This is a genomic window from Devosia sp. LjRoot3, from assembly GCF_964252865.1.
Taxonomy (GTDB): Bacteria; Pseudomonadota; Alphaproteobacteria; order Rhizobiales; family Devosiaceae; genus Devosia.
In genome coordinates this window covers 332490-445104 of the sequence record NZ_CAXUPK020000002.1, presented here as the reverse complement: position 1 = coordinate 445104, position 112615 = coordinate 332490, and the positions used below count along the sequence as shown (strand labels likewise).

Annotated in this window: 101 protein-coding genes, 2 tRNA genes and 1 pseudogene (1 of these 104 running past the window's edge); 55 read left to right on the top strand and 49 right to left on the bottom strand. The window is 62.7% G+C overall.

Features of this window, described 5'->3' with window-relative positions; translation table 11 throughout:
• The 3 genes from ACSQ2A_RS09245 to ACSQ2A_RS09235 all read left to right on the top strand — a co-directional run.
• Nucleotides 1–500: the 3' portion of an SUMF1/EgtB/PvdO family nonheme iron enzyme gene (locus tag ACSQ2A_RS09245; protein ID WP_436071964.1), read on the top strand. The gene continues 388 nt to the left of window position 1, outside the view; the window shows 500 of its 888 coding nt (coding positions 389–888); its start codon lies off the left edge, out of view; the stop codon is at nucleotides 498–500.
• A gap of 138 nt (nucleotides 501–638) precedes the next feature.
• Nucleotides 639–1292: a Crp/Fnr family transcriptional regulator gene (locus tag ACSQ2A_RS09240; RefSeq protein ID WP_436072278.1), complete on the top strand. Its 654-nt coding sequence runs from the start codon at nucleotides 639–641 to the stop codon at nucleotides 1290–1292.
• Nucleotides 1293–1583: 291 nt separating this feature from the next.
• Nucleotides 1584–2795 carry an NnrS family protein gene (locus tag ACSQ2A_RS09235; RefSeq protein ID WP_436071963.1) on the top strand — a complete coding sequence of 404 codons (1212 nt, stop codon included), beginning with the start codon at nucleotides 1584–1586 and terminating at the stop codon, nucleotides 2793–2795.
• Between the two features lie 129 nt (nucleotides 2796–2924).
• Here the strand turns inward: ACSQ2A_RS09235 and ACSQ2A_RS09230 are convergent, their stop codons facing one another.
• From ACSQ2A_RS09230 to ACSQ2A_RS09215, 4 genes are read right to left on the bottom strand one after another with little or no spacing between them, the layout of a single operon-like run.
• Complete coding sequence (locus ACSQ2A_RS09230; RefSeq protein ID WP_436071962.1) at nucleotides 2925–3236, bottom strand: metal-sulfur cluster assembly factor; 312 nt, start codon at nucleotides 3234–3236, stop codon at nucleotides 2925–2927.
• Entirely contained in the window at nucleotides 3233–3742 is a 510-nt protein-coding gene (locus ACSQ2A_RS09225; protein WP_436071961.1) for a DUF2249 domain-containing protein, read from the bottom strand. The genes ACSQ2A_RS09230 and ACSQ2A_RS09225 overlap by 4 nt, the downstream gene beginning before the upstream one ends.
• On the bottom strand, nucleotides 3739–5091 hold the full coding sequence (locus ACSQ2A_RS09220; protein WP_436071960.1) for a hypothetical protein: 1353 nt from the start codon (nucleotides 5089–5091) through the stop codon (nucleotides 3739–3741). The genes ACSQ2A_RS09225 and ACSQ2A_RS09220 overlap by 4 nt, the downstream gene beginning before the upstream one ends.
• Before the next feature lie 57 nt (nucleotides 5092–5148).
• Complete coding sequence (locus ACSQ2A_RS09215) at nucleotides 5149–5394, bottom strand: DUF2249 domain-containing protein (RefSeq protein WP_436071959.1); 246 nt, start codon at nucleotides 5392–5394, stop codon at nucleotides 5149–5151.
• A 257-nt stretch (nucleotides 5395–5651) separates the two neighbouring features.
• On the opposite strand from ACSQ2A_RS09215, the gene ccoN reads away from it, so the two are divergent.
• From ccoN to gmd, 14 genes are all read left to right on the top strand, one after another.
• Nucleotides 5652–7298: a cytochrome-c oxidase, cbb3-type subunit I gene (gene ccoN, locus ACSQ2A_RS09210; RefSeq protein ID WP_436071958.1), complete on the top strand. Its 1647-nt coding sequence runs from the start codon at nucleotides 5652–5654 to the stop codon at nucleotides 7296–7298.
• A gap of 4 nt (nucleotides 7299–7302) precedes the next feature.
• Nucleotides 7303–8034, top strand: a complete 732-nt coding sequence (gene ccoO / locus ACSQ2A_RS09205; protein WP_436071957.1) for a cytochrome-c oxidase, cbb3-type subunit II — start codon at nucleotides 7303–7305, stop codon at nucleotides 8032–8034.
• Entirely contained in the window at nucleotides 8034–8207 is a 174-nt protein-coding gene (locus ACSQ2A_RS09200) for a cbb3-type cytochrome c oxidase subunit 3 (protein ID WP_436071956.1), read from the top strand. Before ccoO ends, ACSQ2A_RS09200 begins: the two co-directional genes overlap by 1 nt.
• A complete protein-coding gene (ccoP, locus tag ACSQ2A_RS09195) occupies nucleotides 8198–9070 on the top strand; it encodes a cytochrome-c oxidase, cbb3-type subunit III (protein WP_436071955.1) in 873 nt (290 codons plus the stop codon). Before ACSQ2A_RS09200 ends, ccoP begins: the two co-directional genes overlap by 10 nt.
• Entirely contained in the window at nucleotides 9067–9282 is a 216-nt protein-coding gene (locus ACSQ2A_RS09190) for a hypothetical protein (protein WP_436071954.1), read from the top strand. The genes ccoP and ACSQ2A_RS09190 overlap by 4 nt, the downstream gene beginning before the upstream one ends.
• Before the next feature lie 16 nt (nucleotides 9283–9298).
• Nucleotides 9299–10093, top strand: a complete 795-nt coding sequence (locus tag ACSQ2A_RS09185) for a DUF2189 domain-containing protein (protein ID WP_436071953.1) — start codon at nucleotides 9299–9301, stop codon at nucleotides 10091–10093.
• A gap of 1104 nt (nucleotides 10094–11197) precedes the next feature.
• Nucleotides 11198–13411 (top strand): heavy metal translocating P-type ATPase, encoded by a 2214-nt coding sequence (locus tag ACSQ2A_RS09180; RefSeq protein ID WP_436071952.1) that lies wholly within the window; start codon nucleotides 11198–11200, stop codon nucleotides 13409–13411.
• A complete protein-coding gene (gene ccoS, locus ACSQ2A_RS09175; protein ID WP_295415445.1) occupies nucleotides 13408–13572 on the top strand; it encodes a cbb3-type cytochrome oxidase assembly protein CcoS in 165 nt (54 codons plus the stop codon). The genes ACSQ2A_RS09180 and ccoS overlap by 4 nt, the downstream gene beginning before the upstream one ends.
• A 68-nt stretch (nucleotides 13573–13640) precedes the next feature.
• Nucleotides 13641–14087, top strand: a complete 447-nt coding sequence (locus ACSQ2A_RS09170; protein WP_436071951.1) for a hemerythrin domain-containing protein — start codon at nucleotides 13641–13643, stop codon at nucleotides 14085–14087.
• Nucleotides 14084–14752: an NnrU family protein gene (locus tag ACSQ2A_RS09165; RefSeq protein WP_436071950.1), complete on the top strand. Its 669-nt coding sequence runs from the start codon at nucleotides 14084–14086 to the stop codon at nucleotides 14750–14752. Before ACSQ2A_RS09170 ends, ACSQ2A_RS09165 begins: the two co-directional genes overlap by 4 nt.
• A 134-nt stretch (nucleotides 14753–14886) precedes the next feature.
• The gene (locus tag ACSQ2A_RS09160) at nucleotides 14887–15318 is read left to right on the top strand and encodes a pseudoazurin (RefSeq protein WP_436072277.1); all 432 of its coding nucleotides are present in this window, start codon (nucleotides 14887–14889) and stop codon (nucleotides 15316–15318) included.
• Between the two features lie 260 nt (nucleotides 15319–15578).
• Nucleotides 15579–17774, top strand: a complete 2196-nt coding sequence (locus tag ACSQ2A_RS09155; RefSeq protein WP_436071949.1) for a putative bifunctional diguanylate cyclase/phosphodiesterase — start codon at nucleotides 15579–15581, stop codon at nucleotides 17772–17774.
• Nucleotides 17775–17915: 141 nt separating this feature from the next.
• On the top strand, nucleotides 17916–19256 hold the full coding sequence (locus tag ACSQ2A_RS09150) for a UDP-glucose dehydrogenase family protein (protein WP_295415448.1): 1341 nt from the start codon (nucleotides 17916–17918) through the stop codon (nucleotides 19254–19256).
• Between the two features lie 38 nt (nucleotides 19257–19294).
• Nucleotides 19295–20389, top strand: coding sequence for a GDP-mannose 4,6-dehydratase (gene gmd, locus ACSQ2A_RS09145; protein ID WP_436071948.1), 1095 nt, complete (start codon nucleotides 19295–19297; stop codon nucleotides 20387–20389).
• 87 nt (nucleotides 20390–20476) lie between these two features.
• On the opposite strand, the gene ACSQ2A_RS09140 is transcribed toward gmd, so the two are convergent.
• The 9 genes from ACSQ2A_RS09140 to ACSQ2A_RS09100 form a co-directional block, all read right to left on the bottom strand.
• Nucleotides 20477–21346, bottom strand: a complete 870-nt coding sequence (locus tag ACSQ2A_RS09140; RefSeq protein ID WP_295415450.1) for a 2-hydroxy-3-oxopropionate reductase — start codon at nucleotides 21344–21346, stop codon at nucleotides 20477–20479.
• Nucleotides 21343–22128, bottom strand: coding sequence for a 2-oxo-tetronate isomerase (gene otnI, locus ACSQ2A_RS09135; RefSeq protein ID WP_295415451.1), 786 nt, complete (start codon nucleotides 22126–22128; stop codon nucleotides 21343–21345). Before otnI ends, ACSQ2A_RS09140 begins: the two co-directional genes overlap by 4 nt.
• A gap of 3 nt (nucleotides 22129–22131) precedes the next feature.
• Entirely contained in the window at nucleotides 22132–23046 is a 915-nt protein-coding gene (locus tag ACSQ2A_RS09130) for a sugar phosphate isomerase/epimerase family protein (RefSeq protein ID WP_436071947.1), read from the bottom strand.
• An 11-nt stretch (nucleotides 23047–23057) separates the two neighbouring features.
• Nucleotides 23058–24089, bottom strand: a complete 1032-nt coding sequence (locus ACSQ2A_RS09125) for a Gfo/Idh/MocA family protein (protein WP_436071946.1) — start codon at nucleotides 24087–24089, stop codon at nucleotides 23058–23060.
• A gap of 16 nt (nucleotides 24090–24105) precedes the next feature.
• Nucleotides 24106–25803: an ABC transporter ATP-binding protein gene (locus tag ACSQ2A_RS09120; RefSeq protein WP_436071945.1), complete on the bottom strand. Its 1698-nt coding sequence runs from the start codon at nucleotides 25801–25803 to the stop codon at nucleotides 24106–24108.
• Between the two features lie 10 nt (nucleotides 25804–25813).
• Nucleotides 25814–26980: an ABC transporter permease gene (locus ACSQ2A_RS09115; RefSeq protein ID WP_436071944.1), complete on the bottom strand. Its 1167-nt coding sequence runs from the start codon at nucleotides 26978–26980 to the stop codon at nucleotides 25814–25816.
• 9 nt (nucleotides 26981–26989) lie between these two features.
• Nucleotides 26990–27976, bottom strand: coding sequence for an ABC transporter permease (locus ACSQ2A_RS09110; RefSeq protein ID WP_436071943.1), 987 nt, complete (start codon nucleotides 27974–27976; stop codon nucleotides 26990–26992).
• Between the two features lie 186 nt (nucleotides 27977–28162).
• A complete protein-coding gene (locus tag ACSQ2A_RS09105; protein WP_436071942.1) occupies nucleotides 28163–30274 on the bottom strand; it encodes a family 10 glycosylhydrolase in 2112 nt (703 codons plus the stop codon).
• A 76-nt stretch (nucleotides 30275–30350) separates the two neighbouring features.
• Nucleotides 30351–32279: an ABC transporter substrate-binding protein gene (locus ACSQ2A_RS09100; protein WP_436071941.1), complete on the bottom strand. Its 1929-nt coding sequence runs from the start codon at nucleotides 32277–32279 to the stop codon at nucleotides 30351–30353.
• Nucleotides 32280–32493: 214 nt separating this feature from the next.
• Between ACSQ2A_RS09100 and ACSQ2A_RS09095 the strand changes: the two genes are divergently transcribed.
• Nucleotides 32494–33477 (top strand): LacI family DNA-binding transcriptional regulator, encoded by a 984-nt coding sequence (locus ACSQ2A_RS09095; RefSeq protein ID WP_436071940.1) that lies wholly within the window; start codon nucleotides 32494–32496, stop codon nucleotides 33475–33477.
• Here ACSQ2A_RS09095 and ACSQ2A_RS09090 read toward each other — a convergent pair.
• The 9 genes from ACSQ2A_RS09090 to ACSQ2A_RS09050 all read right to left on the bottom strand — a co-directional run bounded on the left by ACSQ2A_RS09090 (nucleotide 33474) and on the right by ACSQ2A_RS09050 (nucleotide 43382).
• A complete protein-coding gene (locus tag ACSQ2A_RS09090) occupies nucleotides 33474–34709 on the bottom strand; it encodes an amidohydrolase family protein (RefSeq protein WP_436071939.1) in 1236 nt (411 codons plus the stop codon). The two genes, ACSQ2A_RS09095 and ACSQ2A_RS09090, sit on opposite strands and share 4 nt — an antisense overlap.
• 9 nt (nucleotides 34710–34718) lie before the next feature.
• A complete protein-coding gene (locus tag ACSQ2A_RS09085) occupies nucleotides 34719–35693 on the bottom strand; it encodes an ABC transporter ATP-binding protein (protein ID WP_353923133.1) in 975 nt (324 codons plus the stop codon).
• Nucleotides 35683–36687: an ABC transporter ATP-binding protein gene (locus ACSQ2A_RS09080; RefSeq protein WP_436071938.1), complete on the bottom strand. Its 1005-nt coding sequence runs from the start codon at nucleotides 36685–36687 to the stop codon at nucleotides 35683–35685. The genes ACSQ2A_RS09085 and ACSQ2A_RS09080 overlap by 11 nt, the downstream gene beginning before the upstream one ends.
• A 53-nt stretch (nucleotides 36688–36740) precedes the next feature.
• Nucleotides 36741–37685, bottom strand: a complete 945-nt coding sequence (locus ACSQ2A_RS09075; protein WP_295415461.1) for a succinylglutamate desuccinylase/aspartoacylase family protein — start codon at nucleotides 37683–37685, stop codon at nucleotides 36741–36743.
• 16 nt (nucleotides 37686–37701) lie between these two features.
• A complete protein-coding gene (locus tag ACSQ2A_RS09070) occupies nucleotides 37702–38562 on the bottom strand; it encodes an ABC transporter permease (RefSeq protein ID WP_436071937.1) in 861 nt (286 codons plus the stop codon).
• Nucleotides 38562–39542, bottom strand: a complete 981-nt coding sequence (locus ACSQ2A_RS09065; protein ID WP_295415463.1) for an ABC transporter permease — start codon at nucleotides 39540–39542, stop codon at nucleotides 38562–38564. Before ACSQ2A_RS09065 ends, ACSQ2A_RS09070 begins: the two co-directional genes overlap by 1 nt.
• Before the next feature lie 30 nt (nucleotides 39543–39572).
• Nucleotides 39573–40745, bottom strand: coding sequence for a M24 family metallopeptidase (locus ACSQ2A_RS09060; RefSeq protein WP_436071936.1), 1173 nt, complete (start codon nucleotides 40743–40745; stop codon nucleotides 39573–39575).
• Between the two features lie 66 nt (nucleotides 40746–40811).
• Complete coding sequence (locus tag ACSQ2A_RS09055) at nucleotides 40812–42353, bottom strand: ABC transporter substrate-binding protein (protein ID WP_436071935.1); 1542 nt, start codon at nucleotides 42351–42353, stop codon at nucleotides 40812–40814.
• Between the two features lie 24 nt (nucleotides 42354–42377).
• On the bottom strand, nucleotides 42378–43382 hold the full coding sequence (locus tag ACSQ2A_RS09050) for a GntR family transcriptional regulator (RefSeq protein ID WP_291419669.1): 1005 nt from the start codon (nucleotides 43380–43382) through the stop codon (nucleotides 42378–42380).
• Nucleotides 43383–43575: 193 nt separating this feature from the next.
• On the opposite strand from ACSQ2A_RS09050, the gene ACSQ2A_RS09045 reads away from it, so the two are divergent.
• Together ACSQ2A_RS09045 and ACSQ2A_RS09040 are read left to right on the top strand one after the other, a co-directional pair.
• Nucleotides 43576–44547 carry an aldo/keto reductase gene (locus ACSQ2A_RS09045; protein WP_436071934.1) on the top strand — a complete coding sequence of 324 codons (972 nt, stop codon included), beginning with the start codon at nucleotides 43576–43578 and terminating at the stop codon, nucleotides 44545–44547.
• 12 nt (nucleotides 44548–44559) lie between these two features.
• Nucleotides 44560–45726 (top strand): hypothetical protein, encoded by a 1167-nt coding sequence (locus ACSQ2A_RS09040; protein WP_436071933.1) that lies wholly within the window; start codon nucleotides 44560–44562, stop codon nucleotides 45724–45726.
• A 64-nt stretch (nucleotides 45727–45790) separates the two neighbouring features.
• Here ACSQ2A_RS09040 and ACSQ2A_RS09035 read toward each other — a convergent pair whose 3' ends face one another.
• The 8 genes from ACSQ2A_RS09035 to ACSQ2A_RS09000 all read right to left on the bottom strand — a co-directional run bounded on the left by ACSQ2A_RS09035 (nucleotide 45791) and on the right by ACSQ2A_RS09000 (nucleotide 53854).
• A complete protein-coding gene (locus tag ACSQ2A_RS09035) occupies nucleotides 45791–46513 on the bottom strand; it encodes a Bax inhibitor-1/YccA family protein (RefSeq protein ID WP_436071932.1) in 723 nt (240 codons plus the stop codon).
• Nucleotides 46514–46525: 12 nt separating this feature from the next.
• Nucleotides 46526–47287 carry an anti-sigma factor family protein gene (locus tag ACSQ2A_RS09030; RefSeq protein WP_436071931.1) on the bottom strand — a complete coding sequence of 254 codons (762 nt, stop codon included), beginning with the start codon at nucleotides 47285–47287 and terminating at the stop codon, nucleotides 46526–46528.
• Entirely contained in the window at nucleotides 47287–47805 is a 519-nt protein-coding gene (locus ACSQ2A_RS09025; protein WP_436071930.1) for a sigma-70 family RNA polymerase sigma factor, read from the bottom strand. The genes ACSQ2A_RS09030 and ACSQ2A_RS09025 overlap by 1 nt, the downstream gene beginning before the upstream one ends.
• Nucleotides 47806–47992: 187 nt before the next feature.
• The gene (locus ACSQ2A_RS09020) at nucleotides 47993–48604 is read right to left on the bottom strand and encodes a TetR/AcrR family transcriptional regulator (protein ID WP_436071929.1); all 612 of its coding nucleotides are present in this window, start codon (nucleotides 48602–48604) and stop codon (nucleotides 47993–47995) included.
• Between the two features lie 17 nt (nucleotides 48605–48621).
• On the bottom strand, nucleotides 48622–50262 hold the full coding sequence (locus ACSQ2A_RS09015; RefSeq protein ID WP_436071928.1) for an ABC transporter ATP-binding protein: 1641 nt from the start codon (nucleotides 50260–50262) through the stop codon (nucleotides 48622–48624).
• Nucleotides 50262–51140, bottom strand: coding sequence for an ABC transporter permease (locus ACSQ2A_RS09010; RefSeq protein ID WP_436072276.1), 879 nt, complete (start codon nucleotides 51138–51140; stop codon nucleotides 50262–50264). The genes ACSQ2A_RS09015 and ACSQ2A_RS09010 overlap by 1 nt, the downstream gene beginning before the upstream one ends.
• A gap of 85 nt (nucleotides 51141–51225) precedes the next feature.
• The gene (locus ACSQ2A_RS09005; RefSeq protein ID WP_436071927.1) at nucleotides 51226–52206 is read right to left on the bottom strand and encodes an ABC transporter permease; all 981 of its coding nucleotides are present in this window, start codon (nucleotides 52204–52206) and stop codon (nucleotides 51226–51228) included.
• A 70-nt stretch (nucleotides 52207–52276) separates the two neighbouring features.
• Complete coding sequence (locus ACSQ2A_RS09000; RefSeq protein WP_436071926.1) at nucleotides 52277–53854, bottom strand: ABC transporter substrate-binding protein; 1578 nt, start codon at nucleotides 53852–53854, stop codon at nucleotides 52277–52279.
• 478 nt (nucleotides 53855–54332) lie between these two features.
• Between ACSQ2A_RS09000 and ACSQ2A_RS08995 the strand changes: the two genes are divergently transcribed.
• Nucleotides 54333–55079, top strand: a complete 747-nt coding sequence (locus ACSQ2A_RS08995; RefSeq protein WP_436071925.1) for an SDR family NAD(P)-dependent oxidoreductase — start codon at nucleotides 54333–54335, stop codon at nucleotides 55077–55079.
• A 391-nt stretch (nucleotides 55080–55470) separates the two neighbouring features.
• Nucleotides 55471–56121, top strand: coding sequence for a hypothetical protein (locus ACSQ2A_RS08990; RefSeq protein WP_436071924.1), 651 nt, complete (start codon nucleotides 55471–55473; stop codon nucleotides 56119–56121).
• 57 nt (nucleotides 56122–56178) lie between these two features.
• Here the strand turns inward: ACSQ2A_RS08990 and ACSQ2A_RS08985 are convergent, their stop codons facing one another.
• The 4 genes from ACSQ2A_RS08985 to ACSQ2A_RS08970 all read right to left on the bottom strand — a co-directional run bounded on the left by ACSQ2A_RS08985 (nucleotide 56179) and on the right by ACSQ2A_RS08970 (nucleotide 68963).
• Nucleotides 56179–57480 carry an HlyD family type I secretion periplasmic adaptor subunit gene (locus tag ACSQ2A_RS08985; protein WP_436071923.1) on the bottom strand — a complete coding sequence of 434 codons (1302 nt, stop codon included), beginning with the start codon at nucleotides 57478–57480 and terminating at the stop codon, nucleotides 56179–56181.
• Entirely contained in the window at nucleotides 57477–59234 is a 1758-nt protein-coding gene (locus tag ACSQ2A_RS08980; RefSeq protein WP_436071922.1) for a type I secretion system permease/ATPase, read from the bottom strand. The genes ACSQ2A_RS08985 and ACSQ2A_RS08980 overlap by 4 nt, the downstream gene beginning before the upstream one ends.
• A gap of 65 nt (nucleotides 59235–59299) precedes the next feature.
• Nucleotides 59300–63625 (bottom strand): peroxidase family protein, encoded by a 4326-nt coding sequence (locus tag ACSQ2A_RS08975; protein WP_436071921.1) that lies wholly within the window; start codon nucleotides 63623–63625, stop codon nucleotides 59300–59302.
• An 82-nt stretch (nucleotides 63626–63707) separates the two neighbouring features.
• Nucleotides 63708–68963 (bottom strand): peroxidase family protein, encoded by a 5256-nt coding sequence (locus tag ACSQ2A_RS08970; RefSeq protein WP_436071920.1) that lies wholly within the window; start codon nucleotides 68961–68963, stop codon nucleotides 63708–63710.
• Between the two features lie 367 nt (nucleotides 68964–69330).
• Between ACSQ2A_RS08970 and ACSQ2A_RS08965 the strand changes: the two genes are divergently transcribed.
• Nucleotides 69331–70023 (top strand): LuxR C-terminal-related transcriptional regulator, encoded by a 693-nt coding sequence (locus ACSQ2A_RS08965; RefSeq protein ID WP_295415497.1) that lies wholly within the window; start codon nucleotides 69331–69333, stop codon nucleotides 70021–70023.
• Here the strand turns inward: ACSQ2A_RS08965 and ACSQ2A_RS08960 are convergent.
• Nucleotides 70020–70538, bottom strand: coding sequence for a DUF6428 family protein (locus ACSQ2A_RS08960; RefSeq protein ID WP_436071919.1), 519 nt, complete (start codon nucleotides 70536–70538; stop codon nucleotides 70020–70022). The two genes, ACSQ2A_RS08965 and ACSQ2A_RS08960, sit on opposite strands and share 4 nt — an antisense overlap.
• Before the next feature lie 41 nt (nucleotides 70539–70579).
• On the opposite strand from ACSQ2A_RS08960, the gene ACSQ2A_RS08955 reads away from it, so the two are divergent.
• Genes ACSQ2A_RS08955 through arsK form a run of 4 tightly spaced genes read left to right on the top strand, consistent with a single transcriptional unit; the run spans nucleotide 70580 to nucleotide 73317 of the window.
• Complete coding sequence (locus ACSQ2A_RS08955; RefSeq protein WP_436071918.1) at nucleotides 70580–70951, top strand: ArsR/SmtB family transcription factor; 372 nt, start codon at nucleotides 70580–70582, stop codon at nucleotides 70949–70951.
• A gap of 21 nt (nucleotides 70952–70972) precedes the next feature.
• Nucleotides 70973–71668 (top strand): aquaporin, encoded by a 696-nt coding sequence (locus ACSQ2A_RS08950; RefSeq protein WP_436071917.1) that lies wholly within the window; start codon nucleotides 70973–70975, stop codon nucleotides 71666–71668.
• Complete coding sequence (gene arsC / locus ACSQ2A_RS08945) at nucleotides 71665–72093, top strand: arsenate reductase (glutaredoxin) (protein ID WP_436071916.1); 429 nt, start codon at nucleotides 71665–71667, stop codon at nucleotides 72091–72093. The genes ACSQ2A_RS08950 and arsC overlap by 4 nt, the downstream gene beginning before the upstream one ends.
• A 6-nt stretch (nucleotides 72094–72099) precedes the next feature.
• Nucleotides 72100–73317, top strand: a complete 1218-nt coding sequence (arsK, locus tag ACSQ2A_RS08940; protein WP_436071915.1) for an arsenite efflux MFS transporter ArsK — start codon at nucleotides 72100–72102, stop codon at nucleotides 73315–73317.
• A gap of 45 nt (nucleotides 73318–73362) precedes the next feature.
• Here arsK and ACSQ2A_RS08935 read toward each other — a convergent pair whose 3' ends face one another.
• Complete coding sequence (locus ACSQ2A_RS08935) at nucleotides 73363–74739, bottom strand: FAD-binding oxidoreductase (RefSeq protein ID WP_436071914.1); 1377 nt, start codon at nucleotides 74737–74739, stop codon at nucleotides 73363–73365.
• Between the two features lie 181 nt (nucleotides 74740–74920).
• On the opposite strand from ACSQ2A_RS08935, the gene ACSQ2A_RS08930 reads away from it, so the two are divergent.
• The 7 genes from ACSQ2A_RS08930 (at nucleotide 74921) to panC (ending at nucleotide 82319) form a co-directional block, all read left to right on the top strand.
• Complete coding sequence (locus tag ACSQ2A_RS08930) at nucleotides 74921–75919, top strand: AraC family transcriptional regulator (RefSeq protein WP_436071913.1); 999 nt, start codon at nucleotides 74921–74923, stop codon at nucleotides 75917–75919.
• 166 nt (nucleotides 75920–76085) lie between these two features.
• The gene (locus ACSQ2A_RS08925; protein ID WP_436071912.1) at nucleotides 76086–76958 is read left to right on the top strand and encodes an NUDIX hydrolase; all 873 of its coding nucleotides are present in this window, start codon (nucleotides 76086–76088) and stop codon (nucleotides 76956–76958) included.
• A 138-nt stretch (nucleotides 76959–77096) separates the two neighbouring features.
• Nucleotides 77097–78062, top strand: coding sequence for a quinolinate synthase NadA (gene nadA / locus ACSQ2A_RS08920; protein WP_436072275.1), 966 nt, complete (start codon nucleotides 77097–77099; stop codon nucleotides 78060–78062).
• Between the two features lie 10 nt (nucleotides 78063–78072).
• Nucleotides 78073–79641 carry an L-aspartate oxidase gene (locus ACSQ2A_RS08915; RefSeq protein WP_436071911.1) on the top strand — a complete coding sequence of 523 codons (1569 nt, stop codon included), beginning with the start codon at nucleotides 78073–78075 and terminating at the stop codon, nucleotides 79639–79641.
• Nucleotides 79638–80507 carry a carboxylating nicotinate-nucleotide diphosphorylase gene (nadC, locus tag ACSQ2A_RS08910; protein ID WP_436071910.1) on the top strand — a complete coding sequence of 290 codons (870 nt, stop codon included), beginning with the start codon at nucleotides 79638–79640 and terminating at the stop codon, nucleotides 80505–80507. Before ACSQ2A_RS08915 ends, nadC begins: the two co-directional genes overlap by 4 nt.
• 119 nt (nucleotides 80508–80626) lie before the next feature.
• Nucleotides 80627–81439 carry a 3-methyl-2-oxobutanoate hydroxymethyltransferase gene (gene panB, locus ACSQ2A_RS08905; RefSeq protein ID WP_436071909.1) on the top strand — a complete coding sequence of 271 codons (813 nt, stop codon included), beginning with the start codon at nucleotides 80627–80629 and terminating at the stop codon, nucleotides 81437–81439.
• Nucleotides 81440–81470: 31 nt separating this feature from the next.
• Complete coding sequence (panC, locus tag ACSQ2A_RS08900; RefSeq protein ID WP_436071908.1) at nucleotides 81471–82319, top strand: pantoate--beta-alanine ligase; 849 nt, start codon at nucleotides 81471–81473, stop codon at nucleotides 82317–82319.
• A gap of 13 nt (nucleotides 82320–82332) precedes the next feature.
• Here panC and ACSQ2A_RS08895 read toward each other — a convergent pair.
• Nucleotides 82333–83228: pseudogene (locus ACSQ2A_RS08895) on the bottom strand (LysR family transcriptional regulator).
• A gap of 117 nt (nucleotides 83229–83345) precedes the next feature.
• On the opposite strand from ACSQ2A_RS08895, the gene ACSQ2A_RS08890 reads away from it, so the two are divergent.
• Together ACSQ2A_RS08890 and ACSQ2A_RS08885 are read left to right on the top strand one after the other, a co-directional pair.
• Nucleotides 83346–84539 (top strand): MFS transporter, encoded by a 1194-nt coding sequence (locus tag ACSQ2A_RS08890; protein WP_436071907.1) that lies wholly within the window; start codon nucleotides 83346–83348, stop codon nucleotides 84537–84539.
• Nucleotides 84536–85000, top strand: a complete 465-nt coding sequence (locus ACSQ2A_RS08885) for a cyclophilin-like fold protein (RefSeq protein WP_436071906.1) — start codon at nucleotides 84536–84538, stop codon at nucleotides 84998–85000. Before ACSQ2A_RS08890 ends, ACSQ2A_RS08885 begins: the two co-directional genes overlap by 4 nt.
• 20 nt (nucleotides 85001–85020) lie before the next feature.
• On the opposite strand, the gene ACSQ2A_RS08880 is transcribed toward ACSQ2A_RS08885, so the two are convergent.
• The 3 genes from ACSQ2A_RS08880 to ACSQ2A_RS08870 all read right to left on the bottom strand — a co-directional run bounded on the left by ACSQ2A_RS08880 (nucleotide 85021) and on the right by ACSQ2A_RS08870 (nucleotide 88369).
• Entirely contained in the window at nucleotides 85021–85902 is an 882-nt protein-coding gene (locus tag ACSQ2A_RS08880) for an aldo/keto reductase (protein ID WP_436071905.1), read from the bottom strand.
• A 208-nt stretch (nucleotides 85903–86110) separates the two neighbouring features.
• The gene (locus tag ACSQ2A_RS08875) at nucleotides 86111–87031 is read right to left on the bottom strand and encodes a LysR family transcriptional regulator (protein ID WP_436071904.1); all 921 of its coding nucleotides are present in this window, start codon (nucleotides 87029–87031) and stop codon (nucleotides 86111–86113) included.
• A 237-nt stretch (nucleotides 87032–87268) separates the two neighbouring features.
• Complete coding sequence (locus tag ACSQ2A_RS08870; RefSeq protein WP_436071903.1) at nucleotides 87269–88369, bottom strand: epoxide hydrolase family protein; 1101 nt, start codon at nucleotides 88367–88369, stop codon at nucleotides 87269–87271.
• Nucleotides 88370–88461: 92 nt separating this feature from the next.
• Here ACSQ2A_RS08870 and ACSQ2A_RS08865 point away from each other — a divergent pair, with 92 nt between their 5' ends.
• Nucleotides 88462–89391, top strand: a complete 930-nt coding sequence (locus tag ACSQ2A_RS08865) for a LysR family transcriptional regulator (protein ID WP_436071902.1) — start codon at nucleotides 88462–88464, stop codon at nucleotides 89389–89391.
• 33 nt (nucleotides 89392–89424) lie between these two features.
• On the opposite strand, the gene ACSQ2A_RS08860 is transcribed toward ACSQ2A_RS08865, so the two are convergent.
• A complete protein-coding gene (locus ACSQ2A_RS08860; RefSeq protein ID WP_295415526.1) occupies nucleotides 89425–89667 on the bottom strand; it encodes a hypothetical protein in 243 nt (80 codons plus the stop codon).
• Nucleotides 89668–89967: 300 nt separating this feature from the next.
• Here ACSQ2A_RS08860 and ACSQ2A_RS08855 point away from each other — a divergent pair, with 300 nt between their 5' ends.
• From ACSQ2A_RS08855 to ACSQ2A_RS08845, 3 genes are read left to right on the top strand one after another with little or no spacing between them, the layout of a single operon-like run.
• Nucleotides 89968–90222, top strand: coding sequence for a hypothetical protein (locus tag ACSQ2A_RS08855; RefSeq protein WP_295415528.1), 255 nt, complete (start codon nucleotides 89968–89970; stop codon nucleotides 90220–90222).
• Nucleotides 90219–90389: a hypothetical protein gene (locus ACSQ2A_RS08850; protein ID WP_295415530.1), complete on the top strand. Its 171-nt coding sequence runs from the start codon at nucleotides 90219–90221 to the stop codon at nucleotides 90387–90389. Before ACSQ2A_RS08855 ends, ACSQ2A_RS08850 begins: the two co-directional genes overlap by 4 nt.
• Nucleotides 90370–90636 (top strand): hypothetical protein, encoded by a 267-nt coding sequence (locus ACSQ2A_RS08845; protein ID WP_436071901.1) that lies wholly within the window; start codon nucleotides 90370–90372, stop codon nucleotides 90634–90636. Before ACSQ2A_RS08850 ends, ACSQ2A_RS08845 begins: the two co-directional genes overlap by 20 nt.
• Nucleotides 90637–90683: 47 nt before the next feature.
• Here the strand turns inward: ACSQ2A_RS08845 and ACSQ2A_RS08840 are convergent, their stop codons facing one another.
• A complete protein-coding gene (locus ACSQ2A_RS08840) occupies nucleotides 90684–91931 on the bottom strand; it encodes an ROK family transcriptional regulator (protein WP_436071900.1) in 1248 nt (415 codons plus the stop codon).
• Between the two features lie 241 nt (nucleotides 91932–92172).
• On the opposite strand from ACSQ2A_RS08840, the gene ACSQ2A_RS08835 reads away from it, so the two are divergent.
• The 5 genes from ACSQ2A_RS08835 (at nucleotide 92173) to ACSQ2A_RS08815 (ending at nucleotide 96639) form a co-directional block, all read left to right on the top strand.
• Nucleotides 92173–93192, top strand: a complete 1020-nt coding sequence (locus tag ACSQ2A_RS08835) for a sugar ABC transporter substrate-binding protein (protein WP_295415536.1) — start codon at nucleotides 92173–92175, stop codon at nucleotides 93190–93192.
• A gap of 72 nt (nucleotides 93193–93264) precedes the next feature.
• The gene (locus ACSQ2A_RS08830) at nucleotides 93265–94341 is read left to right on the top strand and encodes an ABC transporter permease (protein ID WP_295415538.1); all 1077 of its coding nucleotides are present in this window, start codon (nucleotides 93265–93267) and stop codon (nucleotides 94339–94341) included.
• Nucleotides 94338–95105, top strand: coding sequence for an ATP-binding cassette domain-containing protein (locus tag ACSQ2A_RS08825; protein ID WP_295415540.1), 768 nt, complete (start codon nucleotides 94338–94340; stop codon nucleotides 95103–95105). The genes ACSQ2A_RS08830 and ACSQ2A_RS08825 overlap by 4 nt, the downstream gene beginning before the upstream one ends.
• Before the next feature lie 9 nt (nucleotides 95106–95114).
• Nucleotides 95115–95900, top strand: a complete 786-nt coding sequence (locus ACSQ2A_RS08820; protein ID WP_436071899.1) for an SDR family NAD(P)-dependent oxidoreductase — start codon at nucleotides 95115–95117, stop codon at nucleotides 95898–95900.
• A 91-nt stretch (nucleotides 95901–95991) separates the two neighbouring features.
• Nucleotides 95992–96639, top strand: a complete 648-nt coding sequence (locus tag ACSQ2A_RS08815; RefSeq protein ID WP_436071898.1) for a hypothetical protein — start codon at nucleotides 95992–95994, stop codon at nucleotides 96637–96639.
• On the opposite strand, the gene ACSQ2A_RS08810 is transcribed toward ACSQ2A_RS08815, so the two are convergent.
• From ACSQ2A_RS08810 to ACSQ2A_RS08795, 4 genes are read right to left on the bottom strand one after another with little or no spacing between them, the layout of a single operon-like run.
• Nucleotides 96628–97665: an ABC transporter ATP-binding protein gene (locus ACSQ2A_RS08810; protein WP_436071897.1), complete on the bottom strand. Its 1038-nt coding sequence runs from the start codon at nucleotides 97663–97665 to the stop codon at nucleotides 96628–96630. The two genes, ACSQ2A_RS08815 and ACSQ2A_RS08810, sit on opposite strands and share 12 nt — an antisense overlap.
• Nucleotides 97662–99203, bottom strand: a complete 1542-nt coding sequence (locus ACSQ2A_RS08805) for an ABC transporter permease (RefSeq protein ID WP_436071896.1) — start codon at nucleotides 99201–99203, stop codon at nucleotides 97662–97664. Before ACSQ2A_RS08805 ends, ACSQ2A_RS08810 begins: the two co-directional genes overlap by 4 nt.
• Nucleotides 99204–99251: 48 nt before the next feature.
• Nucleotides 99252–100247: an iron ABC transporter substrate-binding protein gene (locus tag ACSQ2A_RS08800; RefSeq protein ID WP_436071895.1), complete on the bottom strand. Its 996-nt coding sequence runs from the start codon at nucleotides 100245–100247 to the stop codon at nucleotides 99252–99254.
• A gap of 12 nt (nucleotides 100248–100259) precedes the next feature.
• Nucleotides 100260–100925, bottom strand: a complete 666-nt coding sequence (locus tag ACSQ2A_RS08795; RefSeq protein WP_436071894.1) for a Fe2+-dependent dioxygenase — start codon at nucleotides 100923–100925, stop codon at nucleotides 100260–100262.
• A gap of 129 nt (nucleotides 100926–101054) precedes the next feature.
• On the opposite strand from ACSQ2A_RS08795, the gene ACSQ2A_RS08790 reads away from it, so the two are divergent.
• The 3 genes from ACSQ2A_RS08790 to ACSQ2A_RS08780 all read left to right on the top strand — a co-directional run bounded on the left by ACSQ2A_RS08790 (nucleotide 101055) and on the right by ACSQ2A_RS08780 (nucleotide 104311).
• Nucleotides 101055–102341, top strand: a complete 1287-nt coding sequence (locus ACSQ2A_RS08790) for an imelysin family protein (protein ID WP_436071893.1) — start codon at nucleotides 101055–101057, stop codon at nucleotides 102339–102341.
• 97 nt (nucleotides 102342–102438) lie between these two features.
• Nucleotides 102439–103881, top strand: a complete 1443-nt coding sequence (locus ACSQ2A_RS08785) for a hypothetical protein (protein ID WP_436071892.1) — start codon at nucleotides 102439–102441, stop codon at nucleotides 103879–103881.
• Nucleotides 103882–103948: 67 nt separating this feature from the next.
• A complete protein-coding gene (locus ACSQ2A_RS08780; RefSeq protein WP_436071891.1) occupies nucleotides 103949–104311 on the top strand; it encodes a c-type cytochrome in 363 nt (120 codons plus the stop codon).
• A gap of 96 nt (nucleotides 104312–104407) precedes the next feature.
• Here the strand turns inward: ACSQ2A_RS08780 and ACSQ2A_RS08775 are convergent, their stop codons facing one another.
• Nucleotides 104408–105634: an MFS transporter gene (locus ACSQ2A_RS08775; protein WP_436071890.1), complete on the bottom strand. Its 1227-nt coding sequence runs from the start codon at nucleotides 105632–105634 to the stop codon at nucleotides 104408–104410.
• A 115-nt stretch (nucleotides 105635–105749) separates the two neighbouring features.
• Here ACSQ2A_RS08775 and ACSQ2A_RS08770 point away from each other — a divergent pair, with 115 nt between their 5' ends.
• The 7 genes from ACSQ2A_RS08770 to ACSQ2A_RS08740 all read left to right on the top strand — a co-directional run bounded on the left by ACSQ2A_RS08770 (nucleotide 105750) and on the right by ACSQ2A_RS08740 (nucleotide 112070).
• Complete coding sequence (locus ACSQ2A_RS08770; RefSeq protein ID WP_436071889.1) at nucleotides 105750–106376, top strand: TetR/AcrR family transcriptional regulator; 627 nt, start codon at nucleotides 105750–105752, stop codon at nucleotides 106374–106376.
• A gap of 157 nt (nucleotides 106377–106533) precedes the next feature.
• Nucleotides 106534–107826, top strand: a complete 1293-nt coding sequence (locus ACSQ2A_RS08765) for an ABC transporter substrate-binding protein (RefSeq protein WP_436071888.1) — start codon at nucleotides 106534–106536, stop codon at nucleotides 107824–107826.
• Between the two features lie 65 nt (nucleotides 107827–107891).
• Entirely contained in the window at nucleotides 107892–108785 is an 894-nt protein-coding gene (locus ACSQ2A_RS08760) for a carbohydrate ABC transporter permease (protein ID WP_436071887.1), read from the top strand.
• Between the two features lie 5 nt (nucleotides 108786–108790).
• Nucleotides 108791–109639 (top strand): carbohydrate ABC transporter permease, encoded by an 849-nt coding sequence (locus ACSQ2A_RS08755; RefSeq protein ID WP_436072274.1) that lies wholly within the window; start codon nucleotides 108791–108793, stop codon nucleotides 109637–109639.
• Nucleotides 109636–110508 (top strand): ROK family protein, encoded by an 873-nt coding sequence (locus ACSQ2A_RS08750; protein WP_436071886.1) that lies wholly within the window; start codon nucleotides 109636–109638, stop codon nucleotides 110506–110508. The genes ACSQ2A_RS08755 and ACSQ2A_RS08750 overlap by 4 nt, the downstream gene beginning before the upstream one ends.
• Complete coding sequence (locus ACSQ2A_RS08745) at nucleotides 110508–111257, top strand: GntR family transcriptional regulator (protein WP_436071885.1); 750 nt, start codon at nucleotides 110508–110510, stop codon at nucleotides 111255–111257. Before ACSQ2A_RS08750 ends, ACSQ2A_RS08745 begins: the two co-directional genes overlap by 1 nt.
• A gap of 18 nt (nucleotides 111258–111275) precedes the next feature.
• Nucleotides 111276–112070, top strand: coding sequence for a sugar isomerase domain-containing protein (locus ACSQ2A_RS08740; protein ID WP_436071884.1), 795 nt, complete (start codon nucleotides 111276–111278; stop codon nucleotides 112068–112070).
• Nucleotides 112071–112183: 113 nt separating this feature from the next.
• Here the strand turns inward: ACSQ2A_RS08740 and ACSQ2A_RS08735 are convergent.
• Both ACSQ2A_RS08735 and ACSQ2A_RS08730 read right to left on the bottom strand, forming a co-directional pair.
• A tRNA-Gln gene (locus ACSQ2A_RS08735) sits at nucleotides 112184–112258 on the bottom strand.
• 174 nt (nucleotides 112259–112432) lie between these two features.
• Nucleotides 112433–112509, bottom strand: a tRNA-Met gene (locus ACSQ2A_RS08730).
• Nucleotides 112510–112615 lie beyond the last annotated feature (106 nt).

Below are 112615 nucleotides of genomic sequence, written 5' to 3'. Positions count from 1 at the left end.
CCGCCTATGCCGCCTGGCTCAGCGACAAGACCGGCCAGGCCTGGGCCCTGCCCACCGATGCCGAATGGGCCTATGCCGCCGGCAGCCGCTTTACCGATGACGCCCTCAATATCGACGATACCGGCAACCCCGCCCTGCGCTGGCTCGCCGACTATCGCAAGGAAGCCGAACGCCAGGCCGCCGCCGATCCCACGCCCAAACCCGTGGGCACCTATGGCGAAAACGAATATGGCCTGGCCGATATGGGCAGCAATGTCTGGGAATGGACCGACACCTGCCACCGCCGCGTCCATGTCGATGTCGCCGGCAAAATCCTCAGCGAACAGCCCGCCTGCACCATCCGCGTGCTCGAAGGCAAGCATCGCGCCTCGATGAGCTATTTCATCCGCGACGCCAAAAGCGGCGGCTGCTCGGTCGGCCTGCCCCCCGACAATCTCGGCTTCCGCCTGGTTCGCCGGCCGGCCTGGTACGAAAATTTCTGGGGCCGGCTCGGATTTTGAAACCCTGCCTGCGGCCGATTGGCGGATATTCAGCCCGTCGTTTTTGCGCTAAAAGCCAAGCTAGCAAAAACGATTGGGGTAACGGTTTTGGCCGACGTCGACCGCAGCCTGGTGCGCGCGCTGCCGCTCTTTGCGCGCATGAGCGACACTGACCTCGATCAGCTCCTCGCCCGCGTCAGCACGCGGCGCATTCCGGTGGGCGAGGCAGTCTTCGAACAGGGCCAGAAAGCGACCCAGTTCTTCCTCCTCCTCCATGGCCGCCTCAAGGTCACCCAGGTCACCTCCGAAGGCCAGCAGATCATCGTCCGCGTCGTCCATCCCGGCGACATCTTTGGCTTCGCCCAGGCGCTGCAGCGCGATGACTATCCTGGCACCCCGATTGCCGCCGCCGAAAGCGTCGTCCTCTCCTGGCCCAACGATGTCTGGGGGAGCGTGGTCGAACAGAACCCGCATCTGGCCGTCAATGCCATGCGCACCATCGGCCAGCGCCTCCAGGAAGCCCATACCCGCATCCGCGAAATGTCGACCGAAGAAGTCGAACGCCGCGTCGCCCACGCCGTCCTCCGCCTCATCGAACAGGCCGGCCGCCGCGAGGAAGAAGGCACCCGCATAGACTTCCCGCTGACCCGCCAGGACGTCGCCGAAATGACCGGCACCACGCTCCACACCGTCTCGCGCCTCTTCAGCGCCTGGGAAAGCCAGGGTATCGTCAAAGGTGGCCGCCAGAAACTGCTGGTCCGCGACAAGGAACGCCTGCAGGCCCTGGCCGAAGGGGCTGGGCGAGAGAGCTAGGGGCAGCCATCCAGTATCACCCTTACCACGCACCCACCTCCACGGTGTCATTCCCGCGAAAGCGGGAATCTCTGTTTCTGTGCAAGGAGATTCCCGCTTTCGCGGGAATGACACCGTGGAAATATGAGTGGTCGGAGTGAACTCCCTCCCCCTTGTGGGGAGGGAATGAGGGTGGGGGTATCTTGTCGAAAACTCGACGCAACGGGTCGAGCCCGCCAACACTCCTTGCGCCACCGCAAGGACATGCTCGCGCTATCGCGTTACCCCCGGCACAATCCCAAAAGGTGCCTCATGACCCAAGATACGCTCCCCCGCCGCAAGCCGGTGCCGCGCGGCCTCGCCCATAGCGGCCCGGTCCTGCTCTCCTACGGCTTCCGCCCCTTCTTTCTCGCGGCGGGCATCTGGGCCGTCCTGGCCATGGCACTCTGGATTCTCGCCCTCATGGCCGACCTGCCCATAGGCGGCCTCTACGGTGGTCCGGCCTGGCACGCCCATGAAATGCTCTTTGGCTATAGCACCGCCGCCCTTGCAGGCTTTCTCCTCACCGCCATTCCCAATTGGACCGGGCGTCTGCCCGTCTCCGGCGCGCCGCTCGCGCTGCTGTTTGCCGTCTGGCTCGCCGGCCGCGCCGCGCTCATTGCGCCAGACATGATCGACATCACTCTTGCCGTCGCGATCGATGCACTCTTCCTGCCGCTTCTTCTCGTCATCTGCGCAAGAGAAATCATCGCCGGCCGCAAATGGCGCGACCTCAAAATTCTCGCCGCCGTCGCCGCCCTGGCCACAGCTAATGCCGGCTACCACGTCCTCGTGCTCAAGGCCCAAGATCCAGGCCTTGCCAATCGCCTGGCCGTCGCCGCTTTCATCATGCTCATCGGCATTATCGGCGGCCGCATCATCCCGAGTTTTACCCGCAATTGGCTGGCCAAACGCGAAGCCAAGACGCTGCCCACGCCCTACAATCATTTCGATACGCTGAGCCTCGTCGCCGCCTGCCTCGCCCTTGCTGCTTGGGTGTCCATCCCCGATCATCCCGCCACCTCGGCAGCCGCGCTCGTCGCCGGCGTCCTCAACACCATCCGCCTCGCCCGCTGGCAGGGCTGGCAGACATCAGCCGAGCGCCTGGTCCTCGTGCTCCACTTCGCCTATGCCTTCGTGCCGCTGGGCTTTTTCATCATCGCCCTCGTGCCCTTTGGTCTCTTCGACCCCATCTCGGCTCTACACGTTTTCACCGTGGGCGGCATCGGTCTCATGACCCTTGCGGTGATGAGCCGCGCCACGCGCGGCCACACCGGCACACCATTGACCGCCTCTATGACGACCGGGCTCAGCTATCTCTGCCTGCTATTCGGCGCCATCCTGCGCCCGCTGGCAACGCTTGCTCCAGAGCACTACATGGCCCTGGTTTCCCTCAGCGGCCTCTGCTGGATGCTCGCCTTCGGTCTCTATGTGCTGGAATATGCGCCGATCCTGCTGACCAAGCGCAAGCCAAGGCCGGAATGAACCTCAAGGCCCCTCATTCAAACCAAGGAAGAGGTGTCGCTCCGCGACTTGGCAACCGCCCACCTCTCCCTCTGGGGGAGAGGTCGACGCCTAGCGTCGGGTGAGGGGGCCTTCCCTCTGGGCAAACCCCTAAAACCGCCGCGCAATCTCCGGCGCCATCCGCTCTGCGCCCCAGGGCGGATCATAGGTCAGCTCCACGCTCACCTCCTTCACCCCCGGCACCGCGCTGACGCAGGCCTCAACCGCCTCGCGAATGAACCCCGTTGCGGGACAAAACCGCGTCGTCGTGGTCATGATCACCTCGACAACGCCATCGCGCCTGATCTCGATGTCATAGATCAGGCCCAGATCGACGATATTGTGGCCCAGCTCCGGATCGATCACCGTGCGCAGCGCCGCCCTTATGTCGGCTTCCAGCTCCATGGTTGGGGGAAAACTCATTTCCGCGCACCCACCCGCACCATCAGCCGATAGGCATCGCCCGTCTCGTCAAAGTCCCCCACCCATGCATGGCCGCGCGCCTGCAATTCGGGGAACAGGAACACCGGCTCCCGTCCCAATAGCGCAAACAGCACGTGCCCCTCATCCATGGTTTCGAGGCGCCCCAGAATTTCGACCATGGGCTGCGGCGGATCAAGATCGGTGCAGTCGAGATAGTGCGTCGGGTCGCCCCAGCTGTCGGGATTTTCGGGCGAGGACAAGGCTGCCCTTTCGGCCTCGCCGACAGGGGTAAAAATCACCTGCCAGTCACCATCCTCAAGCGGACTTGCCTCATAGCCAAAGCCCTTCGTCTCCATCACCCGAAACAGCGGCACCGGCTTGAAGGTCGCAAACAGCTTGAAACTCTGCCCGGGCGCCAGACTATTGACTGCCGCCATGATGGCGCCAAACGGCTCCCCGCCATTTCTGAGGATCGGCCGGACATCGAGTTCGAGAGCATCGCTCATATAAATCTCCTTGGTTCCCGTGCGGGCAGGAAGAGGCGCGGCCTTTCCTGTCCCTGCCATGGCGAAGGCAGGTCGATGAGCCGCCGCGCCCGGTAAAACTGACCCATCAAGAATAGGACCGATACCAATTGCAGCCCCATGGCGGCGCGCGTCGCCAGCGGCATTTCCGCCAGGAGCGCCAGCGCACCGACGACGATCGCCGCGAAATAGACGCCGAACCAGATCCGCGCCCGCCCCTCGGCCACCAGATCCTGCACCCGCGGCGTCGGCCTTCGTCCCATCACCGGCGCAAAGCATTCAAGCCAGGTGAGAAACGGAATGATCTTGTAGAGCATGGCAAGCCCGAGCCCGGTAAGCCAGCCCAGCACCAGCACATAGACCGCCGCCCCGATTGCCGCCTCGGTCCCCTGCCACAGCCCAAAACCCAGCATCACCGCACCCAGCGCCAGCATCCCGAAAGCCCCCAGCGCCGAGAGCATATGCAGCTCAACCGCCTTGCGTCGCCGCGCCCGGTAGAGAACGGCAATATCGCCCAGATAGGCCACCACGGTCACCGCAGCCGCAATACCGGCCACCACCAGGACGATTGGCAAGGAAGTGTTGAGCGCGAGCAAGAGGCCCAGCGCCATGCAAAGCCCCGCCAGCGCCACGAATGCCGAACCGAAGACCAGCATGGGCCAGGCGCCCTTGCGCTCGGGCGCAATGAGAAACATCGACACCAGCCGATAGCTGACCCCCATGGCCGCCAGCGTCAGCCAGCCACCAAGCCCGAACCCGGCATGCAGCGACACCCCATGGGTCACCAGCGCCACCGAGAATTCGCCCCCCACCAATCCGGCAAGCGCCCCGGCCAGCGTTTCCCCGATCAGCGCCGTCACCAGGACGCTCATCAGCGCTACGGCCACGAACGCCGCCGGCAGCGGCAATGTCTCGGCCCGCAGCAGCGTCGCAAACAGCACAAATGCGGCAACCCCAAACCCCGAAATCAGCAGCAAGCCGCCGACGGGAAGCATTTCGCTGGCAAAACCACTCCACCCATCGAGCCCGGCAAATCCCGAAAGGAGAAACAACAGCCCCGACACCACCAGAACCAGCGCCAGCGGCGTCAGTCGCGCATGCGCCAGCTCCCGCCCCACCAGCACCGGCAAAAACTGAAACAGCGCGCCGAGCATCAGCAGCGTCAGCCAGCCGATGGCCAGCAGATGCACCACGATCAGCGTCCGCGGCGCCGCAATGCCATCACTCGGAAACCCGAACCCGCTCACCAGCAAAGCCAGCGCGGCCACCAGCGCCACCAGCGCGCAGCCAAAATAGGCAAGGGTCCACCGCGATATCGTCGCCATCTGCATCTTGATCGCTCCCTGGAGAACGAAGCCGGCCGCTCGACCGACCGGCTCATTCGACCCTCAGGCCGCCTCGGCGCGGCCCAGCTGCACGCGCCAGACTTCCGGACCGGTTTCGAGATAGGTCCAGGAGAACTGGCCGGGATATTCGGCCTGCAATTGATAGTGCAGCGGGCGCGGATCGTGATCGTTGATGATCACGAAGCTGTCGCCCACGGCCAGGCCATTGGCCATGGAAAAGATCCTGGGATGCCGCTCGCGCGGGGTGATCTCGCGCACATCGATGAAGGGAAGGGTTTCTTCGCCCATTTGCCTCTCCGCGCCGCCAGACAAAATCAGTGTCCCGGGACGACGGCGAGCCCCGGCATGGTCCGACCCTAGTCCCCCTCCTGCCACACGCACTTTGTCGCCGCGCAAACTCCGTGGGTTTGTCGCCCGCGCAAACTCGGTGGGTTTACGCAGATTTCCCGCCCCTTGTTTGACCCAGATCAAAGAAGCCCCGCGCCCATCCGCTAGGCACAGGAGTGCGGCTTTCCGCGCGGCAAACCGGTTGGGGGTTTCAATCAATGCTGGCAGACTTCACTCGCGGCGAGCGCACAGGCGCACTCGTCATTCTGGGAACCATGGTGGTGCTCGGCCTCGCCATGGCCATCGCCGGTCGCCACGACCTCCTCGGCATTCACGGCTGGATCGTCTTCGGCATCTCCTTGGCCTTGACCTTCGGCGCCATCCGCCAGCTCGACCTGCCCGAGCCCTCCCCCGAACGCCTCTCCGAATATTATGACGCCCCCACCCGCGCGGGCCTCATCCTGACGCTGATCTGGGGTGTCGTCGGCATGGGCGCCGGCTTCTGGGTCGCCGCCCTCCTCGCCTGGCCCGAAATGACCTTTGACGTCTCCTGGCTGAGCTGGGGGCGCCTCAGGCCCATCCACACCTCGGGCGTCATCTTCGGCTTTGGCGGCAATGCCCTCATCGCCACCTCGCTGCACGTCCTGCAGCGCACCACCCGCGCCCGCCTGCCCGATGCCTTGAGCCCCTGGTTCGTGCTGATCGGCTACAATCTCTTCTGCATCATCGCCGCCAGCGGCTACCTCATGGGCCTCACCCAGTCCAAGGAATATGCCGAGCCCGAATGGTATGCCGATATCTGGCTGGTCGTCGTCTGGGTCGTCTACTTCTTCATCTACATGCGCACCCTCGCCCGCCGGAAAGAGCCGCATATCTACGTGGCCAACTGGTACTATATGGCCTTCATCCTGGTCGTGGCGATCCTGCACATCGTCAACAACCTCGCCGTCCCCGTCTCCTTCGGTTCGGCCAAATCCTATTCGCTCTTTGCCGGCGTCCAGGATGCCATGACCCAATGGTGGTACGGCCACAATGCCGTGGCCTTCTTCCTCACCGCGGGCTTCCTGGGCATGATGTACTATTACCTCCCCAAGCGCGCCGGCCGCCCGATCTTCTCCTATCGGATGTCGATCATCTCCTTCTGGGGCATCACCTTCATGTATATGTGGGCGGGCTCGCACCACCTGCACTACACCGCCCTCCCCCATTGGGTGCAAACCCTCGGCATGGCCTTCTCGGTCGTGCTCCTGGTGCCAAGCTGGGCCTCGGCCGGCAATGCCCTCCTCACCCTCAACGGCGCCTGGCACAAGGTGCGCGACGACGCCGTCCTGCGCTTCATGGCCCTTGCCGCGATCTTTTACGGCATCACCACATTTGAAGGCTCCTTCATGGCCATCCGCGCGGTGAACTCCCTCAGCCACTATACCGACTGGACCGTGGGCCACGTTCATGCCGGCGCACTCGGCTGGGTCGCCATGATCACCTTCGGCTCGCTCTATTCGCTGGTCCCATCCATGTTCAAGCGCGAGCGCATCTACTCGCAGAAACTGGTGGAAGTGCACTTCTGGCTCGCCCTCTCGGGCACCGTCATCTACGTCTTCGCGATGTGGAATTCGGGCGTCATCCAGGGCCTGATGTGGCGCACCTATGACGAGACGGGAACGCTGAGCTACTCGTTCATCGACAGCCTCGTGGCCATGCATCCCTATTACATCGCCCGCGCCTTCGGCGGCCTCCTGTTCCTCCTCGGCGCCCTTACCGCCCTTTTCAACGTCATCATGACCATCCGCATGCCGGCCGTCGGCACGGCGCCCGAAGCAAAGGGTGACTTGCCCGCCGAACCCGTCATGCAGGCTGGAGAGTAATCCGATGTTTGGTTTCCACTATCGTCTCGAACGCAGCGCCATCGGCCTCGTTGCCTTCATCGTCATCGTCGCCTCCATCGGCGGCCTCATCGAGATCGCCCCCCTCTTCACCATCGACGAGACGGTGGAGAAGGCCGAGGACATGCGCGTCTACACCCCGCTCGAAGTTGCTGGCCGCAATATCTACCTGCGCGAAGGGTGCTATGCCTGCCACAGCCAGATGATCCGGACCCTGCGCGACGAAGTCGATCGCTACGGTCCCTATTCGCTGGCCGTCGAGTCGAGCTACGACCATCCCCAGCTCTGGGGCTCCAAGCGTACCGGTCCCGACCTTGCCCGCCTCGGCAATAAATACTCCGACGCCTGGCACGTCACCCACATGAACAATCCGCGCGACGTGGTCCCCGAATCCGTCATGCCCGCCTATCGCTGGTTGCTGCGCGACCAATTGAAAACCGAAGACCTCGGCGATCACCTCCGCGCCATGCGGGCGGTCGGGGTGCCCTATACCGACGAACAGATTCAGTTCGCCGCCCAGGACGCCTACGGCCAGGCCAATCCCGATAGCCCCGAAGCATCAGGCGTCGCCGAACGCTACGGCGAGGCCACCAATATCCGCACCTTCGATGGCCGCACCGGTCCCCTCACCGACATGGATGCGCTCGTCGCTTACCTGCAAATGCTCGGCACCCTCACCGACGTCGCCCACACGTCTGAAACCGCAGAGGTGGAATAATGCCTTTCGATCATGAAGCTGTTGTCGGCTTCGCCAAATCCTTCGGTCTCTTCTACCTCCTCGGCCTCAGCGCCATCTGCCTTCTCTGGACCTATTGGCCCTCCAACAAGAAGGGCTTTGATGAAGCGGCAAAAATGCCCGTGCTCGAAGAGGAGGATCGGCCATGGCGCTGAAGGAACGCGACGAATTTTCGGGCCAGCTGACCACCGGCCACGAATGGAACGGCATCAAGGAACTCAACACCCCGGTTCCAAAACTGCTCTGGGCCTTCCTCATCACCATGGCCCTGTTCGGCCTGGTCTGGACCGTGCTCATGCCCTCCTGGCCGGGCATCAACGGCTATTTCCGCGGCCTGCTCGGTGCCGACCAGCACCAGGCCGTGCAGCAGACCCTGGCCGAAGCCAATGCCGAACGCGCCGTCTGGGCTGATCGCCTCGCCACCGAGGATTTTGCCGCCCTCCAGGCCGACGAAGCCATCATGAATGTCGTGCGCTCGGCCGGCCCCGCGCTCTTCGTCGACAATTGCGCCGCCTGCCACGGCCCCTCGGCCACTGGCAATGTGGGCTATCCCAATATCGCCGAGGCCCCGATGATGTGGGGCTCAGACCCCGACACCGTCGCCGAAACCATCCGCGTCGGCATCAATGCCAACCACCCCGAAACGCGCTTTGCGCAGATGCTCGCCTTCGGCAAGGACCAGATGCTGGCCGGCGAAGAAATTTCGCAGCTGGCCGATTACCTCGTATCGATCAGCGCTGGGCCGGCTCTGCCCGAAGACCAGCGCCTGGCCGCCAATGACCTCTTCCTCAACAACTGCGCCGGCTGCCACGGCGAAGACGCTGCAGGCATGGTCGAGTCGGGCGCGCCAAACCTTACCGACGCCTTCTGGACCTATGCCGGCGACCGCTCGACCATCCGCCAGTCGATCTATAACGGCCGCCAGGGCACCATGCCCGCCTGGGAGGGCCGCCTGTCGACGGCCCAGATCCGCATGCTGGCCCTCTATGTCCTCGACCTGAGGACGGCGACGCCATGAGCACGTCCGGCCCCGACACGGTGAGCCAAACCCCGACCCGGCGGCGCCTGCCGCTGGGCTGGATCACCGGCCTTGCCATCGTGGCCGTGCTGCTCCTCGCCAACGCCCACCTCGTCTACGTCGCCTTCACCTCCCAACCCGCCTGCGTCGCCCACCTCAAGGCGCCCGACGGCACACCAGACCATTTTCGCGCCGCCAAATCGGGCTGCTGACCAGATCGGAAGAGCCATGACCCACACCGTCGACATCCTTCCCCCGCACGAACCGGCCATCCCCCGCGCCGTCGACCATAACCGCCACCTCTCCGCCAGCGCCCCCTTCGCCTGGCTCGCCGCCGGCTGGCGCGATCTCTGGACCAATCCGCTCCCGAGCCTTGCCATCGGCCTCGGCGTGACTCTGGTTTCCTACGCCATCATCTACGCCATGTTCCTCTATGGCTGGGCCCAGATCCTTTTCCCCGCCCTTGCCGGCTTCCTTGTCGTCGGCCCGCTCCTGGCCACCGGCCTCTATGTCAAGAGCCGCAGCCTCTCGGCCGGCAAGAAAATCTCCCTCCGCGCCATGCTCTTCCCGCGCGGCGGCATGCATCTTTTCTTCGTCGGCGCCGTGCTGATGACGCTCATGCTGGTCTGGGTTCGCGCCGCCGTGCTGCTCTATGCGCTCTTCTTCGGCTGGCGCCCTTTCCCAGGCTTTGACCAGATCCCGCAAATGCTGCTCACCACTGCTCCCGGCCTGTCGCTGCTCCTCGTAGGCACGGCGGTCGGGGGCCTTTTTGCCGCCTTCGCCTTCGCCATCGGTGCCTTCTCCATTCCGCTGGTGCTCGACCGCCACCGCGATGCGTTCACCGCGATGGCCCTGTCGCTCTCCTTCGTCACCAACAACATGCCCGCCACCCTGATCTGGGCCACCCTCGTCGTCGGTCTCGTGCTCCTGAGCCTTGCCACGGGTTTTCTCGCGCTCATCGTCATCTTCCCCCTCCTCGGCCACGCCACCTGGCACGCCTACATGGCCGTCAGGGGGGAATAGTCCCATGGCCGGGCACCCAACCCTCTCCCCGCGCACCACGTCATTCCCGCGAAAGCGGGAATCCCTGGCCGCGCAGGTGGAGCAGCTCGGCTGGGGCCTCCGCCATCCACGGTGTCATCCTCGCGCCAGCGGGGACCTCCGTTTCCAAGCCGGCATGAGACCGGGAACAAACACCTACAAAACTGCCCTTGGGCTTGCCCCGAGGGCCAACGCGCGAGTGTTGGGGACTTCCGCGTGCTGGGAGGCTGGCCTTCGGGTCAAGCCCAAGGGCAGTTTTGCAACGCCGGCCCGCACCGTCGTCTTCACCACTGTGTCAGCCCCCCTCCCATCCTCCCCCTTGGCGAGGACTGTTCATTTCGGACGTCTGGCACCCCCACCCTTAATCCCTCCCTACAAGGGGGAGGGAGACGAAGGAGCCGAAAAGCCAAGGCAAGCGCCTCCCTCCCCCTTGTGGGGAGGGAATGAGGGTGGGGGTACGGAGAGCCACAATGTGGCTGAAGTGAACACTCCCCCCTCCACGGGCACCATTTCCTTCAGGCCTTTGGAGCCCTCCAAACCCCGCCGCGTCATTCCCGCGAAGGCGGGAATCCCCGTTTCCGCGCAAAGGGAATCCCGCCTTCGCGGGAATGACGCGGCGGGAACAGGAAAGCGCAAAGCACACACGTCCGCCCCCACCCCCACCCCCATCTCCGCCCCTGCATCCACCCCCGCAGGCGCTATTGACCTCAGGCTTTTTAGGCCCCTCAAAACACACAGTGCCATTCCCGCGAAAGCGGGATTCTCCGTTTCCGCGCAGAGAGATTCCCGCTTTCGCGGGAATGACGCGGTGGGAATAGCGAAGCTCAAGGTAAACGCGCCCACCCCCGTCTCCGCCCCTGCGTCCACCTCCGCTGGCGCTATTGACCTCAGACCTTTGGGGCCCCTCAAAACACACGGTGCCATTCCCGCGAAGGGATTGGCAAAGCTCAAAGTAAATACGCCCATCTCCGCTCCCACCCGTCCCCCTGCGCCTGCCACCGCCATCCCCACACTCTCCCCTCCCCCCGCCCCCCAACGGCCGATGCCCCTCGCGCGCCAAAACGCTCCCGCAGAAAGCGTCCTCCCATGACCTGCTGCGCCCCAACCCCCGCTTTCGCCGAAGCCCTTGCCGGCGGCCCCAATCGCGGTCCATCAGCCAACGAAGTGCGCCTCGCCAGCCGCCCCTTGGGTGACAATCTCCGCCAGTCCGAATTTTCCGTGCCCGCTATTCATTGCGGCGCCTGCATCCGCACCATCGAAACCGCGCTCGATGCCATGCCGGAGGTCGTCTCCTCCCGCGTCAATCTTTCGAGCAAGCGCGTCACCGTCCGCTGGCGCGACGATGGAACAACCACCCCGCCCATGGTTCGCCGCATGGTGGACCTCGGCTACGAGCCCAACCTCTTCTCGCTCGAAGAAGCCGGCAAGGATGCCGGCCTTTCCGCCCTGATCCGCGCCCTTGCCGTCGCCGCCTTCTGCTCGATGAACATCATGATGTTCTCGGGCTCGGTCTGGTCCGGCGCCGATGCGGCAACGCGCGATCTCCTGCATTGGATTTGCGCCGGCCTCACCCTGCCCGCGCTCCTTTATTCCGGCCGCACCTTCTACCAGTCCGCCTGGATCGCCCTGCGCTCCGGCCGCACCAATATGGACGTGCCGATCACCGTGGGCATCGCCCTCGCCTTCGCCCTCAGTCTCTACGACACCATCTATTCCGGCGACCGCGTCTATTATGACGCCGTCGCCTCCCTGATTTTCTTCCTCCTCATCGGCCGCACCCTCGACCACGCCATGCGCGAGCGCGCCCGCACCGCCGTAAAAAGCCTTGCCCGCCTCGCCCCCGCCGGCGCCCTGGTGCTCGATGGCCCCACCGGCCCCGCCTATCTGCCCCTCGCCGATATCGCCCCCGGCAGCACCATCTCCGTCGCATCAGGCGAACGCATCCCCCTCGATGGTCATATTCTGACCGGCGAAAGCAGTCTCGACCGGAGCCTCCTCACCGGCGAAAGCCTTGCCGAACCCGTCGGCCCCGGCCAAACCGTCCCCGCCGGCGCCCTCAATCTTTCCGGCCCCCTGGCCCTCAGGACCACCGCCGACGAACAGGGCTCCACCCTCCATCGCCTCGTGCAATTGCTCGACGACGCCGAATCCACCCGCAACCGCTATCGCCGCATCGCCGATCGCGCCGCCGCCTGGTATTCGCCCGTCGTCCACCTTGCCGCCGCCCTGGCCTTCATCGGCTGGATGCTCTTCAACGGCGATCTCCACAACGCCACCACCGTCGCCATCGCCGTTCTCATCATCACCTGCCCCTGCGCCCTCGGCCTCGCCGTGCCGATGGTACAGGTCGTCGCCGCCCGCCGCCTCTTCGAGGCCGGCGTCATGGTGAAAGACGGCTCCGCCCTCGAACGTCTCGCCGACGTCGACACCGTGGTCTTCGACAAGACCGGCACGCTCACCACCGGCCTCGCCACCCCCACCGCCCTTTCAGGCAGCAGCGCCGACATCGCCCTCGCCGCCAGTCTCGCCGCCCGCTCGCGCCACCCCTATTCCATCGCCATTGCCCGCGCCTTCGCCAACGACAGTCCACCCATTTGGCTCAACCCGGTCGAACATGCCGGCCTCGGCATTGAAGCCCATCTCAACGGCCAAACCTACCGCCTCGGTCGCCCCGGCTGGTCGGGTCCGGAAACCGAAAGTTCCGGTACGATTTTCTCTGTGAACGGCAAAATCCTCGCCGCCTTCGCCTTTGAGGACGATTTACGCCCCAATGCGGCGCTCAGTGCTAACAGTCTGCTAACCAATAACCACCTCGAAGTGCTCTCCGGTGACCGACCAGAGATCGTCGCAAGACTCGCCGCAAAACTCGGCATTTCCGGCCGCGGCGGCCTGCTGCCCGATCAAAAACTCAATCGCATCACCGAACTCGAAACCGAAAACCACCACGTCCTGATGGTCGGCGACGGGCTCAACGACACGCCCGCCATGGCCCGCGCCCACGTCTCCATGGCCCCCGCCAGCGCTGTCGACGTCGGCCGCAATGCCGCCGATTTCGTCTTTCTGCGCAATGACTTGATGGCCGTCCCCCAGGCCATCTCGGTCGCCCGCGAAGCCCGCAAACTGGTGAAGCAAAACCTCGTTCTGGCGCTGCTTTACAACGCCATTGCCCTGCCCATCGCCATTGCCGGCCTTGTCAATCCCTTCCTTGCCGCGGTCGCCATGTCGGCCTCGTCCGTCGTCGTCGTCCTCAACGCCCTCCGCCTCGGCTGGCACCCCTTTACCAAAGGCGCCCGGCCATGAGTGACTTCTTCTATCTCATTCCAATTTCTATCATTTTGGGTTTCGCCGGCCTCGTCATCTTCCTCTGGACCCTGCGCGACGGCCAATACGAAGACCTCGACGGCGCCTCCGAGCGCATCCTCTATGACGAAGACCGCCCGCGCTCCGATCGCCCGCTTTGATCCTGCTCAAAAGCGACGCAATCCCAATCGGTTAGAGTGCGGCCAACATTTTCCCGAGGGGCAAAGTCATGAGCTTGCCGATCCACGCCTTGAACCGCTGCTACACCGACCTGCTCAGCATTTGCGACGCCCTCGAAGCGGTAGCCGATGGCCTGCCCAACAATGTCTCGGCAACGCAGTGCACTGAACTAGCCACTGAAATCGTTGATCTTTTGGCTCTCACCCACCGCGAAGAAGAAGCCGTCCTGCTCCCCTTTCTCGCATCCTCCCCCCGCCCCGAACTGCGCCACCTGGCCCGGCGGCTCCGCGAAGAACACGACTATGACGACGACGCCGTGATCGAAGTCCGCGAAGCTCTCCTCGCCCTCGCCGCGCGGCACCCGCTCCAATCGGCAGACGCCACCGGATACCTGCTGCGCTCCTTCTTCGAAAGCCTCAGGCGCCACGTCCGAGCCGAGCAGGATCTTCTCGCCATTTTCACCGATCTCACGCCACCGCGCGGAACGCTCAATTGACCCAGTTCATTGTTTCGCTTGCGGTTTTTCTGGCTCTTCACTCAATTCCGGCCATCCCTGCCATTCGCCAGCGCTTTATCCGCGTCCTGGGCCGGCGCCCCTATCTGGTGCTCTACTCCCTTGCTTCCCTCGCCGCGCTTGCCTGGGTTTTTCACGCCGCTTTCCAACTCGACTATGTCGAACTCTGGCCGCCAAGTGCCTGGCAGGCCTGGTTTCCTCTGACTTTATCCCCGGTGGCTTTTTTCCTGCTAATCTCGGGATTATTCAGCGCCAACCCGGTTTCGGTGACGTTCCGGCGCGGCGACATGAAACCCGGCGCGGTGGTCTCGATCACCCGCCATCCCGTCCTCTGGGGCTTCCTGCTCTGGGCCGCGGGACACATCGTGGCCAATGGCGACCTGCGCAGCCTCATGCTGTTCGGGTGTTTTGCGCTTTTTGCTCTCTTCGGCATGGTCATGGCGGAGCGCCGGAACTGGTCCAATCCGCTCAACGCTTCGACCTCGATCATCCCCTTTGCCGCCATCGCGCAAGGCCGAGCGCGTTTCGGCATCGATCCGGCGATGATCCTCGCCCTGGCTCTGACCGTTGCCCTCAGTGCATGGCTGCTACTCGGCGGTCACGCAGCACTATTCGGCACTGATCCACTAGCAATGACAAGCACTTAGGCAAAGCGAGATCACGACGACAAACATATTCGCACCTCTTTGACCAGGATCAAGGAAGCAACCGGCAATAGTGGCGAAAAGGGCATCAACGGGAACGAAGAGATCGCTCCCAGGTTCAGGAGACCAAAATGAACATGCCCAAGATCGCAGCGGCCGTGGCTCTTCTCGCATTCGTCGCAACGCCCGCCTTCGCCGCCAATTTCGAAGTGCACATGCTGAACAAGGGCGAAGCCGGCACCATGGTTTTCGAGCCCGCCCTCACCCAGGTCGCCGTCGGTGACACCGTGACCTTTGTCCCCACCGACAAGGGCCATAATGCCGAAACCATCAAGGACGTCCTGCCCGAAGGCGCCGAAGCGTTCAAGGGGGCCCTGGGCAAGGAAGTGGTGGTGACCTTCACCGTGGAAGGCGTTTACGGCATCAAATGTGCCCCCCATCTGGGCATGGGCATGGTCGCCGCCGTTGTCGTCGGTGCACCAACCAACCTCGACGCCGCAAAAGGCGTCAAACTCCCCACCAAGGCCGCCGAACGCTTCACCGCAGCACTCGAAGGCATTGGCAAGTAGTTGTCTGACAAATTTCGCGCCAAGTTCGGCGCGACCAATGCTCAAATTAGTAAAAACCCCGCCACTGGCGGGGTTTTTCTATTGCATTCAGTCGCAACCTTGTTGACCACAGCCGCAAAAATTACTCATCGCCGTTTTGTGGCAGGGGCAAAATATCTCCCCATTAACAAACACCTCTGACATCAACCCAGAATGACGAGGTTGGATAAACCAATTCGTCACCTCGGTGGTGCATATCTGAATGAATCAGAGGCAGCACCATGACGCTTTCGCCTTCCAAAGAGGGCCATTCCGTTTCTGCACAAATCGTCTGGGCCGCTGTGGTTCTGGCGATCTGCCTCGCTGCCGTGGCCATCTTCTCGGTCTCCTGGGCCATGGGACGCATCGATGATCGCGCCCTTGGCGAGCAGAGACAGACCATTGAGGCCGCACTGTTCGAAGCAAGGGCCCGCCTCGCAGCCGACCAGGCCGCCACCACGGTCACCCCTGACGAAGTTGCCATAGAAACGGACGAGCTCGACCGTCGCCTGACGACCGCACTTGGACACGACCGCGCCTATATTCTTGCGCCCGATGGCAAGGTGCTGCGTGCCTCTGTCGATGGCCGCTACGCCGGCAAGATATTCACCCTGGCCGACTCCTTCGTCCTGCAACCGATCATCGATCGCCTACGCCTGCGGATCGCCAGGGCAGCCTTCGATGACCCCAGCCTGCGCTCCGCTGATGCCGCGGGTATCCTGGCGCTGCGAACGGTAGGCTTCGCCGATAGCGGACAAGGTTTCGTCAGCATTCGTCCCATGGATTCGCTTGGCGACGGCAGTACCAGCAACCCCACCGATGACCACCTGCTCATCTCGATCAAGCTGATCGACCAGACGATGCTGCAGGACATTGGCAAGCAATTTGGCATCGCCAATATACGTCGCGTCGCCCATCCCAACTCCGCCGTCTGGCTCCCGATACTCAACCGGGAAGGCGATATCCTGACCTATCTGGCCTGGACACCGTCCAAGCCGGCGCAAGCATTGCTGGGCGAGGCTGCGCCTGCGCTTGCCGTCCTGTTGCTGATGGTAGGCCTGGCCATGGCTGCGCTACTGGTGTGGCTCCGCCGAACATCCCTCACGATGGAAGCAAGCCGCGCCCACGCCACCTACTTCGCCTTGCACGATCCCCTGACCGGGTTGGCCAACCGGGCGCTCTTTGAAACGCGCCTCAAGGAGGCGAAGGACTACGAGTTCCTAGCCGAAACCAAGGTGCTGCTGATCTCGGTGGACATCGACCGCTTCAAGGAAATCAATGATTCATGGGGGCACGCTGCAGGCGACCAGTTGCTGCGCGAAGTCGCCAAGCGCCTGATGATCGAAATGCCGGAAGAAGCCACCGTCGCCCGCCTCGGCGGCGACGAATTTGCCATCATCCATCCCGGCATTCTGAGCGAAGGCCAGGCACGATGGATTTGCCAGCGGCTCATTCAATCCATCAGGACGCCCCTGACCGTCGGCAGCGATCGGGTCGATGTGACGCTGAGCCTCGGTGCCGCTCTCGAAAAAGGAAACGAGGTGACGCCGGAGGAAATCTTGCGGCGCGCTGACGTTGCTCTTTATGCAGCAAAACTTGCCGGGCGCGACGGTTTCGCGCTCTATAACCCGGAAATGGACCGCGAAAAGCGCGAGCGGCGGACGCTCGAAGTCGAACTGCGCAATGCGCTCCTGACCGGCGACGGTCTGCACCTTGTTTACCAGCCCATCTATGCGAGCCAGAATGGCAGGATAGCGGGCGCCGAAGCGCTCATCCGCTGGATGCACCCCACTCGCGGCCTGCTCTCCCCTGACCATTTCATCGCTCTCGCCGAAGAATGCGACATCATCGATACTCTCGGCGAATGGGTTCTGCGCGAGGCCTGTCGCTTCGCCGTATCCTCTGATCTGCCCCGGATCGCGGTGAATGTCTCACCGATCCAGTTTCAAAATGCCCGGCTTGCCGAACGCATCCTGGCAATTCTGGCCGAAACGGGCCTGACGCCGGATCGCCTGGAAGTGGAAATCACCGAAGGCGTCCTGCTGCAGAACTCCTCCCAGACCCAGGAAACTCTCGGCACGCTGCGGCAAGCCGGTGTCAGCGTCGCGCTTGACGATTTCGGCACGGGCTATGCGTCGATCAGCTATCTGCGCAGCTATGCCGTCGACAAGCTCAAGATCGACAAGTCCTATTCCCAACTCGTCGACGCCGACCCAGTCGTGGGCCACATCGTTCGCCTGATCGTCGAAACGGCGCGCGCGCTCGGCATGTCCGTCACCGCAGAGGGCGTCGAGAACCGGGGCCAACGCCGCAAGTTAACCTCCATGGGCTGCACCTACCTGCAGGGCTATCTCTTTGCCCGCCCGCTTGTACCCGACGATATGCGAGACGCCCTCTCCCGGGATTCGCGGGACGGCACGGACCAGAAGTTCGGTTGAGGCCCGTGACAGGGCTTCACGCAAAGGTCACGCACAACGCATAAGCGCTTCTCCCAAGCACATCATGCGGCCGGCGAGCCGGATTGAGTTCCTTCGCCTATGCATTACGTATAGACGCAGCAGGGGTCGGGGAGCATTGCTATGCGCATCACCATGATAGGCAGCGGCTATGTTGGCCTTGTCAGCGGCGCCTGTTTCGCCGATTTCGGCCATGACGTCACTTGCGTTGACCTCAACGAGCAGAAGATCGCCGCCCTCAATGCAGGCAAGATTCCGATCTTCGAACCCGGTCTCGAAGTGCTTGTCGCCGACAATGTCAAAGCCGGCAGATTGACCTTTACGACGAACCTCGCGCCTGCCGTCGCCAACTCCGACGTGGTGTTCATCGCCGTCGGCACGCCTTCACGTCGCGGCGATGGACATGCCGACCTGTCCTACGTCTACGCCGCAGCCGCCGACATCGCGCGCGCGATCAAGGGCTTTACGGTCGTCGTCACCAAATCCACAGCCCCGGTCGGCACCGGGGACGAGGTCGAACGCATCATCCGCGAAACCAATCCCGCGGCCGATGTGGTCGTCGTGACCAATCCAGAGTTTTTGCGTGAGGGCTCGGCTATCGAGGATTTCAAACGTCCAGATCGCATCGTCGTCGGCCTCGAAGACGAGCGTGCCCGACAGGTGATGACGGATGTATATCGACCGCTCTACCTTAATCAGGCGCCGCTCATGTTCACCGGTCGTCGCACGGCCGAATTGATCAAATATGCCGGCAATGCATTTCTCGCCATGAAGATCACCTTCATCAACGAGATCGCTGACCTCTGCGAACGCACCGGCGCCAATGTGCAGGACGTCGCCCGCGGCATCGGCATGGACAACCGCATTGGCGGCAAATTCCTCAACGCCGGCCCCGGCTATGGCGGCTCGTGCTTTCCCAAGGACACACTGGCCCTGGTTAAGACCGGCCAGGATTTTGACACGCCCCTGCGGCTCGTCGAAACCACCATCGATGTCAACGACCGCCGCAAGCGCGCCATGGGTCGCAAGGTGATCGCCGCTATGGGCGGCAGTGTGCGCGGCAAGACCATCGGCATCCTGGGCCTGACCTTCAAGCCCAACACCGACGACATGCGCGACGCCCCCTCGATCGCCATCATCCAGTCATTGCAGGATGCCGGCGCGAAAATCCGCGCCTATGACCCGGAGGGCATGGAAGCCGCAAAGACGTTCCTCAAGGATGTGGACTACGCCTCGGACGTCTATGACGCGGCTTCAAAAGCCGACGCGCTGGTGCTGATCACCGAATGGAACGCCTTCCGTTCGCTCGACCTGAAGCGGATCGGAGACGCCATGGCGGGCAAGGTCTTCATCGACCTGCGCAATGTCTATCGCCGCAAGGAAGTGGAGACGGCGGGTCTAAACTATGTCAGCATCGGCCGACCGCAGGGCGCAGCAGACACGACGGCACAAGCGGCGGAATAGACCAAGCATAACCGCATTTCATAGACTGTGGGGGCAGTATGAATTCGGGCAAGGTTGCTCTGATCACCGGCATTACGGGGCAGGACGGTTCTTATCTCGCCGAATTCCTGCTGGAGAAGGGATACCGGGTACACGGAATTAGGCGGCGGTCATCTCTCCCGAACGACCAGCGTATTGGCCATCTGGTGGAGGAAAACTCCAATTCCGGGGTTACCCTGCACTATGGTGACCTCTCCGACGGTTCCGGCCTGACGCGTCTCGTCCGCGACATTGTCCCGGACGAAATCTACAATCTGGGCGCCCAGTCCGACGTCCAGGTCTCGTTCGAAGCCCCCGAATATACGGCCGATGTCGACGGCCTCGGCGCCTTGCGCCTGCTGGAAGCCATTCGCCTGCTCGGGCTCGAGGAAAAGACCCGCTTTTACCAGGCCTCGACGTCAGAACTCTACGGCCTGGCCCAGGAGACGCCGCAGCGGGAAACGACGCCCTTTTATCCGCGCTCGCCCTATGCCGTGGCAAAGCTCTTCGCACACTGCACCACAATCAACTATCGCGAGGCCTATGGCATCTATGCCTGCAACGGCATTCTCTTCAACCACGAGAGCCCCCGCCGCGGCGAAACGTTCGCAACGCGCAAGATCACGCGAGGTCTATGCAATATCGCGCTGGGGCTGGAGCGCTGCCTCTACATGGGCAATGTCGACGCCCTGCGCGACTGGGGCCATGCGAAGGACTATGTCCGCATGCAATGGCTGATGCTGCAACAGGACATTCCCGAAGACTTCGTGATTGCCACCGGCAAGCAGTATTCGGTGCGCGAATTCATCCGTTGGGCGGCATCGGACCTGGGTATCACGCTGGAGTTTTCCGGCTCGGGCGCCGATGAGATCGGAACCGTCGCCCGCCTCGAACACGACCTAGCGCCCCATCTGCGCGTGGGCGACGTCATCCTCCGCATAGATCCGAAATATTTCCGCCCAACCGAGGCTGATGACCTGCTCGGAGACCCGGCCAAGGCAAGGGAAAAGCTTGGTTGGGTCCCCGAGATCAGCGCCCGCGACATGTGCCGCGAAATGGTCGAGGCCGACTACAAGGCAGCGCAACGCCAAGTCTTGTTGGCCCAGGGCACATAACTTCCTGGCGCAGCAAGAATTTGGAACCCGTAGACGGCCCGGCATGGTCGCCAATGGATACTTGGCGGCTGCCAGCCCTCGCTGTTCTCAAACAGTTGTCTGAGGTATCAACAACTCGAACAGGGCCGAATGATCCCTGTCTCCCAAGCCCTCCGCCAGCGCCTGCTGCATGATCTGCAGCAGGTTCGATGCATGCGGTAAGGAGAGGTCGAGGGTTTTCGCCGCTTCCGTGGCAAGGCCGATGTCTTTCAGGTGCAGGCGAATGCGGAAGCCTGGGTCGAAGGTGCCTTTGATCATGCGCTCGCCATGCACTTCGAGAATGCGCGAGGAGGCGAAGCCGCCCATCAGGGCGCTGCGGACCTTGGCGGGATCGGCGCCAGCCGCCTGAGCGAAGGCGAGGCCTTCGGCGACGGCCTCGATGGTCAGGCCGACGATGATCTGATTGGCGACCTTTGCAACCTGGCCATCACCGACTTCGCCAATACGGTTGATGTTCTTGCCCATGAGTTCGAAGAGCGGCTTGGCGCGGGCGAAGTCCGCTTCGGAGCCGCCGACCATGATGGTGAGCGTAGCCGCCTTGGCGCCGACTTCGCCGCCGGAGACTGGGGCGTCGAGGTATCCGACGCCCTTTTCGGCGATGCGTTTCGCAAATTCACGCGTGGCCACAGGAGAGATGGAGCTCATGTCGATGACGAGCTTACCGGAGGAGAGGCCCTCTGCTACGCCCGCTTCGCTGAAGAGCGCATTTTCGACGTCAGGGGTGTCGGGGACCATCAGGATGACAATGTCAGCGGCCTCGGCGACGGCTTTGGCGCTGTCGAGCGCCTTGCCGCCGGCTTCGACCAGATGCTGTGAGACATCCTTTACCCGGTGCAGGAAGACTTCGTGGCCGGCTGCGATGAGATGGCCGGCCATGGGACGGCCCATGACGCCGAGGCCAATGAAACCGATCTTCATGCCTGCGTCCTCCAAGGTTCGAACCAGCCGAGTCCGGCGCTGGTGCCTGCCTTTGGCTTGTATTCGGCGCCGACCCAGCCGGAGTAGCCAGACTCATCCAGTGCCTTGAAGATATTGGGATAGTTGACTTCGCCCGTGCCCGGCTCGTGGCGGCCGGGATTGTCGGCGATCTGCACATGGGCGATGCGCGACTGCAGGCGCAGGAAGGCAGGGATCAGGTCCCCCTGCACCACCTGCATGTGGTAGAAATCATACTGCAGGTAGAGGTTTTCGTGCTTCACCGCCGCGGCGATGCGCTCGTAGTCGTCGGTAGAGTTGATCAGGAAACCGGGGATGTCGCGGGTATTGATCGGCTCGACGAGGAGCTTGATGCCGGCATCGGCAAAGCGCGGCGCGGCGTAGCGCAGGTTGTCGATCAGAACCAATTCGAGGGCCGAGCGATCGTAGCCTTCCGGGGCAATGCCGGCGAGGCAATTGACCTGGCAGCAACCGGTTGCCTTCGCATATTCTATGGCTTTCTCAATGCCTTGACGAAACTCGACGATCCGGTCGGGATGACAGGCAATGCCGCGCTCGCCCGCGGCCCAATTGCCGGCCGGCAGGTTGAACAGCGCTTGGGTGAGGCCGTGCTGGTCGAGCAGAGCCTTCAGTGCGGACGGCTCCTGATCATAGGCGCCGACATATTCGACAGCCTTGAAGCCATCGGCAGCGGCGGCAGCGAACCGTTCCATGAAAGGCAGTTCGGGATAGAGCATTGAAAGATTGGCGGAAAAGCGCGGCACGGGTCAGGCTCCCTTGAGCGGGCCGGGATAGGCGATGAAATCGCCACCACGGGCAGCTTTGAGATAATTCAGCGCGTGGACCTGGCCAACCATTTCCAGCTCTTCGCGATAGACCGGATCATGCCAGCCTTCGATATCGATGGAGCCGGACCAGCCGGCAAGGCGCAGTTCGGAAATGACGTCGAACCAGTTGGTATCGCCAAAGCCGGGCGTACGCATCCACACCGCCTTTTCCTTGCCGCCATAGCCCTGGGACTTGATGACATCCCAGCGAATGGTCGCGTCCTTGCCGTGGACGTGGAAGAACTTGTGAGCCCATTTGCGGATTTGCGGAATGGGATCAATGAGATAGACCATCTGGTGGCAAGGCTCCCATTCAAGCCCGAGATTGTCTTCCGGCACCTCGTTGAACATCATTTCCCAGGCGTCGGGATTGTGAGCGATGTTCCAGTCGCCGGTTTCCCAATTGCCGCGCATGGAGCAGTTTTCGAAGGCGATCTTTACGCCCTTGTCGGCAGCGCGCTTTGACAGTTCGGACCAGATTTTCTTGAACTGCGGCAGGCTTTCGGGGAGCGGGCGATTGCGGATGCGACCGGTAAAGCCGGCGACGCAGGTGGCGCCAAAGTGGTGGGCATTGTCGATCAGCGCTTCCCAGCCGCGCAGGGTCTCGATGTCTTTCGGCTGTTCTTCCAAGGGGTTACCGAACATGCCGAGGGTCGACATGGTGACATCGCGGTCCCCGATGACGTCCTTGAGGCGCTTGGCGAGTTCGGGGAGGTCCTTGTTCACCGTCTGCCAGAAATAGGGCTCGATGCTTTCAAAGCCGTGCGGCAGGATTTTTTCGAGATAGCCGACCGGATCGGGCTCGTGGCCGCGGATCATGGTGCCGATGCGGATGGCTTTTGGGTCAATGGCCATAAGTACTTCCCCTAAATGATGATTTCGACGCGACGGCCCGATGTGGAGCTGTCGATGGCTCCGAGGACCATGGCGAGGCTTTTGATGTTTTCACGGCTGACGGTTTCGGGCGTGGGCCCGCCGCGGGTGGCCATCAGAAAATCGGTGATGACGCCGAGGTGGCCGCCGATGCGGTCGGCGGGATCGAGCGCTGGAATTTCAAGGACTTGCGTGTCGGGAAGGAGTTTTCCGGCGACATGGGGCTGCGCGCGCTCGGCGCGGATGTCGTCGGCGCCGTCCCAGAGGATGGAGCCTTCGGTGCCGGTGATGCGCCAGGTGCTTTCCCAAGAGGTACGGAAGCCCGGAGCCGCCCAGGAGCCGCGGTAAGTCATTACGGCGCCTTGCGAAAAACGGAAGCTGGCAAAGGCCGAGGCATCGCGCTCGTACCACGAGCCTGCAGGATTCCACTCTTCGGCATAGACCGAGGTGGCGGCATCGTCGATGACGAAACGGGCGGCGTCGAAAGTGTGGACGGCCAAGTCCAGAAGGAGGACGTGGGGCATCTGCTCGCGGAAGCCGCCGAAGTGAGGATCGAGGAAGAAATCGCAGTGGACGCCGGTGATTTCGCCGATGGCGCCGGAAGCGACGAGGCGCCGGAGGCGCCGGAGCTGGGCGAGGTAGCGGCGGTTCTGGATGACGACGTGGAGACGACTGGCGGCCTCGGCACGGGCGACCAAATCGCGAGCCTGATCAAGGGTTTCGGCCATGGGCTTTTCGGAGAGCACATGGGCGCCGGCGCTCAGGGCGGTCGAAACGATGCTGTGACGAACGGCGGGGATGGCGACGTCGAAGACGATCTCGGGCGTCAGTTTGGCGAGCATGGATTTGAGATCGGTGCCGATCTCGGGATTGATATTCTGCTCGGTGGCGCGGGCTTCGGCATTGGCGGGATTGATGTCGACGATGCCGACGATATCGACGCCGCCCACGGTTTTGACGGCTTCGAGCCACTTACGACTCATGGCGCCGGCGCCGGTCAACACGGCACGCTGATTGGTGGTCATTTGGCTAGCAGACTGTTCACGTTGAGAGGGCGGAGAGGCGGGTGCGATGAAGCATGCGCTTGTTTCTGGGATCGGGATTGGGAACCGCCGAAATCAAGGCGCGGGTGTAGTCGGCATCGGGGGCGGTGCAGATCTTTTCGGCGGGGCCGACTTCGACCAGTTTGCCGCGATGCATGACGGCGACGCGATCGCAGAAATAGCGAACAACGGAGATGTCGTGGGAGATGAAGATGAAGGAGAGATCGAGGCGGCTCTGAATTTCGAGCAGCAGGTCGAGGATCTGGCTGCGGATGGAAACATCGAGCGCGGAGGTCGCTTCATCGGCGATGATGATGCGCGGGTCGAGCGCCAGGGCCCGGGCGATGCCGATGCGCTGGCGCTGGCCGCCGGAGAAGGCGTGGGGGTAGCGCTCCATGACGTCGGGCGAGAGACCGACGAGGCGGAGAAGTTCGGCAACTTTCTCCTCGATCTGCTTTGCCGAAAGTTTGCCTTCGACGACCAGGGGATCGCCGATGATCTGGCGGATGGTCATGCGCGGATTGAGCGACGCGAACGGGTCCTGGAAGATCAGGCGGACGTCGGCGTGGAATTTTCGTAGGTCCGCCTTGGAGAGGGCGGTGACATCGATCTCCTTGCCGTCTTTTTGACGATAGAGAACCTGCCCCGCGGTTGGCTCGACGGTGCGGAGGATGAGGCGGCCTAGGGTGGTCTTGCCTGAGCCGGACTCGCCGACGACGCCGAGGTTTTCGCCGGCGTGGAGGACGAGGCTGACATCGTCTACGGCCTTGAGGGCAAACTTCTTGGTGCCCAGAAAACCCTTGGCGCCGCCATAGACTTTAGTGAGCCCCTTTAGCGTCAGGATCGGCTGCGGCGTGACCACGGCCTCGGCGCGGGCGTCGGCGGGTTGCTCGAGTTTCAGCGTCGAGGCGAGGAGGCGTTGGGTGTAGGCGTGTTGAGGCGCATGGAAGATTTCGTCGACAGTGCCGGTTTCGACGATGCGGCCAAAACGCATGACGGCAACATCATCGGCGACTTCGGCAACCACGCCCATATCGTGGGTGATGAGCAGCATGGCCATGCCGCGTTCGGTCTGGAGGCGTTTGATGAGGTCGAGGATTTCGGCCTGCGTCGTCACGTCGAGCGCCGTGGTTGGTTCGTCGGCGATGAGGATGTCGGGATTGCAGGCCAGCGCCATGGCGATCATGGCGCGCTGGCGCATGCCGCCGGAGAATTCGAACGTGTAGCGATCGGCCATTTCGGCGGGGTTGGGGATTTCAACCTGGCCGAGCAGCTCGACGGTGCGGGCACGGGCGGCGCGTTTGTCGAGCTTTGAGTGGAGACGCACGACTTCGTCGATCTGGCTGCCGATGGTGTGGACCGGCGAGAGCGAGGACATCGGCTCCTGAAAGATGAGGCCGATGCGGGCGCCGCGGACGGCGCGAACTTCGGCACTGTTCGAGGCGAGCTGGGCGAGGTCGGTCTCGTTACCCTCGGTGCGAAGGATGATCCGCCCACCCACCATGACGCCGGGCTTGTCGACGATGCGCATGAGCGAGCGGGCAGTGACGGATTTGCCGGAGCCGCTCTCGCCGACGAGGGCGAGGGTGCGGCCGCGGTGCAACTCAAAGCTCACATCGCGAACGGCGTGAAGAATGTGGGTGCGAAGGTGAAAATCGAGGGAGAGATTTTCGACGCTGAGGACGGGCTTTTCCATATTTGTCTCCTCAGGTCTCGTAGGGGTCGGCGGCATCGCGGAGGCCATCGCCGAAGAAGTTGAAGGAGAGAACGGCGATCACGACAGCCAAGCTCGGCCAGATGAGGAGCCAGGGCGCGGTCGAGATGGAGCGGATGTTCTGCGCGTCCTGCAGCAGCACGCCCCAGGAAACGACCGGCGCCTTGAGGCCGACGCCGAGGAAGGAGAGCGAGGTTTCAGCGATGATCATCGAGGGGACCGCAAGGGTCGTCACGGCGAGGATGTGGCTCGTGAGCGAGGGCAGGATATGGCGGAAGATGACGCGGCGCTCGGAGGAGCCGTCGAGCTTGGCGGCGGTGACAAAATCCTCGTTGCGGAGGGAGAAGAAGCGGCCGCGGACTTCACGGGCCAGACCCGTCCAGCCGAGGAGCGAGACGATTATGGTGATGACGAAATAGACGTGGATTGGCGACCATGTGAGCGGGATGGCGGCGGCGAGGCCGAGCCAGAGCGGAATGGTGGGCATGGCGCTAACGACTTCGATGACGCGCTGGATGATCGTATCCACCCAACCACCGAAATAGCCGGAAATGGAGCCGAGGACGACGCCGAGAAACAGCGACATGCAGACGCCGATGAGGCCGATCGACATGGAAATGCGGGTGCCGTAGATCAGCCGGCTGAGGAGATCGCGGCCAAGGCGATCGGCGCCGAGCAGGTACATGGTCTGGCTTGGGTCGAGCGGACCGATGAGGTGGCGGTTGCTCTCGAAGAGGTTCCAGAACTTGTAGGTGGGGCCCTCAACGAAGAGGCCGACGGGGATCACCACGGTGTCGTCGACGACGAAGGTGCGGCGGAGCGCGGCCTTATCGATCTCGACCTTGTAGCCCTTTACGTGCAGTTGGAATTCGCCGCTTGGGGTGAAGAGGCCGAGGGATTGGGGCGGCGCGTAAGTGTATTGCGCGCGGCTGGTATCGGGCAGGCCGGGCGCCAGAAATTCGGCGAAGGCGCCGATGAGATAGAGGACCAAAATAACGCCGCCGCAGAAGAGGGCGACTTTCTGGTTGAGGAATTTGCGCCAGATGAGGGTCCACTGACCGGCGGCGGCATCGGAGATCGGGTCCATGCCGGGCTTGAGGCCGGAAATGGCGGGGCCGTCTTCAGCAAGTTTGGCATCGAGGGCGGGCGTTACAGTCATCGCATCACCTCAGTTATATCGGATGCGCGGATCGAGCAGCGCGAGCAGGATGTCGGAAATGAGCATCCCCACCAGGGTCAGCACGCTCAAAAGCAGGATGAAGCTGCCGGCGAGATACATGTCCTGCGCGACGAGCGCCCGGAGGAGCAGCGGGCCGGCCGTGGGCAGATTGAGCACGATGGCAGTGATGGTGACGCCGGAAACGAGTTCGGGCAGCACCCAGCCGATAGCCGAGACGAAGGGATTGAGCGCAATCCGCACCGGGTATTTCACGATGACCTTGTATTCCGGCAGGCCCTTGGCGCGGGCTGTCGTCACATAGGGCTTTGAGAGCTCGTCGGTGAGATTGGCGCGGAGGATGCGGATCATGGCCGCGGTGCCGGACATGCCGATGACGAGGATGGGAATCCAGAGGTGGAGAATGAGGTCCCAGAGCTTTGCAGGGCTCCAGGGCGCATCGACATATTCGGGCGAGAAGAGACCGCCGACCGACTGGCCGAAGACGCGGAAGGACACGTACATCAGCGTCAGGGCCAGGATGAAGTTTGGCACCGCAAGGCCGATGAAGCCGAAGAAAGTGAAGACGTGGTCGCCGATGGAATTGCGGCGCACGGCGGAATAGATGCCGATGGGCAGGGAGACGGCCCAGACGAGGATGAGCGCGGCAAAGGAAATGGCGAGGGTCGAGCCCATGCGCGACCAGATGACCTCGGAAACCGGCTGGTTCCACTCGAAGGAAAAGCCGAAATCGCCGCGGGTGATTATGCCCAGCATCCACTTGCCGTATTGAATCCAGATGGGTTGATCCAAGCCGTATTGGGACCGCAGGCGCTCGACGGTCGCGGGATCGATGGGCGAACCGCCATCGGCGAGCGTCGAGAGCAGCGAGGTCAGATAATCGCCGGGCGGCAACTGGATGATGGCGAACGAAATGATCGACATGCCGATCAGCGTCGGGATCATGTAGACCAGTCGCTTCAAGATATAGTTCAGCATTGCCGCTCCTCTTTCGGCTTTGCGGGGTGGCTCGGCGGGGTTGCCGTCGGGCCGGTGGTCTGTTGGCTCCCCCCTACCCCCACCTAGCCTCCCCCTGCGAGGGGGAGGGATGGCGGCGGTGATGGGGATGACATCAAGGCTTGCTCGATGCGCCCCTCCCCCTCTTAGGGGGAGGTTGGGTGGGGGTTACTCCCAGGCGAGATGGACCACCTCCATGGTCTCGATCTCTGTGATGTCGACCGTTGCACGCTCGCCCGAGATTCGGAATGGGACGTCCTTGCCGGCGACCAGGAGACTGGCCGATTTCACCTTTTTGCCCTTGGGAATTTCGAGCGTCGCTGTGAGCGGACCGACGGGCCAGGTGTCGCGCAGGGGCCCCTTCATCATCATGGGATTGGTGAGATTGAGAAGGCACAGCGCCCTGCCCTTTTCGTCTTCGTGCACGCCCACATCGAAGACGCCACGGCCGGTGATTTCGACCTCGGGGGTCTTGCCGAGGGCCCATTTGACGGCGTTGGCGATCAGGCGCCCCTGGTCTTCGGCCATGTAGGTCCAGAAAACTTCGCCGATATTCCAGGGAATATAGACGACGCGGCCGCCGGCTTCGGTGGTGCGGGCCGAGACGCCGACGCCCTGGGGCGGCAGGCGGGGATAGACCTCTTCCATCGGCAGGTCGGGGAAATCCGGGACTTTCAGGAAGGGCTGCTCCAGCGTGGTGGTCGGCTCGACGGCGACGTCTTCGGTGCCACCGATGATGCGCTGGGCGCTGCCGAAACCGGCATTGATCGGATGGGTGCCGTTGATGGAGACGTAGGAATTGCGGACGCCGGCACGCGGGGCCGATTTCATCGTGACGCCGAAGACGTCGGCGAGGCCGAAGTCGGATCGGGCAGCGCCCTTTTCGTCGTAGAGCGAGGTCTGGTGCGCCGCGACGACGGAACCGCCTTCGGTGACGAAATCGCGAAGAGCCTGGCACTGGGCGTCGGAGAGATAGGTGGCGTTGGCGAGGATGACGAGCTTGTAGCGGCGCAGCTCCTCGATGGTCATGATCTGGTCGGAGAGGAACTCGAAGGGCAAGCGGGCTTCGACGAGGGCGTGGTAAAAGCCCATGTCGTTGAGTTCCGCGAGGTGCCGCTTGTCGGGGTCCCAATGGCGGAGGGTCGTTGCCGGATCGATGATCGCGATCTCGGCCTTGGGCAGCATGGAGCCGATGACGGGCTCGACCTTGGCGTGCAGGTTGAACGCATTGGCCGTGGGCTGGACCCAGCGGTCATCCGGGATGCAGGCGTTGAACTTGGTGAACCAGGGGAAGAGGCCCTGCGTGATGCCGGCGTGGATCCACTGTTCGATTTCGGGGCCGGTCTGCACCGAATCCTTCCAGCGCGGGATTTCCTCTGGTCCGATTGAGGTAATGAGCCCCACTGGCCGGTCGCGAAAAGTGGCGCGGATGCGCTTGCCATTGCGGCCGGCCGACCAGGCGGGCTCGACATTGCGGCGGCCCTGATGATCGACGAACAGAATGGGGCAATGCTTCTTGATGACCGAGAGGTCGAATTCCATGAGCGAGGAACCGCTCATATTGGGAATGAATGAGGCGTGGGGCTTCACCTTTTTGACCTCGGTGTCCCAATGGGCGACGAGCTTCGTCAGGGTGGTGCGGCGCCAGGCGGCCCAGGCCTGCCAGACAGGGTCGGAGGCAGTGCTGGTTTCGGGGAGTTCGAAGCCGCTGGCGGCTCTAAAGTTGTCCTCGCAGGCCTTGCAGTAGCAGACGCCATGGCCCTGCCAGCGATTACCGAAGAGCGCGTCGATATCGTATTTTTCGGCGATCTCGACGATGACCTTGGTCATGAAATCGAAATTGTAACTCGAATAGGCGCAGGTGACGTAGATGCCGGGCATGGCCCAGTGTTCGCGCGGCTGGCGGTCGACGGTCAGCGACACCCATTCGGGGTGCGCTTCGGCGGCGTCGGCATGGATGGCGTGCGGATCGACGCGGGCCATGACGTGCATGTCGAGTTTGCGCGCTTCGGCGACGAGCGTGCCGAAGGGGTCGGTGTCGCCGATGAACTTTGACACATAGTGGAGCGGGATTTCGCTCGGATAGTAGGCGATGTAGCCGCCGGCCGAGAGGCAGATGGCATTGGACTTGGTGCGCTTGAACACGTCGACCCAGAAGGCGGGGTCGTAGCGCTGCGGGTCGTCCTCGACGAAAGTGAGCTGGGTCCAGCGCGTGGCGGTCTTGTACCAGTCAGGCGTGCGCAGACTGGACGTGGCTGGGCTGTCTTCGATTTTTAGCATCGGACGATCCGGTGTTTTGAAAGAGGAGTGCACCGGCGGCGGTCAACCGCCGGTGCCGAGCTGACGTTGGGAGGGGTCAGCTAATGTAATATTGCTCGGGATTGGTCGGCGCAGGCGTCGGATAGCCCCAGGAATTGGGCATGACGGGCTGCACGTTCTTGAGGCGATTGGCGAGAATGCCATAGCCATCGAGCGGCAGGGTGATGCCGAAGACGTAGAACTCGTCGGCCGCGATCTGCAGGATTTCGGCCATCAGCTCGTTCTGTTTGGCCGGGTCGCTCGACTGGCGCAACTCGTTGTAAGCCTCGAACTGGCGCTTGGTGGCTTCCGGCGGCTCGACGGCGTCGACGGAATTCTTGTCGTTGTACCAGATCTGCCAGCCCTTGGCGTACATGGCCTCGGTGGTGTTGGGGAAGAAGTAGCGCGGATCGAGAATGGCGACGATGCCGCCATTGCCGCCGAACTTGTGCACCGTGGCATCATATTCGCCACCCTGACGAACGCGGACTTCCCAGAGTGAACGATCCATGGTGCGCATCTGCGCGTCGATGCCGACGGCGCGGAGCATGGGCAGGACGAGCTGGAAGCTGTCGACGAAGGTCTGGCGAACCTGATCGATCTCGAAAATGATCGAGACGCGCTGGCCGTTTTCGTAGAGGCGAATGCCCTCGCCATCCTTGTTGGGGATGATGGTGTCGAGCAGTTCATTGGCCTTGGCGGTGTCATAGGCGGTGAACTGGGTGGCGAGCTGCTCGTTGTAGAGCGGGTCTTCGGGACGAACGGCAGGCTGAGCCGGAGCGCCCTGGCCGATGAAGATGGTGTCAATGACGGCCTGGCGGTCGATCGAATGGCTGAGGGCCGCGCGGAAATCCTTGTTCTGGTAAAGGGCGCGCTTGATCGGATCGGGATGGGTCAGGTTGAGCTGGAACACCATCTCGTTCGGCTCGGTCGAGGTGGTGGTGTAGAACCCGTACTGACCGGTTTCCTGCCCGTCATAGAGCACGGCGCGATTGGCCGGGGTGCAGATCCACTGGTCGAGAAGGTCGATCTCGCCCTGCAGGGCTTTGAGCAACAGCACTTCGTTGTCGGCCGCCACGGCGTAGCTGATGCGGTCGATATAGGGGAGCTGGTTGCCGTCGGTATCGACCTTGAAATAGTAGGGATTGCGCTCGGAAATGGAGAACTCGGCGGACTCGCCGATGGGCTGGGTGACGGTCCAACCGAAGAGCGTCGGCATGTCCTTGTTCTTGAAGATTTCGCCATCGACGGCGATGCCGCTCTTGATCTGGAAGAGCTGGACCCAGCCGGTCAGGCCCTGATCGGTAGCGAGCTTGTCCGCATCGGGATTGTACTTGATGTGGAACTGCTCGAGATAGTGGCGCGGCGTACGCGTGGTGCGGTCGTCATTGGCCCAGGCGAGGCGCAGCGGCAGGAGGCCATTGGGCTGGTTGAAGACGATGCGGAAGGTCAGCGCGTCGACCTTTTCGAATTTTGCCGTGCTGCCATCGACCGAGCGGAGCGGGGTCGGCGGGGACTGGGCCAGCTCTTCGTTGAGAAGGATGTCTTCGTAGAAGAACATCACGTCGTCAGTGGTGAAGGGGGTGCCATCGGACCACTTGTGGCCCTCGCGCAGCTTGAAGGTGTAGGCCGTGGCGTCTTCGTTGGCCTCAAAGCTTTCGGCCACATTGGGAATGACGCCGCCGAAATCGGGGGTGTAGCGCACCAGCGGCTCATAGCCCTGATAGCGGTGCATCATATTAAGGGAACCGCCCCCGACGAGAGCGGCGCGCAGGTCGCCACCATATTTGCCGACGCTTTCGAACGGCTGCACCACCATGGGGTTGAGCGGCAGGCGTTCGGCCAGCGGCGGAATGGTGCCGGCGGCAACAGCCTCGGCGAGCGCCGGCGCTTCCTTGAGCGGGGCCTGTGCGAAGGCTGGGATGGCCGGCAGCACGAGAGCGGCGCCGGTCGCAGCCAGGAATGTTCTCCGAGAAATATTGGTCATCGATCCCTCCTCAGCTCGGGCGACCTAACGCGTCGCTCTTCAAGCTAACACTAGCCAACCAAGACCTAATTGTTAGGTCAATAGGCATACTGAAATCGTTACAACGAAAATTTTGCGCGGCACATACCATTGTTTTATATGCGCTATTGGCACCACGATAGACAAAACTTGCGCATAAATATTGGCGTGATAGAACCTAACAAAACACGAAGGTGTGCGCTTGAAGAAAATCACGCTGCAAGAGATTGCCGATCAGTTGGGGGTGTCCAAATTCGCCGTGTCGCGCGCGCTGTCCGGCAAGGATGGCGTCAGCGGGGAGACGCGCGAACGGGTGACGGCCAAGGCGCTGGAACTGGGTTATCTGCGCGCGGCCGATGTGGCGGCGATGCGGCCAGCCATCCACATCATCTTCAACGACCATGATCCGGTGAACAGCGAGCTCTGGATGCAGATGCAGAACGGCATCCAGCGCGAGGCGGACAGCTCTGGATACCAGGTGCAGATCCACTGGACGGTCGAACCGGAGCGGGTCGAAAACATCGCCCGGGCGAGCGCCGGCATCGTGCTGGTGGGCCAGCATGACGTAAGGACGCTGGCGGCGCTGAAAGCGGTCGGGCGGCCGGTCGTGCGGTTGGGCTGGGTGCTGCCGCTCGAACAGGTCGACCAGGTGACGGGCGCCGATCACGAGGCAGGCAATGCCATTGGGCAGTACCTGATTGCGCGCGGTCATAAGCGGATCGGCTTCGTGCATGGCAGCCGGGTGCTGCGGGGCCGCATGGAGCGCCTGTTCGGCCTGCGGGAGGCGCTGCTGACATCGGATCAGGCGAGCGTCGTGGAAGTGCAGTTTGGCGAAGAGGGCTTTGCCAATGCCTTCCTCGCGCTCAAGACCGAAGGGGAACTGCCCACGGCGCTGTTCTGCGCGCATGACAGCCTTGGGGTGCACGTGGTGTCCGAGCTGCACCGGATGGGGCTGCGGGTGCCCGACGATATTTCGGTCGTCGGCTATGGCGACTTCGCGGCGGCAACACAGATTTCGCCGCCGCTGACGACAGTGCGCCTGCCGGGTGCCGACATGGGCATTGCCGCATTCCGGCTGTTGCTCGAACGGATGAACAGCAATCGGCACCCGCTGCCGCCGCAGCGACTGATGCTGGTGCCGAACCTGGTGGAGCGCGGCTCCGTAAGGTCGCTGGACTAGTTCAGCGCGTTCTTCACGATCCGGCCATTGGCCATGATGATGGGCATGTGGGCGCCATCGTCCTGCAGTAGCGAAATGTCCGAGAGCGGGTCACCATCGACCACGAGAAGGTCGGCAAAGGCGCCTTCGGCGACGATGCCCACCTGGCCTTCGAGGCGGCAGAGTTTGGCGCCGATGACGGTGGCGGAGCGGATGATTTCTTGCGGGGTAAGGACCTTGGCGAGGAGTTCGAATTCCATGCCGTGATATTTGCGGAGCTGACCGAGAAGGTCGGAACCGAAAGCCATAGGGAGGCCGGCGTCGCGCATGATTTCGAGCGAGCGCAGGCCCCCGCTGCGGACCACCTCGATCTTGGCGAATTCGGTGGCGCCGAGGCCAAGGGCCTCGCCTTCGAGGGCCAGCGCGTCATAGGCGACGAGGGTCGGGACGGCGATGCAGCCCTTTTCGGCGGCCTTTTTGGCGGTGTCGGGCTCGATCAGGTTGCAGTGTTCGAGCGAGTGGACGCCGAGTTCAACGCAGCGAGCGATGGACTTGTCGGTATAGACGTGGGCGGCAACATACATGCCCGCATTTTCGGCCTCTTCGACCATGGCGAGGATTTCGTCGCGCGAGTACTGGATCGAGTGGATCGGGTCATTGGGCGAGGAGACGCCGCCATTGGCCATGACCTTGATGAAGTTGGCGCCTTCCTTGATCATGGTGCGGCAGGCGGCGCGGACATTGTCGACGCCGTCGACGATGAGACCCATGGAGCCGAGGCGGTCGGAGAAGAGGCCCGGCCGATCATCGGTGCGCTGACGCAGGTCGGCATGGCCGCCGGTGGTGGTGAGGCCCTTGCCGCAGATGATGAGGCGGGGACCGGCGATAAGGCCCTCGTTGACCGCGCGGACGAGACCATAGTCGGCACCGCCGAGATCGCGCAGGGTGGTAAAGCCGCGCTGCAGAGCTTCCTCCATCACCCGCGCGGAGCGCAGTGCGGCGAGCGAGGCCGGAGCAATCATATTGGCCCAGAGGTCGAGCGTTTCGGCGACGACATGGACATGGCAATCCACGAGGCCCGGCATGACGGTCTTGCCGGCGAGGTCGATCACTTCAACGCCTTCGGGCCGCGCAAGGCTGGTGCCGATGGCGGCGATGCGCTGGTCGGTGACCAGCACCTCGAGCCCCTGCCGTAGGATACCGGCTTCGGCGTCGAGGACATTGCCGCCGGTGAAGAGAAAGGACGTGGTCATGAAAGCAACTCAGCGGTTGTGACAGGCAACCATCTGGCCACCTTCACGGGCGGTCAGGGCGGGTTCGGTGGTCTTGCAGACTGCGGTGACGAGGGGGCAGCGCGTGTGGAAGGGGCAGCCACTGGGCTTCTTCGTCGCGCTGGGGATGTCGTCATTGGTGGCGCTAAAGCTGTGGCGCTTGCGCGGGTCGCGCGAGGGCGCCGAGCGCATCAGCAGTTCGGTATAGGGATGGCCCGGCTCGGCGAAGATGCGCGTCTTGGGGGCGATCTCGACGATCTTGCCCAGGTACATGACAGCGACGCGATGGGAGATGAATTCGACGACGCCGAGGTCGTGCGAAATCGACAGATAGGACACGCCGAGATCGCGCTGCAGATCGCTGAGGAGATTGAGAATCTGCGCCTGCACCGAGACGTCGAGCGCCGAAACCGGCTCGTCGCAGACGATGACATCGGGATTGAGGGCCAGGGCGCGGGCAATACCGATGCGCTGGCGCTGGCCGCCGGAGAACTGATGGGCAAAATTATCGGCCTGATCGGGGCGAAGACCAACGCGCTCCATGAGTTCGGCGACGCGCGTTTCGCGCTCGGCTGGCGTGCCGACCTTATGGATGTCGAGCGGGGCGCGGATGATGTCCTTTACCCGCTGGCGCGGATTGAGCGAGGAAAACGGGTCCTGAAAGACGATCTGCATGCGGCGGCGATAGCTTTTGAGCGCCGCACGATTGAAGCCGCGGATTTCCTGGCCATCGAACTGCACGCGGCCGCCGGTCGGCTTGACGAGGCCCATGAGGGCAAGGCCGGTTGTCGACTTGCCGCAGCCGCTTTCACCAACGAGGCTGAGGGTTTCGCCGCGCTGTAGCGAGAAGCTGACGCCATCGACGGCCTTTACGGCGCCCACCTGACGCTGGAAAACGCCGGAGCGGATGGGAAAGTGGACTTCGAGATTTTCGACCGAAAGCAATGGGGTGCGATCAGGCTGCATCGTCGTGCTCCCAGCAGGCGGCCCAGTGTCCGGGGCGTTTTTCTTCGAATGGCGGGCGCTCTTCGAGGCACCGCGCCGAGGCATTGGCGCAGCGCGGGGCGAAGGCGCAGCCCTTTGGCAGGTTCCAGAGCGGAGGAACGGTGCCCGGAATATCGGCCAGACGATCGCCGGCCTCGCTCGATGCACCGGCACCGGGAACGGCGCCCATCAGGCCGATCGTGTAGGGGTGGAAGGGGCGATCGAAGAGATCGTAGATGCTCGCTTCCTCGACCTTGCGGCCCGCATACATGACGATGACGCGGTCGGCGACCTCAGAGACCACACCGAGATCGTGGGTGATGAGGATTTGCGCAGTGCCGAGGCGCTTCTGCAGGTCGGAAATCAGGCCGAGAATCTGGGCCTGAATGGTGACGTCGAGCGCCGTGGTCGGTTCGTCGGCGATGATGATTTTCGGATCGCAGGCGAGGGCCAGAGCGATCATGGCGCGCTGGCGCATGCCGCCCGAAAGCTCGTGCGGAAACTGGGTGGCACGGCGCTCCGGGTCGGGCATCTGCACGAGGCGCAGGACGTCGACAGCACGGGCGTCGGCTTCGCGCCGGTTGCACTTGCGGTGCTGGCGCACGGATTCGGCGATCTGCTCGCCGATGCGCAGCACGGGGTTGAGCGCCGAAAGCGGTTCCTGGAAGATCATGGCGATCTTTTCACCACGGAAATCTTCCACCTGCCGCTGGTTCATGGCGAGGAAATCCTGGCCATCTATGAGAACTTTGCCGCCGGCAATGGTGGCTGCATCAGGCAGGAGCCGGAGGAGAGACAGGGCGGTCATGGATTTCCCGCACCCGCTTTCCCCGACAATGCAGAGAGTTTCCCCTGCCCTGACCGAGAAGCTCATGTCGGAGACGACGGCAAAAGCGCCATTGACGCCCCTGATCTCGATGTCGAGATCGGAGACTTGCAGAACCGGGACATGGGTTGCTGTGTTCATTTCGCTCATTGCCGTCGTCTCCAATGCCGGGCTAGTGGGACACGCCCGGCATGTTTTGCGTCTTAGTCGGTGGCGCCTTCGAGGTTACCGACCATGAACCCGTAGTCGCCGCTATGGACGAGGTTGCGGGTGAGGTGCTGCATGATCATCACGCCATTGGCGAAGGGCGTCGGGATCTCTTCGAGCACTTCGAACGTGTAGGGGCTGACGACGCGACCGAGCAGCTGCCCGCCCTTGATGACTTCACCATTGGCCGGGGCCAGCGGTTCGAGCCAACCGCCCTGGCTCGGACGAATGCCGGCCAGTTCGTTGACGACGATCTGCTTTGGATTGGTCCACGGATCGCCCGGAATGGCGCCGATCGTCTTGAGCATGTTGAGCACGCCGTCGACGGTCTGCTTCACGTAGGGGGTCTGGTCGACGATGCCGCCGCCGAGCTCGATCACGGCAACCGGGATATTGCGGGTGTCGATGGTCACCGATTTGGTGGTGCCGCCGAAGACAGTGCCCTGCTTGTTCTCGACCGGACGGTAGAGGAGCTTGGAGCCAAAGGCGCGCGACAGACGCTCGTCGTTCCAGATGTAGACATAGTCGACGGTCGGACGATCAGTGCCCGAATGCAGGTCAATATGTACGTCGATGACATTGAGGAACTCATTGGTCATCGCATGGGCGAGCTGCTGGGAATAGGTGCCCTTGGGATTGCCGGGGAACTGGCGGTTGAGGTCGACCTTGTCGATGGTGGCAAAGCGCTCGTTGACCGCGAAGGCATAGGGATTGGCAACAGGCAGCAACAGGATGCGGCCCTTGAGGGGCTGGTCCTTGAGGGCGCGGTAGAGATCGAGAATGGCCTGGGAGCCGGTATTCTCATTGCCGTGGATGGAGGCGGAAATACCGATGGTGGGACCATCCTCTTCGCCGACCAGCTCGTGGATGAACAGCACTGCGTCGCTGCCATCGGCATGCGTCGTGAACTTGGGACGAAGCTGGTTGATGGATTTGACCATTCGAATATTCCTTTAGTTACTTTGCCTTGGCGGACTTGCCGCCGCCGCGAGAGAGCTGGCGGGGGTCGAGCACATCGCGCAGACCGTCGCCGAGTAGATTGAAGCCAAGCACCGTCACCATGATGGTCGCGCCCGAGACGATGGAGAGCCACGGCGCGTCACGCATGAAGCGGGTGCCATAGGCGAGGGTCCATCCCCAGGTCGGGGCCGGCGGCGGCAGGCCAAAGCCGAGGAAGCTCAATGCCGATTCCGAGATGATCGCGGTGCCAAGGCCGAGCGAGGCGAGGACGATGATCGGCCCGAGGGCATTGGGTAGGATTTCCTTGAAGATGACGCGCGCGGGGCTAGCGCCGAGGGCTTTCGCCGCCTGCACATAGTTCTGCTCGCGTAGCACCAGGGTCGTCGAGCGCACGACGCGGGCATATTCGGTCCAGGCGACGACGATGATGGCGAGCGCCACATTCATGATGCCCGGGCCAAGCACCGCGACGATGGCGAGGGCCAGCACGATGGCCGGGAAGCCGAGGAAGATGTCGGTGATGCGCATCAGGATCTGGTCGACCCAGCCGCCAAAATAGCCGGCGACGAGACCGACCACCGTGCCGATGATGGCCGAGGCGGTCACCGCGATGACGGCGATGGTCAGCGAGATGCGGGCGCCGAAGACGAGACGGGACCAGAGGTCGCGGCCGAAATTGTCGGTGCCGAGGATGTGCTCCATGGTCGGGCCATCGAAGCGATTGCGCATGTCCATCTGTTCGATGCCATGGGTCGCGACATAGGGCGCGAAAATGGCGAGGAGGATGATGGTCAGCGAGATCAGCGCGCCGACGACGAGCGAGACATTGGTGAAGGCTTTTGGCAAACGCATGGTCATCAACCCAACCGAATACGCGGGTCGACCGCTGCGTAGAGAAGATCCACCACCAGATTCACGAGCGCGAAGACGATGGCGAAGGTGAGCACGATGCCCTGGATCAGCGGCAGGTCACGCTGCGAGATGGCGGCGATGGTGAGCTGCCCGAGGCCGGGCCAGGCAAAGATGGACTCGGTGAGGACGGCGCCGCCGAGAAGCGCACCGAAGCGAAGGCCGATGACACTGAGCACCGGGAGGAGTGCATTGCGGAGCGCGTGGCGGATGACGACGCGGCCCTTGCGAAGACCCTTGGCATAGGCAGTGCGGACAAAGTCCTCACGCAGCACTTCGAGCATGGAGGCTCGAACGAGACGCGAGATGATGGCCGCCGAATTCGCCGCAAGCGCCAAAGCCGGCAAGGCGATGTGGCCGATGGAATCCCAGAGTACCTGCGGGCGGCCGGTGATGGCGGCGAGGAAGGCCTCGGGCAACGGCACGCCGCGGCCGATGGCGGGGAGCCAGCCGAGCTGCACGGCAAAGAGCAGCATCAGGAGGAGACCGAGCCAATAGACCGGCATGGAGACGCCGAGCTGTGCAAAGAGCATGGTCACCGTATCGACCCAGGAGCCTTGGCGAATGGCGGCCAGGACGCCCAGCGTCAGACCGATCAGGGTCGCAAGGATCAGGGCAACGACGGCGAGTTCGATGGTCGCGCCGAGGCGGCCGAGAATGATCTCGGAGACCGGCTGGTTCTGGAAGATCGAGCGGCCCATGTCGCCTTGCAGGAGAGAAGCAAAATAGTCCCAGAGGCGAATGTACCAGGGGTCGTTCAGCCCCAGGGTATTGCGCAGGGTTTCGATGGCTTCCGGCGTTGCGTCCTGGCCGAGGAGAACGGCGGCGGGATCGCCCGGGATAATGAGCAGCAGGCCAAAAGTGACCACCACCATGCCGATGGCCATGGGGATGAGCAGCAGGAGCCGGCGGATTACATAGGCTACCATTGGCTTTGCCTCTGCGGGACTGGGTTACGCTCAGCCAAGGATCACCTCATCGAGCTTGCGGGGGAACTTGGTGAGGCTATCGGGCCCCTGTCCGGTGACGAGAACGGTATCGGCAAGGCGGAAGCCGCCGAGGCCCGGCACGTAGAGGGCGGGTTCGGAAGAGCAGACCATGTTGGGGAGGAGCACGGTATCGTCGCCCCCTTCCACCCATGGCGGCTCGTGGAACATGACGCCCATGCCGTGGCCGACGCGATGGAGGCAGAATTCGCTGACGCCCTGTTCGCGAATGAAGCCGAGGGCGCGGTCGTCGGCAGAGGAACAGGTTGCCCCGGCGATCAGGCCCATCGTGCCGATGGCCTGGGCCTGCTGGGCAAGATTGTAGAAGCGTTCCTGCTCCTTGTTCGGCTCGCCCAGAATGAAGGTGCGCTCGCTTTCAGCGGCGCGCCCACCCACCCGGCAGCCGAGAGAAAGAATCATGCTTTCTCCCCGCTGCGGGCGGTGGCCGGTCGGCATTCCGTGAGGGACAGCGGAACGCAGGCCGGAATAGACAAGCCCACCGGCAATGCCCTGCACGAGCATGATGTCCTCGTGCTCGCGATACATGGTATCGAGCGCATGGCGGATGATGTGGGCTTCGATCTCGATTTCGGTCGGCATGGTCTTGCCGGTATGCAGCGCCTCGTCGATGACGGCGACGCCGGCGGCAACCATGGAGTCGGAAATGCGCGCAGCTTCGCGCTGCAGCACCAGTTCTTCCGGGCGCTTGGTGAGGCGCATTTTGCCCACGATGCCGGAGGTGCGCACCTTGGCATTGGGGAAGGCGGTTTCGATCTGGCCGACGCGGGCTAGGGAAATGCCAGGCGAATGCGCCACGGTGCCCCTGATGTCGCCGACAGTGCGGGCGAGCACGGCAAAGGGCCGGTCGCGGCCGGGAAATTCGAAATAGACGACGAGTTCGGCCGCGGTCTTCTGGTCGAGCGCGTGGTGACGCTCAAGCTCGGGGACCAGCAGATAGGCGTCGGTTTGCGTCAGCGCGAAAACGACGGGGCGCTCGGTGGTGTAGTGGGAAAAACCGGTCGTGTAGATGACGTCGTCATTGGAATCGAGCAGCAGCACGTCGACGCCGTCTTCGGCCATGCGCGCACGAATGTCGCGATGGACGGATGCGTAATAGTCGGCGCTGAGGCGCTGGGAGAAGGCCATGGCGATGTCCTTGGAGTGGGGCCGCAAGGCCGGCCGGCACCGAAGCGCCGGCCGGGATAGTCACGATCAGTCGGTGAAGCCGATCAGGCCGCGGAGATTGCCGCGCGGTGTGGCCTGCACTTCTTCGACCGGCAGGTCCTTGGCGTAGAACAGCTGATAGCCCTGAGCCGAGATGATGTAGTAGGGCAGCTCTTCGGCAAGGATCGTCGCGGCCTTCTGATAGGCGGCGGCGCGGCCGGCCTGATCGAGGGTCGAACGGCCTTCCTGAAGGAGCGCGTCAACTTCAGGGTTGGAATAACCACCCCAGTTGGTCGGGCCACCCGTCGAGAGCTGGGCGAACATCAGGCGATCGGGATCGACGATGTTGAGCCAGCCGAGGAGCGCGATCTGGTGCTTGCCCTGCTGCACATAATTGGTCGAGAAGGACGGCCAATCGCTGATCTGGGCAGTCGCCTTGACGCCGGCAGCTTCAAAGAGAGCCTGCAGGAATTCAACGCTCTGCACGCGGTTGGTGTCTTCGCTGTGGGTCGAGAGAACCACTTCGAGATCCTTGCCGTCCTTGTCGAGCACGCCATCGGCATTGCTGTCGGTCCAGCCCAGTTCGTTGAACTGTGCGATGGCCGCTTCGATGTCGAAGGTCGGCTGCGCGATGGTGTCGGAATAGGCCCAGGACGAGGGCAGGATGATCGAATGCGCTTCCTGATCGACGCCCTGGTAGATGTCGTTCACGATGGTTGCCTGATCGACGAGCTTGGCAAAGGCCTGGCGCATCTTCGGATCGGACAGCAGCGGATCCTTGACGTTGAAGTTGAGGTAATTCACGCCGAGGCCAGCGGTGACGACATTGCCGAAGCGGTCATTGGCCTTGAGGCGTTCAATATCCTGCGGGGCGAGCGGGGACTGGATGACGTCGAGATCGCCGGCCTCAAAGGCCTGCGAACGGGCCGAGTTGTCGCCGATGATTTTCAGCGTGACGTTCTCGATCGTCGGGGTGCCGCGCCAGTAGTTCTCGTTGGCTGCGAGGACGATTTCGCTGCCACGGTTCCACGACACGAGCTTCATCGGGCCGGCGCCAACCGGGTTGAGCGCGATGTCGGTGCCGCCTTCAACGAGGGCCTTGGGCACGATGCCGATATCGAGATAGGTGAGGAGCGGCGCGTAGGGCGCGGAGAGCGTGAATTTTACCGTCTGCGGATCGACGGCTTCGACAGCCGAGATCGGCGCATAGAGGGCGCGGCTCGGGGCGTTGAAGTCGGGATTGACCAGCGTCGTATAGGTATAGACCACGTCATCGGCGGTCAGCGGGCTGCCGTCCGAGAACTTCAGGTCCGGACGGAGCTTGAAGATAAAAGTCTGCGGATCGGGCGTTTCCCAGCTTTCGGCCAGGTCCGGCACCGGCTCGAGGCTCGGGGTGATGTGGACGAGGCCCGAATAGATCAGGTCAGCGGCGCGCGAGGCAGTCGTGTCGCGCATCAGGCGCGGATCGAGCGTACCGGCATCCACGTCCATCCCCACGATGAGCGTGTTGCTGTCCTGTGCGAAACCGGTCTGCACCGGCATGAGGCTCAGCGCTATCAAGGCGCTGGTCGTCAACAAAAACTTCTTCATTCCCTGTTCCCTTGCTGTGACTAATTAAGCGGATAGTCGGCCCGCTAGCTGACCACCCTTGGCGCGCCTGAGATCGGCAAGCCGCGGAGCCAGAATGGTGTCGAGAGCGCCGGTATCGGGCGCGTGGCGATATTCGAAACACTGGACGCCGGGCCGCACGAGCTGGGCTACATGATCGGCGCCCGAGGCGTAGACCACTGCGTCGGAGCCCTCGATGATCTCGCTGAGATCATCGGCGGACGACCAGGTGACGCGGATGTCGGAAATATGCGGGGCGAACTCGCGCACGCTGGGGCGCATGATCGCGATATATTCCTTGAAGTGGGTGATGGCAGCGACGCGGGCGCGGGAATCAAGACCCGCAAGGCTCTGCCGGGTGCGCTGCGAGGGGATGAAGCGAAGGCCCAGCACATCGCTGCCCTCGACCAACGCCCGCACTTCCGCTTCCCTGTGACTGAAGGTGAGGACGATGTCGGCAGCAAGGCAGGCCTGCCGTTGCGGGCCGTCATTGCGAATGCTGTCGAGCGTCACCAGTTCGATCTGATCATTGCTGGCGAGGGTCGGCCGGATTTCGTCGACATAGTCGCGACCCGGACCTTCGAAGATGCAGACAAAGACGATGTTGAGACCGGTGGCGGGGCGACGCATCTGCGCACCGGCATTGATCATCGACACCAGCGCCATGGATGAGACGCCAAGCGCTTCGGCCTTGGCGAGGATGGCTTCGATATCGCCGCGCAGCGCATTGATCGGCTGCCCGGAGGCCGCGACGGCCAGCGGATCGCGCGCCGTGAAGGCCCCGAGGCCAGCGCGCATCTCGATCAGACCCTCGTCGCGGAGCTGTTGATAGACCTGGCTGACGGTCATCGGCGCAATGCCGAGTTCGCTCGCCAACTGCCGGACCGATTGCAGCTTGGTGCCATAGGCCATGTCGCTGAAGGCCAGCATGTAGCTCAACAGCCCATGCAATTGCGTCCCGACCGGGACGGGAAGCGACTTGTCGATGCTGGACGCGTCTATCGTGAACATGTGTTCTACCACGTTGATACACTGACCGTAACCACGAGTTCCCAACACTGCAATAGGGCATGCAATTTTTTTGCACACGGTTTGATTTCGCCTGACGAATGTGCACAAATGCATGAAATCAGGCGAATTTTACCGGCTTTCGCGCCGGAACATCGTCGTTTGCGCGTCTTTTTCTGCGTCTTGAGGTGTACTAATGGAATATAGCAACCTGGGCCGAACGGGCCTGAAAGTGTCGCAGCTGGCATTGGGCTGCATGACCTTCGGCTCGCCAAACTGGGCCCCATGGGTGCTGGATGAAGCGGCGTCGCGGCCGATCATCGACAAGGCTGTGGACCTCGGGATCAACTTCTTCGATCTGGCGGATATGTATTCGGCGGGGGCGAGCGAAGAGGTGGTGGGCAAGGTGCTCTCGACGCGGAAGCGCCAAAACCTTGTGCTGGCGACAAAGCTCTACAACCCGATGAGCAGCGACCCCAATGACAGGGGCCTGTCGCGAAAGCATATTTTCGAGGCCGTGGACGGCAGCCTGAAGCGGCTCGGCACCGACTATATCGACCTCTATCAGCTGCACCGTTTCGACTACGGCACCCCGCTCGAAGAGACGCTGGATGCGCTCAACGACGTGGTTCGAGCCGGCAAGGTGCGCTATCTCGGCGCCTCCTCCATGCATGCCTGGCAATTCATGAAGGCGCTCGGCATGCAGCGCGCCAATGGCTGGGCGCCCTTCGTTTCCATGCAGCCGCACTACAACCTGATCTACCGCGAGGAAGAGCGCGAAATGCTGCCGCTCTGCCGCTCGGAAGGCATCGGCGTTATCCCCTGGAGCCCCCTCGCCCGCGGGCGCCTGGCGGCCCGCACGGATGCCGACACAACCCGCTCGCAGACCGACAAGACCGCTTCGGCGCTCTATGACCGTTCGCGCGAACAGGACGATGCCGTGGTTGCTGCCGTGCGTACGGTGGCCGAACGCCATGGCCGCCCACCGGCCCAGATTGCTTATGCCTGGGTCGCGACGCGTCCGGGGATCACTGCCCCCATCGTCGGTATTTCCAAGCTCCATCAATTCGATGATGCCGTGGCGGCGCTCGAGGTGAAACTCAGCGACGAGGATGTGGCGCTGATGGAAGCCCCTTACGAACCCAAGCCGGTTGCCGGTCACCAATAGGAGCTTTTGGCCATGCTGATTGGCAATGAACTGGCGGGCCTGACGGCCGGCATCGACGCGCTCTATCGCAGCACGCCGCGCAGCGATGGGTTTTTAGACAAGGAAGGCCTGATCCCGGTCGCCATGGCTGAGGTCGAGCCGACAAAACTGCGCGACTATGCCGAGGCGCGGGAACGGCTCGAAGCGCTGGCGGTGCGGAATGCTGGCGAGGCGGAAACACAGCTTCGTCGTGACTATGTCGATGAAATGATCGACTCGCTCCTGGCGCTGGTGACGACTTTTGAGGAAAAGCCGATCAGCTTTGCCGACCGTGTTCGGAGGCAAATCCGGGTTGAGACACAGCTCGTGCCCGACGGGGAGTTGGAAGGCTATCGCGGGACGATCCGCGAAAAGCTCGATGAGCTTGGCTATGCGGGCGGCAGCCTCACCGAGGATTTCAATCGCTGGGAAGCGCAGGCGCGGGTACCAAAGGAGGCAGTGCTCGCTGAGCTGAAGGCGCTGATCCTTGAGGGCCGCGAGCGGGTGACGGCAACCATGTATCCCATGGCGCACGAATGGATGGAGCCGGAGGGCGTTACGGCCGTGCCCTTCTCGGCCTATTGCGACTATCCCACGCGCAAAGTGCTGCTGAACCTCGATTTTCCTTATACGCGGTTTTCGCTAAAGCACCTCGCTACGCATGAAGTGTTTCCGGGACATCTCGTGCACATGAACTTGCGCGAACGCTATGTCGCCGAGGGCAAGATGCCGCTCGATGGGGCGCAGGTGGTGACGAGTTCGGCCAGCAGCGCGCTCTTCGAAGGCATTGCCGACAATGGCATGTTCTTCCTCGATTGGGTCGATGGCCCCGAGGATGAACTGGGCGTTGCCCTGCAGCGTCTGAGGAGTGCCATGCGCTGCAATGCGGCCTGGATGATGCATGCACAGGGGATGAGCCTTGATGAGATCGTGCCGATCATGGCCGACAAGGCGCTGCAGGACCCGGTGACGGCGCGCTCGCGTCTGGCCTTCCTCAGCCACAACCTCAGGGCGCCGTTCGTCTATGCCTATTATGGGGGCGACATGGCCGTGCACGAGGTCTGGAAGACGGTTGCGCCGGAAGAGCGCAAGGATTTTTGGGAGTTTCTCTACGACAATATGCACACGCCGACGACGCTGAAGAAATACTGGAAGGCATGAATAGGAAAGGCCGGCGAGACCCAAAAGTCTCGCCGGCCTTTCCCTTCAGGCGCCTGGAAGCGCTTTACTCTTCCGTCTGGCCGGTGAGGCTGAGGAGAAGCTGGAAGATGTTGATGAAGCTCAGATAGAGCGACAGGGCGCCCATGACGGCGAGCTTCTGGTTGGCTTCGGCGCCATTGTTCTCGGCGAACTGTTCCTTGATGGACTGGGTATCCCAGGCGGTGAGGCCGAGGAAGACGAGGATGCCGACCACCGAAACGATGAACTGCAGCATGCTCGAGCCGAGGAAGATGTTGACGATCGAGGCGATGACGACGCCGATCAGACCCATGATCAGGAACGAGCCGAACTTGGTCAGGTCGGTCTTGGTGGTATAGCCGTAAAGGCTCATCGCGCCGAACATGGCGGCCGAGATGAAAAAGGTGCGAGCAATGCTGGCGCCGGTGAAGACCAGGAAGATCGAGGCCATGGAGAGGCCCATCACGGCGCAGAAGGCCCAGAACATGGTCTGTGCGGCGCCGGCCGAGATCGAATTGACCTTGAACGAGAAGAACATCACGAAGGCGAGCGGGGCGAACATCACCACCCATTTGAGCGGCGAAGAGAAGATCGGCACATAGAGCGCCGGGGTCGAGCCGACGAAGAAGGCAACGAGGCCGGTGATGACGAGACCGAGGCCCATATAATTGTAGACGCGCAGCATGTGCTTGCGCAGGCCTTCATCGAAGGCGGCGCCGGACATGGTGGATGCCGGATTGCTCCAGCGCGATTGTGGCTGCAAAGCCATCGTCAGTCTCCGTCAGTATAGGGAATCGAAAAGGGAGCCGGCGGCGCGGGATACCTCGCCGGGCGGAGCGCTCGCAACGAGCGCATAGGCTATGTCGCCGAACTGCCAATAGGCGGTCGTTGTATCGTCGACATGGCGCGTGGAGGGACGCTCCACGATGAACTGGCCCGGCCGCGCCGCAAAGAGCGACACGGCACCGAGTTCGCCGGCATTGACGGCAAGCTCAACACTGGGGCCGAAATGGGAGGGGTAAACCTGCACGTCGGTCACCGACCAGCCTGCCGGCAGTTTGGGCATGCGGATGGCGGTTTCGGCGAGGAGTTCGGCCGGATCGTAATCGGTAACGCGCGGCTGCGAATGCATGCCGGCGCGGAGGGCCGTGATGTGATGGGCTTCGACCGCAGCGGTGACATATTCGGGGACGGCGCTGGAAGCCTGGGCCGGCAGGGTACCGATCTGGCTATGCGCGATCCAGCCGGCGCTGAGGAGGAAGGACGCAGCAGCGAGCGGACGGAGGCGGCGGAAGAACTGGCCACGATGGAGGCGCCCTTCGAGGCGCCGCGCGACATCGCTGGTGGCCGGCATGGGCGGGACTTCGTCGCCGGCAAGGGCGAGGCGCAGCTCGTCGCGCATACGCAGATCGGTCATGACCTGAGCCGCCACGTCGGGATGCTGGGAGAGCCAGTACTCGATTTCGATACGGCGCGAGACGTCGAGCTGGTCGTCGACATAGGCCGCCAGTTCCAGGGGGTCGACTGTTTCAATGTTCCGCATCATTCGCCTCCTTTGATCAGTCTCAGTGCCGGTCCGCTTTCCCAGCGCCGCAGGGCTTCCCGTCCGCGCGAAATGCGCGACATCACCGTTCCGGCCGGCACGCCCAGCACCGCGGCCGCCTCCTCGTAGCTGAGGCCTTCGATGGTCACCAGATGCATAGCCTCGCGCTGCTCGTCGGGCAGCGTGTCGAAGGCACGGCGCACCTGAATGAGCCGGACGCTGTCGAGCTGGTTGGGCGGCAGCGTTTCTGCGGTCTGTGCGGCAAAATCCCGATCGCGGGCCGCGGCGCTCTTGCCGGAACGGATGCGGTCGATGTGCAGGTTGTGCACGATGGACATCAGCCAGCCGCGGAGATTGCCCGCAGGATTGTAGGTGACACTACGCTCCATGGCACGCACCAACGCATCATGCACGAGATCCTCGGCATCGGTCGGATGCCGCGTCAGGCTCAGCGCATAGCGCCGCAGAGCCGGAAGCTCGTTCATGACCTCGGATTTGTGGGGTTTTGGCGGGACCATAAGCTATATACGGACAAAACCGCCCAGCGCTTCCATGCGGAAAGCAAAAATCTTGGCCGCTGCACCACAACCCCGGTGAGAGACCTATAGTTTGTCGTCACCGCCGGGCTTGTCCCGGTGGTCCATGCGGAGGCGAGATGGATTGCCGGGACAAGCCCGGCAATGACGATGGAAGAGAGACGGTGCCCTAAGCCGAGGCCAACTGAGCCTCGGGCGCTGGTTCGCAGACGCCGGGTTCGAAGAGGTCGAGGAGCTGGCCGGCATAGAGATCGAGATCGATCGTCGCGTCATGCGCCCATTGCAGAAGGCCGCTTTCGAGGGCGCCGGAAATGGCTGTGGCGACAACGCCGGGATCGAAAGATCTGAAGGCGCCGCGATCCTGCCCCGCGGTCAGGGTGCCGACGAGCCAGTCCTTCTGCTCACGCCAGACGGCGAGGTGGTCGGAGACTTCCGAGCCCCCTGCCCTTGTGGACGCCAGATGGCGCAGGGCCAGCACTTCGGCGCGGTGTTTTCGCACATAGGTCAGGTGGCCGGTGACGAAGGCGGAGACGCGCTGCCATTCATCGTCGAGCGCTTCGGCATCGGCAATGACGGCGGCCACCATGCGCTCCCGGACGCTGGCAAGGACGGCATCGAAGAGACCGTCCTTGCTGGCGAAATAGTAGCAGATGATGCCCTTGGCGACTTTGGCCTCGGACGCCACCCGCGAGAGCGAGGTGCCGGCAACGCCATCGCGCACCAGCACCGTGATCGTGCAATCGATGATGTGCCTGCGTCGCTGTGCTTCGAGGGACTTCATCTTTTGCCTGGCCTCGCTCAGGCGACCTTGGAGATGTCTGGAACAGCGTCCAGGAGCATTCTCGTATAGTCGGCCTGTGGACTGTCGAAGATCGCGTCTGTCGGCCCGCGCTCGACGAGAACCCCGTTGTGGAGCACGCCCACCGAGGTCGACATCTGGCGCACGACGGCGAGGTTGTGGCTGATGAGGAGATAGGTGAGCCCGAATTCGGACTGCAATTCGCTCATCAGGTCCAGCACCTGCGCCTGCACCGAGACGTCGAGCGCCGAGGTCGGCTCGTCGCAGACGATGAATTCGGGCTGGCTCGACAGGGCCCGGGCAATGGCGATGCGCTGGCGCTGACCGCCCGAGAACTCATGCGGGAATTTACGCATGACGGAGGGATCGAGGCGCACCTTGTTGAGCAATTCGGCGACCCGATGCTCGACTTCGGTCTTGTTGCGCGCGAGCCCGAGCGTGCGCATGGGCTCGGCGATGATGTCCTTGACCCGCCAGCGCGGATTGAGGCTGGCATAGGGGTCCTGGAAAATCATCTGTACGCGCTTGCGGCGTTCCTGATGGCCAACGCCGCCAGCCCAGATATCGTGGCCATCGACGGTGATATGGCCCGAGGATGGACGCACGAGGCCAACAATCATCTTGGCGCAGGTCGACTTGCCCGAGCCGCTTTCGCCCACAAGGCCAAAGGTCTGGCCCTTGGGGATCGAGAAGCTGACATCGCTGACGGCCCGGAACATTTCGACCTTGCCGGGCAGGAGCTTTGTGAAGCTGCCGCGGCCGAGCTCGAAATCGCGGACGAGGTTTTTGACCTGCACATAGGCGCTGTCGTCATTGGCGGGTGCCGCCACGGCGATCTGACCCTCCTTGCGCTCGATGGTCGGGATCGAGTCGATGAGTTTCACCGTATAGGGCTCGCGCGGGCGGCGGATGATGTCGCCCACCGTGCCGGTCTCGACCACCTTGCCGTGATGCATCACCACCAGCCGGTCGGCGGTCTGGGCGATGACACCCATGTCGTGGGTGATGAGCATCACCGCGGCGCCATGATTGATGCAGAGCTTTTTCAGCACCTTGATGATCTGGGCCTGCACCGAGACGTCGAGGGCCGAGGTCGGTTCGTCGGCAATGATCAGTTCGGGCTCGGCGGCGATGGCAAGGGCGATGACCACACGCTGCCGCATGCCGCCCGAGAACTGGTGCGGATAGGAGTCGATGCGCTCGGCCGCCTTGGGAATGCCGGCCTCGGTGAGAAGATCGATGGCCTTCTGCCGCGCTTCGTCCTCGCTAAGAGGCAGGTGCGTGCGGATGGTCTGGATCAGCTGTTGGCCCACCGTATAGAGCGGGTTGAGGCTCGTCAGCGGGTCCTGAAACACCATGCCGATGCGCTTGCCGCGCAGCTTGGCCTTCTCGGGCTCGTCAAGATTGTCGATGCGCTCGCCCTTGAGACGGATTTCACCGCTCGAAATGCGGCCGGGCCGCTCGATAAGGCCGATGACGGCTGACCCCGTCATCGACTTGCCGGCGCCCGATTCCCCGACAACGCCGACGACTTCGCCGGGCATGATGTCGAAGGAGACACCGTCCACCGCGCGGAAAACCTCGTCATGGAACGGGAAGTCGACGACGAGATTTCTAATGGAAAGAACAGGTGTGGTCATCAGCGCAACTTCGGATTGAGGGCGTCGCGCAGCCAGTCACCCAGCAGGTTGACCGAGAGCGCCAGCAGCACCAGCGTGATGGCGGGGAAGAGCAGGATCCACCACTCTCCGGAGAAGAGGAATTGCTGGCCGATACGGATCAGCGTTCCCAATGAGGGCTGGGTCGGGGGGACGCCGACGCCGAGATAGCTCAGCGTTGCTTCCTCGATGATCGCAAGGGCGAGGCCAATGGTGCCGATGACCAGCACTGGACCGACGACATTGGGCAGCACATGGCGAAGAAGAATGATGAACGGATTGACGCCGAGAATGCGCGCTGCCGCCACATAATCCTTCTGCCGCTCGACCATGGTTGCGCCGCGCACGGTGCGGGCGAACTGCGCCCAATTGGCAAGGCCAATGGCGAGAATAAGAACCCAGATGGCCGCGCCTTCCTGCTGGTTGGGCGGAATGATGCCGCGGGCAACACCGAAGATCAGGAGGGCAATGAGGATGGCGGGGAACGAGAGCTGCACATCGGCGACGCGCATGATCACGGCATCGACGAGACCGCCGACATAGCCGGCGACGAGCCCGAGCCCGACACCCATGACCATGGCAAAGAGTGTCGCCATGGCGCCGACGAAGAGGGAAACGCGAAGACCATGCATGATGGTCGAAAGCACGTCGCGGCCCTGATTGTCGGTGCCGAGCGCAAAATAGCTGCCCGCCATCGAGGTCGAATTGGGCGGTGTAAAACCGTCCATGAGGTTGAGAGTCGCCGGATTGAACGGATTGTAGGGCGCGAGCCAGGGCGCAAAGACCGCCATGACAACAAGCAGGAATGCGACAATGGAGGCGACCACCGTCACCGGCGAGCGGCGATAGGACCAGACCATGTCGGAGCGGAGGAAGGTCTTCCAGCGCGACGTCTTGGCAGCGGATACCGGCTGCTCGGGGGAATGGGGCAGATCGGTCACGATGCTACCTCCCGGATTTGGCGCCGTCGCGCAGGCGCGGATCGACGATGAAATAGAGGATGTCGACGATGAGGTTGATGATCACAAAAACCAGCGCGACGAAGACGAGATAGGCGGCCATGACAGGGACGTCGACCGCGGCCACGGAATTGACGAAGAGCGAACCGACTCCCGGCCACTGGAACACCGTCTCGGTGATGATAGCGAAGGCGATGACGGAGCCGAGTTGCAGGCCGGTTATGGTGATCACCGGCACCATGGTGTTTTTCAGCGCATGGCCGAAATTGATCGCCCGCGAGCTGAGACCGCGGGCCCTCGCGAAGCGGATATAGTCGGTGCGGAGCACTTCCATCATTTCCGCGCGCACGAGGCGCATGATCAGCGTTAGCTGGAAGAGCGACAGGGTGATGGCGGGCAGGATCAACGAGCGCAGGCCCGACTGGGTGAGAAGACCCGTGCGCCACCAGCCGATCTGGATGACCTCGCCGCGCCCGAAGGACGGCAGCCATTTCAGCTCGACGGCGAAGATGTAGATCAGCCCGATGCCGATGAGGAAGGTGGGGAGCGACACGCCGATCAGCGACAGGGTCATGATGACACCGGTCGAAAAGGCGCGCTGCTTGAGGGCGGTATAGACGCCGAGAAAGACACCGAAGACGAGCGCGATGATCGAGGAGGCGACGGCCAACTCGATGGTTGCCGGCAGGCGTTCGAGGATCAGCTGGCTGACCGGCTGCTGCAGGCGATAGGACACGCCGAACTGGCCCTGCAGGGCGTTGACCACGAAGTGGTAGAACTGGACGTAGAAGGGCTGGTTGAGCCCGAGGCGTTCGCGCGCCTCTTCATAGTCGGCCATGGTCGCATCCTGACTGAGCAGGTTGGCCAGGGGATCGCCGACATAGCGGAAGACAAGGAAGGCAATAAACGCCACGACAAGCATGACGAAGACGGACTGAAGCAGCCGTCGGGCGATAAAGGCAAGCATGGGCGCCCCTCAAAAGGCGGGCCGCCGCGAGAGCATACAACTCCACGCGGCGGCCCGGTATTTCAGCGCTTTACTCGAAGGTGACCGTGGTCATGTTCGGCTGGTTTTCCGGCTGAACCGGCAGCGTCACACCCGAGCGCATTGCATAGGCCAGCACCTGATTGTGCACCGGCAGCAGCACGCGGTCGGACTTCACGGTGTCCCAGATTTCGGCGACGCTCGCGTCACGCTTGGCCTGGTCGCTCTCGGTACCGAGGGCGACGATCTTCGCGTCGAGTTCGGGGTTGGTATAGAGGCCGACATTGTAGGTGCCGTGCGTTTCGGTCTTGGAGTGAACCAGATCGTTGAACACATAGGCGCTGTCGAAGGTCGGAACGCCCCAGCCGAGGAGGTAGAAGTCGCTCTCGTTGGCAAGGATGATCGGGGAGTGTTCGGCAACCGGACGCGAGGCCAGGGTCACCTGAATGCCGATCTGTCCGAGCATGCCGACATAGGCGGTCGAGATCGCTTCGTCGTTGACATAGCGGTTGTTCGGCGTGTCGAGGGTGACGGTAAAACCATCGGCGTAGCCGGCTTCGGCCATCAGGGCCTTGGCCTTTTCGACGTCGGGAGCCGGGTAAGCATTGAGCTCTTCGGTCCAGCCAGCGACGAAGGGCGGGTTGGGGATACCGGTCGGGATCGACTGGCCGCGCATCACAATCTTCTGGATGGCGTCGCGATCGAGCACCAGCTCCATGGCTTCACGCACCAGCGGATTATTGAAGGGGTTGCTGTCGGTGATGTTGGACGACTTCAGCGGCGCATCGCCGAACTTGTAGCCGAAGTAGATGAAGCGGTTTTCCGGGCCCGTTTCGACCTTGAACCCGTCGGTGGAGGAAAGGCGCTCGATATCCTGCGGCGGCACGTCCTGGACGATGTCGACTTCACCCGAGAGCAGCGCCGAGATACGGGTCTGCGCATCGGCAATGGTCAGGTATTCGACGCCGGTCACGGCCGGAGCTTCGCCCCACCATTCCGGGTTCAGGGCCAACACGGTCTTCACGTCGACTTCACGTGACACCAGCGTATAGGGACCGGTGCCATTGGTGTTGAGCACCGCGTGGTTGGTGGCGCCGCTGGCAAAATCCTGGACCACGGCGAGGTCGTTCTCGTCGGCCCAGGTCTTGTCCATGATGAAGGTATTGGTGAGATTGTTCGGGTAGATGAGCGAAGGCCCAGCCATCTGGAACTCGACGGTATAGTCGTCGACCGCAGTCACGCCTTCCACCACGGAATGCAGCTGCTTCATGTTCGAGAATTCGCTCTTGGCGCGGGTGATCGAATAGACCACGTCCTCGGCGGTGAAGTCGGCGCCGTTGTGGAATTTGACGCCCTCGCGCAGCTTGAACACCCAGACGGTGTCGTCGCCTTCCTTGAGTGCCCATTCGGTAGCGAGGCGCGGCGTCAGGGTGCCGGCATTGTCGCGGCCAACCAGCGTCTCATAGATGTGGTGGGCCAGCGTGTGCGTATTGCCCTGGTTCTGCGAATGCGGGTCCAGCGTGAGCGCATCCGATGAGCGGGCCCAGCGGATGGTCTCGGCATTGGCCACACCGGCGAGCATGGTCGAAGCGACAAGCGCTGCGGCAATGCGAGTCAGTGAAGTGTGCATTAGCGTTCTCTCCGTTCCTGAATAGCGCCTTCTCGAAATAGATGTTTGGAAGGCTTGGGCCACACGAAAGCCCAATTTTATCAGGAGCGCAATTGCACAAACCCGAGCGCAATAGTCACAACCCCACCACAAAGCTGTTATAAACACCAAGCCGAACGTATTTTACGAAATCAGTTCAGCTTTCTATTGGCGAAAGTTGCGAAAAATACATGACGTGCTGGTTCGCACGTCATGTATACGGATGGAAGATGGAATTTCTTCCACGCACCCAGAAAAATTCTCCCCGGCGGGTCGGCATCGCGGTTTGGCAGGGGCCCTCAGCCACCACTGCCGGGGCGCCTCTTGAGCGCTCATCGCGCTGTTGGGTCTGGCTTTTCTCCTGTTCTTCCCGCTACCCTCACAACGCCGAAGCAAGGACTTTAGGCAGCAGGCCGCCCAAAAGACCTTGAACAAGGCCCGGCGGTTCAGGAGAGAGTAGATGAATCAGATCGACCTTAACGGCCAGGTGGCCGTCATCACCGGCGGCGCACAGGGCCTGGGATTTGCCATGGCCAAGCGCATTCTCGATTCCGGTGCCAAGGTCAGCCTTTGGGACCGCGACGAAGAGACCCTGGCAAGGGCGGTAGGTGCACTGGGCACCGGCGCATCGAGCCTGGTGGTGGATATCACTGATCTCGATGGGCTGGTCGAGGCGCATGCGCGGGTCGAGGCGGAGGTCGGCGGAGTGTCGATCCTGGTCAATTCGGCGGGTGTTGCGGGGAGCAATGCCAGCCTTGATCAATATGATCCGGACGAATGGCGGCGGGTGGTCGAGATCAATCTCAACGGCACATTCTACGTCAACAAGGCCGTCGTTCCTGCGATGAAGGCGCGCAACTACGGGCGCATCGTCAATATCTCCTCGGTGGCCGGCAAGGAAGGAAACCCCAATCTTTCAGCCTATTCGGCGGCCAAGGCAGGCGTAATCGGGCTGACCAAATCGCTGGGCAAGGAACTGGCGGGCTATGACATCGCGGTCAATGCCATCACCCCGGCCACGGCCAAGACCCGGATTCTGGATACCCTGACGGACGAATTCATCCAGTACATGCTGACCCGGATTCCACGGGGAAGGTTCCTTGAAGTCGATGAGGCGGCCGCAATGGTGGCCTGGCTCGTCTCCAGGGAGAACAGCTTTACCACTGCCTCCGTCTTCGACCTCTCGGGCGGACGGTGCACCTATTGAGGTGATTGCAGGGCTGACGTCGGGCATTTGATCTGCCCGATTCTCGCCATGGTTGGCCGAAAGTGCGGCGTCCGCTGGCCTCGGAGCTGCCTATTTCACCGGGAAATGGCGCCTGATTGCGATAAATTCTTAGGGAGGGGCGAGCAGTTTACGCCCAGCCCTCGTCGCCATGACCGAACGGTAAACAAATTTTCATAAATCGGCCCCGTTTCAAGTTCTATTTTTACACGATGCAGTGATCAGTAATCGCTGCCCCGCGGCCCGCACAACCCTAATTCAATGTGGTCGATGTTGTGCGGCTACTTCAAGTTACACTTGCGTAACATTCTATCTTTTAAACGTCAGCGCTGCTTGAGCAGGAGACTGACTGCTAAAGCACGCACGGGGTATCATGCAGGTACTTTCTATTCTATCCGAGCCGACCTTTATCAAGGGCGGTATTCGCATCATACACTTCATCGGTCTGGCCCTTGGACTCGGCACGGCTACCTTCCTCGATCTGATGATCGTCCGCTTCATGCTGCGCAGCAAAATCCGCCAGTCTCAAGCAGATGCATTCCACTTCGGCACGCGGGTCGTGACCGTTGGGCTCATCTTGCTGTGGATCAGCGGACTGGGGTTTTTGGCCTATTATGGAGCCTTCGATCCGGAAAAACTGGCCAACCCAAAAATCTGGGCCAAGGTGAGCATCGTCGCAGTCCTCACGGTCAATGCCGTCTATCTGCACCGGGCCGTGCTGCCTTTGGTCGACCAGCAGGTATCGCGCACACTGTTCGATGGCCTCAGCCTGCGCCAGCGCGTGCTGATGCTGATCGGCGGAGCCACTTCGGCCACCTGCTGGTATGTGCCGGTGGCCCTGGGCAGCATTCCGCAGTTCAACAACAGCCTGCCGGCTAACCAGCTTTGGGCCCTGTTCTGCGCCCTCTTGATCACAACCAATGCCCTGGCCATTACCGCCTTCTTCAGCATCGAGGCACTGATGCGCTGGCGTCAGGGTCGGGGGCAGGAAGTCGGCGCGTCTGACCGGCCTTCGGCAGCCTGACCGAGCCTCAACTTTTGCCAATGAATAGTCCGGTCGGGTTCTCCCGCCCGGACTGTTCTATTCCTCCCGGAAGGCGCGGGCGACCTGATCGGCCATGGGCTGGGTGAGATAGGTGAGAATGCTTCGGTCCTGGGTTTTGATGAACACTTCGGTCGGCATGCCGGGCAGCAGTTCCAGCTCGCCCAACTTGGCCAGCTCGGTGTCCGCCAAACGAATGCGCGACAGATAATAGGTTTGACCCGATTGTCCGTCGCTGATGCGATCCGCCGAAATCTGGGTGATCTCCCCGTGAAGGTCTGGCGTCGTGCGGAGAGAGAAGGATGAGAGGCGCACCATCGCCTCCTGTCCGATCGTCAACTGGTCAATATCCTGGGGCGATACGCGCGCCTCGATGATCAGATCGTCATTGTCAGGCACGACCAGCATCAGCGTTTCGCCCGGCGCGACGACGCCACCGACCGTATGAACCGCCAATTGGTGGATGAAACCTGCCTGCGGCGCCCTGATGGTCACACGCTGCAACTGGTCGAGCGCCGTGACGCGTCGCTGCTCGAGTTCACTCAGCTGGGCATCAATCTCGCGCAATTCCTTGGTGACTTCGCTTTGCAGCACGTCGTCGATCTGGGCGATTTCGAGACGTGTCTGGCTGATGCGACCGCGGATCATGGCAATGGTGGCGATCATCTGCCCCTGGGACCCTTCGAGTTCAGCTAGGCGCCGTTCGATCTCGGCGACGCGAGCGGCCGTGACCAGGTTTTCCTCGCGCAGCGCCGCAACGTTTTCGAGCTCCGCTCGATATGACACGAGGAGCCGTCCGAGCGCGGCCAACTGGGCCTCGTTGCCGACCACTTCCTGCTCGGATTGCAAAATTTGCTCGCTCAGCTGCGCCTTCTGTCCCTCGCGCGCGATGCGCCGCGTTTCCATCAGATCGGCTTCCCCCGCCATGATATTGGCGAGCCGGGGATCGGTCCGATCAAGGGTGGGCGGATAGTCGACCCCTTCGGCGAAGGCCTGTTCGGCCAGGAGGCGGGCCCTGCGCACCGTCAGTTCCGAAATGGCGTCGGAAACCATGGCAAGGCTGGCCTGCGGCACTGTCGCGTCGAGTTGGGCGAGGATATCGCCATTGGCCACAAGCTGTCCGTCGCGCACCCGCAATTCGCTGACAATGCCGCCGGTTGGATGCTGCACGCGTTTGACGCTGGAATCGACGACCACGCTGCCGGCCGTCACGATCGCACCCGAAATCTCAACCATGGCCGCCCAGGCGCCGACACCCAGGACCAGGAGCAGGGTGACGAGGCCGCCCGTGAGCAGCAGATGGCGCATCGACCTGCGGGCGCGAGAGGGGGAAGCCGTCATGCTGCGCTCCCTCCCTGATGGTGCCGTTCGGGGTGGATTGGGGTGGATACGTCCTGACGCAGGATTTCCCTGATCACCTCCTCCTTCGGGCCGAAGGCACGCTGACGGCCATCGGCAAGGACCAGCACCTGATCGAGGCCCACCAGCGCGCTCGGGCGATGGGCCACCACAATGGCGATACCATTGCGCTTGCGAATGGCCAGCAGTGTCTGTGCCAGGGCCTCCTCGCCTTCCGCATCGAGGCTGGAACTGGGTTCATCGAGGACCACGAGGAACGGGTCGCCATAGATTGCCCGGGCAAGGGCGATGCGCTGGCGCTGCCCGCCCGACAGTTTGGCGCCCGATTCCCCGATCTGGGTTTCATAGCCATCGGGCAGCTGGGTAATGAGGTTGTGAACGCCGGCGGACTTTGCGGCGGCAATGGTCGCCTGTGGATCGGCGTCCTGGTGGAAACGGGCAATATTCTGCGCCACGGTTCCGGCGAAAAGCTCCACATCCTGCGGCAGATAGCCGATATGCCGCCCAAGCGTTTCCTGCGACCACTGGTCGATGGTGGCGCCATCAAACCGTATGCTCCCGAGGCGCCCAGGCCAGACGCCGACCAGGGCCCGTGCCAGCGACGATTTTCCTGAGCCGCTGCGGCCGATAATGCCCAAGCCTGATCCCGCCGACAGCGTGAAACTGATGCCGTGAAGGGCCAGGACATCCGTACCGGGCGGCGACAAGGAGAGAGCGTTGACGGTGACCATGCCCGTCGGCGGCGGCAGCGGATAGGGATCGCTCTCTGCGGGTACTTCGCTCAACAGCGTTGCGAGCCGCCGCCAGCTTTGCCGGGCGGCGATAAAATTCTTCCAGTTGGCGGTCGCCAGTTCCACGGGCGCGAGAGCGCGGGCGACGAGGATCGAGCTGGCGATGATCACGCCCGGCGACGCCTCGCCCACAATGACGAGATAAGCGCCGAGCGCCAGCACGCCCGACTGCAGGACCATCCGCATCATCCTTGTGATGGCGCTGAGCGTGCCGGTGAGATCGGTGGCGCGCTCCTGGGCCCTCAGCAGTTTGTCGCTGGTTTGGCCCCAGATACGCGTGAGCGGGCGCAGCATGCCCATGGAGACAAGGACTTCGGCATTGCGGCGGCTGGATTCGCTGACGATATTGCGCTGCGCGGCATGCCCCATGGCAAGGCGCGCCGGTTTCTGGCCCAGGGCCTCGGCCAGAATTGTCAGGACCAACAGCAGGGCCGCACCACATAGGGCCGCAATCCCGAGCCAGGGATGAAAGGCGTAGCAGACCAGCACATAGAGCGGCATCCAGGGCAGGTCGAACAGGGCGCCGGGACCGGCGCCGGAGAGGAAGGAACGGATCTGCTCGAGGTCGCGCAGCGGCTGCCCGCCATCATTGGCGGCGCTCCGGCTGATGGTTGAGCGCACCATCGCATCATAGGTGCGTTCGGAAAGGGTTTCATCGAGCGCGGCGCCGACACGGCCGAGCAGGCGGCCGCGGATGATTTCGAGCAGCCCCTGGAAGGCGAAGAGGACCAGCACGATGGCCGAGAGGCCGACCAGGGTAGCGATGCTGCGGCTGGGCAGGATGCGGTCATAAACCTGCAGCATGAACATGGAGCCGTTCAGCATCAGCAAGTTGATGATCATGCTGAAGACGAAGGCGCCCAGGAAGGCGTTTCGCGACTTGACGAGAACGCCATTGAGTTCGGAGGCGCCCCGCGCTGCGTGTCTTTGAGCGGAAGTCGACATGATAGCTCGCCCTCATCGGTCCGGCACGTCGATTTTTTGGGGGGCGGATACCGCCCCCTCCTGGTCTAGAGCAGGAAACTTGCCCCGGTCAGCACGTGATTGCCGGTGAGGTCGATCTGGAAATCGATCCCGGCCGTCGTGTCGGTGGTTCCCTGGACGATCGTGTGGTCGACGCCGCTGATATTGACCATCTGATAGCGCAATTGCCCCGCCACATTGGTCGCCCCGAAGGGACCGCTGCCGACAAAGGTAAAGGCGTCATCGGTCACATCAGCCGCATTCACCCTGTTGGCGTCGATGCCGCTGAGGTCGATGCGGTCCGAGCCGACCGTGAAGTCGGTGATGATGTCGCGCGTCGCCGCGGTGTTGCCCGTCGTGATCACCTGCGTCGGCCCGCCCGTACTGCCGGTGAAGACGAAGGTGTCCGCCTGCGTTCCGCCCGTCAGGGTGTCGCGGCCGGCGCCACCGATAAGACGATCGGCACCGGCCCCACCGATCAGGGTGTCGGCCCCATCGAGACCGCTGAGGACGTTGTTGCCGCTATTGCCGGTGATGACATTGGCCTGCGTATTGCCGGTGCCATCGATCGGTGCAGTACCCGTGAGGGTGAGGTTTTCGACATTGGCGGCCAGGGTATGGCTGATCGAGGACTGCACGAGGTCCGTGCCGCCGCCGCTTGCCTCGATCACGGCGTCGCTCGCATTGTCGACGACATAGGTGTCGTTGGCGGCACCACCGGCCATGTTGTCGGCTCCGGTTCCGCCATCGAGCGTATCTGCGCCGGCATCCCCGGACAGCGTGTCACTGCCATCGCCGCCATTCAGTATGTCATTGGCGGCACCGCCAATGAGCGTATCGGCGCCGGCACCGCCATTCAGCGTATCGGCACCGCCTTCCCCGTTCAGGAGATCGTCGCCGGCATTGCCGTTGAGGGTGTCGTTGCCGCCACGACCGGCGGCATTGTCCTGCCCGGCCGTGCCGTCAAAGACATTGGCCGCGCCATTGCCGATATAGGCATCGCCCACGACGTCGGTCGAGGCCGAAACCACCTGCTCGACGTTGCCCGCGTCATCGACAAAGCTGACGACCACGCGCAGCGGCTGGTTGACGAAGGTTGGTACATAGCTGGCCGCTGTCGCGCCGACGATATTGGTCCAGACGAGGCCAATCTGTCGCTGCCACTGGTAGGAGAGCGTGGCGCCGGTCATGCCATTGGCGTCGGCAATGCCGCTGGTCGAGGCAGTCAGCGCCTGCCCCTCGGTGGGTGTCGTGTCCGAGATGGTGGGCACACCCGAGACCGGCACATTGCCGATCACCACGAGCTGATCGGCAAATTGCAGACGCTCCACGCCATTGAGCGTGTCGGTGCCATCGCTGCCATTGGCATTGTGCACCACGGTAACGACGCCACCGGCAAAGCTGACCGTGTAGGCGGCGCGGTTGCCGGCAAATACGGCTGTGTCGACGCCGAGGCCTCCCGCAATCGTGTCGTTGCCACCACGACCGGTCAGTGTGTCGTTGCCGGCAAGGCCGCGCAGTTCGTTGGCCGCTGCGTTACCGCGCAGTTCATCGGCAAGGCCCGAGCCGATCAGGCCTTCGATATCGAAGTAGCTGTCGAACTGGGCATCGCCGGTATTGGCGGTGAGGAAGTTGATGAGGTCGGCGAGGACGCCGAACGTGGCGTCCTGATAGGACGCGAAATCGAAGCCCTTATCGCCGTCGATGACTTCGCGCGAGAGCGCGTCGGCCGCGCCGCCACTTCCGCCCACCAGAATATCGTCGCTCTCGCCGCCATCGAGCCGATCCATTCCGGTGCCGCCGAACAGGGTATCATTGCCCAGCTCTCCGAACAGGCGGTCGTCATCGGCATCGCCATAGAGCGTGTCCGCTCCCTCGCCGCCCTTGATCTGGTCGCGCCCGGAATCGCCATGTGCAACGTCGTCGCCAATGCCGGCAAAGATCTCGTCATCTTCGGCGCCCGAGGAAATGGTGTCATTGCCCTCCCCGCCATGGACGAGGTCCACCCCGGCACCGGAATTGATGACGTCATTGCCCTCATTGCCGCGCATGAGGTCGTCGCCGCCCGAATCGTTGAGCGTGTCGTCACCCAATCCGCCGGTGAGGAAGTCATTGCCCGCCCCACCCTGGAGATTGTCGTTGCCGGCATCGCCATAAATGGAGTCCGAGCCGCCACCGCCATTGATGGTGTCATTGCCATCAAGACCGGAAATCACCTCGCTCTGGGCAAAGGTGGCGCGGGCCGCGCCGGAATTGTCGGGACTGTTGGTCAGGTTCAGGCGCACCTGCGCCGCCGAGAAGCTGTCGGTGTGCAGGTTGGTCACGCCGGTCGTGCGCATGATCATGTCGGCGAAGTTCTCGCCGTCGATCTCATGGAGGATGTTTTCCTCGGAAAGGCGGGCCTGGTAGTAGAGCCGATCGCCATTCTGAAGGTTTTGCATGTGATAGGCGAAGACGAAGTCGAAGGTCGAGCCAAGCAGACCACCCGGGACCTTTGCCTCGGCCAGCCCACCGATCCACAGGTCGATGTTCCAGAATGATTGGCTCGCCGCATAGAGCGGATCGGACGAGCCCAGTGAGCCATTCATGAAGGCGACATTGCCCATGGCCGCCAGCGCCTGGGCCCTGGCTGCGGCGATGTCGGTCATGGCCGTATCGCCAAAGGCATAGGCCGCAATGAAGTTCAGCAGCGATGAGGGGTTCTTGAGATTGGCGCCGAAATCGGCCCAGCTGTCATAGGCCGCGAGCGCCGGATCGCCATTGGCAGCAAACAACTGCTGCCGCAGCTCGTTGAGCGTGGGCAGGCCCGTGTCGCGGCCGCGGGTGATGTTGATGGTCGCCAGATCCAGCGGCAGACCCAGGAGGTTGTTGCGCAGTGCGTCGGTGACAAATTCATCGATCTCATTGCCAACCTGCATCGACATGCCGGTGGCAATGCCCGCAGCGCCGCCGGCCGCTTCGAAGGCCGTTGGATTGAGGAAGGCATCGATGAGCGAATTCTGGGTCGAGACACCTGTCGCCGGGTCGATCGAGTCGACGGTTTCGGTCAGCATGGAATGGCCGAGGCGATAGACCGCGTGCGCAAATTCGGCCGAGATCGCCGCATTGATCGTCGGATCGTATGAGCTGCCGTGGAAGGCCTCGATATTGGGGCTGATCCGGCGGGCAAATTCGTCAAAGACGATATGCTGATATTCCATCTCGGTGACGAGCTTGGCCGCTTCGAATATCTGTTCGCCGGTCATCTGGATCGGCTGACCAGGCTGGGCGAGCAGGTCCATGATCTGCGCAGCGACGAGGTTGTGCTCGTCGTGGAAGACCGTATGGACCGCGGTCAGGCCGTAGTTCTCGTTGGTACGGCCATCGCCGGAGATGAAGTGGGCATTGAGTAAAGCGGGGTTGAAGCTCGACCCGTCGGGATTGGCGTCCGGATGCATGTCGAGGAGGAAGGCATGGCCCGACCGGACGACATTGCCGCCGCCGTCGGTCACCACCTCGACATGACCATTGGCATCGCGGAAGAGCGTGCCGTCGGCATTGGTGCGTAGCAGCGGGGCGTCCTTGACGTCGGCGTCGGTGAGCGTCAATCCGATCAGGGCCGCATTGGCCTTCACATCGGCCCACGTCGCCAAGCCGCTGGCGCCCTCCCCCGAGACCAGCCGGCCGGTCGCCACGGCAATTCCGCCCACGGTTTCGTATTCCATCAACACCGCCCGGACCGAGAGGCTCGAACCATAGGTCTGGTTCTGGTCGATGAATGGCGAGGTGTGGTTGATGCTCTCGGGACGCGCGAAAATGTCGTCGCTGCTGTCGCCCGGCGTGCCGTTGTTGGAATAGCCTACATCATCGGTAGTGCCAAAAATGCGATCGGCACCCGCATCGGCGACATTGGTGACATTGGCGCGCGAGACGATCATGAAATTGGGCGCGCCAACGGCTGGATTGTGGAGCGGATCGGACGGGTCCAGCGGCACCATGACGAAACCCTGTTCGCCCTTGGCCACAAAGTCCAAGCCATGGTCGAAGAACTGACCGAAGAGGGTCATCCAACCATTGAACGGGCGGTCCGCGGGATCGGCCGCCACGTTGAGGATGGGCGTCGTCTGGGAGGCAATGACATTGGAGATCATGCGCGGCGAGCCATCGATGACCATGCTGTTATTGTAGTCGTTGTAGTCGGAGGGCTGGCTGCCGGTGCCAAGCCGAATGAACGGCTGGTCGGCAGCACCAAAATTCTCCTGTCCGGGCACGAGATTGTTGCCGACACCGCTGACATTGCGCAGGCCATGGTGGTCTTCCAGACCAACGAGGTTGGCGGGATCGAACGTTACCTCTTCGAACAGAAACTCCAGGTCAGATTGAGTCAGTTTCATTTCGTTCTCCCATGTCCGCCGGTCTGCAGGAGCGGGGACCGCGCCGACCGGAAGGTCGGCGGCGGTCCCCTGACATCCCTGTTCAGGCCAGGATGAAGTCGGCCTCGGTGACCGCGGCCACGTTGACGCCATTGAGGGTGATGGTGTCGTCGCCGATGGTCACCAGGGTATTGGCGCCCTGCTGGACGATCGCGACGCCGGAGGCGAACGTGATGGCCGTGATGCCGAGAGCCGCAATGTCGAGCCGGTCTTGCCCACCCCCTGCGGGATTGGCGTCAAAGCCCGTGATGGTGTCGTCGCCGAAGGCATCATTGAAGCGGAACGTGTCGTTGCCGCCGCCGCCGTTCATGATGTCGTTGCCAAAGCCGCCGTCGAGAATGTCGTTGCCGCCATCGCCGTTCAGCGTGTCGACGCCGTCGCCACCCTCGAGTGTATCAAGGCCGGCACCGCCATTGAGCGTATCGGTGCCGAGCCCCCCGATCAGCAGGTCGTCTCCACCAGCGCCGGACAGGGCATTGTTGCCGCTATTGCCGGTGATGGTATTGGCAAGCCCGTTGCCGGTGCCGCCAATATTGCCCGTGCCGGTCAAGGTCAGGTGGTCGACATTGCCTTGCAGCGTATCGGTGACCGAGGCGAACTCGGTATCGATGCCTGCACCCGCCGCCTCGGTGATGACGTCGGCAGCATTGTCCACGTAGTAAGTGTCGTTGCCGCCACCGCCCACCATGGTGTCGACGCCGACACCGCCATCGATGATGTCACTGCCGCCATTGCCCTGGATGCGGTTGTTGAGCGTATTGCCTGTCCCGGTGAAGTCGCCGACGCCATTGAAGGTGACATTGTCGACATTGGCGCCCAGGGTATAGGCATTGAGCGAGGTCTGGACGAGGTCGGTTCCTTCGCCGAGCAGTTCGGTGATGGCGTCACCGACATCGTCGACGACATAGGTGTCATTGGCCGCGCCGCCGCTCATGGCATCGGCACCGGCCCCACCATTCATCGTGTCGGCAGCAGCGCCACCAAGCAGGGTATCATTGCCCGCCCCGCCATTGAGGACGTCAGCCCCGGCACCGCCATCGAGAATGTCGCTGCCGCCATTGCCGTTGAGCGTATCGGCGCCACCCAGCCCGATGAAGTGATCATCGCCATCCCCGCCATTGAAGACATTGGCTGCGCCGGTGCCGGTCGCGAGGTCGCCGACAATGGTCGTCGGCTCGGAAGCGACCTGTTCGGGATTGCCCCCGTCATCGACAAAACTCGTCACGACGCGGATCTGCTGGCCCACCTGGGCCTGCGTGGGGGTGAAGCTTGCGGCAGTTGCGCCGACGATGTCGGTCCAGACGCCGACAATTAGCGCCTGCCAGCGGAAGGTGAAGACCGAGGACGCTGTTCCATCCGGATCGTCCACGGTGCCGCGCGTGGCGGTCAGCAATTGCCCCTCGGTGGGGCTGGTATCGCTGATGCTCGGCTGGCCGATCGGCGCATCATTGTTGATGACAACCTGATCGGCGAACTGCAGGCGCTCGATATTGTAGAGCGTGTCAGTGCCGTCGGTGCCGACATTGTCGGTCACGGTGACCATGTCATTGGGCCCGAATTCGACCGTGTAATTGGCCAGGGCACCGCTGAAGATGGCCGTGTCGATATCGCCGGCACCGTTGGCGGTCAGGATTTCGCGCACGATCTGCAGCTGTTGCGGCTTGTAGGTGCCGGCCATCATGGCCGCCTGAATCTGGGTCAGGTTGGAGAAGGTCGCAATCTCCAAAGCGGGGTTATTGAGGTCCCTGACGCTGATCCGCACATTCAGCCATTTGTCGCCATCAATGATGTCGTCGCCGCCGCGGCCGGTGATCTGGTCGCTGCCATCACCGCCGAGCATAATATTGCCGCCATCAAAGGAGGTCACGCCGGCCCCGAGCAGTTCCTGCAGGCCGTTGATCAGGGCGATATTGGTCAAGACGCTGCCGCGTGCGCCTTCGAGTGGCATTTCCGCGGCGGTCACATTGGTGCCGAACAGGCGGTCATTGCCCGCTCCACCCGAAACGCCCTCGACATTCTCGTAGCGATCGATGGCGGTATCGGGGAAGGGTATGTTCGGGTCTTCGTCGAATGCCGGCAGCAGGAGATCGGCATAGACGGTCGGGAGGTCCTTGTAGGTTGCCCAGTCAAAGCCCGACATGCCTTCGTTGCGGTTCGGTCCGGGGCTGCCGACCATGATGTCGTCCCCGCCCTCCCCGACGAATTCGTCAAAGCCGCCATTGCCGAGGAACACGTCATTGCCGGTGATGTTGTCGCGTCCGAAGGGGTCGAAATTGTCGCCGGGCGCACCATCCTGGGTGCCTATCTCGATCCAGTCGTCACCCTCATTGCCCTGCATGCCCTCGTTGACGGTGGAGCCGAGGATGAAGTCATTGCCGGTGCCGGCGAAGACTTCGGAGGCATCCTCGCCGGTGATGATGAAATCACTGCCGGCGCCGCCGATGATGAGATTGAGGCCATTGCCGCCATGGATGACGTCATTGCCGTCGCCGCCCTTGATGACATCGTCCCCGCCGCTATCGCTGATGATGTCGTCGCCGGCACCGCCATCGATATTGTCGTTGCCCGCGCCACCTTCGATGCGGTCATTGCCGCCGTCGCCCCAGATGGTGTCGTCGCCGATGCTGGCCGTGAGGATGTCAGCATTGTTCGTGCCACCGAGCACCACATGGTCTCCACCGGTGAAGCGCAGATAGTTGGTGTCCGCTCCGGGCGTTGCGGGGTTGTTGCGGATGACGAGCGGGACCAGGGGGCTGCCAGGATCGGTCGGATCGGCATTGCCGAGGCCCTCGTTGAACTGGCGGGCGACGCGGTCGACTTCGAGGATGTAGGTCGGAGTCGAGAACACGTCGAGCGGCAGGTGGGTCGTATTGGTGTTCTGCATGATGAGGCTGGCGAACGAGTTCTGTTCGAGCTCATTGATGAAGTTCATGCCGGCGGTGCGCGCGAGATAGTAGAAGCGATCGCCGTTCTGCAGGTTTTCGAGCTGGGTCTCGAATACGAAGTTGAAGGTCGAGCCGAGCATGCCGCCAAAGGGCATGATGGCTTCCGCCAACCCACCGATCCAGAGATCGACATCGTCGAGCCCCGTGATGGTCACCCCGTTCGGACCGCTTGCCCAGTCGCCGGTGCTATCGAGGAAGTCTTGCCTGTCGTCAGGCGCCCCGGTTCCGCCCAGCACGATCAGGGTTGCGGCCGCCCGCTTGTCAGCAAGCGTGAGTGCACCCGTGATGGTCTCGTGAGTACCGTAGGCGGCGATGAAATTTATGATCGAAGTCTGGTTCTTGAGGTTCATGGCGAAGTCGAACCAGCTCGTATAGGGCGTGAGCTGGCTGTCCCCGGTCATGGTGTAGAACTCGCGGCGTGTCGCGTTGAGGGACGGAACGCCGGTGTCGCGTCCCCGCGCCAGGTTGATCGTGGCGAGATCGAGCGGCAGGCCCAAAAGGTTGTTGCGCAGGGCATCGGTGACGAATTCGTCGATCTCGTTGCCGACCTGCCTGGTCATGCCGCGTACCACCGCGCCGGCGGCGACATCGGCCTGAATGGTCCCGCCATTGTCGAACGCAATCGGGTTGAGGAAGGCATCGACGAGAGCCATATCGGCGGCATTGAAGTTCGGATCAAGGCGATCGATCGACTCGGTCAGCATGGAATGCCCGAAGCGATAGACCGTGTTGGCGAACTCGGAGACGATGGCGGGGTCGATGGTGACATCATAGCCCACGGGGGCAACGAAAACGTCGATCTGCGGCTGCATCTTGCGCGCAAAATCCTCGAACACCAAATGCTGGTACTGCATCTCCGTGCCGAAGCGTGCGGCCTGGAAGAGGCGCTCGCCATTCCAGACCAGAGCGTCCACCTCGCCCACCGTGTCGGGCACGCTGGTGACGGGCGTGACCAGCCATTCATTGAGGAAGGCAATGGCCTGTGCCTCGGTGGCGCCGGCCGCCAACATGGCCGTGGCGTCGGCCAGGATCACCTCCTTGGTGTGATCGACCAGCCGATTGTGCTCGGAATGAAAGACATGATGCACCGCAGTCAGCGCGATGTTCTCGTTGGCCCGGCCGTCGCCGGCCATGAAATGGGCGTCGAGCAGTTCATCGTCATAGGTGCCGGGCTCGGAGAGGCCGAGGACGCTGTCGCTGTCGGCCGCAAGCGGTGTGCCGGTCTGGGCATTGGTCGGGGCCGCTTCGTGCGCGATGTCGACGAGGAAAGCGTGGCCGGTGCGCACAGCCATCGACGCATCGATCGGTGCGGCCGGATTGCCCTCGATGAGTTCGTTGTCCGAGGCTCGCACCAGTTGCGGGAAGCCATTGGCCCCGGGGATGAAATTGCCATAGGCGTCGGCGGCGACCATCGGCACGTTGAGCGCATCCATGTCGTCGAGGATGATGCCGAACAGGGTCAGGGCCTGTTCCTTGACATCGGCCCAGGTCGCCATGCCACCGGCCGATCCTTCGATCAATTTGCCTGTGGCGACCGGGTCTCCGGCAGCATTGAGCTCATAGGCCCGCAGGAAAACCTGATGGGACGAGTGCGAGGTGTAGGTCTGGTTCTGGTCGACGACGGGCGTGGTGGTGTTGATCGGCCGAATGTCATCGTCCGTGCCCATGATGCCGTCTGTGCCCGCATCGACGGTCGCCCTGGTCAGCAGCATGAAGTTGGTTTCATCCCCGTTATTGGGAATGCCGTCCGCGCCAACCGCGTCATAGAGCGGGTCGTCGGGCAGGAGGGGGACGAATACCGTGCCGCTGCCGCCCTTGTTGATGAGGTCGAGGCCATGATCGAAGAACTGGCCGAACAGGGTCATCCAGGAATTGAACGGCGCTGACAGTCCCTCGTCCGGGGCGACATTGGGAATGTGGTAGAGGACCAGCGGCTCGCCATTATTGCCCATGACCGGGTCGCCATTGCTGTCGAGCACCGGCTCGAAGGTGGCGCCGAATTCGATGTGGTCTTCATAGGCCTGCGTCGCTGCCGGATTATTGCTCGTCATGTCGACGATGAGATTGGAGATGATGCGCGGCTGCGGATCGACCACGACGGAGCCGGGAACGTTCGAGGACTCGTAGCCAGGCCGGTAGACCGGGTCCACCGTCGCCGGGAATTCCTGGCCGGCAGAACCGTAATTGGACTGTCCCGGCAAGAGGTTGTTGTAGGTCCCATCCACGGTCCGCAAGCCGAAGGGCAGCGTGGGGGCCGCGATCAACGAGGTCAGGGGAGTGCCTGAGGCATGCGCTTCTGCGATCTTGATCTGCGCCAGGATAAAATCGAGGTCTGAGCGGATGTACTGTGCCATTTTCGTCCTCTGTGCGGTTTTCCCTGAGTTAGGCGCGGCATGTTGAAACTCGCAGCGGGGCATTCCTATCTGGACTGAAGTCCCAAGCGCCGAAGCCTCGCCCCCTAGCCCACCGGCTCAAACTCGGCTTCGCCTGGCCCAATGTGGCTCCGCAGCGGCGAGCCTATTGGACCTTGGTCCGGGTCCATGGTCGCAGTCGCTTCGGTCCATTGGTCCAGTTGCGTGCCCAAATTGGCTCGCCTAATGTCTGAGGCCGCAGCAGCTAGGGTGTTTTCGCACAGCCGGCGAGCATCCCCCCGCGACGAGAGTTAAAAAGCGTTCGAGGCATCGGAGTGCTGGCGCCAGGCTGAGATAGGCACTTGGAAAAATGGGGAAAATTCGCGTCGCAATCGTCGCCGACATGCCTCTGCTCCGGGACGGAATTGTCCATGTGCTGACGGCAGCCGAGAATTTCGTGGTGCTGACCTATGGGCGAACCTGGCCCGACGACATTCAGGTGAGCCCGCCCCCCGCTGTCGACGTTCTGATCGTCGAGCTGGACACGGCCGAGGGGTCGTTCCAGCTGATCGAGAAGCTGGCAGCGCTTCACCCCAATACCGGCATTCTGATTCTGGGCGCGACGGGCGACCCTCATTCCGTGGTCACGGCGCTCAAAGGAGGGGTGCGCGGATATGCGCTAAAGAGCGTGTCGAGCCATGATCTCGTCGAAGCTGTCCGGCAATTGGCGCTGGGGGAATCCTATGTGGCGCCCGGGCTGGCGGCGACGCTGCTGGGGAGCAATATCTACTACGCCAACTCCATCGACGTTCCTGCGACCGACGCATTCTCGAGCCTGACGCCGCGGGAAGTCGATATTCTTCCGTATTTGTCCAGAGGGCACTCCAACAAGGAGATAGCGCGCACCCTGGGGCTAAGCGAGAAGACGATAAAATACCACCTGACGCATCTGCTGCGAAAACTGGGGGCACGCAACCGGGTGGAGGTTGCCCTGATCGCATCAAGCATGGTCCGCTCGGACCCGGTTGCTGACCCCGGCTCCGTGCCGAATGGGATGCTCTAGCAGCACCCCGTCGCCTTCGATGCCGGAGAGCAGCATGAAGCGGCTTCCTGAGCCTGCTGGGCGCGATGTCGTGGCTTGCAGATGGCGGGGCGTATCCCCAGGGTCAATGTCGCGCGATCTGTCTCGATCGACAGATCGGCCACATCGAACACCCGCATGGCCTCGCCGGGCCGGCCGATCTCGATCGTGAGCCTTGCGTCGTGATCAAGACGCACTTGTCTGTCCACCTGCGCCAGGATTGAGCGGAACTTGCCGGCTGTCATCATCGGCCGATCGTCCCTGGTCGGAATGTCCTCCACCTGCAGCACGGTCTCCTGCCAGGCATCGGGATTGCCGCCGCAATCGAGGGTGACAAAGGATCCAGCCTTCACCTCGGTGACGTGATAGCCGGACTGAACCACGCGATCTTCATATTCGAGCGAGAGTGGCAAATGGTCATGCCCTTCCAGGCGGGCGAGCACGGCGCCAAGCGAGGATTCCGTTTCGGCATAAGGGACGGTTGCATGGGCACTCATGTTCGGCTATCCATTATTTCAACATTCATTGAGATATTGAGATGAAACTCGAAGAACCGCAAGCCCTCAATGCGTTTGGGGCGCTGAGCCAGGAAACCAGGCTTCGCATGGTGCGCATTCTGGTGCAGGCCGGGCCAGAGGGCATGCCGGCAGGTGCCATCGGCGAGGCGGTCGGCGCTTCGTCTTCAAGCGCCTCGTTCCACCTCGCCCATCTCGAACGCGCCGGCCTGATCCAGTCCCGCCGCGAGAGCCGTTCGATCATCTACAGCGCCAATTTTGAAGGCCTCTCCGGCCTTGTGGAATTCCTCATGCGCGATTGCTGCTCGGGGCATCCGGAGGTGTGCATGCCGGCCGCTGTGGTCGCCGCGGAATGCTGCACCCCTGCGACGAAGGAGAGCGCCTGTGCCTGCTGATCGCATCCGTGGCGAGGCGGCATGATCGATCTTCCCCGTCGCCTGACCGCGGAGGCACTCGGCACCGGGCTCCTCGTTGCCACGGTGGTCGGCTCCGGCATCATGGCCGGGACGCTGACCAAGGACGTTGCCCTGGCGCTCCTGGCGAACACCGTGGCCACGGGCGCGATCATTGTGGTGCTGATCAGCACGCTTGGGCCAATTTCGGGCGCCCATTTCAACCCGGCCGTGTCCCTCATCTTCGCCCTTCGGCGCGAGCTGCCAGTGCGTGACGCGGGCCTTTATGCGCTAGTGCAGATCATCGGTGGCGTGCTCGGCGCCATGGTGGCGCATGCCATGTTCGCCCTGCCCCTGTTGCAGGCATCGACGACGGTACGCTCTGGTGGCGGCCAATGGCTCTCGGAGGGCGTCGCGACCTTCGGGCTCGTCGCCACCGTATTGGCCGGCATCCGCTTCGAGCGGAAAAACGTGCCCTTGCTGGTCGGCCTCTACATCACCGCCGCCTACTGGTTCACGGCGTCCACGTCCTTCGCCAACCCTGCCGTGGCCATTGCCCGTTCCATCACCGACACTTTTTCCGGCATTCGCCCACTCGATCTGCCGGGTTTTGTTGCGGCTCAGGTCGCTGGGGCGCTCATCGCGCTGACGCTGATGTCCTGGCTTCTTCGTGGACCAGCTGGCGGCGAACTCCCCATCAATCCGGAAGACCGATCATGACCGTCACCATCTACCACAACCCCGAATGCGGCACGTCTCGCAATACCCTGGCCATGATCCGGCAAAGTGGCGTCGAGCCCATCGTGATCGAATATCTCAAAAGCCCACCGAGCCGCGAACGCGTGGCCGAACTGGTCTCGGCTGCCGGCATGACGCTGCGCCAGGCGATCCGGCAGAAAGACACGCCCTATGAGGAACTCGGCCTTGCCGTCGTCGCCGATGCAGTCCTGCTCGACGCGATAGAAAAATACCCCATCCTGCTCAATCGGCCATTCGTCGAAACGCCGATCGGAACGCGCCTCTGCCGACCCTCTGAGGTCGTGCTCGACATCCTCGAAAATCCCGATATCGGGCCGTTCACCAAGGAAGATGGCGAAGTCATCATCGATGCCGCGGGCAAGCGGGTGGCGCCCAAGGCGATCTGACTGGAAATGACGGCCAAGACCCACTCGAACGCAGCCGCCATCTGGGCGCTCGGCATTACCCAGATCATCGGCTATGGCACGCTCTACTATAGCTTCAGCATTCTTGCGCCCGCGATCGCCGCCGAGTTTGGCGTTGCGGTCGAGTGGATCTATGGATCGATCTCGCTCGCCCTTCTCGCTGGTGGTTTGATTTCGCCCTATGCCGGCGGACTGGCGGACAGGCACGGCGCGGCCCTGGTGCTTTCGGTCGGGTCGGTGGCGGCAGCGCTCGCTTTGGTCATGTGCGGACTGGCGAACAGTGCCTTCCTGTTCCTGGCTGGTTTGGTCCTTGTCGAGCTGGCATCTGCCTTCGTGCTTTATTCGACGGCCTTCGCTTTGCTGGCCCAGACCACAGGTCCGCAGGCACAGCGCAGCATCACCTTTCTGACCCTGATCGCCGGCTTTGCTTCAACCATTTTTTGGCCCTTGACCAGCTGGATGCTGCAGGGGCTGGACTGGCATCAGGTGTACTTCGCCTTTGCCGCGATGCATCTCGTCGCCTGTCTGCCGCTGCACCTCTGGCTCACCCGCTTTGCGAAAACCGCGTCTGCGCGGCCGGCAGAGCCCAATACTCCAGCAGAGATCACACGGGGCACTTCGGGCAAGTTTACCTTCGTCCTCGTCGTGCTGGGTTTCTCGCTCGCCGGTTTCGTCTCGGCCGCGACGCTGTTTCACATCGTGCCTCTGCTCGGCATGCTCGGGCTCGGCGCAGGCGGCGTTCTGGTCGCCACGCTTTTTGGCCCCGCGCAGGTCGCCAGCCGGCTGATCAATATGGCCTTCGGCAAGGCCCTGCCGGCTCCGACCCTGGCGGTGATCTCCGCCGTCTTGATGCCAACGGCATTGGCGGTGCTGGCCCTGACGGCGCCCTCGATTGCGGGGGCTGTCGCCTTTGCCGTCATCTTCGGTCTGGGCAGCGGGCTTTTCAGCATCGTGTCCGGCACCCTGCCGCTGGCGCTGTTTGGGAAGGCGGGCTTTGGAAAGCGGCTGGGATGGATCAGCCTCGGGCGGCTCGGCGTTTCCGCCGTGGCGCCCTTTGCTTTGTCTGTTGCGCTCGGCGCGATCGGGCCGCGCCTGTCGATCTGGATTCTGGCTGTAGCAGGTCTTTGTTGCGTCGCCGTGTTTGGCGAAATCTGGCGACGCTTCAGCTCCGAGGTAAGCCTCTCCGCCAAGTCCCAGCCGGCCTAAAGCGCGACGCGCTTTGGGCCGGTTGGGAGGGCTTTGGGCCGTCAGCTAGTGTGACGGACGAACGTTCTGGTTAACCTGGAACAGATTGTCGGGGTCGTACTTCGCCTTGATGGCTGCAAGCTTGGGATAGTTGTCCCCATAGGTTGCACGCAGCCGCCCATCTGCCTCGTCATCCATCATGAAGTTCGGATAGGCGCCATCGAGATCGTAGGGGTGGATGGTCTGCCAGTAGTTGCGCGCCCATTGCTTCAGCTCCGGGGCCCGGTTGGCATCAGGCGCGATGGCGGCGATCACCATCGACCAGGTGGCGTCACGGCAATTCCAGGCGCTGTCGCCACTCGCCTTGTCGTGCACCGCGCCGTCTATCGGATAGAGGTGCATGAGGCATTCGCCAGTGGGAGATTTTTTCGCCTGCTCGATATGGGCGTCTATTGCTGCATCCGGCAGCGATTTGACGAAATCGCCCTTCCAATACCATTGCAAGCCCTTGGGATAGAGCGCGTCGAACATGCTTTGCAGTGCCGGATAGGGCATTGGCCCGGCCCAGTCGAAGAGCGGGGTCGGCAGGTCCCGGCGGATGGCATCGACCGCTTCCTTGGCGCCTCCGCCATTATGCGCCACGAGAAGAATGCACATCCTCTTGCCCTGGTGTTCGGCCGGGAACGGCTCGCCCATCGGCACGCTTTGCAGGCCAAGCCAGATACAGAAATCCCTGGGTGCGCTCGCCTGGAATTCCCGGTACCAACGCATTACGGTCGCGGCGTCCGAAAGGTCGAAGACGATTGGCCCGCCATAGACCTCCTTGGCCGGATGGATGCGGAAAAGGAAGCTCGTTACCACGCCGAAATTGCCGCCCCCGCCGCGCAGCGCCCAGAGGAGGTCGGCATTCTGTGTCTCGCTGGCCGTGACGAAGCTGCCATCGGCGAGCACGACATCGGCCTCCATGAGGCTGTCGACCGCGAGGCCATATTGGCGGCTGAGATAGCCATGGCCCCCGCTCAGCGTCAGGCCGGCAACGCCGGTGGTCGAGATGATACCGAAGGGTACGGCCATGCCGAAGGCGTGGGTGGCGTGGTCGACATCGCCTGTGGTGCAGCCGGGGCCGACGCGAACGGTCTTGGCGACGGGATCGACGCGCACGCCTTTCATCATCGACATATCGATGACGAGACCATCATCGACGCTGCCAAAGCCCGGACCGTTGTGCCCGCCGCCGCGAATGGCCACGGCAAGCTTGTTGTCCCTAGCAAAATTCACCGCGTCCATGACATCGCCCACATCGGAGCATTGGGCGATCATCAAGGGGTGCTTGTCGATCATGCCGTTGTAGAGCTTGCGCGCCTCGTCGTAACCAGGGTGGCCCGCATCGAGCACGGGGCCGCGATGCCCCGCCGAAAATTTGCCGACAGTTTCTGCGTTCATGGCGAACTCTCCTCCGCCGGCTCCAGCCGACGCCGGGATGCTAGACCCGGCCAGGGAGCGCGAAAATGCTTGATCGTCCGGCTCTATTGCTCAGCCGTCCTGCCTTGTTCCGGGCCGCACATGGGCGTAGCCTCACGGGATGAGGGCCGCGCGGAGCGGCGCTTCGGCGGAGGCAGAGACGATGGACGTTCTCTCCGACGTGCTCGCGGCGGTGCGGCTGACCGGCGCGGTCTTTTTTGACAGCACTTTTCGTGAACCTTGGGTGGCAGAGGCGCCGAGGGCGTCGGCGATTGCCGCCGCCGTCATGCCGGCATCGCAATATGTCTTCTTCTTCCACACCCTGATCGAAGGATCGTGCTGGGTGGAGCTGACCGAGGACGCGGCCGAACCGCTGCGTCTTGAGGCCGGCGATATCATTGCCTTTCCCATGGACGATGCGCATGCCCTCTGCTCATCCATCGGGATGCGCGCCAAGCCTGATCTGGCCGTCTATCTCAGCCCGGTCGACCGGCAGCTTCCCTATGTCGTCAACGATGGTTCGGGCGCCGGCACCTGTCGTTTCATCTGTGGTTATCTCGGCTGCGATATCAGGCCGTACAATCCATTCATAAATTCGCTGCCACGCATTCTGCTCGGACGGGGAACCGCCGCTCAGGGCTGGCTGGCCCACTTGGTGCGCCACGCCGTGTCCGAGACAGGGAGTCTCCAGCCGGGCGGCGAAATCGTGCTCGCCAAGCTTGCCGAACTGCTCTTCGTGGAAGTGCTCCGCGAATATGCCAATGAGTTGCCGCCGGAAGCCCGCGGCTGGCTTTCGGGCCTGCGCGATCCACAGATCGGTCATGCCCTGCGCCTGATCCATGGGCAACCCGCCGAGAGCTGGACGCTTGAGGGGCTGGCGCGCGCGGTGGGTCTCTCCCGTTCGGTCTTTGCCGACCGTTTCGCCCACTATGCCGGCGATACGCCCATGCAATATCTCGCCCGCTGGCGCATGCAGCTGGCGGCCAAGCGGCTGGAAGACACGACAGGCAGCATTGCCCAGGCGGGAGCCGAAGTCGGCTACGAATCCGAAGCCGCCTTCAACCGTGCCTTCAAGAAATTTGCGGGCGTTCCCCCAGGAGCCTGGCGGCGATCCCATGCGCCCCCTACGACGAATGGCGCGGGAACGCGTTCAAATTGGTGAAACTTGCCCAGTATAGGGTTCTTCGTGATAGTGGACCTTCACTGTGCAAGTTGGAAAAATGCCGTCTACTCAGCCCGATAGAAGCAGCGCCGTATCTGATGCCGGGGGCCTGGCCCTCTTTGCGGAACTGAGCGCTGTTATCATCGCCGCGGGCGTGGACGAACCTATGGTTCTCGTGCGCCCGGGTGCGCCGGTGGACACCTTGCCCGCTGGCCCCCTGCAATCGGAGCATCGCACCCTGGAGGCCGGCCTGCGCGCCTGGGTCGAGCAGCAGACGGACTTGCACCTGGGCTATGTGGAGCAGCTTTATACGTTTGGCGACGCCGACCGCATCGATATGCCAGCACGCGGCAGCCGGTCGCTATCTGTTGCCTATCTGGCTCTGGTACGAGCCCTGCGCGCTTCGGCGCGAAGCGGCGCCCGCTGGCAGAATGTTTATACCTACCTCCCCTGGGAAGACTGGCGCGATGGCCGACCCGCCGTGCTGGAAACAATCGAAGCCTATTTGAAGGCCTGGGCCGCGAAGGGCTCCGCCGAAACCAGTACCTTGCGGGAAAAGCGGGCGGCCCTGGCCTTTGGCCTTGGGACCGACAGCTGGAGCGACGAACTGGTGCTCGACCGCTATGAGCTGCTCTACGAGGCTGGTTTTGTGCGGGAGGCACGACGCGATGGGGAGCCCTCCCCCCTCTTGCCCGTGATCGACCACCCGATGGGCCTCGACCACCGCCGCATCCTCGCCACCGCGCTCGGGCGGCTGCGCGGCAAGATCAAGTATCGTCCGGTGATCTTTGAACTCATGCCCGAGAGTTTTACGCTGCTCGATCTGCAGCGCACCGTGGAAGGCCTATCTGGCGTGCGGTTGCACAAGCAGAATTTCCGTCGCCTGGTCGAAACGCAGGGCCTGGTCGAGGAAACGGGCGAACTCCAGACCGATACCGGCGGTCGGCCGGCGCGGTTGGTGCGCTTCCGCCGCGAGGTGCTGCTGGAGCGCCCCTCTCCGGGCTTGCGGCTATCGAGCACGAAACGTCCGCCAATTTAGGTCTTGACGCACCCTTATACTCAGTCCTAGCATAACCACACCGGCGCAGAGACGCCGGTTTCGTTTTGACCACTAATACTCATATTGAGTATAATTGGAGGCAGTGCGTTGCAGGTATCGGAATCCACGGCTGGCACCATGCCATTGCCCCGCGTCTATGAGCGGGTGCGGCACCATGTTCCCGCCTTCGAATGGCCGCTGCTGGCCGTCGACGTCGAAGCGATCCTGCGCCTCAAGCGCGAGAAGAACGCCACTATCCTGGCGCATAATTACCAGGCGCCGGAAATCTTCCACACCGTAGCCGACATTGTGGGCGACAGCTTGGCGCTGGCGCGCGAAGCCGCGGCGACCGATGCCGATATCATCGTCATGGCCGGCGTGCACTTCATGGCCGAGACCTCAAAGCTGCTCAATCCGAACAAGCGCGTCTTCATCCCAGATAGCCGCGCCGGCTGCTCGCTGGCCGAGTCGATCACTGCCGAAGACGTGCGCGAACTTCGCCGCCGTCATCCGGGCCTGCCTGTTGTCACCTATGTGAACACCTCGGCCGCGGTGAAGGCTGAGTCCGACATCTGCTGTACTTCGGGCAATGCGCTCAAAGTGATCCGCTCGCTGGGCGTCGACCGGGTGATCATGCTGCCGGACGAATTCCTGGCTCGCAATATCGCGGCGCAGGCGCCGGAGATCGAAGTGATCACCTGGGCAGGCCATTGCGAAGTGCATGAGCTCTTCACGCCCGATGACATCCGCGCCGTACGCGAGAGCTATCCCGGCGTCACGGTGATGACCCATCCCGAATGCCCGCCCGAAGTGGTGGCCGAGGCCGATTTCTCCGGCTCGACGGCGATGATGGCGGACTTTGTTGCCGACAGGCGCCCGCAGCGCGTGGCGCTCGTGACCGAATGTTCGATGGGCGACAACCTGGCCCAGCAGTTCCGCGACGTCGAATTCGTCAAGCCGTGCAATCTCTGCCCGCACATGAAGCGCATCACCTTGGGCAATATCCGCGCGGCGCTCGAAGAGGAGCAGCACGAGGTCCATATCGATCCGCTGCTGGCTGAACGGGCGCGCGCCGCGGTCGAGCGCATGCTGGCGGTTGCCTGAGGCCATCGATATGCGCCAGAACCCGGTCATCGTCATTGGCGGCGGTATTGCAGGGCTGACGACGGCCTTGCGCCTCGCGCCGCTGCCAGTTGTCCTGATCACCGCCTCCCCACTTGGCACCAATGCCGCAACGGCCCTCGCGCAAGGCGGCATTGCCGCTGCGCTTGGCGATGACGACAGCCCGCATCTTCACGCTGATGATGCACTCGCCGCCGCCGCCGGGCTCGGCGACCCCGCGATAACCCAGCGCATTGCCGAAGCTGGCCCAGAGGCCATCGCCTGGCTCTTGGAACAGGGTATTGGATTTGATCGCGCGAGCGATGGAGACGCAATCGCCCTTGGCCTTGAGGCCGCGCATTCACGCCGCCGCATCGTGCATGCTGGCGGCGACCGGACGGGCCGGCGCGTCATCGACGGTTTGATCGGCGCGGTGCGAAGCACGCCATCGATCACCATTCTCGAAGGCAAAGTGCTCGACCTCGCCATGACTGCCAATAGCCATGTCGGTGGGGTGGTCTACGTGCCTGCCGGCGGGCGGCAAGCATCTGACGCGGTGCTTCTGTCTGGACGCGGCGTGGTGCTAGCGACCGGTGGGATCGGCGGCCTCTATGCCCATACGACCAATCCCGTGACCGCCATCGGCGCGGGCCTTGCCCTGGCTGCCCGCGCCGGCGCGGTGCTGCGCGATCTCGAATTCGTGCAGTTTCATCCGACCGCCATTGCGATCGGGCAGGACCCGATGCCACTGGCAACCGAGGCCCTGCGCGGCGAGGGCGCCATTCTCGTCACTGCCCGAGGCGAGCGGTTTATGGAGGGCGTGCCCGGAGCTGAACTGGCGCCCCGCGATATCGTCGCCAATGCGGTCTTCCGGCAGATCATTGCTGGCGAACAGGTGTTTCTCGATACCCGCCCCGCCCTCGGCCAAACCGTCCACAGGCGCTTCCCGGGCTTTTCCGCCCTCTGCGCATCGGGCGGCCTCGACCCCGCCCGCCAGCCGATCCCGATCAGGCCGGCCGCCCACTATCACATGGGCGGCGTCAAGACTGGCGCATCCGGCCAGACGACGGTTCCCGGCCTCTGGGCTTGCGGCGAAGTGGCTTCCACGGGGCTGCATGGCGCCAATAGGCTCGCGAGCAATTCTCTGCTCGAAGCCGTGGCGCAGTCTGCCTGGATCGCTGAGGACATCAAGGGCAACACCAACCTCGACGCGGCAGGTCTGGAACCCTCATTGAGGACACCTTCGATGGGACAGGCCGATATCGGTCTGCGCAAGCAGATGGATCGCGATGTTGGCGTGGTGCGCGATGCCGCAGGACTACAGCGGGCAGTAAGGGGCTTCTGGTCCGCGCTGACACAATCAGATGCACGACCTGCGCAAGGTTCGGATGCCGTGCTTGCTGCCCTGCTCATCGCCGTTTCGGCCGAACGCCGATGCGAGAGCCGCGGCGCGCATCAGCGAGCTGATCATTCCCGGACGTCGAGCACGCCCCGCCACACCGAAATAACGCTGACCGATGCCCTGAATAGCGCCAGGGAACTGGCTGAAAGCCGGACCGAAGCTATGGAAGCCTTTGCATGAATGAGACTTTTTCGTCCCTGACACTTCCGCGCCTCATCACCGAGCCGATTGTGCGCGCCGCCCTCCTCGAAGATTTTGGGCGCACAGGCGATATCACCAGCGATGCCGTCATCCCCATCGAGGCCATGGCGGAATGCGCAATTGTCGCGCGTGACCCCGGGGTCGTCAGCGGCGTGGACCTCGCCTGTCTCGCTTTCAGCCTCATGGATCGCTCCATCGCGGTTTCGGTACACCGACCCGACGGCAGCAAGGTCGTGCCCGGCGACACGGCCCTCCATGTCTCTGGCCCCGCCCGCGCCATTCTCGGGGCCGAACGTGTGGCCCTCAATCTCCTCTGCCGCCTGTCCGGCATCGCCACAGCGACGGCAGAACTGGTTGAAGCCGTGCGTCCCCATGGCCATGCCAGGATTGCCTGCACGCGCAAAACCACACCCGGGCTGCGGGCGCTAGAAAAGGCGGCCGTGCGGGCCGGTGGCGGAGCCAATCACCGCTTTGGTCTCGACGATGCCATTCTGATCAAAGACAACCACATCGCCATAGCTGGCGGCATGCGCACCGCCATCGAGCGCGCCCGCGCTGCGGCCGGCCATCTGGTCAAGATCGAAGTCGAAGTCGATCGGCTCGATCAGCTCGACGAAGCGCTTTCCATCGGCGTCGATGCCGTGCTTCTCGACAATATGGACATTCCGACCCTGACCGAAGCCGTTCGCCGCATCGGCACGAGCGCGATCAAGGAAGCGTCCGGCCGGGTCACCGCCAAGACTGCGCCCGCCATCGCCGCGACGGGTGTCGATATCATTTCGGCCGGCTGGCTTACGCACAGCGCGCCAATTCTGGACCTCGGCTTGGACATAGCAGCCCCCTAATACCTATATAGGGCTGGGAGAAGCGTTGATGTCCGAGTATCAACGCGTCGCGTCCAAGGAGGCAGGCTGGCGTCCGGGGACGCAGGTTTGAAGTCCGACATAGAACCGTGGAGACCACGATGTCAGTCCCGTCAGCAACCAAGCGATTGACCACACGCGATATCGGCCGGCTGCGCCAGCGCGCCGAGCCCATCGCCATGCTGACCGCCTATGACAGCGTCATGGCAGCGCTCGTGGATCAGTCCGGAATCGACATCATTCTCGTCGGCGACAGCCTCGGCAATGTCGTGCTCGGGTACGAAACGACGCTGAAAGTCACTTTGGCGGACATGATCCGCCACGCAGCCGCGGTTGCGCGCAGCACCGAACGCGCCCTCGTCGTCTGCGACATGCCCTTTGGCACGACGACCGATCCGGAAACGGCACTGCGCAGCGCCGTGGAGATTTTCCAGCAGTCGGGCGTGCAGGCGGTCAAGATCGAAGGCGGCCTCGCCATGGCGCCTGTGATCAAGCGGCTGACCGACTATGGCATTCCCGTCATGGCCCATATCGGGCTCATGCCCCAGGCCGTGCATCAGCTGGGTGGCTACTACACCCATGGAAAGGCGGCCGAATCTGCCGAGCGACTGTCGCAGGAAGCCCGCGCCCTCGAAGAGGCCGGCGCCTTCGCCATCGTGCTCGAGTGCATTGTTCCCGAGGTTGCGACAGCGATCACGGCCGAGCTGACGATCCCGACCATTGGTATCGGTTCCGGCCCCGGCTGCGCCGGCCAGGTGCTTGTCATCAACGACCTCATCGGGCTGAACACCCGCCCTGCCCCGAGCTTTGCCAAGCCGCGAGCCGATGCCGCCGGGCTGGTGCGTGCCGCCGTAGCTGACTATGTCGCCGAAACCAAAACTGCGGCACTGCAAAAGCGGGCAGGCGCCGCCTGAAACCTACCCGACCGATCTGGGACACTACTTTATGACAAAAGTCCTTCGCACGATTTCCGAATTGCGGGCTTGGCGCAATGGCCTGCCGGCCGGTGCCCGGCTTGGCCTTGTGCCCACGATGGGCGCCCTCCATGCCGGTCACATCAGCCTGATGGAATTGGCCCGGACGCACTGCGACATGGTCATTGCCAGCATTTTCGTCAATCCGCTGCAGTTCGGGCCACAGGAAGATCTCGCGCGCTATCCGCGACCGATCGAGAAGGACATCGCCATGCTCGAGGCGGCTGGCGTCGACGCGCTGTTCCTGCCCGAGCACACCGAGGTCTACCCCCCAGACAATTCCACCTATGTGGTCGAGGAAGCGGTTTCCCTGCCGCTCTGCGGTGCCTTGCGTCCCGGCCATTTCCGCGGCGTCGCCACCGTGGTGCTGAAACTTTTCAACCTGACCCAGCCGCATTTTGCCTTCTTCGGGCAGAAGGATGCGCAGCAATGCGCAGTGATCGAGCGCATGGTGCGCGACCTCAATGTGCCCGTCGAAATTGTCCGCGGCGCCATTGTGCGGGAAGAGGACGGCCTGGCGATGAGCTCGCGCAACGTCTATCTCGAACCCGTCCAGCGCCTCATTGCGCCGCTGCTTTACCAGAGCCTCTTGGCCGCCTCTGCGGCATACGAAGCTGGGGAACGTGACGCCGGCAAGCTGGAGGCCATCGGCCGCGCCGTATTGGCCGACGAGCCGGGCATCAATGTTCAATATTGGGAAGTGCGGGACCGCCGGAGTCTTGCCCCGCTCCAGGCCGTAGGCGCCGACGGATGCCTCATCGCTTTGGCGGCCTATCTGGGCAAGACGCGCCTGATCGACAATATAGCCCTCGGCACATGAGCTGCTAGTGGCCCTATCGCATCTGCCTTTTTAGGGCTTCGACGACAACGGCGAAGGCAGGTGAGTGCTGCTTCCGGCTTGGGTAGTAGAGGTAATAACCGGAAAAGAGCGGCGACCAGTCATCGAGCACCTGGGAGAGTTGGCCTGAAGCAAGGGCTTTGACCACGAGACTTTCAGGGACGTAGGCAATACCGAGCCCGCTGATCGCCGCATCGACCATTGCCAGCGAACTATTGAACGTGAGCTGACCATCGACACGGACGCGCACGTCACGCCCGTCCTTGGCGAACTCCCAGGCGTAGAGGCCGCCGGAGCGTGACTGACGGTGGTTGATGCAATTGTGTCCCACGAGATCTTGGGGCGCTCCGATCGCGGGATGAGCCTTGAGGTAGTCGGGCGAAGCGACCGCGACGAGCCGCCAGTCCGGCCCGATACGAACGGCGACCATGTCCTTGTCGAGGCTTTCGCCAAGGCGAACACCGGCGTCGAGACGCTCTTCGACAATGTCGCGAAAACCGTTGTCGATGCTGAATTCGATATGGATATCGGGGTAATCCTGCAGGACTGGCTTGAGCTTGGGCCAAACCACCCACTCGAATGCATGATCAGAAAGCGTAAGCCGCACATTCCCCGAGGGCTTTTCTCGGAAGGCCATCAACGCTTCGACCTCGCTCGCAATATCCTCGATACGGGGCGCCAGGGTACGCAGCAGGCGCTCTCCCGCATCGGTCGGCGAAACGCTTCTGGTGGTGCGCATCAGAAGGCGCAGACCGAGGCGCTGCTCCAACTGCTTGATCGTATGACTCAAGGTCGATTGCGAGGTGCCAAGTTTGGCGGCCGCCTCGTGAAGCTGCGCTCCTGGGCGACAGCCATGAAGGCGAGCATGTCGTTCAAGTCCTGGCGCTGCATCGTGACCTCCCCGACTTTCATATCGTAGATCGATAAGTTCAAGCGAATTACCGCTACTAATCAAGAGGAACCGTGCGGCCTATCTTCCCGACACTGATAGAGGACCGGGTGCACGGCATGACGACGGACACAGTTGACGCGCGAATATTGAGATCGCCGGCGGCATGGGGCGCCGTACTGTCCATGGCCTTGTGTGTTGCCACGCTCATCGCCTCGGAATTCATGCCGGTGAGCCTACTGACCCCGATCGCGGCAGACCTCGGCGTCACCGAAGGGCAGACCGGTCAGGCAATTTCGATCTCCGGCATCTTCGCTGTGCTCACCAGCCTCTTCGTTGCGCAGCTGACGCGACATATCGACCGGCGTCATGTGGTGTTGGCCTTCTCCGCCCTGCTGGTCGTTTCCGGATCGCTGGTCGCCTTCGCGCCGAACTACGCCTGGCTTATGCTGGGCCGCGCTCTCCTGGGTTTCGCCATTGGCGGCTTCTGGGGCATGTCGACATCCATCATCATGCGGCTTGTTCCGCCCCAGGATGTGCCACGCGGGTTGGCGATGCTGAATGCAGGCAATGCCATTGCCGCTACCATCTCGGCGCCGCTTGGGAGCTATCTCGGCGACATCATTGGTTGGCGCGGTGCCTTCTTCTTCGTCGTGCCCCTGGCCGTGCTGGCCCTTGTCTGGCAGTGGATCGCTCTACCATCGCTTCCCTCGCGTCACATTGCCGGCCAGGGCAACGTCTTCCGCCTGCTCAGGCGACCTCCCGTGGCGCTGGGCATGGCATCGATCACGCTGCTCTTCATGGGACAGTTCAGCCTTTTCACTTATCTGCGGCCATACCTCGAAGGCGTGACGGGTGTTTCCATCCCTCTGCTCTCCGCCATCCTGCTTATCATGGGTCTGGCGGGCGTTGCGGGAACCTGGGTGATCAGCCGGATGCTGCGCACACGCCTCTTCAGCATCGTCATCGCCATTCCGCTGGTGATGGCAGCGATCGCCATAGCGCTTGTCGGGTTGGCATCCCTGCCGGAAGCCGTTGCCTTCCTGCTCGTTCTTTGGGGCTTCTTCGGCACCGCGGCTCCGGTGGGCTGGGGTGCCTGGCTGGCCCGGGCCTTGCCCGACGACGCCGAAGCGGGTGGTGGGCTGCAGGTGGCGCTGATCCAATTCGCCATCACAATTGGCGCTGCCGGCGGCGGGCTGCTCTTCGACCAGGCAGGCTGGTGGGCTCCCTTCGTTTTCGGCGCCATGGTTCTATGCGGCTCAGCCGTGCTTGCCTACGCCGCCTTTCACACGAGCCGAGGCGTGAAACCATGATCGGCACGACCATCAGCCGCCGCGCCTTGCTAGGGGGCGCTCTTGCCGCGGCAGCACTGCCTGGGCTGGCACATGCCCAGAACAATGCCGCCCCCAATAACCAGGAACCAACCGATATGCGCGTACGCTTCACCTTCAACGATCTCACGATGATGGCCACGCTCTACGACAGTCCCGCATCGCGTGACTTTTACGCCATGCTGCCGCTCGACCTGACGATCGAGAATTTCGGCCCCAACGAAAAGATCGCTTACCTTCCGCACAAACTGACGGAGGAAGGCAGCGGTCCCTTCGGCAACGAGCAGCCCTATGACCTTTGCTACTATATGCCCTGGGGCAATCTCGCGATGTTCTACGCCGCTTACAAACACCCCGGCCTGATCCGCCTCGGCCGCTTCGACGAGGGGCGCGAAGCCCTGCATGTGGAAGGACAATTCCCGCTCCGGATCGAAGCCGCCTGACGCAGGAGCGCGAACGCCGGTCATTCCTCGGGAATGACGCGCCCAAAAGCTTCAAGGGTGATGGCTTCTGGCTTCGGGCCGCCGCGGACGCCGGTTTCGAGACCGTCGATGGCGGCGAGTTCTTCCGGGCTCAGTTCGAAATCGAAAACGTCAAAATTCTCAGCGATGCGCACGGGCTTTACCGATTTCGGAATGACCGAGCGTCCTTCCTGCAGGTGCCAGCGCAGCATGACCTGTGCGGCCGACTTGCCGTGTGCCTTCGCGATGCCGAGGATGACCGGATCCTCAAGTGTGCTCTTGTCGCCACCGCGGTAGAAGGTGATGCCGCCAATGGGCGACCAGGCTTGCGAAACAATGCCATGCTGGCGGTTCATCCGCTGCAGTTCGGGCTGCTGGAAATATGGGTGCACTTCGATCTGGTTGACCGCAGGCACCACCTTGGCGACGCCGAGCAGACGCTCCAGATGATCAGGCATGAAATTGCTCACCCCGATCGCCCGCACCCTACCGTCGGCCAGAAGCGTTTCGAGGGCGCAGTAGGCTGCCAGTGTCCGGTCGAAAGCGGATGGCAGGGCCTGATGCAGGATCAACAGGTCGAGCTGGTCGACACCGAGTTTTCGGGCGCTCTTTTCAAAGCCATGCAGCGTCTCGTCATAGCCATAGTCGCTGATCCAGATCTTGGTCTCGATAAATATCTGATCGCGAGCCAGGCCCGACCGCTTAATGGCATCGCCGACGCCACGCTCATTGGCATAGGCCGCGGCAGTATCGATGTGTCGATAGCCGACACGAAGCGCCTCTTGCACGGCACTCATGGTCTCGTCGGGCGGGGTCTGGAAGACTCCAAAACCCAGAGCCGGCATTTCGACGCCATTGTTGAGTATCAGGGTGGGTACGGTCATGCTTGGATGTCCTGTTCGAATGCGTGATGCCGATCTCGTCGAGGACACGCGCGGTTCTCAACACGGCGGGCTCGACCTGCCTGAGGAAAGCTCCTCCTAAGCTAAGGCCCGGCGACGCTGCCGATTAGGTAGCCATCGGCGCATAGCCCAAGAACCACTGCTAATAAATGGGACGGGAAATGAGCTGATAGGAAGCTGCTGACCGCAGCTACGCGCCTGGCGAAGTTGCCGCGATCGGACCGCGGTATCGCAGCGCATCGACGAAGGTCGAGAACGCGATCGAGTGGTGTCGACGGTTCGGATAGTAGAGATGATAGCCGGTGAAAGTGGGACACCAGTCTTCAAGGACGCGGACCAGCCGGCCTTCCTCTACGTAGCGTTGCACCTGGTCTTCGGGCATATAGGCGAGGCCGACACCATCGAGGACCGATGACAGGCGCATCGAAACATTGTTGAAGACTGCCTGTCCCTCGACCCGAACCTTGATCTCCTGCCCGTCCTTTTCGAACTCCCAGGGGAACAGGTTTCCATGGGTCGGCAGGCGGATATTGATGCAGTTGTGAGCCGTCAGGTCCTCCGGTCGCGAGGGCGCCGGGTATCGCGCCAGATAGCCGGGCGTACCGACAACTGCCATCTTGATATCGGGACTGATCCGCACCGCGATCATATCCCGGGCGATCTGCGCGCCGAGCCGGACGCCTGCATCATAGCGTTCGGCCACGATATCGGTGAGGCCATAGTCGACGATGATTTCGACGTGAACGTCGGGATTGGCCAACAGAAACTTCCGTAGCGCCGGCTGCAAGACCGAAATGGCCGGATGTTCGCCGGCGGTGATCCGGATGGTGCCGGACGGCGTTTGCTTCATCTCGGCCAAAGCCGTCAGCTCGCCCAGGATCTCTTCAAAGCGCGGCTCCAGACTCTGCAGAAGCCGTTCCCCCGCCTCGGTCGGCGACACGCTTCGCGTAGTCCTGGTCAGGAGACGAATATCGAGCCGGGCCTCGAGCCCACGGATAGTTTGGCTAAGGGACGATTGGGACACGCCAAGCCTGACCGCGGCGCGCGTAAAACTCCGTTCTCGCGCGACCGCCACGAAGGCCGCCAGATCATTGAAGTTTGGCAGGCCCATTCATTAGTTCCACTAATTTCTGCAACTATCGTTTTATCGATAGCACGATAAGCCACGAAATCGCTTTCTCGCTACCCCAATTTCTGAAGCCGGAATTCACTTGCGGAGTAAGTCGCAAGCCAGGATTGACCAAGGGATCGCCGGCCGAAGCTGGCGATCCCGGTAAGCGAGCCAGGCGGGCTTAGCCGAGTGGCTTGAGCAGCGCCTGACGGCCCTGGAGCCGTCAGGTCGGCGGGCCTAGCTCAACAACTGTGCGAATTTCCGGATATCGGCCGCCAGTAGGTGCGCTACCTCATAAGCCGGAAAATGCCCTCCAATTGGCAACTCGGTCCATTGTGCGATTTCGAGCCACCGCTCCGCCCAATCGCGCGGGGCTGGTCTAATATCGTTGGGCGGGACACACACAGCAACGGGCACGCCTTGTTTGGGGGGCGGCGACATGACGCCGAGGTCAGCAAAGGCCTCCTTGTAGAGACGCTGTGAGGAGCCGATCGTTTCTGTGGCCCAGTAGATGGTGAGCACTGTACAGAGATCATCAAGCTCCACGGGTACCTCTGTCCAAGATAGGAATTTTTCGCCGATCCAGGCCGCCAGGCCAGCCGGCGAGTCATTCAAACCCGAGGCAATCGTCATCGGTTTGGTCGCGTGAACCATGGCATAGGCGGCCTCCTGCATTTGCCACTGCAAACCCGCCGCCAAAAAGGCCGCTTCCGCGGGGCTTGGGTCATCAGGGGCCGGATAACCCGCCATGACATTGGCCATGTGGACCCCCAGGACCTGATCCGCGTGGTTTGCGCGCAGGCGGTCGACCACACCCAGCCCCATGTCGCTGCCGTGGGCAAGGAACCTCTGATAACCAAGACCCTCCATGAGCTTGGACCAAAGCTTCGCAATTCGCGTGATATTGGTGCCTGGCACGTCCGGCCGGTCAGAGAAGCCATAACCGGGCAGCGAAGGAATAATGACGTCAAATGAGATCCCGTCCCTGTCCGCCGTGAGCAGTGGAACCAGTGGAAGCAATTCCGTGAAGCAGCTTGGCCATCCATTGGTCAGGACGATGGGAATCCGGTGCTTGCCCTGACCCAATGCGTGCACGAAATGGATTGTGAGGCCGTCGATTTCCGCCGTGAACGCGGGCACTGAGTTCAACTGATTTTCCACGCGTCTCCAGTCCAGGTTCACCCAGTGGTCGAGTATTGCCTGCACCTGTGAAGTGCCAATGCCCCATCCTTCCGCGGCAAAGTCTTTTGGGAGACGAGCGTTGGAAATTCGGGAACGAAGGTCGTCGAGCACGCGGTCCGGGATGGCGATCTGAAAAGGGGTGGCGAAAGTGTTCATGCTTGCTCCTTTGTGCAATTGCCTGCGGTTTTTCGACCTCCGGGCGCGCTTAAGAAATTGCGTATAGTTCTGCATCCGCTATTCACTTGCGAATGCCCTCAGAACCCTCAGACTGGTCCCTCTATCGTTCCTTCGCCGCAGTAATTAGCGAGGGGTCGCTCTCGGCAGCCGCTCGCTTGCTGCGGATGAGTCAGCCCACGCTAAGCCGCCACATACGTGAGCTGGAAGAGGCGCTAGAACTCAAACTGTTTACGCGTTCACCCCACGGGGTCGTGCCTACCGAAGAGGCCCTGGCTCTGGCGCCCCAGGCGAACGCCTTGGCGGCGGCAGCGCAGGCTCTTTATCGGACCGCGTCTAAGCCCCTTGGAGAGAATGGCGGCACGGTCAGGCTGTCGGTCAGTGAGATTTTTGCGGCTCACATCATCATGCCCATTGTCGCCGAGGTGCAGCGAGCGCATCCAGACATTGTCGTTGAGTTGGTTGTTTCGAACCGCATGACAGACATTCTGCGCCGTGATGCTGATATTGCCGTCCGCATGACCCGGCCCACCCAAGACGACCTGTGGGCCAAGCGGATAGGAGACCTGGAACTGGGCCTATTCTGCAGCCCAACTTACCTAACCGATAAATCGCCGCTGATAGAGGCAAAGAATCTGTTTGACCACGCCATCGTGGGCTTCGACTTTCCTGCGGCCTACACGGCCACGTTCAAGGTCGGCGGGCACACTCTGACCCGCGACCAGTTCACGGTTCGCACGGACAGTGATGTGGGCCAGTTCGCTGCAATTTGCGCGGGGTGCGGCATAGGCGTCTGCCATGTGCCCTTGGCAGAGCGTTTCGGGCTTCGACGGGTCCTCACCGACGATTTCGCACCCAAAGTCGAAGCCTGGCTGGTCATGCATCAGGATCTCAAGGAATTTCAGCGCTATCGGACGCTTTTTGATGCGCTTGACGCGAGTCTCCGATTGTACCTTGGCTACGCTCAGTCGGTCAGAAAAAACAGCCCCCAAAAGCCGGTGTGAAAGATGGCCGAACGAAGCTGCCGCTCGCCGACGCTAGACCTTGGCGCGAGCGACCCGTACGTCATGGCCTTCCAGCCACGCCTCAACCTCCGCGTCGGCGGCCACAACGGACAGATTCGTCCTGGCATGCACCATGGCAGCGAGCTGCTTGACCGTCTTGATGCCGCGCAGATCGTGCTGGGTCAGGAAGGGCCACTGCTCCCTGGCCAAGCGGCGTTCGCGCTCAAAATGAGCGATGTCGTCCAGAGGATCGTTGGCATTCCGATCACCAAACATGAAGTCACCTCGTCAAAGAGAGTCGCTTCCTGAGTAGGTGGCGTCCGCGAGGCCTCACAAAAAGGCAGGCGCGCTGTCATATGGTGCGATTGCTCATGGCCATTCGCTGAGCCGCGCCTTGAATCGGGCGCATTGAGTACGCACTTTGGGGCAGTACGTTTTCAGCGTCCAATGCCACCTGATCATTCCGGCATAGCCGGTTGCTTGGCGATCCACTGAATTTTGCGAACGTTCGGACCTAGCCTCGTTGTCGCTGGGCAGCAATCGCTGCCGAATGCAATCAAATCGGAAGGCCGTGCCATGACCAATGGGTTTGACTACTCTGCCGACGCTGAGCTTTTTCCAAGCCGGGGAAGCCGCGGCTCGGTGCGGGTCGGATATAGACGCTTCAGCAGTGCGGCCGAAGCCCTGCGCTACGCCATCGAAGATATGCCGGCGACACTGCTCCGGGGATCGATGCTGGAAGTCGACGAGCAACGTTTCACCGGCGAGCAGATCCTTGAGCTCTATAGTTCGGAGAGCTACCCGCTCGAACGGTCGGGGGTCATGTCATGATGGGCACCCTGCTTCCCTTCGTCCGTCCCGGGCGTCTGTCGCTCGTCAAATCGGGCTCTTCTGCGCTGACCTTTCCGCGCTTTGCCCGCGAGAAAGAGCGCCCCAGCCTGCCGCTGCGTCCCGCATTCCACACGACCGAGACCGACGATGAGCGACCACTCCGCTAGGCGGTCGGTGACCTATCGCTTTCCGTTCAAATTGCCAGGCATGGAAGAGCCGCATGCCCCCGGGACCTTCGAGGTGCGGGTCGAGGAGGAGCAGTTTGATGTCGTATGGGAAGCCCGCCGCCCCTGGCTGACCATTCTCCTGCCCTATCCGGGCCGGACGGAAGCCCTGCCGGTCACCGCCGGCGCGCTGGAAGCGTCGATCCTGCTTGACCGGCACACCGCCGCTCAGGTCGACTCGCCATTCTAGTTCGGCCCACGGCGGGCAGTCTCTGCCGTGGTCGCGGGCAGAAAAATCTATCGCCTGGCGCTGAAGGGGTTGTCCTTGAAGAGCACTTCACGGTCTTGCGTGAAATTGGCGAGCAGCGGAATGGCGGCGCCGCCCAGGGCGCGGGCACTCGTGCCGAGCGTTCCCTCGACGAGGCTAAAGGCCGAAAGCCCCTGCTGGTTGACCATCAGCAGCGCGGCGCGTGTCGCCTCGATGATGCGGCTGCGCACAGAGGCAGGAAAGGCGCCATCGATGACGACGGTCTCGACATCGATGACCGCGACCGACGACAGAATGGCATGGGCGAGATAGTCGGCCACCTGCACGATCCAGTTGTCGAGCGCCGGTCCGAGATCGTCGCCCCAATCGTCCGGAGATTGCCAGAGCACTTCAGCCCGCCGCCCCTGCCGAATGAGCTCGCGCTCCAGCACGTAGATAGAGGCCACGTTCATCAATTGCGGCGCCTTTCCGCCCTGCACGAGGCCGGCCGGCATCGAGCCGAGAGCACCGGCATTATTGGTGCGCCCGGGGAAGAGATGGCCGTTGAAAACGAGGCCGCCACCGATGAATGAACCGATGAAGACGTAGAGATAATCGACATATTCGGCACCACGTCCGAACATCAGCTCTGCCGCGCAGGCGGCGGTAATGTCATTGTAGAAATAGACTGGCCAGGGGCAGATCTGCGCCAGATCCGCCCTTATGTCCGTCTCGCGCCAGACATCGATATCCTCGCGCGGTGCACCGATTTCTTCCGGCCAGGTCCACATTTCATAGGGTGATGCAATGCCGAGCCCGGTGACGCGCCGCAGTGTCTCCGCCGGCAGTCCCTCTTGCAGTTCGGCAAGGCCTGCCTGGGTGAATTCCCTGATGCCGGCGGGCGTCGGATAGGCATAGGTCTGGTGCAGGAAGCGCTGCACCTGGCCCGTGAAATTGATGAGCGAGAGATCGACGCTGCGGCGGCCGATCTTGAGGCCGACCGAATAGGCGCCCTCGGGATTGAGCGAATAGGGAACCGAGGGCTGCCCAACCCTGCCCCGCACCACCGCCTCGCGGCGCAGGAGACCATCATGCTCGAGCTGGTTGGCTATGATGGAGATCGTCTGCGGCGACAGCCCCGTCATGCGCGCGATGTCGGCCTTGGGCAGGCTGCCGTGACGGCGCACCAGCGAGAGCACCAGCCGCTCATTATAGAGCCGCACCCCGCTCTGATTGGTTCCGCGGCTGAGGTCGTCTGATCGCCCCCTTATCGTCCTGACGGCCCCCGCCAATTGCATCCTCCGCCTGCTGTTGCCCCTCGCCTATCGCAGGTTGGATCAGATTTCCAGCGGCTCTGCCGCCATCAAACGTCCGTCGCCGTGCCTCTGTCAATTAATAAATCCATCGGATTAACTTATTGACAGTGTCGATATGTCGTGGTGATCATCCCCGCATCGAGCAGCGCACGGGAGGAGACCGCAGCCCTGCTTGGAACGGCCCGACCGGAAGAGATTCGGCGCGCCCTTGGGAGGAGAACACATGAATAGGTTTTTGAAAGCCGCCACCGCGGCCGCCTTGCTGTGCACTCTTGTTGGCGGATCGGCCGCCTACGCACAGGACATCGTGGGCCTGATCACCAAAACAGAAGGCAATCCCTTCTTCGTCAAGATGCGAGAGGGCGCCCAGGCCAAGGCGACGGAACTGGGTCTTGATCTCAGGACCTATGCCGGCGAGTTCGATGGCGACAATGAAAGCCAGATCGCGGCCATCGAGAGCCTGATCGCGGCCGGTGCCAAGGGCTTTGCCATCGTGCCATCGGATTCCTCTGCCATCGTGCCGACCATCCAGCAGGCCCGCGATGCCGGTCTTCTGGTGATCGTGCTCGATACCCCGCTCGAACCCATGGACGCGGCCGATGCGACCTTTGCTACGGACAATCGTCAGGCGGGTCGCCTGATCGGCCAGTGGGCCGCCGGCACGCTCGGAGACGAAGCGGCCAATGCCAAGATCGGCTTCCTCGATCTCGCGACCAATCAGCCGACCGTCGACTACCTGCGCGACCAAGGGTTTATGGAAGGCTTTGGGATCGATGTGAAGGATCCCAACCGCTATGGCGATGAGGACGATGCGCGCATCTGCGGGCACGAAGTCACCGCTGGCTCCGAAGAAGGCGGCGTTACCGCCATGGAAACGCTGCTGCAGCGTTGCCCCGATATCAACGTCGTCTACGCCATCAATGAACCGGCCGCTGCCGGTGGCTATCAGGCGCTGCAAGCTGCCGGCGTCGAGAATGTGCTGATCGTTGCCGTCGATGGCGGCTGCCCGGGCGTCCAGAACGTCAAGGACGGCATTATCGGAGCGACCTCGCAACAGTATCCGCTCGACATGGCGGCGCTTGCCCTCGAGGCCATCGCCAAGTTCGCCGCGGATGGCAGCAAGCCGGAAGTGGACCCCGAACTGGGCTTTTATGACACCGGTGCACGGCTCGTGACCGACAAGCCAGTCGATGGGGTCGAGTCGATCGACACCACCGAAGGCGCCGAGCTCTGCTGGGGCTGATCCCGACGACGCCCCTCCGGGACGACCGGAGGGGCATTTCTGCACCAATCTTTGCGAGCGGAGAGCCAGGCTATGAGTGACGACGCCACCGGTTCGGCCACGGCGGAGCGCGGTCTTGACCAAGCGACCCATGGGGTTGCCAGCTTTGAGGACGAAGCACCGAGCCTGCTGCGCCGCGTGCAGCATTTCTTCCACCAGAATCCGACCGCAATTCCGGCGATCATCCTGCTCATCGCCGTCGTGGTCTTCGCCTTCGTCAGCGGTGGTCGCTTCTTCGGCACGCTCAACCTGTCACTGATCCTGGCTCAGGTGACCCTGATTGCCCTGCTCGGTACCGCCCAGACCCTTGTGATCATCACCGCCGGCATCGATCTGTCCGTCGGCGCCATCATGGTTCTGTCCTCGATCATCATGGGCAAGCTGGCTGTCGACTATCAGGTGCCTGTAGCGATCGCCTTTCCGATCGGCCTTCTGACCGGCCTCGTCTGCGGCCTGATCAACGGCATCCTGGTGACGGCGCTGAAATTGCCGCCTTTCATTGTTACCCTCGGCACCTGGAGCATTTACGGGGCGCTGATCACCCTCGTTTCCAATGCCGCGACGATCCGCTCGCAGGCGCTCGACCAGTTTGCGCCTTTCCTCAAATCCATGGGTGCGCGCATTCCCTTAGGGGGCGGCGCTTTCCTCATGCTTGGCTCGATCCTGATGATCCTTGTCGCCGTGGTCATCTGGTACATGCTGAGCCGCACCGCTTTTGGCCGGCATGTCTATGCCATTGGCGATGATCCCCAAGCGGCGCGCCTTTCGGGCATCCAGGTCAATCGTACGCTTGTAGGCGTCTATGCGCTGGCAGGCCTGCTCTGCGGCATTGCCGGCTGGGTGCTGATCGGCCGGGTCGGCGCGGTCTCCCCGCTTGGCAATCAGACCGCCAATCTTGATGCCATCACCGCCGTCGTGATCGGCGGTACCTCGCTCTTTGGCGGTCGCGGCTCGATCGTCGGCACATTGTTCGGCGCCCTTATCGTGGGGGTCTTTGACTCGGGGCTCTCGCTGACCGGCGTCGATCCGCTCTGGCGGCAGCTGACTGTCGGTGCCCTCATCATCATCGCCGTCGCTATCGACCAGTGGATCAGGAGGATTTCGGCATGACCGAGCCCGTGCTCGAGGCTCGTGGCCTCAACAAGCGCTATGGCCGTGTCGTGGCGCTCGACAATGCCGATTTCGACCTGCAGGAAAACGAGATTCTTGGCGTCATCGGCGACAATGGCGCTGGCAAATCCACCCTGATCAAGGCCCTGTGTGGAGCCATCATCCCCGATGGCGGAGAAATTCGCCTCGGCGGCAAGGTCGTTTCCTTCCGCTCCCCGCTCGAAGCCCGGCTCGCCGGCATAGAAACCGTCTATCAGGACCTGGCACTCTCCCCTGCCCTCTCGATTGCCGACAACATGTTTCTCGGCCGGGAATTGCGCAAACCGGGTTTCATGGGCTCGGTGTTCCGCCGGCTTGACCGCACCCGCATGCAGAAGATCGCCCGCGACAAGCTTTCGGAGCTCGGGCTCATGACCATCCAAAACATCAATCAGGCGGTCGAAACGCTTTCCGGCGGCCAGAGGCAGGGCGTCGCCGTGGCCCGTGCCGCTGCCTTCGGCAGCCGGGTTATCATCATGGATGAACCAACCGCGGCCCTTGGCGTCAAGGAAAGCCGGCGCGTGCTTGAACTGATGCTCGACGTCAAACGCCGAGGCCTGCCCATCGTCCTCATCTCGCACAATATGCCGCATGTCTTTGAAGTGGCCGACCGCATCCATATCCACCGCCTGGGGAAGCGCATCGCCGTCATCAACCCCAAGGATTTTTCCATGTCCGATGCGGTGGCCATCATGACCGGCGCGATGAAGCCGCCGGCAAACTAGGGGGCTGATATGGATCTGGGTCTGCGCGGCAAGGTCGCCATCATCACCGGGGGCACGGTCGGCATCGGCCTCGCCGTGGCCGAGGGTCTGGCGGCCGAAGGGACTAACGTGGTGCTAGTCGGGCGGGACGGTGAACGCGCCAAGCGTGAAGCGGACCGGGTCGCCGGGGTGCATGGTATCACTGCCATCGCAGTCCCGGCCGATATTGCCACCGCGGAAGGCTGCGACGCCGTTATTGCCGGTACGAAACAGGCCTTCGGAGGCGTGGATATTCTCATCAACAATGCAGGCACCGGCTCGAATGAAACCATTCAAGAGGCCGACGACGCCAAGTGGCAGTTCTATTGGGACCTGCATGTGATGGCGGCGGTGCGGCTGGCCCGTGGCCTCGTCCCCACCATGCGCGAGCGCGGCGGCGGCGTAGTGCTGCACAATGCCTCTATCTGCGCGGTACAGCCCCTCTGGTACGAGCCGATCTACAACACGACCAAAGCCGCGTTGATGATGTTTTCAAAGACGCTGGCCAATGAAGTGGTCAAGGACAATATCCGCGTCAACACCATCAATCCCGGTCTCGTCCTGACGCCCGACTGGGTAAAGACCGCCAAGCAGATCGCCGGCGAAGACGGCTACCACCAGCACCTGCAATCGGTCGCCGACGAAGCCGGTGGCATGCGGCGCTTTGCCAGCCCCGAAGAACTGGCCAATTTCTTCGTCTTCCTGTGCTCGGACAAGGCAAGCTATTCGACGGGATCAACCTATTTCGTCGATGGCGGTTGGCTCAGGACCACTTAACCTGTTGTGGCTGCCTGCTTCGGCGAACCCTTGGGGGTTTTGTGACGCCGACGGATGCGCTAAAAGCGCTCGATCATATTAGGGTCCAAGATTGGCTCGCCCCAGCATTCCCCCACCCGGCCTGTTCACGACGCGCGATGTTGCACTCGCTGCGGCATTGTCGCCGCGCGAGTTTTCCCTGTTGCTGGCAAGAGGCGTCGCGCCCGAGCCACTCAAGGAAGTACCGGGACGCGGCGGGCATCGGCTGTTTTGCAGCGATGGCCTGAGCCATGCGGCCGTGATCAGCGGTATTCATCATGCGGGGTTGGAGCTTCTGGTAGCGGCGCGGCTGGCGGCCATGCTGGTCGAACACTACAATCTTGGCCAGAACGGCAATCTCGCCAATTTTCCCGATGTCGAAGAAGCGTCGGGCCTTTATGACGCGCATGCCTATCTCTTTGCGCGGCCGGATCTCTATTCGCCCGGCAGGTCGCGCCAGGGCGATATCCTGATTGAAATCGAGAACGGCCAGACCCTTTCGACGGGTCTGTTGGATTTCGAGGCGCGCGTCTATTTCAACCGTGGCGTCGTGCTCAGTCTCGATGGGCTTGGCTTTCCGCCGCATCAGCACGGCGTGCAGGAAAAGACCGATCCGGTCAGCCTGGTTTTCTTTAACCTGTCGCTGGCCGTCCGCAATGCCTTCGATCGCATGCTGCAGGCCAAGCAAGGCACGCAGACGGCTTCCGTCTCAGCCTCTTAGGGGGTGCACGGTGCCGGTGACCGAAACCTGCACCGTTTGACCGATCTCCAACACATGCGCCGAGACGTGGTCGAAGCTGACCTTTACCCGGCCGCCGCGATGGAGCCGTTCGATCGTCACGGCGCTTTTGTTTCCCCGATCGAGAACTGATGCGACCTGCCATTCGACCGAAGTTGGCGCGGCGCCAATGGTCAACTGCTCGGGGCGCACAAGCACTTGTCCGGCACCCTCCGCCTGATCGTCATCGGGCAAAGGGAGCCTGCCCAGCGCACATTCGGCGGCGGCCCCGGTGAAATCGGCGGGCAGGATGATCGCTGCGCCGAGAAAGGCGGCGGTCGTTGCGTCGGCCGGCCGGCGATAGAGGGTTTTGGGGCTGCCGGCCTGGATGAGCCGTCCCTCGCGCAGGATCACCAGTTGATCCGCAAAACCCATGGCTTCGTCGCGGTCATGCGTCACGAGCACGGTGGCGACGCCGGCATGCGCCAGGATTTGCGCCGTCGCGTCGCGCATCTGTTCGCGGAGGCCCGCATCGAGTGCAGAAAATGGCTCGTCGAGCAGCATGAGACGGGGTTGCCGCGCCAGGGCGCGGGCCAATGCCACGCGCTGCTGCTGGCCGCCCGATAGTTGGTGCGGCTGGCGTTGCGCCATACTGCGGTCAAGCTCAGTCATGTCCATCAGGGCCAGCGCCCGCGCCGACGCGTCAGCCTCGGCGCGAATGCCGAAACAGATATTGTCGAGCACGCTCAGATGCGGAAAGAGAGCGCCTTCCTGCATGACGAGGCCGATGTTGCGCCGATGGGCGGGGACACCGACTTGCTGGTCGGCAATCAGTTCGCCATTGAGTTCGATCTTGCCAGCATCGGGGGTTTCGAAGCCGGCGATCAGGCGCAGAAGTGTGGTCTTGCCCGAGCCAGATGGGCCGACGATCACCGTGCGGGAGCCCATGGCGACGTCAAGGTTTATGCCGGCAAGCGCAGTCGTCGTGCCGTAGGTCTTGCCCAGATTAGCGATGTGAAGAACGGTCAAGACGAACGGGCTCCGGTGGCCTGGCTATGGAGAATGATGCAGAGCGGCAAAGAGAGCACAACCATGGCGAGGGCAAAGGGGGCGGCTCCGACATGGTCGAATTCGCCGGTGCGGGCCCAGAACTGGGTGGCCAGTGTTTCAGTGCCGATGGGGCTCAGCATCAACGTCGCGGTGAGTTCGGTGGTGATGCCCATGGCGACCAGAGCCATGCCGGCGGCGATGCCGGGAAAGGCAAGGCGCAGGGTGACGCCGACAACGGCCGCGAGTGGCGGACGGCCCAAGGCCGTGGCGGCTCGTTCGAGTTCAATGGGCACCTGGGCGAGGCTGGCGCGCACTGAAACGATGGCGCGCGGCAGGTAGAGCAGAACATAGGCGAGGAGCAGCGTGGCGACGGTCTGGTAGAGCGGCAGCGCCACCCGCACCGTGACGGCGACCAGCGCCAGAGCGACGATGACACCCGGAAGCGCGCCGACCTGAAAGTGAATGTTTTCGAGCGCCTTCTGCAAGGGGCCCGGCGCGCGGGCGGCAAGCCAGGCAATGGGCAAGGCCATGATGCAAACGGTGACAGCACCGGCCAAGGCATAGCCGGCCGTTTGCCAGGTCGCGGTGGCAAGCTGGGGCAGATGCCAGGACTCGATGCCACCGATAAGAAGCCAGCGGAGCAGCGTCACGACGGGCAGCCCGATAGCCAACACGGTGACCAGAAGGGGAAGCGCCATGAAGAGAGGCCACCAGGTACCCAGCTTGACGAGAGCGACCTGGCGTGCCGCGCCGCCACCGACACGGGCATAGCGCCTTTCGCCCCGCAGCCAGGCTTCAGCCGCGAGGAACAGGACGGCGAGAAAGACGAGCACGATGCCCATCAGATTGGCGGCCGGACCGTCATAGACAGCCTGAAACTGGCTGACGATGGCGACGGTCAGCGTGTCGTAGCGGATCAGCACATAGAGCCCGTATTCGGAAAGAAGATGCAGCGCGATCAACAGCGCGCCGCCCGAAATGGCGAGGCGCAATTGCGGCAGCACGACGCGCAAGAAAACGGCGAGCGGCTTGGTGCCGAGCGTTGCTGCCACGTCTTCCATGGCCGGATCGAGCCGGCGCAATTGGGCGATGACAGGCAGGTAGACCAGGGGGAAATAGGCGAGGACAGAAACGAGCACGGCCGGCCACAGGCCGCGGAGCACAGGAATGGCACTGTCCCAGGCATAGGCCTGGACGAAAGCGGGAATGGCCAGCGGCGCCACGGCAAGCCAGCGCCAGAGCGCGCGCCATTTGAGATCGCTGCGCTCGGTCAGCCAGGCGAGGGCCAGCGCCAGCGCGATGCTGAGCGGCACGGCGAGGACTTCGAGCAGCATGGTATTGATGAGCAATTCGCCGATACGCGGGCGAAACAGCAGCGCGCTCGCCGTGTCCCAGCCGGATTGGACCAGGACGACCAGAACGAAGCCAACGGGAAGCAGGGACAGCGCCGCGACGGCTATCGCGGCAGCAAGCACAAGGGGCGACGCCCCACGGCGGCGATGCCGATAAAGGCGCATTGGCACGCCAGCGCGGCCCTTACTCGGCAATGCCTGGTGCATGGGGGGTCAGATCACCCCTGCAGCGGTCATCAACTGCACCACTTCCTGCGCATTGAGCAGGGACGGATCGATCTCCGGGCTGTCGATGCTGGACAGCGGCGGCAGCGCCGGGTTGGGCTCGATGCCGCTGGCAATCGCATATTCATAGCTATGCCCATCGCGCAGGATCGCCTGGCCTTCGGACCCGGTGACGAAAGCAAGAAACTGCTGCGCGGCTTCCGGATTGTCCGACGCTTTCAGCACACCGCCACCGGAAACGGAGATGAAGGCGCCGGGGTCCTTGTTGGCAAAGTAATGCACTTTTAGCTTGTTCGAGCTTTCGCCCGTGCCGGCTTGATCGCCGAAGTAATAGTAATTGTAGATCAGGGCCGCTGCCACTTCCCCGACATTGGCGCCGCGCATGGCTTCGAAATTGCCGCGATAGGGCAGCGCGTTCTGCTTGAGTCCGACGAGCCAGTTGGCGGTTTCTTCAGTGCCGCGCAACTCGAGAAGCGCCGAGACGATGGCTTGGAAATCGGCACCGGCCGGCGCTGCGCCCCAGCGGCCTTGCCATTCGGGATTGGCCAGGTCGAGCATGGAGACGGGCAGCTCATCTTCGCTGATCATCTCGGTATTATAGACCAGCATGGTCGTGCGGGCGGCAATGCCGGTCCACATGCCGCTCTGCGGCCGGAACTGTTCGGGCGTATTGGCGAGGGTTTCGGGGGCAACCGGCAAGAACAAGCCTACCTCTTCCACCATCGTCATCGCCGGGGAATTCTCGGTAAGGAAAATATCGGCTGGCGAATTGAGCCCTTCCTGCACGATCTGATTGGCCATCAGCACGTCGGTGCCCTTGCGGATCGCCACCGGAATGCCGGTCTTGGCGGTAAAGGCATCGGCCCATTCCTGCGTCAGGGCCTGGTGCTGCGAGGTATAGACGGTCAGCCCATTGTCCTGCGCCAGCACTGAAGTGGCGAGGGTCAGCGTCAATGCGAGCGTGGTGAGAAAAGTCCTGGTCATGCGATTGTTCCCTTACGATTCCACCCACAGGCGCTTGAGATTGGCGCTGCTTTTATTGATCAGTTCGAATTCTTCGGTTTTGCCCTCGCGCTCGAAAATGGAGCGGGCGACGCGATCGAGATCAAAGAGGATTTCCCGTTCATCGGCACGCCGCACGAGGCTCTGCGCCCAGGTCACCGCCACTTCGCGGCGACCGCGCGTGACCGGTTCGACGCGATGGAGGACCGTGGTCGGATAGACAATCGCCGAACCGGCAGCGAGCTTATAGGCAGCCTCCCCGCTTGTCGTTTCCATCACCAGTTCGCCCCCGTCATAGGTGTCGGGTTCGACGAGGAAAATCGTCACCGAAATATCGGCCCGCATGTGGTCCGGCCCCATCAGGGGATTGTCCATATGGGTGCCGAATTCCATGCCAGGCTCGTAGCGCGCAAAAAGCGGCGGCGCAAAACGGCGCGGCAGCACGGCTCCGGCAAAGACCGGATTAGCCTTCAGGGCTGCGATAACCTTGTCCTGCGCCGCGGCGAGCGCCGGCCCTGCCCCGAGCTGCTCGTTGTTCTTGACCAGCCGCGACGCCCAGCCCGAGCTCAAGACGCCATCGACGAAAACGCCCGATGCGACGGTCCCCCGCAGATCCGCCAGAGCGTCGCGATCAAGCACGTCGCCGATACACAGGATCATGCCGCTGTTCCCCTCGCAGGCAAAAGTTGACACTCAGTGTCAGTTACATAGTTGACACTAACTGTCAGTTTATCTACCCCTTGGCTCGGCGGTCCGCAAGCCGCGAAGAACAGGCCTGGAGGGTTTCTCGTGGAGCGTCGCACGCGGATTTGGATGGGTCTGGGCACGGCATTGCTGGTGGGCGGCGCGGGTGCAAATTCCCCCGCGATTGCGCGGCAGAATCCCGGCCTCGAATCCGAAGTCCAGCAGCCCTCCGCCGTGCAGCCGACGCGGCCGCGCGTGCTCGTCGCCCAGGCAGAAGCGGCCGGTGAAGGCGGGCCGGGCGAAGGCGGCGGCGCCGTGCTTGGCACGATCACCGAGTTTCGCCTTGCGACCAATGATCCCAGCGCCTTTGCTTACGATGCGAAGAGCCAGGTTTCGGCCTATGCCGCGCTGGTCTACGACACCTATACCGCTACCAATATGGCAGGCCAGGCACTCAGTGATGCAGTAGCGGCCCTGCAGGCTTCCCCGACCGACGAAACCCTGGCCGCCGCCCGCACCGCCTGGTTTGCGGCGCGCGAAGCCTATCTCAAGACCGAGGCATATCAGTTCTATGCCGGCCCAGTAGACATTCCCGCCATATCGGCCGATGCGCCGGGCGGCCCGCTGCCGCGCCTCAATGGCTGGCCGGTTAACCCCGCTACCATCGACGCCATCCTGGGGGACACGGCGCAATCGCTCAATTTCCGCGCTATTGCCCGGCTCAATACCGTCGAGCCGACGGTGAATATCACCACAGGCCTGCATGTCGCCGAATATCTGCTCTGGGGTGTTGACGGCGCGCTGCCGGCCTCGGCCTTCGAAGGAGACCAAGGCGCGCGTCGTGGTGAATACCTTGCCTCCGTAGCTCGGCTTTTCGTCAATGACACAGGCGCACTCGTCGCCGCCTGGGCGCCCGATGTCGGCAACAATTATCGCGCCTCAGTGGAAAGCATGGATCAGCGTAATGCACTGGGCCGGGCCTTCAACGGCATGACGGTGCTGATCGGCTACGAAATCCCCCTGCGCCGCATTGGCGCCGCGCTCTTCCCGGCCAACAAGAACTTTCAGCCCTCGCCATTCAGCGGGACTTCCGAGGTGGACAACGCCGCATCCTTCGCCGGAGCGCGCGCGGTCTATTTCGATAGCGGGCTCGATGCGCTGGTCAAGGCGAGCAATGCCGAACTGGCGGGCAAGATCGAAGCAGGCTTTGACCGCGCGACCAAAACCCTCGACGCCATGGACGCGCCCTATGCCCGGTTCCTCGCTCCCGCTTCCGGCAGTCCCGAACGCGCTGCAGGCGAGGACGCTGCCCGCGCCCTGACCGATCTGGCACGCGACCTGCGCCAGGCCGCCAACCAACTTGGCGTGCTCGTCGTCGTACCCGGCATGTAGCCGGCAACAGATTTCGACCGTCGGGCAGTGGCCCGCCGGAGAAAACGCAGGCCCGGATGCGCCCGATCCGCCGTCCCGGCCCAACTGGAGGACTTCAATGCTTACCCGTAGCCTCATCATCCTCGGCACCGCGCTGATGGCCAGCACCGCCATGGCGCAGGACATCACCTCTTCGGTCGATTTCACCACCGACAAGGCCAACGACTTCCGCGGTCTCGCCTATGGCGCCGACGGCAAGATTTACGTCTCGGGCCACATCGGCAATCCCAGCGCCGAAACCAATCCGGCTTCGCACGTGATCGTCGGCCGCTTCAATGCCGATGGCACCCCGGATACCGGTTTCAGCGAAGATGGTTTTGCCGAAGTCGACCTGCCGGGCGGCACGATCGAGCAGTCGCTTGCCGTGGCTCCGCTCGCCAATGGCGATGTGGTTGCTGCGATCAATGCCACTGAGGAAGACGGCGGTATTTCCGTCTATCTCGTGCGCTTCGACGCGACCGGCAAGCAGGTGACCGGCGACGCATGGGGCGGCGAGACTGGCGCCCTCGAAGTCGTCTTCGGCTGGGCCAATGCGAACAATGACGCCTTCCCCGGCGTCGAAAACCCGCCGCAGGATACCGCCTGGGATCTCAAGGTCGACAATTCGAGCGGCGAAGAAAGGCTCATCGTCGCCGGCCACGGTTCAGCCGCCGAAGGCTCGGGCCGCACCGACGCCGACCGCTATGTGGTTCGCCTTCTGGCTTCCGATGGCTCGGTCGACGCCTCCTTCAATGGCGGCAAGCCCTTCACCTATCAGTCGGCCCAGACTTTTAACGAAGGCGGCCGCCGCGTTACCCTGGGTGCAGACGGTTCGATCATGAGTGCCGGCTACACCAACCTCGGCGAAGCACTGCGCAACCACGTCATCCTGATCCATCTCAATCCCGATGGCTCGCTCGACGAGAATTTTGGCGGCTTCGTCTCCCCGCAGTCCTCGGCTGAAGCCGTGGGCCTTGCCGCGACCCCCGGCATTGCCATCTTCAACCCGTTGGTGGCCGATGGCGGCTTTGCCGAAGGCTATGCCGCGGTGCAGCTTTCCGATGGCAGCTGGGTGACGACCGGCTATGGCGGCGCAACTGCCGAAGCAACGCCCTCAACCCTGGGCTTCAAGACCACCGAAGCGCCCGATCTCGTCGCGTTCCGCGTCAAGGGCAAGGAACTCGACACCACCTGGGGCAGCAATGGCTCGGCCGTAGTGCAGTCCGAGGGCCTGACGGGCCTCAAGTCGGCCGAAGAACGCGGACGTCTCCTCGTTGGCCTTCCCAATGACCGCACCCTCCATGTTGGCTACTTTGGCGGCATCCCGTCTGCCGTCGTGCTCGACAGCACCGGCAAGCTCGATACCACTGTGAGCGAAGACGGCATCCTTGCTTTGCCGAACGACACCGTGTCCGCCCAGTTCTTTGGCGCTGCCGTGTCGCCCGATGGCAAGCACGTGGCTCTCACCACCAACAACAATGCCGGTGGCGCGCGCCTCGTAATCCTCGACCTGCAGGAATAGGCCGATACAAATCTGATGGAATGGGCGGCCGTAACGGCCGCCCATTTCGTCTTTGGACGGAAGAAAAATGAAGATAGTTCAGAGCGCTGCCCTGATCGTCGCCGCCTTGCTGGCCTCCGCATTGCCGGGCCATGCGCAGGACACAGCTTCGCCCGCCCCGGCATCGCTCGCCGACACCATCGCGCTCGGAGAGCCGATCTATGTGCGCCGCTGCCAGGAATGCCACGGCGCAAAGGGGGGCGGCTTTGTCGGCCCGAAACTCTCCGGCAATCAGCGCCTCGCCAATGCCGAATTCGTCATCCGGCAGATCACCAATGGCAGCGCCGACATGCCCGCCTTTGGCAAGCGCCTGACTCCCGAGGAACTGCTGGCCGTTGGCACCTATGTCCGCAATTCCTGGGACAATAGCTACGGTGCTTTTGTGGAGTGAAGGTGGATTGGGCCCGCTCACCGTTGCGGTTACGTCAATCCCTCTTCGCCCGTGGCGAGGGGCGCTTCGGGGGCGCCCCTGCCTGATACTCGCCCGTCATTCGGCCGGCTGGGTCTTAAGCTGGTCAGCATTTCTGGACTTGCCCTCCCCGAGCGCGCCCTGCCCCAGCGCTACGATGATGGCACTAGCTGCGCCCGCCACTACCGAGACCCAGAAGCCATGCTGCGGGCCATAGGCGTCGACGAGCCAGCCGGCGGTGAATGATCCCAATGCCATGCCGATACCGATGCCGGTCATCACCCAGGTAACGCCTTCGGTGAGCATGGACTCCGGAACGCGCCGCTCGATCAGGCCGAATGCGGTGATGAAGGTTGGCGAAATCGCGACGCCGCTGATGAACACGGCAACCGCAAGCGCTGCCACCGAGCTCGTGGAAAACAGCAGCGGGATCGAGGTCACCGCCAGCACCCCGACGGCGATCATCAACTGGCGATGCAGAGCCATCTTTGGGTTGATCGCACCCAGCACAAGGCCAACCACGAATGACCCCACGGCATAGACGCCGATGACGAGGCTAGCAGCGCCGGCCTGTCCCAGGTCCTCGGTGATCGCCACCGCGCTGACCTCGGCAGTGGCGAACATGGCACCGACAAAGATCAAGGCCAGAGTGATGATCTGGACCGGGCGCAGGCTGATGGCCGAGCCCCGCGCCCTCCCGCCAACATGGGCCCGAACCTTTGGTTCGCTGCCGCGCTGCAGCAGGAAAGCCACTGTGCCCAAGGCAAGAAACGCCGTGCCGGCAACCATGCCTGCTTCCGGAAAGACCGACACGGACAAGGCCACGGAAACAGAGGCACCGGCGATGTAGACGAGTTCATCGGCGGAAGATTCGAAGGCAAAGGCGGTGTTGAGTTCGGGACGGTCACGGAAGAGTTCGCTCCAGCGGGCGCGGACCATGGCGGAAATGCTGGGCATGCTGGCCGCGAGAAGCGCCGACACGAAGAGCGTCCAGATCGGCCAGTTCTGGTTCGCCGCCAAAATCAGCGCGACGAAGGCGAGGACCGAAACCAGCATGGCCGGCGCCACCACGGCGGATTGTCCGTAGCGGTCAACCAGACGCGATATCTGCGGCGAGGCAAAGGCATTGGCGATCGCGAAGGTCGCCGAAACCGCGCCGGCGAGCCAATATTCGCCGTGGGTCTGGGACAGCATGGCGACGATCCCGATAGGCGCCATGGCCATGGGCATGCGCGCGACAAAGGCAGCGGCGGCAAATCCCTTGGCGCCGGGCGCCTGGAAGATCTGAGCATAGGGGTTGGACATTTCACCCATCCTTGATGAACTCTCGCAACGCTTATATACGTTACGTATGTGAAATGGATATTGGCATACATCTCGTATGTCAATCCAAATACGTTGCGTATGCGAATGGAGTGACATGGCCGGAAAATCGCGGAAGGAAACCATGGCCGAGACCCGCCAAAAGCTCCTGGCTGCGGGACGAAAGGCTTTTGGCACTATCGGCTATGCAGCGTCCTCCATGGACGACTTCACAGCGGAGGCCGGGCTCACCCGCGGCGCGCTCTATCACCATTTTGGTGACAAGGAGGGATTGCTCCGCGCAGTGATCGAAGAGATCGACGGCGAAATGTCGGAGCGCCTTCTCGCCATCTCGGTCAAGGCACCGACCCGATGGCAGGGGCTGGTCGATGAATGGATCGCCTATATCGAGATGGCGCTTGAGCCCGAAATTCAGCGCATCATGTTCCGAGACGGCCCTGCCGTGCTCGGCGACCTCTCGCAATGGCCCAATGCCAATGCCTGCATCATGGCACTCAAGAGCAATCTGGATGCCGTCAAGGCCGAAGGGCAGTTGATCGATCTCGATACGGAGGTCGCCGCCCGCCTGATCAATGGCGCGAGCACCCACGCAGCGACCTGGATCGCCGGTGCCGACGATCCCGAGGAAACCTCGAGGCGCGCGGTAACCGGGTTCCGGGCGCTGCTCGAAAGCCTGCGGGTACCAGCGACCGACCCGGAAGGGGCAGCGAAACCCAGGCGATAGCCGCCGGCCCTTCGGCAGCAGGATCGGCCTTCTGCCGTGCCGGAGAGACCTGCACCGCCCTCGATAGACAGCATCTTGCCATAGTCGTTATAACGTCATAACACTATTTCGTGCAGCGGTTTGGAGAAGCCGCTGGCATGAGGATGGGAGAACGACAATGAAAGCATGCAAGGGATGGCACCTGGCCACAATCGGCGCGCTGATGCTGGCCACGAGCGTGGGGACGCAGGCCGCCGAGATTTCGTTTCTGACGCATTGGGGTCCGGATACGGTGGCGCTGCTCGACGCCGCCATCGACAAATATGAAGCCGCCAATGCCGGCGACACCATCACCGTCCGCGCCGTGCCCTTCGGCGACCTGCTGACGACGCTGCGCACCTCGGGTGGCGGCGCCGGTGGCGCGACGATTGCCGGCATTTATGATGCATGGCTGCCGGATCTGGTGCGCGACAGCCTCGTCAGCGCCGCGCCGGAAGCCATTGCTGGCGACACCACAACCAATTGGCCGACTGGCGTCGTCAGCGCCGCCTCCGTCGGCGGTTCGCTCTATGGCATTCCCAACGAAATCGACGTCTATGCGCTCAACTACAACAAGCGCCTCTTCGAGGAAGCCGGCATTACCGAGGCCCCCAAAACCTGGGACGACTTCCTCGCCGCTGCCGAAAAGCTGACCGATGCCTCCAAGGGCCAGCAGGGCTTTGGCCTGATCAATTCCTGGGCCGCTGGCGTGCTGCATCCCTTTGCCTCGCTGCTGGTCTCCAATGGCGGCGACTTGATCGTCGATGGCAAGCCGGTGCTCGACAGCCAGGCGGCCAAGGAAACCTTTGAGCTTTACGAAAAGCTCATCACCTCGGGCTTTTCCGACCCCGCCATGGCGACCGCCGACGCCAATACCACCGGGCCCTTCCTCGACAATTTCGTCTCGGGCAAGACCGGCATGATCATCATGGCCAATTGGTGGGAATCCGCGCTCAAGGCCGGCATGGGCGATGCCTTTGCCGATATTGCTACCGCGCCCATTCCGGTCGGCCCCTCGGGCGACACGGCGCGCTCGATTTCCTATTCCTGGATGACCGTGGTCAACGCCCAGGCAGCGCCCGAAGAACAGGAAGCAGCGTGGAAATTCCTCTCCTGGCTCAATGGGCCGGATTCGGGCGAGAACGGCGCCTCGGCCATGGGCGATATCCTGATGTCCATGGGCATCCTACCCTCGCGGACGTCCGACGTTGCCGCCTTTGGCGACCGTCTTTCGAGCGACCCGTTCCTGCTCGGCTACACGGAGACCCTCTCCGACGCAAAACCCTTCCCGGTGGTTTTGGGTGGTCAGGAATTCTCCGAATCCCTGCAGCAGACGCTTGAAGCACTGCAGTTCGGCCAGGTGACCGCCGCCGATGCCCAGGCCAATGCCCAGGCTGACGCTACGGAAATCCTCGAACGCAACGCCAAGTAGTCATCCATTTGAGCGGGCGGGGCTGCTTGCCTCGCCCGCATTTTCTACGCAGGCAGATTTCTCGGATGACAGGCCGTCAGACCCGCTCGACCATAGGCATGCTCGCGCCCGCCACGGGGCTCATTGCCATTTTCGTCCTTGTGCCCATGGTGCTGACCATTGGCCTCTCATTCACGCGATGGTCGACGCAAACGGGCTTTGAAACCGCCAGCTTTGTGGGTCTTGCCAACTTTGCCGACCTCCTGGGACCGACGTCCATAGGCCGCGACTTCCGCGCCGCCTTCGGCAATACCGCGATCTATACCGCGCTCTCGGTGGCGCTGATCCTGCCGCTGTCCGTAATGCTTGGCCTTCTCGTGCACCAGACCTTTGCCCCCGGTGGCATCCTGCTGCGCACCGTACTCTTTTCCACCTATATGGTGCCGATGATCGCCGTGGCGCTCGTCTGGTCAAAGCTCTATTCGCCGACCGAAGGGCCGATCAACCAGATGCTCGGCTGGGTCGGCATTCCGCCGCAGACCTGGCTGTCCTCGCCAAGAACGGCGCTGGTCTCCATCGTCATCCTCAATGTCTGGCAGCAGGTGGGCTATTTCACCGTGCTCGCCGTCGCCGGCCTGACGCAAATTCCGCGCTCGCTTTATGAAGCCGCGCTTGTCGATGGCGCCTCGGCCTGGATGCAGTTCTGGAGGATAACACTGCCGCTGCTGCGCAATACCTTGCTGTTCTCGGCCGTCATCGCCGTCATCAATGCCGTGCAGGTGTTCGAACCCGTGGCGCTGATCACGCAGGGCGGGCCGGTCAATTCCACCAATGTCATGACCTATCATATCCGCCGCGTCGGCATCGAGCGCGCGCAGGGTGGCCTCGGCTCAGCCATGGCCGTTACGCTCATGCTGTCGCTGATCGTGGTCATCGTCCTCCTGTTCACCCTGCTGCGCGACCGGGGAGAACAACGATGAGCAGCATGCGACCCTATCGGCGTCATCCCCGGACCTGGCGGCGCGGCGCTTTGACCCTCGTCATCCTCGCCATTGCCGTGGCGGCCGCCTTCCCGCTGGTCTGGATGGTGCTATCGAGCCTCAAGACCCCCGAGGAAAGCATGCAGGTGCCGCCGGTCTGGTGGCCCGGCTCGCCCAATCTCAACGCTTTTGCCGAAGTCGCCGATGTCGTCAGCCTCGGGCGCTCCTTCGTCAATTCGGCTTTCATCGCCGTCGTGACCACCGTCGCCATTGTGGTGACCAGCCTCATGGCCGGCTATGCCTTTGCCAAATATCGCTTCAAGGGGCGCGACTGGCTCTTTGCCATTCTGATCGCCACCATGTTCCTACCGCCCATCGTGACGCTGATCCCGCTCTATCGGCTCACCGGCTATCTCGGGCTCAATGCCAATCTGCTTGGCGTGGTCGTGCCCAATCTCGCCAATGCTTTCGGCATTTTCCTCATGCGCCAATATATCAAGGGCGTGCCCGATGACCTCATCGATGCAGCGCGGGTGGATGGCGCTTCGGAGTTCCTGATCCTCTTCAAGATCGTCGCACCCTCCGTGCTGCCGGCCATTGCGGCGCTCACCCTCTTTGCCTTCGTCTATCATTGGAACAGCTATCTCTGGCCACTGACCGTGTTGCAGGGCAATACCGATCAATATCCCATTGTCATCTCGCTCAGCCGGCTCCTGAGCTACAATCGCGGCGCCATGAATACCGGCCTTGTGATGGCCGGGGCGACCCTGGCCGTGCTGCCGCCGGTTATCCTCTTCGTCTTCCTCCAGCGCTTTTTCGTCGATTCCATCGTCGCCACGGGGGTGAAGGGATGAGCACGGTTCTCGCCATCGATCTTGGCGGCACGCGCTGCCGCATCGGTCTTGCCGATAGTGTCGACCCGGCTGGAGTGAGGCTGGTCGAAAACGTCGCCGCCCCGCAATCGCGCGCCGATTTCCTCGATCTCGTTCGCGCCCTGCTGACGAAGCACAATGCCCGCGCCCTTGGCCTCGGCATTCCCGGCCTTGCCCAGAGCACGGTCTGCCGCTGGGTGCCGAACCTGCCTTATCTCGACGGGCTCGATCTCGCTCAAGCTCTGCCTGATATCTCCATCGGTCTCGGCAATGACGCGCAATTGAGCCTTCTCGGCGAAGTCCGTGGCGGCGCCGCGAAAGGGCTTTCCGACGCCGTGCTCCTCGCCATCGGCACAGGCATAGGCTCGGCCGTGCTCGCCTCGGGCACAATCATTGCCGGCCACGCCGGCGGCGCCTGTTCCTTCGGCTGGGCCACCGCTGATCTCGCCGACACTGGCGAAGATGTCAGCGGCTGGCTCGAACGTCAGGCTGCCGGAAGGGCGCTCGATCGGCTGGCACAAACAATCGGCCTGGGCAAAGGCCACGACCTCATCGCCGCCGCCCGCTCCGGCGATCCAGCGGCGCTGGCGCTGCTGGCCCGCCCCATGGACGCGCTAGGCACAGCAATTGGCTCGGCCGTCGCCCTGCTCGATCCTTCGGCAATCATCATCGCGGGCGGCGTCGCGGAAGCCTTTGACGTCATCGAACCAATGCTGCGCAAAACCGTCGACCGGCGGCTGCCGCCGCACCTGCGCGGTGTTGCCCTGTTGCCGGCCCAGCACGGCGCCCGGGCCGGGCTGGTCGGCGCAGCCTATGCCGGGGCCCTCGGCCCCAATTGGAGGAGGACATAATGAGCGACGAACCTGCGGGCCTGGTGCGCCCCGACCGGCGCCGTCCGGAACCACTGTGGCACCAGGCGGAAATGGCGCTACGCGACCTCATCGACCAGGGCGAATGGGCACCGGGGCTGCAAATCCCCAATGAGGATCGCCTCTGCGAAATGCTCGGCATTTCCCGCATTACCCTGCGCCACGCCCTGCGCAATCTCGAAGAGGCCGGCATGCTCCGCCGCGAGCATGGCCGCGGCACGTTCGTGCGCTCGGCCACCATGGTGGCCGGCGTCCGCGGCCTCACCAGCTTTACCGATGAAATGCAGACCCTTGCCGTTTCGCCGGGTACGCGCCTCCTCCTGGCGCAGGTCATTTCCGCAACCCGCGAGATTGCCGAAGCGCTCGAAATCGCCGAGGGCGACAGCGTCGTGCAACTCCGCCGCCTGCGTCTCGGCAATGGCCAGCCCATCGGCATCCAGACAACGCACCTGCCATCCGTGCGCGTACCCGGCCTCTTTGAGGCCGCCTCGGACGTAACCTCGCTCTATCGCTGGCTCAAGGACAATGCCGGCATTGTCCCGGTCAAGGCCAAGGAAGTCTATCGCGTCGGCGCCGTCGCTGCCGGCGATGCCGACGATCTCGAACTGCCGGTCGGCACCCCGGCCTTCGAGGTCGAGCGCATCACGTTCGACCAGCGCAGCCCCTTTGAATTTGCGGTCTCCACCATGCGTGCCGACCGCTACGAAATCCGCTCAACCCTTTACGTCTAGTTTGAAAGGCCAGACCCCATGTCCACTCTCTTCATTTCCAAGCTCGCGGCCATCGCCGAAAAGACTGCCGGCGAAAACGAAGCAGCATTCGAAGCCGCCTCCAAGGCCATGAGCGAGACCCTCGCCAATGGCGGCCTCGTGCATCTCTATGGCTCGGGCCACTCCGTGCTGCCCGTGCAGGAAACCTATCCGCGCTATGGCTCCTATCTCGGCTTCAACCCGCTGACCGACCCGCGCGTCATGTGGCACAATATTCTGGGCGCTGGCGGCGTGCGCGAACTGCTCTGGCTCGAACGCACCGAAAAGTATGCCGAAAAATTCCTCGATCATCAGCCGCTCAATCCCGGCGACACGATCGTCATCTTCGGCCATTCGGGCAGCAATGCCTCGGGCATCGACACCGCCCTCTATGCAAAGGAACGTGGCCTCACCGTGATCGCCATCACGGCCAAATCCAATGCCAGCAAGCCGGCCACCCATAGCTCCGGAAAACGCCTGCCGCATGCCTCCGACATCGTCATCGACACCGGCGCGCCGGTGGAAGACGCCATTGTCGACATCAAGGGCTGGAGCCGTCCGGTTTCGGGTTCGTCCACTGTCCTCGCCATGATCATGATGCATGAACTGGTGTCGCGCACGGCGCAAAAGCTGGCCGACAAGGGCATCGAACTGCCGGTCTTCGCTTCGCCCACCATTCCGGGCGTCACCCTGCACGATACCGACATTATCTATGGCCAGTACCGCGAAAAGATGATCGACGCGCAGTCCAAGCATCTGGCACAGTTCAAGAAGACCATGGCCAACGAGGGCTGACCGACGCCTTAGTCGCATAGAAAAGATCGGCACGAGCCCACTGCTCGTGCCGATCGTGCGTCAAAGCAGGCCAGAAAAGGCAGATACAGAAAAATCAAAATTTCGGGGAGCTGTGGCTGGGGTGCTAGGATTCGAACCTAGGAATGCCGGTACCAAAAACCGGTGCCTTACCACTTGGCGACACCCCAACTGGCGCGGTTCCTACACCGTTTGCCAAGGCCGTGCAACACGGCTTGTCGAGGCACTAAAATAGGCGTGGGAAAGTCGGTGGAGGCAAGCCAAATGCGTCTCTGCGCAGCCGACCAGCAGGAGCTTTGGCGGCGCAAGGCGCCGTTCAAGTTGCTAATTTCATTGGGAAGGTTTGGTAGCGAAGCCCAGATTCGAACTGGGGACACACGGATTATGATTCCGTTGCTCTAACCAACTGAGCTACTCCGCCCCAAGGGGCTCGACCTGCGTCGATGGCGCCTTACTAAGATCGAGGGGCCCGGTCTGTCAAGCACCGAGACCTTTCACTTATGATTTTTCCAACTGCTCCGTGTAAC

Excerpts from the sequence above, each read along its gene's own strand:
- ACSQ2A_RS09240 (WP_436072278.1), top strand. The coding sequence starts at position 639 with ATGAGCGACACTGACCTCGATCAGCTCCTCGCCCGCGTCAGCACGCGG.
- ACSQ2A_RS09235 (WP_436071963.1), top strand. The coding sequence starts at position 1,584 with ATGACCCAAGATACGCTCCCCCGCCGCAAGCCGGTGCCGCGCGGCCTC.
- ACSQ2A_RS09230 (WP_436071962.1), bottom strand. The coding sequence starts at position 3,236 with ATGAGTTTTCCCCCAACCATGGAGCTGGAAGCCGACATAAGGGCGGCG.
- ACSQ2A_RS09225 (WP_436071961.1), bottom strand. The coding sequence starts at position 3,742 with ATGAGCGATGCTCTCGAACTCGATGTCCGGCCGATCCTCAGAAATGGC.
- ACSQ2A_RS09220 (WP_436071960.1), bottom strand. The coding sequence starts at position 5,091 with ATGCAGATGGCGACGATATCGCGGTGGACCCTTGCCTATTTTGGCTGC.
- ACSQ2A_RS09215 (WP_436071959.1), bottom strand. The coding sequence starts at position 5,394 with ATGGGCGAAGAAACCCTTCCCTTCATCGATGTGCGCGAGATCACCCCG.
- ccoN (WP_436071958.1), top strand. The coding sequence starts at position 5,652 with ATGCTGGCAGACTTCACTCGCGGCGAGCGCACAGGCGCACTCGTCATT.
- ccoO (WP_436071957.1), top strand. The coding sequence starts at position 7,303 with ATGTTTGGTTTCCACTATCGTCTCGAACGCAGCGCCATCGGCCTCGTT.
- ACSQ2A_RS09200 (WP_436071956.1), top strand. The coding sequence starts at position 8,034 with ATGCCTTTCGATCATGAAGCTGTTGTCGGCTTCGCCAAATCCTTCGGT.
- ccoP (WP_436071955.1), top strand. The coding sequence starts at position 8,198 with ATGGCGCTGAAGGAACGCGACGAATTTTCGGGCCAGCTGACCACCGGC.
- ACSQ2A_RS09190 (WP_436071954.1), top strand. The coding sequence starts at position 9,067 with ATGAGCACGTCCGGCCCCGACACGGTGAGCCAAACCCCGACCCGGCGG.
- ACSQ2A_RS09185 (WP_436071953.1), top strand. The coding sequence starts at position 9,299 with ATGACCCACACCGTCGACATCCTTCCCCCGCACGAACCGGCCATCCCC.
- ACSQ2A_RS09180 (WP_436071952.1), top strand. The coding sequence starts at position 11,198 with ATGACCTGCTGCGCCCCAACCCCCGCTTTCGCCGAAGCCCTTGCCGGC.
- ccoS (WP_295415445.1), top strand. The coding sequence starts at position 13,408 with ATGAGTGACTTCTTCTATCTCATTCCAATTTCTATCATTTTGGGTTTC.
- ACSQ2A_RS09170 (WP_436071951.1), top strand. The coding sequence starts at position 13,641 with ATGAGCTTGCCGATCCACGCCTTGAACCGCTGCTACACCGACCTGCTC.
- ACSQ2A_RS09160 (WP_436072277.1), top strand. The coding sequence starts at position 14,887 with ATGCCCAAGATCGCAGCGGCCGTGGCTCTTCTCGCATTCGTCGCAACG.
- ACSQ2A_RS09155 (WP_436071949.1), top strand. The coding sequence starts at position 15,579 with ATGACGCTTTCGCCTTCCAAAGAGGGCCATTCCGTTTCTGCACAAATC.
- ACSQ2A_RS09150 (WP_295415448.1), top strand. The coding sequence starts at position 17,916 with ATGCGCATCACCATGATAGGCAGCGGCTATGTTGGCCTTGTCAGCGGC.
- gmd (WP_436071948.1), top strand. The coding sequence starts at position 19,295 with ATGAATTCGGGCAAGGTTGCTCTGATCACCGGCATTACGGGGCAGGAC.
- ACSQ2A_RS09140 (WP_295415450.1), bottom strand. The coding sequence starts at position 21,346 with ATGAAGATCGGTTTCATTGGCCTCGGCGTCATGGGCCGTCCCATGGCC.
- ACSQ2A_RS09130 (WP_436071947.1), bottom strand. The coding sequence starts at position 23,046 with ATGGCCATTGACCCAAAAGCCATCCGCATCGGCACCATGATCCGCGGC.
- ACSQ2A_RS09125 (WP_436071946.1), bottom strand. The coding sequence starts at position 24,089 with ATGACCACCAATCAGCGTGCCGTGTTGACCGGCGCCGGCGCCATGAGT.
- ACSQ2A_RS09120 (WP_436071945.1), bottom strand. The coding sequence starts at position 25,803 with ATGGAAAAGCCCGTCCTCAGCGTCGAAAATCTCTCCCTCGATTTTCAC.
- ACSQ2A_RS09115 (WP_436071944.1), bottom strand. The coding sequence starts at position 26,980 with ATGACTGTAACGCCCGCCCTCGATGCCAAACTTGCTGAAGACGGCCCC.
- ACSQ2A_RS09110 (WP_436071943.1), bottom strand. The coding sequence starts at position 27,976 with ATGCTGAACTATATCTTGAAGCGACTGGTCTACATGATCCCGACGCTG.
- ACSQ2A_RS09105 (WP_436071942.1), bottom strand. The coding sequence starts at position 30,274 with ATGCTAAAAATCGAAGACAGCCCAGCCACGTCCAGTCTGCGCACGCCT.
- ACSQ2A_RS09100 (WP_436071941.1), bottom strand. The coding sequence starts at position 32,279 with ATGACCAATATTTCTCGGAGAACATTCCTGGCTGCGACCGGCGCCGCT.
- ACSQ2A_RS09090 (WP_436071939.1), bottom strand. The coding sequence starts at position 34,709 with ATGACCACGTCCTTTCTCTTCACCGGCGGCAATGTCCTCGACGCCGAA.
- ACSQ2A_RS09085 (WP_353923133.1), bottom strand. The coding sequence starts at position 35,693 with ATGCAGCCTGATCGCACCCCATTGCTTTCGGTCGAAAATCTCGAAGTC.
- ACSQ2A_RS09080 (WP_436071938.1), bottom strand. The coding sequence starts at position 36,687 with ATGAGCGAAATGAACACAGCAACCCATGTCCCGGTTCTGCAAGTCTCC.
- ACSQ2A_RS09075 (WP_295415461.1), bottom strand. The coding sequence starts at position 37,685 with ATGGTCAAATCCATCAACCAGCTTCGTCCCAAGTTCACGACGCATGCC.
- ACSQ2A_RS09070 (WP_436071937.1), bottom strand. The coding sequence starts at position 38,562 with ATGACCATGCGTTTGCCAAAAGCCTTCACCAATGTCTCGCTCGTCGTC.
- ACSQ2A_RS09065 (WP_295415463.1), bottom strand. The coding sequence starts at position 39,542 with ATGGTAGCCTATGTAATCCGCCGGCTCCTGCTGCTCATCCCCATGGCC.
- ACSQ2A_RS09060 (WP_436071936.1), bottom strand. The coding sequence starts at position 40,745 with ATGGCCTTCTCCCAGCGCCTCAGCGCCGACTATTACGCATCCGTCCAT.
- ACSQ2A_RS09055 (WP_436071935.1), bottom strand. The coding sequence starts at position 42,353 with ATGAAGAAGTTTTTGTTGACGACCAGCGCCTTGATAGCGCTGAGCCTC.
- ACSQ2A_RS09050 (WP_291419669.1), bottom strand. The coding sequence starts at position 43,382 with ATGTTCACGATAGACGCGTCCAGCATCGACAAGTCGCTTCCCGTCCCG.
- ACSQ2A_RS09045 (WP_436071934.1), top strand. The coding sequence starts at position 43,576 with ATGGAATATAGCAACCTGGGCCGAACGGGCCTGAAAGTGTCGCAGCTG.
- ACSQ2A_RS09040 (WP_436071933.1), top strand. The coding sequence starts at position 44,560 with ATGCTGATTGGCAATGAACTGGCGGGCCTGACGGCCGGCATCGACGCG.
- ACSQ2A_RS09035 (WP_436071932.1), bottom strand. The coding sequence starts at position 46,513 with ATGGCTTTGCAGCCACAATCGCGCTGGAGCAATCCGGCATCCACCATG.
- ACSQ2A_RS09030 (WP_436071931.1), bottom strand. The coding sequence starts at position 47,287 with ATGCGGAACATTGAAACAGTCGACCCCCTGGAACTGGCGGCCTATGTC.
- ACSQ2A_RS09025 (WP_436071930.1), bottom strand. The coding sequence starts at position 47,805 with ATGGTCCCGCCAAAACCCCACAAATCCGAGGTCATGAACGAGCTTCCG.
- ACSQ2A_RS09020 (WP_436071929.1), bottom strand. The coding sequence starts at position 48,604 with ATGAAGTCCCTCGAAGCACAGCGACGCAGGCACATCATCGATTGCACG.
- ACSQ2A_RS09015 (WP_436071928.1), bottom strand. The coding sequence starts at position 50,262 with ATGACCACACCTGTTCTTTCCATTAGAAATCTCGTCGTCGACTTCCCG.
- ACSQ2A_RS09010 (WP_436072276.1), bottom strand. The coding sequence starts at position 51,140 with ATGGTCTGGTCCTATCGCCGCTCGCCGGTGACGGTGGTCGCCTCCATT.
- ACSQ2A_RS09005 (WP_436071927.1), bottom strand. The coding sequence starts at position 52,206 with ATGCTTGCCTTTATCGCCCGACGGCTGCTTCAGTCCGTCTTCGTCATG.
- ACSQ2A_RS09000 (WP_436071926.1), bottom strand. The coding sequence starts at position 53,854 with ATGCACACTTCACTGACTCGCATTGCCGCAGCGCTTGTCGCTTCGACC.
- ACSQ2A_RS08995 (WP_436071925.1), top strand. The coding sequence starts at position 54,333 with ATGAATCAGATCGACCTTAACGGCCAGGTGGCCGTCATCACCGGCGGC.
- ACSQ2A_RS08990 (WP_436071924.1), top strand. The coding sequence starts at position 55,471 with ATGCAGGTACTTTCTATTCTATCCGAGCCGACCTTTATCAAGGGCGGT.
- ACSQ2A_RS08985 (WP_436071923.1), bottom strand. The coding sequence starts at position 57,480 with ATGACGGCTTCCCCCTCTCGCGCCCGCAGGTCGATGCGCCATCTGCTG.
- ACSQ2A_RS08980 (WP_436071922.1), bottom strand. The coding sequence starts at position 59,234 with ATGTCGACTTCCGCTCAAAGACACGCAGCGCGGGGCGCCTCCGAACTC.
- ACSQ2A_RS08975 (WP_436071921.1), bottom strand. The coding sequence starts at position 63,625 with ATGAAACTGACTCAATCTGACCTGGAGTTTCTGTTCGAAGAGGTAACG.
- ACSQ2A_RS08970 (WP_436071920.1), bottom strand. The coding sequence starts at position 68,963 with ATGGCACAGTACATCCGCTCAGACCTCGATTTTATCCTGGCGCAGATC.
- ACSQ2A_RS08965 (WP_295415497.1), top strand. The coding sequence starts at position 69,331 with ATGGGGAAAATTCGCGTCGCAATCGTCGCCGACATGCCTCTGCTCCGG.
- ACSQ2A_RS08960 (WP_436071919.1), bottom strand. The coding sequence starts at position 70,538 with ATGAGTGCCCATGCAACCGTCCCTTATGCCGAAACGGAATCCTCGCTT.
- ACSQ2A_RS08955 (WP_436071918.1), top strand. The coding sequence starts at position 70,580 with ATGAAACTCGAAGAACCGCAAGCCCTCAATGCGTTTGGGGCGCTGAGC.
- ACSQ2A_RS08950 (WP_436071917.1), top strand. The coding sequence starts at position 70,973 with ATGATCGATCTTCCCCGTCGCCTGACCGCGGAGGCACTCGGCACCGGG.
- arsC (WP_436071916.1), top strand. The coding sequence starts at position 71,665 with ATGACCGTCACCATCTACCACAACCCCGAATGCGGCACGTCTCGCAAT.
- arsK (WP_436071915.1), top strand. The coding sequence starts at position 72,100 with ATGACGGCCAAGACCCACTCGAACGCAGCCGCCATCTGGGCGCTCGGC.
- ACSQ2A_RS08935 (WP_436071914.1), bottom strand. The coding sequence starts at position 74,739 with ATGAACGCAGAAACTGTCGGCAAATTTTCGGCGGGGCATCGCGGCCCC.
- ACSQ2A_RS08930 (WP_436071913.1), top strand. The coding sequence starts at position 74,921 with ATGGACGTTCTCTCCGACGTGCTCGCGGCGGTGCGGCTGACCGGCGCG.
- ACSQ2A_RS08925 (WP_436071912.1), top strand. The coding sequence starts at position 76,086 with ATGGTTCTCGTGCGCCCGGGTGCGCCGGTGGACACCTTGCCCGCTGGC.
- nadA (WP_436072275.1), top strand. The coding sequence starts at position 77,097 with ATGCCATTGCCCCGCGTCTATGAGCGGGTGCGGCACCATGTTCCCGCC.
- ACSQ2A_RS08915 (WP_436071911.1), top strand. The coding sequence starts at position 78,073 with ATGCGCCAGAACCCGGTCATCGTCATTGGCGGCGGTATTGCAGGGCTG.
- nadC (WP_436071910.1), top strand. The coding sequence starts at position 79,638 with ATGAATGAGACTTTTTCGTCCCTGACACTTCCGCGCCTCATCACCGAG.
- panB (WP_436071909.1), top strand. The coding sequence starts at position 80,627 with ATGTCAGTCCCGTCAGCAACCAAGCGATTGACCACACGCGATATCGGC.
- panC (WP_436071908.1), top strand. The coding sequence starts at position 81,471 with ATGACAAAAGTCCTTCGCACGATTTCCGAATTGCGGGCTTGGCGCAAT.
- ACSQ2A_RS08890 (WP_436071907.1), top strand. The coding sequence starts at position 83,346 with ATGACGACGGACACAGTTGACGCGCGAATATTGAGATCGCCGGCGGCA.
- ACSQ2A_RS08885 (WP_436071906.1), top strand. The coding sequence starts at position 84,536 with ATGATCGGCACGACCATCAGCCGCCGCGCCTTGCTAGGGGGCGCTCTT.
- ACSQ2A_RS08880 (WP_436071905.1), bottom strand. The coding sequence starts at position 85,902 with ATGACCGTACCCACCCTGATACTCAACAATGGCGTCGAAATGCCGGCT.
- ACSQ2A_RS08875 (WP_436071904.1), bottom strand. The coding sequence starts at position 87,031 with ATGGGCCTGCCAAACTTCAATGATCTGGCGGCCTTCGTGGCGGTCGCG.
- ACSQ2A_RS08870 (WP_436071903.1), bottom strand. The coding sequence starts at position 88,369 with ATGAACACTTTCGCCACCCCTTTTCAGATCGCCATCCCGGACCGCGTG.
- ACSQ2A_RS08865 (WP_436071902.1), top strand. The coding sequence starts at position 88,462 with ATGCCCTCAGAACCCTCAGACTGGTCCCTCTATCGTTCCTTCGCCGCA.
- ACSQ2A_RS08860 (WP_295415526.1), bottom strand. The coding sequence starts at position 89,667 with ATGTTTGGTGATCGGAATGCCAACGATCCTCTGGACGACATCGCTCAT.
- ACSQ2A_RS08855 (WP_295415528.1), top strand. The coding sequence starts at position 89,968 with ATGACCAATGGGTTTGACTACTCTGCCGACGCTGAGCTTTTTCCAAGC.
- ACSQ2A_RS08850 (WP_295415530.1), top strand. The coding sequence starts at position 90,219 with ATGATGGGCACCCTGCTTCCCTTCGTCCGTCCCGGGCGTCTGTCGCTC.
- ACSQ2A_RS08845 (WP_436071901.1), top strand. The coding sequence starts at position 90,370 with ATGAGCGACCACTCCGCTAGGCGGTCGGTGACCTATCGCTTTCCGTTC.
- ACSQ2A_RS08840 (WP_436071900.1), bottom strand. The coding sequence starts at position 91,931 with ATGCAATTGGCGGGGGCCGTCAGGACGATAAGGGGGCGATCAGACGAC.
- ACSQ2A_RS08835 (WP_295415536.1), top strand. The coding sequence starts at position 92,173 with ATGAATAGGTTTTTGAAAGCCGCCACCGCGGCCGCCTTGCTGTGCACT.
- ACSQ2A_RS08830 (WP_295415538.1), top strand. The coding sequence starts at position 93,265 with ATGAGTGACGACGCCACCGGTTCGGCCACGGCGGAGCGCGGTCTTGAC.
- ACSQ2A_RS08825 (WP_295415540.1), top strand. The coding sequence starts at position 94,338 with ATGACCGAGCCCGTGCTCGAGGCTCGTGGCCTCAACAAGCGCTATGGC.
- ACSQ2A_RS08820 (WP_436071899.1), top strand. The coding sequence starts at position 95,115 with ATGGATCTGGGTCTGCGCGGCAAGGTCGCCATCATCACCGGGGGCACG.
- ACSQ2A_RS08805 (WP_436071896.1), bottom strand. The coding sequence starts at position 99,203 with ATGCGCCTTTATCGGCATCGCCGCCGTGGGGCGTCGCCCCTTGTGCTT.
- ACSQ2A_RS08800 (WP_436071895.1), bottom strand. The coding sequence starts at position 100,247 with ATGACCAGGACTTTTCTCACCACGCTCGCATTGACGCTGACCCTCGCC.
- ACSQ2A_RS08795 (WP_436071894.1), bottom strand. The coding sequence starts at position 100,925 with ATGATCCTGTGTATCGGCGACGTGCTTGATCGCGACGCTCTGGCGGAT.
- ACSQ2A_RS08785 (WP_436071892.1), top strand. The coding sequence starts at position 102,439 with ATGCTTACCCGTAGCCTCATCATCCTCGGCACCGCGCTGATGGCCAGC.
- ACSQ2A_RS08780 (WP_436071891.1), top strand. The coding sequence starts at position 103,949 with ATGAAGATAGTTCAGAGCGCTGCCCTGATCGTCGCCGCCTTGCTGGCC.
- ACSQ2A_RS08775 (WP_436071890.1), bottom strand. The coding sequence starts at position 105,634 with ATGTCCAACCCCTATGCTCAGATCTTCCAGGCGCCCGGCGCCAAGGGA.
- ACSQ2A_RS08770 (WP_436071889.1), top strand. The coding sequence starts at position 105,750 with ATGGCCGGAAAATCGCGGAAGGAAACCATGGCCGAGACCCGCCAAAAG.
- ACSQ2A_RS08765 (WP_436071888.1), top strand. The coding sequence starts at position 106,534 with ATGAAAGCATGCAAGGGATGGCACCTGGCCACAATCGGCGCGCTGATG.
- ACSQ2A_RS08760 (WP_436071887.1), top strand. The coding sequence starts at position 107,892 with ATGACAGGCCGTCAGACCCGCTCGACCATAGGCATGCTCGCGCCCGCC.
- ACSQ2A_RS08755 (WP_436072274.1), top strand. The coding sequence starts at position 108,791 with ATGCGACCCTATCGGCGTCATCCCCGGACCTGGCGGCGCGGCGCTTTG.
- ACSQ2A_RS08750 (WP_436071886.1), top strand. The coding sequence starts at position 109,636 with ATGAGCACGGTTCTCGCCATCGATCTTGGCGGCACGCGCTGCCGCATC.
- ACSQ2A_RS08745 (WP_436071885.1), top strand. The coding sequence starts at position 110,508 with ATGAGCGACGAACCTGCGGGCCTGGTGCGCCCCGACCGGCGCCGTCCG.
- ACSQ2A_RS08740 (WP_436071884.1), top strand. The coding sequence starts at position 111,276 with ATGTCCACTCTCTTCATTTCCAAGCTCGCGGCCATCGCCGAAAAGACT.